This is a genomic window from Amaricoccus macauensis (assembly GCF_049800915.1).
In the GTDB taxonomy this organism is placed as follows: domain Bacteria; phylum Pseudomonadota; class Alphaproteobacteria; order Rhodobacterales; family Rhodobacteraceae; genus Amaricoccus; species Amaricoccus macauensis_A.
Genome location: NZ_JBNAFY010000005.1, coordinates 114597 through 228145 on the forward strand (window position 1 = coordinate 114597; position 113549 = coordinate 228145).

A 113549-nucleotide genomic window follows, 5' to 3' on the forward strand; every position below is an offset into this window, starting at 1 on the left:
GCACAGCGTCATGCAAAGAGAAAGCCGGCGGCATTCGGGAGAATTCCGCCGGTTGATCCGGATCAATGAACAAATATCTTGATTCGACGATGTGTCTTTGGACCCGCAACCCCGACTGATTCCAGGAAGCGTCCCGTGAGTGATACCCCCCAGACCGAACCGTCGCTTTACGCCGCGAGGGAGCCCATATTTCCCCGCCGGGTCACCGGATGGTTCCGGACTTTCAAATGGTGGATCATGGCGGTCACGCTGGGCATCTACTACATCACGCCCTGGATCCGCTGGGACCGTGGCCCGGACCTCCCGGATCAGGCCGTTCTCGTCGACATGGCGAACCGCCGCTTCTATTTTTTCTTCATCGAGATCTGGCCGCAGGAATTCTATTTTATCGCCGGACTGCTGATCATGGCGGGGCTGGGCCTGTTCCTGTTCACGGCGGCTCTGGGCCGGGTCTGGTGCGGATATACCTGCCCGCAGACCGTCTGGACCGACCTCTTCATCCTGGTGGAACGCTGGATCGAGGGCGACCGGAACGCTCGCGTGCGACTCTGGAAGGAGCCTTGGACACCGCGCAAAATCCGCCTTCGCGTGACCAAATTCGCAGTCTGGATCCTCATTTCGGTCGCCACGGGAGGTGCATGGGTCTTCTATTTTGCCGATGCACCAACATTGCTGGTCGATCTGTTCACCGGCAACGCCCCCGCGGCGGCTTATATCTCCGTGCTCGTGCTGACCGCCACCACCTTCACGTTCGGCGGGCTGATGCGCGAGCAGGTCTGCATCTACATGTGTCCCTGGCCGCGCATCCAGGGCGCGATGATGGATGAACAGACCATCACGGTCGGCTACCGCGAATGGAGGGGAGAGCCCCGCGGCAAGCACCGCCGCCGCAAGGAAATGGCCGAGAAGGCTGCCGCCGCCGTGGCGACGAACCGCGCGGCCGGACCCGCCGAGGGGCCGAAATCGCCCAACCTGGGCATGCCCGGCATGCCGAGCGGCGTCGGCGGCCCTATCCCGCAGAAGGAGACGTTGGGGGATTGCATCGACTGCAACGCCTGCGTGAACGTCTGCCCGATGGGGATCGATATCCGCGACGGCCAGCAGCTTGCGTGCATAACCTGTGCGCTCTGTATCGATGCCTGCGACGACGTGATGGCGAAGATAGGCAAGCCACGCGGTCTGATCGACTACATCACCCTTGAAGACGGCGAAGCGGAACGTCGTGGCGAGGAGCCCGTGCCGGTCTGGAGACGCATCCTGCGCCCACGTGTCATCCTCTATACCGTGCTCTGGGGCGGGATCGGTGTCGGGCTTTTGGCCGCACTCGTGTTGCGCACGGATCTGTCGTTCTCCGTCGAGCCGGTTCGCAACCCGATCAACGTCGTTCTGTCAGACGGTGCCGTGAGGAATGCCTATGAGCTGCGTCTGCGCAACATGACCGGCTATGAAAGAACCTTCGACATTTCAGTTGCTTCCGAGTATCCTCTGGCTCTGAACCTGCAAGGCGCGGATGGTTCACTCGTGACCGTTCCCGCAGATGAGACATGGCGGCAGAGGATCTATCTCACCAGTGAACCCGGCAGCCCTGGCATCGATCTCGAAACCTTCGATGTCGAACTTTCGGTGCAGGATACATCTTCGAGCACCCGCGCCATCGAGGAGACCGTCTTTCATGGGAATCCGCAATGACCCGTTCTGAGAAGATTGCCGCGGACCGAGGCAAGCTGACGGGCCGCAAGGTCGCGCTGATCTTTGGCGGATTCTTCGCCGTGGTGATAACGGTGAATGTCATCCTGATGGTCAATGCCATCGACACATTCTCCGGCCTCGTCGTTCCCAACAGCTATGTGGCAAGCCAAGACTTCGACCGGAACCGCAAGGCGCAGGAAGCGCTCGGATGGGATGTTTCGGTCCAGTACCGCGATGGAGCTGTCTATCTCGGCTTGCAGGACGCGCGGAAAAACACGGTACGCCCGAAAACCCTAGATGTCGTGGTTGGGCGACCGACGACGGAAAGCCAGGATCGCTCTCTGGACTTGATGGAGACGCCGGAGGGCTACGCCGCAGCACTTTCTCTCGAACCGGGCAACTGGCGCGTCGATATCCGAGCCGAGGCTGCCGACGGCACAGCGTTTGTCCAGTATCACTCGCTCTTCGTATCCGCCGGGGGGTCATGACAAACACACCCACCTTCCCTGGCACGGGAGGCTGTCCGGCCTGCGTCGCGGTGCGTGATCTGCCGCATGGCATGGCGGAGTCCGGGCCCGACGGGATCGCCAGCCTGAGACGGTTCGAAATATCTCTTCCGGCAATTCACTGTGCTGCCTGCATTGTGGGTGTCGAAAGAACGCTAGAGGCAACACCCGGCGTGGCCGCGGCGCGCGTGAACCTCACCCGAAAACGAGCAAGTGTCACCGCCGACGATGTGCCCGGCATGAGCGAACAGCTGATCGAGGCGTTGACTACTCGTGGCTTCGAGGCGCATCCGCTCGACAGTGCCGCCCTCGACGCCACACGGCGGGACGCCGAAAGCCGTTCGCTGCTCGCCCGGATGGGTGTGGCGGGCTTTGCGCTGATGAACGTAATGCTGCTCTCGATTTCGGTCTGGTCGGGTGCGGCTGACACGACCCGCGACCTGATGCACTGGGTTTCGGCGGCCATTGCCCTACCCGCGACGCTGTTCGCCGCACAGCCATTCCTTTCGAACGCCGTCGGGGCCCTGCGTGGGGGGCGGCTCGACATGGACGTGCCGATCTCGACCGCGATCCTTCTGGCGCTCGGTGTCAGTCTTTGGGAAACCACGCAATCGGGTGAACACGCGTTCTTCGACGCGGCACTGATGCTGACGTTCTTCCTGCTCGTCGGGCGGTATCTCGCACTGGTAACCCGCGGTTCGGCACGCTCGGCGGCAGCAGAGGTTGCCGCCCTGGAGGTGCGGACTGCAGAACGGATCAAGAAAGACGGAGAACTGGAAACCGTTCCGCTCGATGCGCTCCGCGAAGACGATGTCGTCGCAATCGCGCCAGGCGGACGTGTCCCGGCAGATGGTTGCGTGATCGCGGGTGAGACCGAAGTGGATCGCTCGATGCTCACCGGCGAGACAATGCCGGAACGCGTTGCACCGGGTACGCGGCTCCACGCGGGCATGCTGAACTTGTCGGGTCCCATCCGCCTTAGAGTCGAGGCGCTGGGAGAAGAGACCCTCCTCCACCAGATCGCCCGGCTTGTGGAAACGGCGGAGCAGAGCCGAGGACGATATGCCAGCCTGGCCAGTCGCGCGTCGCAATACTACAGTCATACGGTCAACCTGCTTGCACTCAGTGCCCTTCTGACATGGGGTTTCATTGGCGGAGATTGGCGCGTGGCGCTCAATATCGCAGCCGCCGTCCTCATCATCACCTGCCCCTGTGCATTGGGTCTCGCGGTTCCGGCAGTGCTGACCGCTGCCTCGGGGCGGCTCTACCGTCGCGGTATTCTGCTGAAGGATGGCGAGGCGCTCGAACGGCTTGGGCAGGTGGATACGGTCGTTTTCGACAAGACAGGGACGCTGACCACCGGAGCCCCGCGCCTGATGGAACAGGAAGGCCTTCCCACGGAGGCAATGAAGGTTGCCGCGGGCCTCGCACAAGGAAGCGCCCATCCGCTTTCAAAGGCCATCATGAATGCCGCGCGAAACCGTGGCATTTCGCCTGCCCCCCTTGAGGACGTGGTTGAGGAGCCGGGACACGGAACAAGGGCGATATTGGGGGGCATTCCCGTGCGCCTTGGGCGCGCGGAATGGGTCGGCAATACCGCCCCCCCGGAGCGGACAACGACTTGGCTCGCAATCGGAGATGCGACACCCCTGCCTTTCACCTTCGAGGATGAGTTGAGGCCGGAAGCTGCGGATACGGTGTCGAAACTGAAAGACGCAGGGCTTTCTGTCCAACTTCTCTCGGGCGATTCCGAAGCTCCTGTTCGGGATGCGGCACAGGCTGCCGGAATCCCCCAGTGGACAGCGCTGGCGACGCCTTCGAGCAAGGTCGCACTTTTGCAGAAACTGGCGGGGGAAGGTCGCAAGGTTCTCATGATCGGCGACGGGCTCAATGATGCCGCAGCGCTCGCGGCAGCCCATGTGTCAATTTCCCCGGCGTCGGCCGTGGATGCCAGCCGGACAGCTGCGGACCTCATTCTTCTCGGGGACAGGATTGATGGCGCAGTTCATGCTGTGAGACTTGCGCGCGTGGCCCGACGGCGCATCCTGGAAAATTTTGGTTTGGCCTTTGCTTACAATATCGTGACTGTGCCGATCGCCTATGCGGGGTATGTGACTCCCTTGATCGCTGCTATCGCCATGTCTGCCAGTTCGATCATCGTGTCGTTGAACGCAACCCGATTGGGAAAGGAGCAGCCCAGTGAACATCCTCGTGGTCCTGATACCGGTGTCGCTGTTTCTGGGTGGAATCGGTCTTCTGGCCTTTCTCTGGACGCTGCGCACGGACCAGTATGACGACCCCGAAGGCGACGCGGCTCGCATACTTTCCGGAAAATTCGACGACAAGCCCGCCGATGACGACGTAAACAGGCAGCCGTGATCCATCGCGACGTGCGTGTTTCCCTGCACAAGCTGGGGCGGATTCTATTGATTGGCACCCTGGGTCTGCTGGCGGCCTGCGCACCGAGGGTTCCGCCAATCGCGCCACCCTCTGGTGGCTACCAGCAACGCTACGAGGCGGAGGTTGCAGGCCTTGATTTTGCTGAATTCATCGTGCCTGTGCGCGCCGGACAGACGCTAGCGCTCATACTCTCCGGCGATACGGCAGTTCACTTCGATCTCGTTCCACCTGGTGGCGGCGCGCGCATCTTCACCAGCACGATCGAACAAAGAACCTATGCCCAAGCGGTGGATCAAAGCGGGTCCTATGTGGTTCGGGTCTATCTCATTGGAAGTCGCGAGAGCTCAGGCGCGTTCGCCCTCGATGTGATCGTCACCGGTCAGAATGGGCCCCCGGAAAAAATCGGATGAGAAGTGTCGAAAAGATGTCTTAATTCGCTTGACGCCCCCACGGGAGACTCATAAAAGCCCCCCTGTCGAAGCGATGCTTCACACCCCGAAGCGAGGCACTGCCTCAATTCAAGATGCGCGGTTGTAGCTCAGTTGGTTAGAGTGCCGGCCTGTCACGCCGGAGGTCGCGGGTTCGAGCCCCGTCAACCGCGCCACTTGACCCCTCGAAGAATATTCGTCATGCCAGTCTCCGATCCGAAATCGGAACGGCCGGTGCAGCAGAATACCTCGTATCATGCCCTGTCTTCCGATGCGCGGGTGCTTTGCACCTGAGCGCTGACCGTTGGAGGGAGCAACATGAGTTTCGGCAATATTCTCGGGCAGATCATGCAAAGCGGACTGGGCGGAAGCGCTCCGTCACAGAATCGCGTGAACGCCGCGCGCAGCAGTCTGGGCGGGAACGCCATAAGCAGCATTTTCAGTGAAATCCAGAACGTCATGTCAAAATCGGGCATGGGCGGCGGCTCTGGCGGACAGACGATGCGTGGCCTTTCGGACCAGGCTGGGCAGTGGCTACAGAAGGATCAGGTCGGCGGTCTTTCCGGGGCACATGTCGGCGGGATCGGCGCTGTGGCAGGCGCCCTGTTCGGGGGTGGTCTGAAGGGCGCGGCAAAAGGCGGCGCACTGGCAGTTCTCGGGACGCTCGCCATCAGCGCTCTGCGCAATGCACAGTCGCAGGGCCAAGGCGCAATGGCTGGCGCTGGAGCGCCGGCGCAGCAGCAAGGGTTGCCGGATCTGAGCGAACTGGAAACAGCCGTTGAGCCCCAGATGGAACGACTGGCGACACGCGCGATGATAGCTGCGGCAAAATCGGATGGTCAGATCGATCAGCAGGAACTTCGAAATATCTTCGAGAAGTTCGACGCAGAAACCGCAACTGCGGAAGAAAAGCAGTTCTTGCTTGAGGAGATCAACAAGCCTTTGGATATCCAGGCAATTGCGTCCGAAGTGCGAAACCAGACGCAGGCCGCAGAAGTCTATGCGGCCGCACTCCTCGCTATCCATGTAGATACTGACGAGGAAAGGCAGTTCCTCTCCCGGTTCGCTTCGGCGCTCGGGCTTGATTCGGCAACGGTAGCCGAACTTCATCGCCTGACAGGCGCCGACACCTGAAGATTGTTCGCGGGGCGCGAAGACACACCCAAGGAAACGTGATCCGCGCCCTGCGCTTCGTTTTGACAGGCCGCCAGCCTTGGCTTATCCCTTGCCTTGCGATCGGGGGGCAGCCAATGGCGGAGATAAGATGATGAGCAGCAAACCCGTTCTCGCCAGCCTTCTTATACTGGCGGCGCTGGTGCCGGCTACTGCCGGCGCAATCGAGACCAAGGCCCGTTCCGCCATGGCCGTTGATCACGATACTGGCATGGTCCTCCTTCAGAAGAACGCGCAGGAGCCCCTGCCCACGGCATCCATGTCGAAACTGATGACGCTCTACATGCTGTTCGAGGCGATCCGGGAAGAACGTGTAACCACCGAAACCGAGTTCAGGGTGAGCCAGCGCGCCCAGAGCATGGGTGGTTCACGCATGTTCGTGGAAGCTGGAACGGTGGTTCCGGTGGACGCGCTCATTCATGGCATCATCGTGCAATCTGGCAATGATGCCTGCGTGGTGGTGGCGGAAAACCTGGCCGGAACCGAGGAAGAATTTGCGCGACAGATGACCGTCCGAGCAAAGGAACTCGGCCTTAACAACACCTCGCTCAAGAACGCCTCCGGGTGGCCGGAGCCGGGCCACGAAATGAGCGCGGAAGACCTCGTGAAACTGGCGCAGCTCATCATCACCGAGTTCCCCGAGTATTACGGCTATTTCGCGGAAACCGAATACACGTGGAACGACATCACCCAGCAGAACCGCAATCCCCTACTCGATCTCGGCATCGGCGCGGACGGACTCAAGACCGGCCATACATCCGAGGCCGGATACGGGCTTGTCGGATCCGCTGTTCAGGATGGACAGCGAATTGTCTTCGTTCTTACGGGATTGGACAGCGCGTCCGAACGCGCGGCGCAAGCGGAGGCGGTGGTCAACTGGGCCTTCAACTCTTTCGACACTGTCCGGTTCTTCGATGAGGGCGATGAAGCGGCGGTTGCAGACGTCTGGCTTGGCGCGGAGCGGACCGTACCTCTGGTCGCCCCCGACGACATCCAGATGCTGGTACCTCGGGCCGAGCGCAGCGAAGTGACGGCGCGCATTGTCTATAACACGCCGATCGAGGCTCCTGTGAAGGCAGGTCAGGTAGCAGGAGCGATCCTCGTCGATGTGCCAGGTCACGACCAGGTCAAATTCGACCTCGTAGCTGCTGAAGACGTCGATCGCGGCGGCCTCATGACGCGCCTCGAAGCTGCGGCGATAATCACACGCGACCGCGCTCTCGACATGATTACCGGTAGCGACTGAGGCGAATGGCCGCACGCTTCATTTCCTTTGAAGGTATCGATGGCTCGGGCAAGTCGACACAGCTTCGACTTCTCGCCGACCATCTGCGCGCGAAGGGCCACTCCGTTCTTGCGACACGCGAACCAGGCGGAGCTGATGGCGCTGAAGCAATCCGAAAGCTGCTTCTCGAAGGCGAGACCGGGCGCTGGTCGGCCAAAACGGAAATCCTTCTCTTTACAGCCGCACGTCGCGATCATCTAGAGCGCACCATACAGCCAGCTCTCGCGCGCGGAGACATCGTGCTGTGCGACCGTTTCGCTGATTCGACCCGCGTCTATCAGGGTGCCGCGAACCCTGAGCTTAGGGAGATGGTTGATCGACTGCACGAATTGATGATTGGGGTCGACCCGGAACTCACGCTCATTCTCGATCTCGATCCCTTGGAGGCACTTTCACGCACCCAAGCGAGGGGGCTTGGGGGCGACCGTTTCGAAGGGCGTGGACTGGATTTTCAGCACCGCCTCAGAGACGGGTTCCAATCGCTGGCCGGCGAATTTCCTGAACGGTGCGAGATCATCCCGGCATCGGATCCTGGGCCTGATATCGCACGCAAAATTCGCGACACGGTGGAGAAGCGGCTGTGAAGCCACAGATTGCCATTGAAAAAGAAACACCTCCTGAACCTGATCGCCACGCGCTGGCCCCACACCCGCGCGAGACGCCGGATCTATTCGGGCAGGAAAGGGCCGAAGCATCCTTTCTCGATGCGGTCCGGACCGGCCGGCTGCACCATGCATGGCTCGTGACCGGCCCAAGGGGCATTGGAAAGGCAACGCTATGCTGGCGCATCGCGCGCTATCTCTTGGCAGGTGGAGACGGCGAGTCGCTCAGTTTGAGCCCCGCACACCCGATAAGCAGGCAGGTCCAGGCCCTCTCGGCCCCCGGGCTGGCACTCTGCCGCCGCCCCTGGGACGCGAAGGCCAATCGGTTCCGCAAGGAAATCACGGTGGAAGAAGCCCGCGCGATCAAGGCGAACCTGCAACTCAGCGCGCCCGATGCCTCATGGCGCGTGGCCATCATCGACGCGGTAGACGACATGAACAAGGGAGCCGCAAACGCGCTCCTCAAGGTACTCGAAGAACCGCCTGCCAACACGATCATGCTGCTGGTTTCGCACAGGCCGTCGCGTCTTCTGCCCACGATCCGATCGCGCTGCCGTGAACTGAAATGCACGCCGCTTTCCGCCGAAAATCTGGCCCGGGCGCTTGCACAGGCAGGCCACCCACAGAACCCGGACGATGCCCGAGCGCTTGCCGCTCTCACCGGCGGCTCTGTCGTGGAGGCGCTAGATTTGACGGCGGGTGATGGCGTGGCCCTCTACGCGCGGATCGCCACGCTAATTGGCAGCCGCTCACCGATGGATCGAGTGGAAGCACTATCCCTCGCAGAAACGTGCAACGGACAAGACAAGGCCGAGAAGTTCCCCGTTCTGCTCAGGCTCCTCGAGCGCGCGCTTTGTCGGCTAGCGCTTTCCGGCGTGCAGGGCGACCTCACTCCTGTATCGGAGGCAGAGGCTTCAATGATTGCCCGATTTGGCGTCACTGAAGCTCAGGCGCGGCTCTGGGCAGACCTCACCGCAACAATAACGACACGCGCCGAGATGGCCTATGCGGTGAACCTTGACCCCGTACATGTCATCCTTGATACGTTGCTTCAGATCGACGCGGCGGCGGTCGAAGCTTCCCGATTGGCAGCGTGACAGTCCCCGCTTCCTTGTTTGTCCAACCTGTTGTGATCCGTCGTACCCATGTCCGTGCCCGCCCTTGTCGACAGCCATTGCCATCTCGATTTCCCCGATTTTGCCGATGAGGTGGACGATATCGTCGCTCGCGCCGCGTCTGCGGGTGTGCACCGCATGGTCACGATCTGCACGCGCTTGCGCGAAGAACCCAAGGTTCGGGCCATCGCTGAATCACACCCGGGAGTCTACTACGCAGCAGGGACACACCCCCTGAATGCGGCCGACGAGCCGCTGGCAACCGTGGACGAACTTGTCGCACTGGCGAAACACCCAAAGTTCGTCGGCATTGGTGAAACTGGTCTCGACTATCACTATGCGTCCGACACGAAAGGCAATCAGGCCGAAAGCCTCGACGTGCATATCGAAGCCGCGCGCCAGACGGGATTGCCATTGATCATCCACGCACGCGACGCGGATGAGGATATTGGCAAAACGCTCTCGAGAGCTCATGGCGAAGGGGCGTTCAGTTGCGTCATGCACTGCTTCACTGCCGGGCGCACACTCGCGGAAACAGCAATCGATCTCGGGTTCTACCTTTCAATCCCCGGCATCGCCACATTCAAGAATGCGGGTGAAATACGCTCGATTTTCGCCGATGCGCCGCGCGACAGGCTCCTTGTGGAAACCGACAGTCCCTACCTCGCGCCGGTCCCACATCGCGGCAAGCGGAACGAGCCGGCCTTCGTCGCCAATACCGCGCGTATCATGGCCGAGTATCTCGAAATGTCGATCGAAGATTTCGCCGCGTTGACCTCCGCCAATTTCGACAGGCTCTTCTACAAGGCTGCGGCCTCCAACGGAGGTGCCGACTAGTGGGCCTCCTTCGTTTCACGATACTGGGGTGCGGTTCCTCTGGAGGCGTGCCGCGCCTCGGTGGCCTGTGGGGGGCCTGTGACCCGCAGAACCCCAGGAACCGCCGGCGGCGCTGTTCCTTGCTTGTCGAGCGCATAGAGGGGGAAGCAGTCACCCGTGTTCTGATCGATACAACGCCGGACATGCGTGACCAACTGTTGGATGCCGGTGTCGGCTACCTCGATGGCGTGGTCTATACCCATGCTCATGCCGATCATGTCCATGGCATCGATGACCTGCGCCAGATCGTCTACAACCGCGGCTCACGCCTCGCGGTCTGGGCAGATCCGATTACGTCCCACTCCCTTGTTTCACGCTTCTCCTACGCGTTTGTACAGCCGCCAGGAAGTGCCTACCCCCCAATTCTCGATCTTACGGAGATCGATGGCGCCTTCGAGGTCGATGGGGAGGCAGGACCAATCCGGTTTGAACCGCATTCTGTCGCGCATGGTCGGATCGAAGCCTTGGGCTACAGGATCAAGGACGTCTTCTACCTACCTGATGTTTCGGATATTCCCGAACCAGTCTGGGATCACCTCGGCGGACTTGACACCTGGATAGTCGATGCCCTGAGATACAAGCCACACCCGACGCATGCGCATCTTGAACAGAGCCTCGCATGGATCGAGCGCGCCAAACCGCGTCGTGCCGTGTTGACCAACATGCACCTCGATCTGGACTACGAAACCCTCCAAAGCGAAATTCCGGAGCATGTTTCGGTCGCTTATGATGGCCTCGTGCTGGAAACCCCGGCTTGATCCTCGAAATCCTTGTCCTCGTCCTGCCTGTCTTCCTTGTAGCAGCCGCCGGCTATGCGGCAACGTTCAGCAAGGTTTTTCCGATTGCAAGCGTCGACGGTTTGATGGCGTTCGCCCTGCGATTTGCCGTGCCCTGCCTGCTGTTTCGGGCAATCGCGCAGGTCGATCTGGACGAAGTCTTCAATCGCGGCCTTCTCATTTCGTTCTATGTCGCCGCAATTATCTCATTCGCGCTGGGAACGATCGGTGCACGGAGGTTCTTCAACCGACGGCCGGGTGAGGCAGTGGCTATCGGCTTCTCGGCGCTCTTTTCGAATTCCGCCTTGCTCGGCTTGCCGATCATGGAGCGCGCGTATGGCACCGATGCACTCGCGCCAAACTTCGCGATTCTCGCGATCCACGCGCCATTCTGCTACCTGGTCGGGATCACCACGATGGAATTTGCCCGAGCGGATGGGCGCGGCCTGATACCGACCATTCAAGCAGTCTTCGGCGCTATGTTCCGCAACGCCCTTATGATTGGCCTCGCGGTGGGGTTTGCGGTCAATCTCAGCGGGATCGAGTTGCATGAGACAATCTGGACAGCGGTGGACATGATCGCGAATTCTGCACTGCCGGCCGCTCTTTTCGCATTGGGTGGTGTGCTGACACGATATGGCCTGAGAGACGCCGGTCCGGAATCGATCATGGTCACCGTTCTATCTCTCATCGTTCACCCCGCCATTACCTATGGTCTCGGCCACTATGTTTTCGATCTGTCCGAAGGCTTCCTGCGCGCAGCGGTGGTAACGGCGGCAATGGCACCCGGCGTGAACTCGTATATCTTCGCGGTACAGTACAAGCGCGGACAACCCGAGGCGGCCGGAGCAATTCTGCTCGCAACCGCCGTCTCCGTGCTCACTGTTTCGGCTTGGATCTACGTGCTTGGCGGTGTCGGATAGGGAACGGCTTACCACCAAGAGACCGGTTCACCTTGGCTGGCGTGCAAAGGCAAACTGGATTCTAGAAGTCCTTGAGCCCCTGAATATCCAGCGCCTCCAGATAAGCCTTCTTGCTTTCGAGGGACGCGTCGCCTGTGACGGAAACCAGGATCCTGTTCTCGACGATTCCCTGCAATTCGCCGTCATTCTCTATGAACTGGACCCGTTGAATACGAATCGGCTTCCCACCGGCAGCAGATGAAAGCCCGGAAAACATGGCGCTGAAACTCGCAAGCATTGGCGAATCCGTGATGAGAGAAATGGTCAGTTCCCCATCCGGGTTCGAGTATTTTGCTGCCGCAGCCGTACCACCGCCGAGCATTCCAAGACCCATTGTCATGCCCTCGGCCTCGGCTTCGCCGCGCTCCCATCCGGGCAGCGCATCGGGGAGAAAGGCCGCAAGCCCCTCGGATTTCATTTCCGCAAGGATCTTTATGGCGTAGTCCAGATCTTCGCGCGCTGCTGTGAACTCCCCGGCTTCATAGGCCTCGAGCGCCCCCTCCACGACATCTGTGAATTCATCCGAATTTGCGGGGTGAGCGCAAACGAGAGCCAGCGCTGCAGCGGCGAGGGTTCGGTTCGACACGGCATTTCTCCAGAAGGCTGCACTTTCCGGGAGACCATAGTGCAGGAGGCTTCAGGTGTCAGCCACTTTGGCCCCTGCCCGCTCTTTCGCCGTGGCAAGGGCCTTCAGCAGGTCGTCGAAGAGCTGCTCCCGCTCCCAAGGTGCCAGAAAAGCACCGAATTCGATCTCGCGGCCATTTCCCCGCAGCGTGAGATACTTCTCGATAGCGGCATTCTCGTGAATCTTGATTTCCACCCAGAAAGGGTTGGCATGCCAGCGCAGGATCGTGCCTCGCGGTTCACGCCGCACGACCGTGATCAGATCGGGCCAGAGGCGCAATTCTTCGGTAAGCCTTGCATCCGCATGGCTGCGACGAAAGGCCCAGTAGAGCGCCAGCAGGACCACCAGCATGAAGGGCAGCATTCCCCACGCTGCCATTGTCCCGATTAGCCCCAGAAGCGGAATGGCCAGCCCGATAGCGGCGATAGCGATGACAACCCCGCTCCCTTTCGCGCCCAAGGAACGATGCGGCCAGAGGGTTACCTCGTAAACCGGCTCATCCTTCCTGTCGAAAATGCCGGGCTCGAAAGCCGAAGAGGCGGGTGTTCCCACACCCGCCTCCTTCAGATCATTCATTCGGTCGGGACCGTCGTTCAATGGCCGCCGCCGCCGCGATGCTCCCACATATCGCGGGTGGGAAGGGTCTCGAACGTATGCTCCGGCGGCGGATTCGGCAGCGTCCATTCGAGCGTCGCATCGGGCTGTGGGCCCCAGTATTGCGGATCGCTGACCTTCTTGCCGTAGCGGATTGAGTAGAACATCACACCAAAGAAGAAGAGGAAGGAGAGGCCGGACAGGAACGCACCAAGCGAGGAGATGTAGTTCCAGAGCGCGAATTGCTCAGGGTAGTCCATGTAGCGCCGAGGCATACCCTGACGACCAAGGAAGTGCTGCGGGAAGAAGGTCAGGTTGGCGCCGATGAACATCATCCAGAAATGCAGCTTGCCTGCCCATTCCGGATAGGATTTCCCCGTGAACTTCGAGAACCAGTAGTAAATCCCCGCGAAGATGCAGAAGACGGCACCCAGGCTCATGACGTAGTGGAAGTGAGCTACCACGTAGTATGTGTCGTGGTAAGCACGGTCGATCGCGGCCTGGCTGAGCACAACGCCAGTCACGCCGCCGACGGTGAACAGGAACAGGAAGCCCAGCGCCCAGAGCATCGGTGTCTTGAACTCGATGGAACCGCCCCACATCGTCGCGATCCAGGAGAAGATCTTGACCCCCGTGGGAACGGCGATGACCATCGTTGCGAGCATGAAATAGGCCTGCTGGGTCGTGGTCAGACCCACGGTATACATATGGTGCGCCCAGACGACAAAGCCCAGCGCGCCAATTGCAATCATCGCATAGACCATGGGCAGATAGCCGAAGATCGGCTTGCGCGAGAATGTCGCGATCACATGCGAGATGATCCCGAATCCTGGCACGATGATGATGTAGACCTCCGGGTGGCCGAAGAACCACAGGATGTGCTGGTAGAGAACCGGGTCACCGCCGCCGGCCGGGTCAAAGAAGGCCGTGCCGAAGTTGCGATCGGTCAGCAGCATGGTGATCGCGCCTGCAAGCACCGGAAGAGCCAGCAGAATCATGAATGCGGTGACCATGATCGACCACGGGAACAGCGGCACCTTGTGCAGCGTCATGCCCGGAGCACGCATGTTGAGGAACGTGGTGATGATATTGATCGCGCCGAGGATCGAGGATGCACCCGAGAGGTGGACGGCGAAAATGGCCAGATCCATCGACATCCCGGCTTCGGTCGTGGAAAGCGGCGCGTAGAGCACCCAGCCTACGCCTGCGCCGTTCAACCCGTTGCCGCCCGGCACGAAAAGCGAAAGAACCGCCAGAGAGGTTCCCGCAACATAGAGCCAGTAGCTGAGATTGTTCAGCCGCGGGAACGCCATATCCGGCGCGCCGAGCATCAAGGGCATGAAATAGTTGCCGAACCCGCCAAACAGCGCGGGAATGACGACGAAGAACATCATCAGGACGCCGTGGGCGGTCACCATGACGTTCCAGATATGCCCGTTCGGCACCCCGTCGATGTTCATGTACTGAACGCCGGGCTCCATGAGTTCGAGGCGCATATACATGGTGAAGGCCACCGAGATCAGTCCGACAATGGCGGACGTGATCAGATACAGAATCCCGATGTCCTTGTGGTTCGTCGACATGAACCAGCGCGTGAAGAAGCCCGGCTTTCCGTGATCGTGATGCGATTGGATGGCGGCGTCTGCCATATGGTTCTCCTCAACTCCCCGATGGCGGGTCCATGGCCGTCGGATCCGGACGGACAGGTTCTTTTTTCACTCTGTAACCATAGAGCGCAACCGTCTCAAGTCTCTCAAGACATGCATTGGTCGCAGACTATAGCAAATTGCCGGTTTTCGACGATACATGCGGAAGCGCGAATTTCAAACCAATGTTTGAAGCCTTGGCAGGCACCGTCTAAAATCCGGGAATGACGATTGAATCGGTTTCGCCCCTCTCTGCCCTTTTGCCGGGTCAGAAACTCGCACGTGGCGTTCAGTTTCACCTTCGGGAACTCGATTTTGCCAGTATTCTCGAGTTTGTCCCGGCAAGCGGCCTCCGCGTGGACGTCATGGCCCTTGGCCCGAAAGGCGAAATCTGGATTATCGAGTGCAAGTCCTGCCGGACGGATTTCCAGTCCGACCTGAAATGGCAAAATTACCTGCCGTGGTGCGATCGCTTCTTCTGGGCCGTAGACGAGCACTTTCCAACTGATCTCTTGCCCCAGGATACAGGCCTCTTCATGGCAGATGACTTCGGCGCGGAAATCACCCGCTACCCGGAACCGACACCGCTGGCAGCTGCGCGCCGGAAAGCGCTGACGCTGAAATTTGCAAGAGTTTCCGCAACTCGGCTTCACCGCACGAGCGATCCGATCCAGTCCAGCTAGAGCCCTCCGGAGCGCCAGTTGTTTGCTCGACGCGCTCTTGAGTTGAGAACCTTTTTACCAACAGTAGAATCATACTGCACAAATGGGGAACGAATTTTACCCCTTTTCAAACTCATGCGCTCAAGACTGCTGCCAAACTTGAATATGGCGGGGTCTCCATGGTTGTTCACAGATTAGCTCGTGGGCTTTGTCGCACGGCAAGCCTCCTTATCCTCAGTCTGGCTCCGACGTTCTCGTCGGCTGAAACGCTCGTTATCGGCTCGGTGAACGACAACATTCGCAAGCATATCGAGCGCTTCACCCCGCTCGCAAACTTCCTTGAGGAGCACCTTGCGGAGGACGGTATTACGGAGGTCAGGATTTCTGTTCTACCCGATACGGCTGCCATGGCTGCGGCGATGCGCCGGGGGGACGTCGACCTCTACTTCGACAGCCCCCTCGTTGCCGCCAATGTCGCGCGTTTGTCTGACGGCGTGCCATTCTTGCGGCGCTGGAAGAAAGGCGTTTCGGAGTATCATTCCGTGCTCGTGGTTCCCACGGAAAGTCCGGTTCAGTCGATCGATGACCTCAACGGAATGGTGGTCGGCTTTCAGGAGCCGGATTCCACGTCTGGCTTCATGTTGCCGATCGCAATGCTCAAGGCCGCTGGCCTCGAAGTTCGCGAACTTGCGGACAAAGAGGGGGAAGTTGCGGATTCGGAAGTGGGATACGTGTTCACGGGCGATGACCGAAACACGGTGATCTGGCTGGCACGCGGAAGTATCGACGTTGCCGCGACGGATCCGCGCGGGTTCGATTGGCTCCAGGAGTCCCGCCCGGACCAGTATCGTGTCATCGCTCGCAGCATTGATGTGCCTCGCCAGGTGGTGGTCCAGCGGGGTGATCTCGACCCCGCGCTTGCCTCTCGCATTTCCCTTGTTCTCCAGGACATGGTCAATTCCCCCGAAGGGCTCGAGACGATGGGAGCGTTCAACGATACCACACGCTTCGACACCTTCCCTGATGGCATCGATGCCACTTTCGAGCCGATCTACGAAATGCTCGAACAGCTTGCTGGTCTCGGCCTGATCTAGCACCGGGGATCAGGGGGCATTGGCGATGGGTCGCGCATACAGACGAATCCTGAAGCACCTGACCTATGGTCTGGCGCGCAGGCTGACGATCGTTCTTTCGACGATCATTCTCTTGTGCGCCCTCGCCGTTCTGACGATCAGCATGTTTGTGCAGAAGCGCATGATCGAAGACCGGCTCGATCTCAGCACGCTTCACCTGGCATCCCTCATCACTGAGGTCTCGATCCCGGCATTGCTGAAGGACGATCCAGCCGCGGTGGAGTTCTTCTTCGAGGAACTCGAGAACAGGACAGACATACTTTCCGTCGCCATCGTCGATCGCGATGGCTGGCTCTGGATGGACGGGCAAAATGACCAGTTGGATTGGCTTGCTCCGGTGACAGATCCGCTGCTTGAGGTGACGATGGAAACTGGCGTGCCGCAGCAGGAGCTGAACCAGAAGATCCTGCATCGCGCGGAGCCGATCCGCGTCGCAGACGATATCATCGGCTATCTCATCCTGCAGGTCTCCGGCACAACGGTTGCCGAAGAACTGCGTGGTTTGTGGATGAGCACGGCCGCCATCGGGCTCGCCTTTCTTCTTGTCGGACCGGTGCTTGCGGGGTTCGTTTCGCGGCGCTTGAGCGAGCCGTTGAAGAACCTTCAGATTGCCAGCATGCGGGTCGCGGAAGGCAACTTTGACCATCGAATCCAAAACGATTCCAATGATGAGTTCGATCTGGTGGCGGCCTCGTTCAACAATATGCTCGATGAACTCAACCAGTCGTTCCTCGAGACCAAACGCGTCGCTTTCGAAGACAAGCTGACATCGATCCCGAATCGCAGCTGGCTCAATCTACAGCTCGAGAATCTCGTGGGGTCGACACAGGAAGATGTGAGTTTCTCTGCCCTTTTCTTCGACATCGACCGCTTCAAGGCCATCAACGACACACACGGGCACCATGCCGGGGACCTTCTGCTGCGCTGTTTTTCGAACCGGGTGCACGAATGCCTACACGCGCTGGGGCAGAAACCCGTGGGCGTGCGTGTTCAGAAACGCGAGCCGCTGGACCTGGGCAAGGGAGAAGCCCTGTTTGCGCGTCTCGCGGGCGACGAGTTTACGCTTCTGGTGCGAAGCGACGTTGCCGAAAGAATGGCTCGGGCGATCATCGAAGCCATGTCGAGGGTCTGTCAGCTCGACGGTCTCAGCGTCTCCGTTTCATCGAGCATCGGAATCGCGCATTTCCCTGAACACGCCGCCACGCCGGAGCACCTGCTCAAATGCGCAGATGTTGCCATGTACCAGGCGAAGAACACGGTGCGTGGGAGTTACGCGGTTTATGACGCCGACAAGCACCGTCAGCTTCTCGCTCATTCCCGGTTCGAGAAGGACATCGAGGAAGCACTCGAACGAAGAGACTTCGATCTGTTTCTCCAGCCAAAATTCGATGTTGCCACGAACGAAGTGACGGGGGCCGAAGCTCTGATCAGGTGGGTCCATCATGAGCGTGGAAACATTCCTCCCGACGCCTTCCTTCCCGTAGCGGCCGGCATGGGATTGCTGCCACGCATTGGGGAACTCATGCTCGACAAGGCCGTGGCAGCGGCGGCGGCCATAAATGCACGTTCAAACAAACCTTTCATTGTTGCGGTGAATACTGCCAGCGAAGAGTTGTTGTCACCGCACTTCGCCAAGAACGTACAGCACACACTGGCCATACACGGCCTGCATGCCGGTCTCCTGGAGGTGGAAATCACTGAAGGTACGGCAATGGAACAGAGCGATATCGTGAAGCACAATCTCGATCTGCTTCAGGAGCTTGGCGTCTCCCTGGCCATCGACGATTTCGGCATCGGGTATTCAAACCTCGGGCGACTGAAAAGCATGGCGTTCGATACCTTAAAGATCGATCGCAGCCTCCTTCTCGACGTGACCGAAAAGGAATCCAGCCAGGACCTCTTCAAGACAGTTCTGGACATGGCTACCGTCCTGCATGCCGATGTGGTCAGCGAGGGCGTCGAGACCGAGTCGCAACGAGCATTCCTGAAGAGTCTCGGCGTAAAGACATATCAAGGGTATCTCGGCGCTCGCCCGATGCCGCTAGACACTTTTTGGCAATGGCTTGAAGACAGGGAGCGCGGCGCAAAGATCGCGTAGCCCCGGCCTGTCCGTCTACATTCTGTGACCCAATTCTGATGCATGGAAGCATGGATCAGATCGTGCACCATTAAAGCTCATTTTGAGCAAGGCGATTCTGGCCTCGTTGCACTCACCGATGACGTTCAAGGAATATTCGGTTCAGCCACGAGGCTCCGTTGGAATCGCGACCGCTCTCGGTGGGGAAAACATTTCACCGGCCGAGTTGCTCCGGTTCGCCGACGCCGCACGCCAAAAGGCCGAACACGAAGGAAAGAGCCACTGCAGAGTATTTGACGATAGCATTCGCGCCTGACCTGGCCGACGCGCCGAAATCGCGGCAAGGCTGCCCGAAGCGATTGTCGGCGACGGCTCTTGTCGCGGAGCAGGAGGCAAGAACGGGCCTCCGCATATCATTGAGTGCAAACTTGTCGGCCCTCAATTTCCCGTCCGAAGGCCTTGCCGAAGCGGCTCAGGACATTCTTTTGGAAACCGGGATGAAGCCGGACTGCCTGACACTGGAGAGGACAGAAAAAGCGGCCGTTGAAAACTTGGCGTCCATGCAAAGCACGCTGGCCGCGTTGCGACCAATGGGAGTGCGCGCATCGCTGGATGATTTCGGAACCGGCCACTCATCTCTCAGCTATCTTCGGCGATTCCAATTCGCATAAATCAAGATAGATCGTGCTTTCATTTCGAACATCGAAGAGAACGAGGAGACCCGTTTCCTGTTTGAAAGCATCGTGGAAATGGCTGTCGGTATGGGCAGCACCATAGTGGTCGAGGGGATCGAAACGTCGGAACAGGCCTCCATTGTGTCCCGCAAGGGCGCACACGTTGGCCAAGGCTTCCTGTTCTCGGCCCCACTAGAGATCGAAGATGCAAGAGCCTATCTCACGAAGTGGTGCCAAAACGTGGCCTGAGGCACCCACCTGTGCACGTAGAGCGGGAAAGACAAACCTCTTCGCATTCGTGGCCCATCAGCCTTTGCTGTTCATCTTCCGTGCGCGCTGGGCCGCACCTCGAAGCTCCTCGGCAATCTCGTCGGCCTCGTCGGGATCGAAATCGAGCGGAATGTCGATCTTGTCGGTCTCGATGTAGATCCGCACCATGCCCAAACTTGTCGGGCCAATCTGCAGGTTGGCCGAAATGTCGCTTTCGCGATCGATACCCATATGCCGCTTCCATTCCGTGTCATTGACGCATTTTTCACGAAGCCTGATACAACAAGCAAGTCAGGACTTGAAATCCCCTTCAGCCATCGGTATCGGGTGCACCCGGAGCCGACGTAGCTCAGTAGGTTAGAGCACCAGATTGTGGATCTGGGGGTCCCCCGTTCGAGCCGGGGCGTCGGTACCATCACTCCGGACAGTCGAATCGTTGAGCAGGCGACTATTACGGAAGATGCGGTCGTTCACCGCATAGCCCTCTTCCAGTGCCGACAGACGTTTTGCAGATGCAGGGTCGCGGGCGGCACCTGAATCAACCTTTGCGCCCAATGCACATCTTAACCAAGCGCAGGATTTTTTGCGCGAGACCCAAGCTCGATCTCACCTCGGACTGTCGGTCTACGGCCTCAAGGGAAGGTCTTTCCGACCCCATTGGGGATGATGATCAAAAGTCTCGCCACTTCTCCTTGGGCTCACCGTCCAGAATCTCCCGGATCAGGTCGAAGGAGTAACCGGCCCGCGCCATTGCGCCCGCCTCGCGATTCCAGATCTTGCGGGCCTCCTTGAAATCCTCTGGAAGCGGTGCCTTGCGCCAGGGGCCGATCCGCTTCTTTCGTGCAAAGATTCTTGCGGCTTCCTGTTCGGCCTCGCGGCGCATCTCGGCCGGATCGGGCTCACTTTCCTCCGGAGCTAGAAGGCTGGACCGGTCCTCGACGAAGGATGCAGTTCCCTTCGCAAGCCCATCCTCGAGCTCCTCTGCGCCCAGCCCCTTCTGACCGAGCTCGCGGGCAATACGCGCGATCCCCTTGCCCGACGCCAATCCCGAGCGGACCTTCATACGGGCAAAGCGGGCATCATCGACATACCGCTTGGCAACCAACCGGGAAACCTCCGCCTCGATTATCCGGCTCGCCTCATCCGCGGCAGCCTCGCGCTCGCCCTCGTCGAGCAAGCGAAGCCATGAATTGGCCCGCCGCCGTAGAAGCGCGCGGACCATGCCGGTCGAGGCCTCCCGCTGCGCGATGTAGGCCTCGGCGATGTTCTTGGCCCGGCTTTCAGTGAACTTCTTGACCCTACGCTTCTGTCGGGCAGGATCGCCGTCCACCGCGCCCCGCATATTGGCATCTGAAGACGATGATCGTTTTTGGAAACCCGAGAGCCCCGATCCCTTTCTGAGACCGGAACCCCGCCTGAACCCATTCCCCTGTTTCAACTTGTTGCGGCGTCCGTATACGGGTCTGTTGGCCGCACCCTCCGAACCGGTGTTCTCGGCATCGGAAAAGGAGCGGGAAAGATCACCCTCAGAGCAAGAGGATACATCCCCTCGCCCGGGTGAATCCGCCTGCGGCCTGGAGACGGTTCGCCCTCCGGCCCTACCCCGCCTGATCTTCCCGCCGTCTTCCTGCGGAACTGGCGCATCCGATCGCACCGCCACCAGGGCTAATCTCCGCGTATCCTTCGCGTCTTCATTCTGCCGATCGTCATCCATGCCACGAATAATGGTGCTCTTTCCCGTGTTCCTCCATCTTTTTCGCGCATCGACGCCACAGGATGCACCAGTATCCACCGCAGACATCCTTTTTCGCCCACGCCAGCTCTTGAAGGTCAATGGCGCTGCGAGCGTGAGCCATCTAGACAATGAGATATCAAGATTTCGAACTGCCTCGGGCACTATCCGATCGATCAGGAGCGGGATGGCTTGCCAACTCCATTGCCTTTCGAATGCAGCCTCTTCTCTCTTCCAGCAGCGCTACGAAAGCTCGGGTCACTGCTTCGGTTCGATCCCCACGAAAATGAAACTGGAGCGGAATGGTCTCGGTGACATCGGTGACCGCACGAGAGACGCAGCCCGCCGTGTTCAGATGTCCAATGCAGGCCGGGGCAAGGGTAACGCCGAGACCCGATCCCACCGCCGTGAGCACGGCTTGCATCGAGTTGGGGTGCGCGACCGTCTCCGGGGAAAAGCCGGCGCGCAGGCAGGCGCTGACAACCTGATCGAAGAGCCCCGGTGCACCTTCACGCTGGAACAGAACGAAAGGATCTGCCGACAAGGCTGACAGGGCAAAACCCGGTTCTGACAGCAGCGCATGTCCTTCGGGGAGAAACGCAACAAGTCGATCGGTATAGAGTCCCACACTCTCGAGATGGTTCGAGGCCATTGGAGGGAGAGGTCGAGACAGGGCGATGTCGATCCGTCCCGCCTCAAGAGCTTCGAACTGTTCGGCAGCGGTCATCTCGGAAAGCGAAACCCGAACGCGTGGGAAACGTCTCGTGAACTCCCGAATGAGACCGGGCAAGAAGGCCTGCACAGCCGAGCTGAGAAACCCGATCCGAAGCTGGCCCAAGTGGCCTTTTCCTGTCTGTCGCACCAGATGCCGTGCGCGTTCCTCGCGTGCAAGGATTTCCGTGGCTTCGCGCAGAAGCGTCTCGCCGGCGGCGGTAATCCGCACTTCGCGGGTGGACCGCCAGAACAGGCTGACGCCCAGTTCCTCCTCAAGATCGGATATCTGACGGCTGACGGCAGGTTGCACGGTGTTTAACGCCCGCGCCGCGGCGGAGAAGCCTTTGAGATCGGCGACGGTGACAAAGGTCTTAAGAGTTCGCATCTCCATGATGCACCCATACAACTTCGGTATAGGTGCAATCAATTATGAATATTTCTCTTATCAAATTCGCTCTCTTACGTCCGGCCCCGAAGCAAAAAAACGCGCCAAGCGGCGCCATTTCTTTGGAGACCAGCCATGGCAGACAAGATCGACCTTCCCACCCGAACACTCGATACCGCCGCCCATTCCACCTTGTACAAGGCCGCGATCGGACCATCGGCAGAGGGTGTGGCCGCGATCCGCGACAAAGCCAATACGGGCGAACCAAAGCATGATGCGTTGATTGCCACGGTCCGCAATCTGATCGACCGCAAGGGATATCCGGTTGAGGTGCCGCTAGATCCGGACTACGCCGCAGAAGCCGTTTGAGCCAGGTTCAGGAGGCACTCCAATGTCGAACACGCCCAAATCGGCACTTTTGTCGCGGCCGCTGTTGCTGCTCATGGCGACATCCATCGCTGCCACGGCGGCCAACCTCTACTACAATCAACCGCTGCTGCCCTCCATCCAGACGACCTTCGAGCTTGGTGACGGGGCGGTGGGAATGATCCCATCAGCCACGCAGTTGGGTTATGCGGCGGCGATCCTGCTGATCTCGCCCCTGGGCGATGTGATGAGCCGCCGAAGCCTGATCGGCTATCTGTCGATCCTGCTGACGCTGGCTCTCCTTGCCGTATTCGCAGCACCCGGATTTACGGCTCTCGCCGTTGCTTTCTTCGCAGTGGGGCTGGGGGCGAACATAACCCAGCAATTGCTGCCCATCGGGGCATCGCTTGCGGCACCGGCTCGCAAAGGCGCGGTCATGGGCACGCTGATGACGGGCTTGACCGTGGGCATTCTGCTATCCCGAACAGTCAGTGGCACCATCGCGGAGTACTTCGGTTGGAGGTCTGTGTTTCTTGTCGCAGCAGGGCTGGCAGCCCTGTTCGGCATCCTGCTGCGCGTCAACCTCCCAGACAACAAGCCCAAGATTTCGCTCAGTTATCCCGCCCTGATCGCCTCGATGTTCGGGCTGATCCGCAGGCACGGGCTGCTGCGGGAAAGCGTTCTGACCGGTGCGCTGTGGTTTGCGGCCTTCAATGCCCTTTGGGCCACGCTGGCGATTCACGTCACGGAGGCGCCGTTTTCCTACAGCGTGCAGCAAGCGGGGATGTTCGGTCTGGTGGGCATGGCCGGCATCATCGGGGCGAAACTGGCCGGTCGGCTTGTCGACAGATTCGGGCCGGCAAGGATCATCACCGTGGCACTCGGGCTCGTGGTGTCGTCCTTCGTCGTTCTGGCGATCTGGGGCAACAGTCTGACGGGGCTTGTCGTCGGGATCATCCTTCTGGACATCGGCGTCTTTGGTGCACAGATTCCCAACCAGGTAAGGGTTTTCTCGATCGATCCGGATGCGCAGAGCCGAATGAACGCGGTCTACATGCTGGGGTACTACCTTGCGGCAGCGGTGGGTTCGGCGCTTGGGGTCAAGGTGATGAGCGTCGCCGGCTGGTACGGCATGGCGTTGTTTGGATTCGGGCTGGCAAGCATGGCTCTGATACACCATCTATGGCGGAACGAAGCCGCGCGTGAACGCCATTCTCCGACCTGAAGCACCTGAAAATATGAACAAATTCCAGGCATGCCAGGGTGCGGCCAGAGCAGGCGTGAGGTGTGCTCAGGGGAATGCAGCTTCCATGCATATTTCATGCATATTTCATGCATACGATTAGCGGAGAGTTTGCCTCTCCGGGTCCACGCATGGGGGGCCGCAAACCCTGCCCGGAAATGAGCCGCGACGCGACGTAGACAGTCCATCGTGGCGGAACGTATGACGCTGTTCCGCCACGAGACGACCGCCGAGCGGTTCAGAAGCCTTCCAGCGTGATCTTCCCCCTCGCCTTTCCGCTTTCGATGAGGGCATGGGCCCGCTTGAGGTTCGCCGCAGTGATCGCCCCGAAGCTCTCCGTCGCGGTGGAGCGGATCTTGCCCGTGTCGATCAACTCGGCAACGGTGTCGAGTATTTCACCCTGGCGGGAGATGTCATCGGTGGTGAAGAGGGACCGGGTGAACATCAGTTCCCAGTGGATCGAGACCGCCTTGCCCTTGAACGGCATGATATCGAAGCCCTTAGGGTCGTCGATCAGACCGAACCGGCCCTGCGGTGCGATGAACTCGGCGATCTGGGACACGTAGGTTTCGGAATAGTTGGTCGAGAACACGAAGGCGGGCGCGCCGATGCCGAGAGCGGCGATCTGCTCGGGCAGCGGTTTCGAGTGGTCGACGACATGATGCGCGCCCAGCTCCCTCACCCACTCCTGCGTTTCGGGGCGCGAGGCGGTGGCGATGATCGTCAGATCCGTCTGTTCGCGCAGCAGCTGGATCGCGATGGACCCAACGCCGCCCGCGCCGCCGATGATGACGATCGCATTGGCCGCACCGGGCACGGGATCGTTGACCTTGAGCCGGTCGAAGACCATTTCCTGCGCGGTCAGGGTCGTCAGCGGAAGCGCGGCCGCCGCAGCCGTTTCGATGGACTTCGGCGCATGGCCCACGATGCGTGCATCGACCAGGTGGTATTCGGAGTTGGTGCCGGGACGGTTGATCGCGCCCGCGTACCAGACCTTGTCGCCGGTCTTGAACCGGGTGACCCGATCGCCGGTTTCGACGACTTCGCCCACGGCATCCCAACCGAGGATCACGGGTGTGTCGCCTTCGGCGTTGCGGCTGCTGCGGACCTTCGTATCGACCGGGTTCACCGAAACGGCGGCAACCTTGACCAGGATGTCATGGCCGGTGGCCGTGGGCCTTTCGATCTCGAGGTCGATCAGCGCATCGTCGCGGTCGATCGCGCCGGGGGTCGTGTAGCCAATGGCTTTCATGGGTTCTGTCCTCTTCATGTTCAGTTCAGTCGCTGTGCTGCGCTCTTTCCAGCAGTTGAAACCGACGACCTCCGATACCTGCGTGGGAGACATCCATGTGGTCATCGGGATCGCCCTTTCTGTGCCCGAGCGTCTTGGGGCGAGACCTAGCCGCTTGCCTTGACCGGATAAACAGCCCAGTATCGAATTGATAATTCGGAAAACCCGTTGAATGCTGATCGGCAATATCCGCCTATTCCAGACGATCGCCGAGAAGGGCAGCCTCGCCGCCGCCGCCCGCGAATCCGGGCTGTCGGCCACCACCGTGTCTGAGCGCCTTGCTGCGCTGGAGGCGCACTACGGCGTCGTGCTGTTCAATCGCACCACGCGATCCCTGAGCCTGACCGAAGAGGGGCGGACCTTGCTCGAGGGGGCAAGGTCGGTCCTGGCGGAGATCGAGGACCTCGATACACGCATTCGACATGGGGCGGACACGCTGACGGGTCCCATTCGGATCAGTACCCCGGTCGATCTTGGGCGCAGCATCGTGTCCGACGTGATCGAACGCTTCACGCAGGACCATCCCGCGACTTCGGTGGAGCTATCCCTCTCCGACGGTTATATCGATATCGTCGGCCAGGGCTTTGATCTTGCCATTCGGTTCGGAAAGATCACCGACAGCTCCCTGCGCACCCGGAGTATCGGACACTACCGCCGCATCGTCTGCGCCGCGCCATCCTACCTCGAGGAACACGGAACCCCGAGGACGCCGGATGATCTCGCGCGACACAACTGCCTCGTCATGCGGTTCGGTGCGGGTCTGGACAATCTTTGGCGCTTCGGCAGCGGCGCGTCGGCTCGGGTCGTGACAGTGCGTGGCGACAAGATTGTCAACGATGGCTACCTTGTGCGCCGCTGGGCGCTGGCAGGCCACGGCGTCATCCTGAAGTCCGAGCTGGATGTTCGGCAGGACCTGTCGACCGGGCGGCTGGTGGCCCTGCTGGAGGACTTCGCGGCGCCGCCAAACCCCTTGCAGATCATGTTTCCACCGGGACGCGCCCAACCCCGCCGGATCGGAGCGTTTGCGGATGCGCTCCGGGCCGGCTTTCGAGAGGCTGCAATGACCGGGGATTGAGGAAGGCCAGTCAGGCGCGCCCCAAGCGGGATCAACGGCAGCGCGAGAACCGGATCTGGCGGCGCGTAACCGGGCTCAATCCACGATGAAGGTCGTCATGCGCCCGATGCCCTTTAAGTCATGCACCTTCTCTTCCGGCGCAGCTTCGAGCTTTTCCGACACGAGAGAGCACGCTTCACCCGATACGTGAATGCGCCCCGGAACGCCGGTCGCTTCAAGCCGGCTCGCGAGGTTCACCGTCTCCCCCCAGACATCGTAGAGAAAGCGCAGCCGGCCCACGAGCCCCGCGATCACCGGGCCGGTGTGCAGGCCCACGCGGATCGAAAGGCCGCCCCCCTCCGTTTCGCTGGCCGCCTTTATGAGATCGCGCGCGAACTCGAAGGACCGCTCGGCGTGATCCTCGCAGGGCTCCGGCACGCCGCAGGCTGCCATGTAGGCGTCGCCGATGGTCTTGATCTTCTCGACCCGGTGCCGGTCCGCGAGGTCGTCGAACCGCAGGAAGACCCTGGTCAGCCGCTCGACCAGTTCCGAAGGCGAGATACTGGCGGCCATCGGCGTGAAATTGACGATGTCCGCGAACACGATGGTCGCGGAGTCGAACTTGTCCGCAATGACGGTCTCGCCATCGCGCAGCCGCTGGATGACGGGGGCCGGCAACATCGCATGAAGCAGTGAATCGGCCCGGTCGCGCTCGTATTCGATCTGCGCGATATACTCCCGCTCCCGCAACTCCCAGCGCCGCTTTTCAAGACAGGCGCGCACCCTTCCCTCGAGCAGGACCTGGCTGACGGGCTTTTCGAGGTAGTCCTCGGCGCCGGCCTCGATGCAGCGTGTGATCGCCTTGATGTCATTGAGCCCGGAGACCATGATCACGGGGATCCGGCGCCATTCCTCATGTGCCTTCAATCGGGTCAGAAGCTCGATCCCGTTGAGATCGGGCATGAGGATATCGACCAGGGCCAGGTCGAACTCTCTTTCCTGCATCAAGGTCAGGGCCTGCAGGCCGGAGGCGGCCGTGGTGACCTCGTGACCCTGACGCATGAGCTGGCGCTTGAGCAGCTCGCGGTTCTGGGCAGTGTCGTCAACGACGAGAATCCGGCCCGTTATCTCGTCCTTGTTGCGCTGCGTCAGGGAAAGGGTCTGCTCGAGCGAATAGGCCGTCAGGGAGTCGATGCTCATCTCGCTCGCATCCGGATCGGTGTCGAGCACGCGGTCGATCTGGCTGACAAGGACGGCACACTCTGCGATCACCGTCCGGATGTCCGCGATGACCGCGGGGGCGATCTCCTCCCCGAAATCCTCGAGAATGAGCTCCGAATAGCCGAGAATGGCGTTCGCCGGCGTGCGGAGATCGTGGCGCAGCTTCTGCTTGTCGGACGTCTGGATCTCGCCTCTGCGAATTGCATTGACCCGACCGAGCAGATCACGCGCCGCAAGTTGCACCTTCTGGGCGTCACCGATCGCGTCTTCCGGCCCGGACTTGCGCAGCTCGTCCAGAACGATGTCCTGAAATCCCGCTATGGCTTCGGCGGGACCAAACAGGCGTTGAGCGATGCGGATCAGCAGGGCCTTGCGGCGGATGTCGCTGGCGCCTGTCATGGATCAGGCCGGCAGAAGCCGCTTTATCGTCGAAAGCAGTTCGGGAAGGTCTATGGGCTTGGTCGCGAAGGCATCGCAGCCGGCATCGAGCGCCTTGTCCTTGTCGGCCTGCATCGCGTGGGCGGTCAGCGCGACCACCGGGATTGCCGCGGTCTCCTCGTCTCCCTTCAACGTCTGCGTGGCCGTCCAGCCGTCCATCACCGGCAGGCTCATGTCCATCAGGACCATGTCCGGCTGCTCCTGCCTGCACAGCGTCACGCCTGCCTCGCCGTCACGTGCCGAGAGGATCTCGAACCCCTTGCGGGCCAGGCGCCGGGAGAGCATGTCGAGGTTCATCTCGTTGTCTTCGACAATCAGGATCGTGGTCATGGGGTGAGGCCTTCCTCGGCGACGGGTGCGTTTCCAACGTGTCTATGGATCGCGTCCAGAAGATCGGCTCTTCCGTCCGCTCCTTTCTGCACGACATCCTTGGCATGGGCATTCAGCCAGTCGATTTCGCGCCGGGTCAGATCCTTCGATGTCGCGACGATTACCGGAATATCCGCCGAGTCGCTATCGCCGCGCAAGCGTCGCAGCACTTCGAACCCATCAATATTCGGCATCATCAGGTCCAGCACGACGAGGCCCGGCGGATTCTCGGAGATCAGGGACAGGGCGCGCTCGCCATCGGACGCTTCGCGCACCGCCCATCCCTCCCGGACAAGGAGGCGCCGGAACATGGCCCGCGTGGTCGCATCATCATCGACGATCAGGACCTCCCGGGCGCGCGCCCCGATCAGCCGCCCGATACGCTCCAGCAGGTTCGCCGGATCCACCGGTTTGACCATGTGATCCACCGCACCGAAGGCGATCCCCATTTCCCGATCGGTCACCACCGAGACCAGGATCACCGGCGTTTCACAGAGAACCGCATCCTGTTTGAGCTCCCGCAGGACCGACCAGCCGTCGCGTTCGGGCATGATGATGTCGAGCAGGATCACGTCGGGATGATTTGAGCGGGCGATCTCGAGGCCGGTCTGCCCGTCGCAGGCGGAATAGACGACGTATCCCGCGCGCCGGATGAACTCGGCCAGGGACCCGAGCGATTCCCGGTCGTCATCGATGATGAGCACGCGCGGTTCGGTTTTCGGCTCCTTCTCCTCGCCCGCGTCCTTCAGGGGAAGCCTGATGGTGAAGCACGACCCCTTGCCGGGCTCGGACGTGACGGAAACGTCTCCTCCCATCATCTCGGTGAAGCTTCGCACGATGGAAAGCCCGAGCCCGGTGCCGCCGTAGACGCTGGCCGTGGAACTGTCGGCCTGCGAGAAGGCCTGGAACAGACGTGATATCTGATCCTCGGTCATGCCGATCCCCTCGTCGCGCACGTCGAAGCGAAGATAGCCCGCCGCCTTCCTCACATCGAGTTCGATGCGCCCCGCCTTGGTGAACTTGGCGGCATTGGAGAGCAGGTTAAAGAGATTCTGCCGCAGCTTCGTGTGATCGGTCTCGATCTCGCCGACATCCGGATCGACGGTCACGACGAGGCGATTGTCGTTGCGGGCGATCAGCGGCATCACGGTCGACTCGACCTCCTGCACCAGTGTCGGGATATCGACCCGCTCGATATGGAGTTCCATCTTGCCGGCTTCGACCTTCGAGAGGTCGAGAATGTCGTTGATGAGCGCAAGCAGGTGCCGCCCCGACGCCATGATCTTTTCCAGATCCGGAACGATGGTCGCATCGCCATCATCCTCGGCATCCTCGATCAGCATCTCGGAATACCCGATGATCGCGTTAAGCGGCGTGCGCAACTCGTGGCTCATGGAGGCAAGGAAGCGGCTCTTCGATTCATTTGCCTCCTCGGCGTCACTGCGGGCGGTCTCCAGTTCGGTCTGGCGGTTCCTGAGTTCGGTAATGTCGGAATAGACGCAGACCGTGCCGCCGTCGGGCGTCTTTCGACGTGTCACCATCATCCAGCCGCCGGTGTAGGGCGTTTCCTGACGAGATCCCTTCGGATCCGCGTGCGCCGCCATCCTGTCCTTCTTCCACTGCACCGGATCATGACCATCGAAATCGACGAGACCGCCGGCGATCGCCGTGTCGAGGAAATCGGAAAAGGTCGCGCCTTCTGGCAGTTCGGACGCGTAGGGGAACATCTCGAAGAAGCGACGATTGCTCAGCACGAGGCGATCGTCCTCGTCATAGAGGGCAAACCCGTCGGGAATCGTCTCGATGGCCGTGAGAACCGTGCGGCGCTGTTCCGCGGCCTCCGCCTCCAGCTTGCGGCGCGCCTGTTGCGCATCATAGAGGTCGCGCAGGGTATGCGAGAGCCGGCCGAACTCATCCGGACCTTCCGGGGGCAGCCCCTCCGGCGGGCGACCGTCATGGATGTCGTTCATGGCGGAATCGATGCGCCGCAAGGGGTCGAGGATCTGCCGCAGGACCCACAGCGTCAGCATCGACCCGATCGCGACGATCACGAGACAGGATATGAGCGCGCGCCGCCGCGTGGCCTGCGCGGCCTCCACTGCTGTTGCGTTGGCCTGATCGGCTTCTTCGGCGAGGGCACTGACGAGCGCGGCGAACTCTTCGTTGACCTCCGCACTTTGCCGCCGCGTCTGGGCCATGAATGTGTTGCCGATGATCCGGTTGCCATCGGTGTAGGCGTCCACCGCGGCGATGGAACTGTCCCAGTAGCCTTCGACGGCCTCGGAAATGCTGGCCGCGGTCTCGGGCGCGAACGAACTGAGGTTCTCCAGGCTCTCCTCGAGCTGCCCCCGCGCCTCCACGGCCCGTCGCTCCGAGAGCGTGAGCAGACTGACCGAAAGCTCGGTCAGCCAATAGCGCATCTTGTCGAAATTGCGCTCGGCTGCGGCGGCGACCTGCAGCCGGTGAAACCGCTCGGTTGCCGCGGAGATGCGCTGCTGGTTCGCGGTGAACTCGTAGGCCACGATCACGGTGGAAATCACCAGTGCCCCGAGCAGGATCGCCGTAAGCGACCCGATCCGCCAGGGAATGCGGTTTGCGCTGATCCAGCGCAGGTCGAAGACCTTGTTCATGGCTTCAACCTGATCGAGATGACGCCGCCGAGATCGCCTTCCGAGGCACCTTCCTTGGGAAAGCCGGTCACGTCCACCTCCCCCTTGGGCTGGCCGTGGCAGCTGAGACACGAGGCGCCATAGTAGTCGGGAAACAGCATGCGAAACTCGGGGCCATTCGGCCCATCCGCAATGTCATGGAATACTCCTCCCCTTTCCCAATCATCCGCAAGAAAGCGCTCTTCGATCACGGCCAGTTCCCACGGATCGGGAAGGGACTTGCGGTTTCGCACGAGATGCAGTGGCGCGGTGACCTTGATGTCTGCGGTTTCGGCCACCCTCTCGCCGAACCGATCGTTGATCAGCCGCGCGAAATAGGCCGGGATGAACCCCTTGAACCCGATGCCCGGCGCGTTGAAGAGATCCTGGGCCTCGGAAATCACCTCTTGGATTGAATCGAGCTGCGCCGTGACCAGCGCGATCTGCATGTCGGTCATGCCCGGAGAAATGGGCGGCGCGCCATTGCGCTCGGCAAACCGGTCCCGGACACGTCCCATGAAGACATCCGGCGTCAGACCCTTTTCCGCAATGTCCGGATCGTTGATGAGGTCCTGGTTCTCGGAAACCACATCCCGCGCCGCCCGCAAGACCTCGGCAAGATGGTGCCCGGTCTCGAGCAGTTCGTCCTGCGTTGCCTGAGCCGTGGCAGGACCGAGGCTGCCGCCCCACCAAATGACCGCCAGAGCGATGAGAGACTTCAAGTACATGTCGGGTCCGGCAAGTCCAAGATCTCACGAAACCTGCCAGGAGAAACCTGACGTCCAAGGCGACCTTTTCGGGATCGCCATGCAAACGGTTCAAAATAACACTATCCGTCGGAGCCTATGATTTTCCAAGTCTTTATTTGTCGCACCTCCTCGAAGTCATCCCTGGAGTAGAATATCACTCCCTTGAACCATGCAGAATACGATTGGAGCCGTTCAATTCGTGCGTGAGCGCCTCGGGAGACCCCTACCATCCGCACGCCCCACGTTGATAAGTCCCACCCCGTGGTTCAAGAATGTTCGTCAAGGAACATGGAGGCGATCATGAAACCCAGTGTGCCGGCGGCTCTTCTGCTCGCGACTGTCACCACAACCGCGGCCCAGGTCTCCGCGGATGAAATCAAGGTGGGTGTCATCGCACCCTTCTCGGGGCCCTACGCGCTCTATGGAACCCAGTTCCAGGAGGCCATCGAGGTCTATCAGGCGCAGCATGGCACGACCGCCGGCGATCACGAGATCAGTTTCATCTACAAGGACTCCGGCGGGGTGAATCCCGACCAGACCCGCTCCCTCGCGCAGGAGCTTCTGATCCGCGACCGCGTCGATTACCTGGCCGGTTTCACCTTCACGCCGAACGCGCTCGCCGTTGCCCCGCTCATCACCCAGTCCGAGACGCCGACGGTGATTTTCAACGCCGCCACCTCGCGCATCAACAAGGAAAGCGACTTCTTCCTCCGCACGAGCTTCACGCTGTGGCAGGTTTCGGCACCGCTCGCCGAATGGGCCTACGATCAGGGCATCCGCGAAGTGGTCACGACCGTGACCGATTACGGGCCGGGGATCGACGCGGAAACAGGGTTCAGGTCGGCCTTCGAGGCCAGGGGCGGGAAGATACTCGATTCCATCCGCATGCCGCTTTCGACCACCGATTTCACGCCCTTCCTCCAGAGCGTGCGCGAACAGGACCCGGACGCGGTATTCGTCTTCGTGCCGGGCGGGCCGACAACCTTCGCCTATACCAAGACCTACAACGAGAACGGTTTGCGCGCGGCGGGCATCGAGTTCCTCGGCACGGCGGAAACGGAGGAGAGCAACCTTCAGGCGCTGGGCGATGCGGCGATCGGGCTGAACACGTCCTATCACTATTCGACCGCGCATGATTCCGATCTCAACCGCGAATTCCTGGCCGCCATCGCCGATCTCGATGATCCCGCCCCGGTCAACTGGGCGAACGTGCAGGCCTATGACGGCGTGCATCTGATTTATCACATGGTCGAGGCCGCGGGCACCGACGGTCCGGCGGCGGTCGAGGCGGCGCTGGGGCTCGAATGGGAAAGCCCGCGCGGACCGCTCATTCTCGATCCCGACAGCCGCACGGTCATCCAGAACGTCTATCACCGTGTTGTGGAACGGAACCCGGAAACGGGGCTGCTCGAGAACGTCGAAAAGAGCATCATCGCGACGGTCGGCGATCTGGGCTGGGACCAGTAGACCGCGCCAGAGGAATCCCGAGGAGCGCATGGGACTATTGCTCAATATTGCCGTGGACGGGCTCGCCTACGGCATGATCCTCTTCATGATCGCCGTGGGGCTTTCGGTCACCATGGGGCTCATGCGGGTCGTCAATCTCGCCCATGGCGGTTTTGCCCTGATCGGCGGCACGCTGGCGCACTGGATCGGGCAGGATCTGGGTCTCGGGTTCTGGCCCGCGCTGATCCTGGCCATTGCCGGGACCGTGATGATAGCCCTGCCGCTCGAACGGGTGGTCTATCGCCGGATCTATGCGTTCGGCGAATTGCAGCAGGTGCTGGCGACCATCGGCCTCACCTTCCTGATCATCGCCACGGTCAACCGCTGGCAAGGCTCCGCCCTTCTTCCGATCCCGATGCCCGACATGCTGAAGGCTTCGGTGGATCTGGGCTTCCGCACCCTGCCCGCGCATCGGATCGCGGTCATCGTGCTGGGGTTTGTCGTCGTGCTCGGGCTCTGGCTGCTGCTCGACCGCACCCGCTTCGGCATCCGGTTGCGGGCCGCCGTCGATAATCGCGCCATTGCCTCGGCCCATGGCATCATCACGGACCGGATCTATCTCGCGACCTTCAGTCTCGGCGCCGGACTTGCCGCGCTCGGCGGGATCGTCGGCGCGGAGCTTCTGCCCATCGAGGCCTACTACCCGCTCCGCTACATGGTGCTCTTCCTGATGGTCGTGGCTGTCGGCGGCATGGGCTCGATCATGGGCTCGTTCCTGGCCGCAATCGGCCTCGGCATCCTGGAGACCGCCGCGCGATACATCGTGCCGGACCTCTCGACCATCGCCTTCTTCGGGCTGGTGATCGTCCTGCTGGCCTTCCGCCCCCAGGGCCTGATGGGAAGGCTCAAGGCATGACATGGCGCGCGCTTCCCCCCGCCCTCCTCGCTCTGCTGGCCGTCTCCCTCTACTTCCTCTTTCCCTACAACCTCGCCTTCGTGACACGCATCCTGATCATGGTGATCTTCGTGCTCTCCATCGACCTGGTGCTCGGGTATGCCGGGATACCGACGTTGGGTCAGGCCGCGATGTATGGCACGGGGGCCTATGCGGCGGCGCTTTTCTCGATCCATGTGTGGAGCGAGCCGGTGGCGGGCCTTCTGGTCGGGGCGTTCGCCGGTGGGTCTCTCGCGCTGATCTCGGGCCTTCTCCTGATGCGCACACAGGGTCTGACACTCATCATGCTGACGATTGCCGTGGCCGCGATCTGTCACGAGATTGCCAATCAGGCGCGCGGTCTCACCGGCGGTGCGGATGGGCTGAGGGTCGATGTCGGGCCGGTGCTGGGGCGGTTCGCCTTCGATTTCATCGGCATCACCGGCTACTGGTATGCGCTCATTGTGGCGGCCTGCGTCTTCGCGCTGCTCGCGGTCATCACGCGCTCGCCCTTCGGCCTGTCGCTTCGCGGCATTCACGAAAGCCCGGAGCGCATGGCGGCCATCGGTGCCCCGGTCTACCTCCGGCGCGTCACGGCCTATGCAATCGGCGGCGCCATCGCGGGAACCGCCGGAGCCCTGGCGATCCAGGTCACGCAGCTCGTCAGCCTGGAGACCTTCTCCTTCGCACTGTCGGCCGAAGCGCTGATCATGCTGATCCTGGGCGGCACCGGCCGGCTCTACGGTGCGGCGATCGGCACCTTCGTCTTCATGATGGTCCACCACACCGCCGCGGCAAACGACCCCTTCAACTGGCTTTTCGTGATCGGCGCCATGGTGCTCGCGGTCGTGTTCTTCCTGCCCACGGGGCTCATCACGCTGCCGCGTGCGCTCACGGGACTGGTGAAGCGGGGGGACCCATGACCAGTGGGCTTGAGGTGCGCGGCCTGTCGAAGAGCTTCGATGGCCTCACCGTCTCAGAAAACATCAATCTCGATCTGCCAGCCGGTGCGCGAACCGCGCTCATCGGCCCGAACGGTGCAGGAAAGAGCACATTTGCCAACCTCGTGACCGGCATCCTGCCACCCTCCTCCGGTTTGATCCGCTTCGACGGCGTTGATATCAGCCGCATGAACGAGGGCGCCCGTGTGCGCCTCGGCATCGCCAAGACCTTCCAGATCACCACGCTCTTCCGCCACCTCACGGTTCGCGAGAACCTCCGCCTGCCGATCCTCGAGCGGGAGAGGCGCGGTTTTCGCATGTTCCGGCCGGCCGACCGCTTTCCCGAGATCGAGGCGGAGATCGAGACCTGTCTCAGCCAGTTCGACCTCCATGCGCTCGGAGATCTGCCGGTGGAGGCGCTCGCCTACGGCCAGCAGCGCCTGGTCGAGCTTGCGCTGACGCTCGCCCTCAAGCCGCGCGTCCTGATCCTCGACGAACCGGCCGCCGGCGTACCCTCCTCCGAGACCCATCTCATCACGGAAGCCATCGAGGCGCTGCCCTCCGAGCTTGCCGTTCTGATCATCGAGCATGACATGGACTTGGTCTTCAGGGTGGCTCGCTCCATCGTGGTGCTCGTCAACGGTCGGATCCTGGTGGAGGGCACACCGGCGGAGATCGCGGCCAATCGCGAGGTGCGCGAACTCTATCTCGGAGGCTCCCATGGCTGAGCCGGCACTCCACCTCTCGAACGTGACTGCGGGTTACGGTCCGACGCATGTCATCCGGGACATCGATCTCACGCTGTCACCCGGCGAACGGCTGGCCATTATCGGCCGGAACGGGGCGGGAAAGACGACACTGCTTTCGACCATCATGGGCCTCACGCGGCAGCATGGCGGCGAGATCCGGATGCATGGTGAGCGCATCGACCGCCTGCCCCCGTTCAGCCGCAACCATCGCGGCCTCGGCCTCGTACCACAGACACGGGATATCTTCGGATCTCTCACGGTCGAGGAAAACCTGCTTTCGGCCCTCCACGGCAAGGCCTCTCTCGAAGAAGCCTACACCCTGTTTCCGCGCCTGAAGGAAAGGCGCAGGATCGGCGGCACCCAGCTCTCGGGCGGTGAGCAGCAGATGCTTGCGATCGCGCGCACCCTGATGACCGGGCCAGAGGTGCTGCTGCTCGACGAGCCGCTCGAGGGGCTGGCCCCCGTGATCTGCGAGATGCTCATGCAGGTCTTCGAGAACCTTGCGCGTGAAGGCCGCCGCTCGATAGTGCTGGTGGAACAGCACGCCGAGGCAGCCCTTTCCTTTGCGAGCCGCGCCGTTCTGATGGCCAATGGCCGGATCGTGCATGAAGGCCCGGCCAGCGAACTTCGGGACAGGCCCGAGCTTCTGTATCGCCATGTGGGTGTCGGCATCGAAAGCTGAGCGCCCGTAGGCCTGTCTGCCGCACCGAGAGCGCATCATCCGAGATTGCGGCAGCCTTGCATTCGGGGATAGATCACGACCGGGCCAAGACGCCATGCCGCGGTTTTTCCAAGGCCGGTTGGCCGGGCGAATTTGAGGGGAAGAAAGCGGATGTCCGAAAGTGCGGTGATCGTCGGTGCGGGTCAGGGTGGCCTGCAAGCAGCGGCAAGCCTGCGTCAGGAGGGCTTCGACGGCACGATCACGCTGATCGGAGCCGAACCGGGGTTGCCCTATCAGCGCCCGCCGCTTTCAAAGGCCTACCTCAAGACCGGCATTGCCGATGGTCTGCGCCTCCGGCCCGAGAGTTTCTTCGTCAAGAACGCCATCAGCTATTTTCCCGACACCGAGGTCGAGCAGATCGACCGCGAGAACCGCCGGGTGATGGCCGGGGACGCGACATTCACCTACGACCACCTCATCCTCGCCACCGGATCGCGGAACCTGCGCCCCCCGATCGAGGGGCTCGACAGGGCCATCGACCTGCGCACCCTGGCGGATGCGGAGCGGCTCCGTGCAGCTCTCGACCGGCCCATGCGCTGCGCCGTCATCGGTGGTGGTTTCATCGGGTTGGAATTCGCCGCCGTGGCGCGCGGGCTCGGTCATGACGTCGTGCTCGCGGAAGCCGCCCCCCGCCTGATGGCGCGTGCGGTGTCGCCCCAGATGTCGGAGCGCTTCCTGGAAAAGCACATGTCGCTGGGCTGCCGGATCATTCTGAACCAGGCGGTGACGTCTGTCTCGGAGGCCGCCATTCATCTCGCCGATGGCAGTGAACACCCGGCCAATCTTGTCCTGCTGGCGGCGGGAATCCGGCCAAACACCGAGCTTGCCGCAGCCGCCGGCCTGAGCGTCGCGAACGGGATCGTGACCGATGCAACCCTGAGGACCGCAGATCCCGCAATATCGGCGCTGGGCGACTGTGCCGCCTTCCCGGACCCGCGCACGGGGCGCATGATCCGTCTCGAGAGCGTGCAGGCCGCGACCGATCATGCGCGCACCATTGCCAGGCGTATCGTGCATGGAAGCGCCGAGCCCTATGCCGCGGTGCCGTGGTTCTGGTCGGATCAGGCTGACTGGAAACTTCAGATCGCCGGGCTGGCCGCGCCGTCGGACACGAGCATGGCGGCGGAGGGTGACGCGATCCTGCGCTTCGACGACGACATCCTGACCGCCGTCGAAACCGTCAACGATCCCAAACGTCACATGAAGGCGCGCCGGCTCTTCGCTCAGACACCGGCGCCGACACGGGGCATGCTCGCGGAGGTCGATTTCGACCTGGCGCGGCTCTGAAGCTGGCCGCGGCCCCTACTCCGCGGCTGTCGGCGTGGCGGCCTGCGGATTGACGGCCGTTCCGTCATCGAGCCAGCCCTGCAGGATGCCGGCGAGCACCGAGCTTCGCGGTGCCTGGATGATGTTGTGGTGCGAGCCCTGCATCTCCACCTCGTCCATGTGGTCGCCCACGAGCTTCCGCCAGCAGTTGGCCCAGTGTTTGCCCGTCGGATTGTTGCTGGCGCGCACCACGAGGACATTCGGCAGCGGAAGGGGTTTGGGCCGGTATTTCGACGCCGCGATATAGCTCGCATCGCGGATATCGGACGGGCCCGAACCGACGCCCAGCGCCGCGAGCCCGGTCATGAGCACCCGCTTCGGGCCGAGGTTTACCCGCATGGCCTCGGCACCGACGAAATACCGTTTGATGGCCCGCAGGTTGGTGTATCGCTTGCCCCAGAGGTAGGGCGCATCGAGCAGGATGAGATGCGAAACCGTATGGCCGCGCTCGGTCAGTTCCCGCGCCGTATCGAAGGCGAGAATTGCACCGAAGCTGTATCCCATGAGCCGGATGCCCTCACCCGGCGCGGCATGTTCGGCGATCTTGTCCGCGCAATGGGCCGAGAGAACCTCCATTCGGGTCTCCAAGCTTCGGGTGCGCGTGGATTCCAGCCCGCCCTTCGGGGCCGTTCCGATGAAGGTGTAGTCATCGGAGATCTCGGAGATCGTCGAGAGATAGGAGGAGACATCCCCGCCCCGCATGTAGCCGAGATAGACGGTTTCCTTCCCGCCCGGGCGGACGACGCGAAGCCCGTCATCCTGCTCGCCCCTGGCCACACGGTCGAACCGGGCCGCGATGGAACGGATATCCGCCCCCTCGAGAAAGAGCGTGTCGTAGGGAAGCTGGAAGCCGAGGGGTTTCTCCGCCTCCAGCAGCATCCGCATGGCCTGCAGGGAATCGCCCCCCATGTCGAAAAAGTCATCCTCGACCCCGAAATTCTCGTGGCCCAGCACATCGCGCCAGATATCCATCAGCACGCGCTCGGTTTCGGTCGCGGGTTCGGTCGCCGCAGCATCCGCGCCGGAACCGGCGACCTCCAGGGGTGCGGGCAGCGACTTGCGGTCGAGCTTGCCGTTGGATGTCTTCGGCATGGCCTCGAGCCTGATGAACAGGCTCGGCACCATGTAGCCCGGAACGAGGTCGTTCATGAAGCCGCGCAGGTCCGCCGAACTCGGCGCGGCCCCTTCCGCGACCGTATAGAACGCAGCCAGCCTGCGAATGCCCTTTGCCCCCTCGAAGGCGGTCACCCCTGCCTCGTGAACATCGGGATGCGTGACGAGCTTTTCCTCGACCTCGGTCGGGCGCACGTTGTAGCCGCGGATCTTCACCTGCTGGTCCTTGCGGCCCAGCGCGTGCAGGATCCCGTTCTCGTCCTCCACCGCGAGATCGCCCATGGTGAACGACCATTCCCCATCCGGGTGCAGGGTAAAGGCCTCCGCCGTGCGTTCCGGATCGTTGTGGTATCCGGGCGGGACGAACTCACCCTTGGTGACCAGCTCGCCGGGCGTTCCCCTGGGAACCTCGTGGCCATCGGGGTCAAGCAGGCGTGTCTCCTTCGGATGCAGGTTGCGTCCGAGCGGCACTTTCTCGTAGTCGATGGGATCGCCGTGCTTGTGCACGAACAGCGTCAGGATCGCCAGTTCCTGGCAGGCGAGACGCGACATCAGCTCCGCGCCCGGCACCGTGATGCGATCGAAATTGCGAACGTCCTCGACCCGCGTCGCCTCACCACCAATGATGATCTGGCGGAGATCGGGGAAAGCCGATGCCGCCCCGTCCGCAAGCTGGCGATACATCGCCGTATAGGTCAGAAGCACCGTGACCTTCTTCTCGCGCAGCCAGTTCTCGACCGCGGAAAGCCCCTTGCCGGCAAAGTCGAAACAGGCGCATTCGGCGCCGACCGAAAGCGGCCAGACGTGCTTGTACCACCAGAACGGCGTGAACATGGCGACCACGTCGGTCTCGTTCGTGCCGTAGAAGACGATCTTCTGCTTCCAGCGATAGTCGCAGATGTGACGCGAAACCTTCACGCCCTTGGGCTTTCCCGTGGAACCCGAGGTATAGGAGATGAAGTGCAGAAGCTCCGGATCACGCGCGACAATCGGATAGACGTCGATCTCGCTTCGAACCGGTCGGTCGAGCGGCAGCATGATCGGCTCGACCTCCATCACCTCCCGCGCCAGATCGCCGAACTCGGGCGTCGTCACGATCCGCACGGCCCCCGAATGCGCAATGACCTCCTTCATCGCGGCCACGGGATGGCCCGGATCCAGCGCCACGACAGCCGTGCCGGACTTGCCCGCCGCCACGTTGAGCGACACGCACTCGCAGGTCATCCGGCCGAGATAGGCATAGATGCGGTTCTCGCCCCCGGCATCCTCCTCGAGTATACGGGCAATGCGATCACTGTCGGCATCGATTTCCGCGTAGGTCAGTGACCGCTTGTCATCCGAAACCGCGATCTTTTCGGGCAGACGAGCAACGACCTCTTTGAACCGGCCAAGAAAAGCATCCATTCCATCACCCCGTCGCAATCTTCATTGCATGTTCGACAAAAGCTCGCATTTGCACCACGAAGCCCATGGCCAAGCGACCAACGAACTGACAGATCACCCCTCTGACAGGATGCCAGCTTGGGGAGCCCATTTCCAGATGCCAGTTATTCCCGGATGATTGCCGCGCGGCAGTGATTTTCGCAACAGCCGGGCGAACTATTGGCTAATTGCTTTCCCGCGCTACCTGCCCCCGACGAGCACCCGCGAACCGCGCCGCGCTGGACGCTTGCCCGAAATCATGTTCTCAAACGACGCGACCCGAAACGTGCCCATCAGGATGAACGCCTTGCCGCAGACTGCAGCCGAAACCGCGACCGCCTTCTGGATCGAGGCTCCGGGCAAGGTCTGCCTGAGAAAGACGCCCCTTCAGCCGGCGCAGGACGGCGAGGTGCTGGTTCGAATGCTCTTCTCGGGGATCAGCCGCGGGACGGAGAGACTGGTGCACGAAGGCCGGGTGCCGTCCAGCGAGCACGACCGGATGCGCGCGCCCTTCATGCACGGGGATTTCCCCTTCCCAGTCAGCTACGGCTACATGGGTGTGGGTCGCGTGGAGGACGGACCCGACGATCTGCGCGGGCGCAACGTCTTCTGCCTCCACCCCCACCACGACCGCTTCAGGGTTCCGGCCTCCGCGGTTACCCCCCTCCCGGAGGGGCTTCCCGCGGAAAGGGCCGTCCTAGGGGCCAACATGGAAACCGCACTCAACATCGTCTGGGATGCGCGGATCGGCCCCGGAGACCGCGTTTCAGTCATCGGAGCGGGTGTCGTCGGCCTTCTGAGCGCCAGCCTAGCTGCCTCGATGCCCGGAACCAGTGTCTCCCTGATCGACACGGAGCCCGCACGTGCCGAGACCGCCGGGAAACTGGGGATGTCGCTCTCCGACCCGAGTGCCGCGGAAACCGAATGTGATGTCGTGATCCATACATCCGCGACTGCGTCCGGTCTCGCCACGGCCATCGCATGTGCAGGGCTCGAGGCGCGCATCGTCGAGGCAAGCTGGCACGGTGCCGGCACGACCGAAGTGCCGCTCGGAGGGGCATTCCACAGCAAGCGGCTTTCGCTTGTCAGCTCGCAGGTCGGCCACATCCCGGCGGATCGGCGCGCCCGCTGGTCCTTCGCCCGTCGGCTTCGAAAGGCGCTCGAACTGCTCATGCCGGATCGTTTCGATGCCCTGATTTCGGGAGAGACCGCCTTCGGCGACCTGCCGGGGGCCTATGCCGGCATTCTCGCGGACCCCACAACCCTTTGCCACCGTATCCGATACGATTGAGAGGACTCCCATGTTTGCAGTCGAAGTACGCGAACACATCATGATCGCGCATTCCCTTCCGAGGGACGTGTTCGGCCCCGCGCAGGGAATGCACGGCGCGACCTTCGTGGTCGATGCGGCCTTCTTCACCGAGGACATCGACGAGAACGGGCTCGCCATCGACATCGGCCTCGCCACCAGCATCCTCAAGGACGTCCTGGCGCCCTTCAACTACGCCAATCTCGACGAGATGCCGGAGTTCAAGGGCAAGGTCACGACCACCGAATTCCTCGCCCGGGAGATATTTCGCCGCATCGCCGAGAAGATCCGCGCCGGGGGGCTGGGGCTCGGCGGGGAGCCCGTGCGGAAGTTGCGCATCACCTTGCACGAATCCCACGTGGCGCGCGGCTGGTACGAAGCCGACATCTGATCAGAGGGCGCAGACATGCAGGCGGACAGACTCTGGTTCGGCGTTCCGGGCGATCTTGAAACCCGGACCGGCGGTTACGGCTACGACCGCGAAATCATCGGCGGCTTGCGCGCGCTCGGTCACCCGGTCGAGATTCTGCACTGGCCCGGTGATTTCCCGCAACCCGGCCTCGACACGCTCGAGATCGTGCATGACAGCCTGCGAGCCCTGCCAGACGGCAGCGATGTGCTGATCGACGGTCTTGCGTTCAGCGCCATGCCGGGTGTCGTCGCGGCGGAAGCCTGCAGGCTGAACCTTACCGCGCTCGTTCACCACCCGCTCTGCCTCGAGAACGGCCTTTCCGTCAGCGACGCCGCCCGGCTGGAACGGGCCGAACATGCCGCGCTCCCCCATGCGCGGCGGATCATCGTGACCTCGCCGGAGACGGCCCGCGAGGTCGCGACCCGGTTCTCGGTCCCGCCCGAACGCATCACCGTGGTTCTTCCCGGCTGTTCGCCCCGGAAACGCGCGACGCCCTCGTCTCCACCCCTCATCCTGAGCGTGGGGAGTCTGATCGAGCGCAAGGGCCACGACACGCTCATCGATGCCCTCGCCCAACTGACCGACCTCGACTGGGACGCACGCATTGTCGGCAATGAGTCGGCCGACCCTCCGCTTGCCTCTGCCCTCCGCCAGCGTGCGCGCGATCGCGGTATCGCAAACCGTCTCACATTCGCCGGGATGGTCGAGAACGCCGAGAGCGAAATGATGAAGGCGGCGATCTTCGCATTGGCCAGCCGCTACGAAGGCTACGGCATGGCTTTTGCCGAGGCCCTCGCGCACGGTTTGCCGATTGTCGGCTGCCGAACCGGGGCGGTTCAGGAGGTCGTCCCCGCCAATGCCGGCCGCCTCGTTCCGCCCGACGATCCGCGGGCCTTTGCCGACGCGCTCCGTGAGCTTCTTGAAGATCCGGTGCTCCGTGCCAACGTCTCGGAAAACGCGTGGCGTGCCGGACAGGATCTTCCTGGCTGGCCGGTTGCCGCGCAGCAGGTTGCCGGTTGCCTCGCTGAGGCGCGGCGATTGAACAGGATCGGACATCGGGAATGACAGGTTTTTCCACCGAATGGCTCTCTTTGCGTGAACCGCTCGATCGGGCGGCGCGCAATTCCGGGCTCTTGAAACAGGCGATCCAGCTTCTTCCGCCGGAGGGCGGCACGATCCTGGATCTTGGCTGCGGCACGGGCTCGACTTACCGGGCGTTCGCGGAAGCGAATGGGGGGCGACACGATTGGCGTCTTGCCGACAATGACCCCGCCCTTCTCTCCGAGGCCGAAAAGCGCTGCGGCCCGGAGGTCAGGATCGAGCAGTGCGACATCTTCGATCTGGATGCGATCGATTTCGACGGCGTGACCCTCGTGACGGCGTCTGCCCTGCTGGACCTGTGCTCCGCGGAGTGGATCTCAGGTCTCGCCGATCGCCTTGCCGAGTCCGGCGCGTCCTTCTACGCGGCGCTGACCTATGACGGATCGATGCGGTGGCAGCCCCCGGACGACTATGACGCCGACATGGTACGGGCCTTCAACCACCACCAGACCCGCGACAAGGGCCTTGGTCCCGCGCTCGGCCCGGATGCGGCGCGTTGCATGGAGCGACGGCTCCGCGAGGCCGGATACTCCACGAGCCGCGCGCCGAGCCCCTGGAGAATTGCCCCGTCGTCGAACGAGATGCACAAGCTCCTGGTGTCCGGCATCGTCGGGGCCGTGCTCGAAACCGGAGAGGTATCGAAATCCATAGCGGAAACATGGGCCAATGACCGCGAGGTGCTCGAAACCGGAGCCACCTGCACGGTCGGACATATCGATCTGCTCGCCCGCCCCACGCCGGAGTGACGGGCGGGCGCGTCAGGCTCTGCGAAGCTGGCAGTCGAAGAGAACGTCGGACCCGATGTCGTATACATGCGTTTCGGGTCTCATCGCATCCGACAGAAGCTCGACCTCGGGCAGTCGAAGCCCTGCAGGCCCGGCGCCGATGATGAGCGGCGAAATCGTCACGTGGAGACGGTCCACGCATGCGGCACCGAGGAAGATGGCGATCGTCGTCCCACCTCCCTCGAGAAGGATGTTGTGCATCCCCCGACGCGCCAGTTCCTGCCGGATCGCCACAGCCGAGAGATAGCGCCCCTCGCGCGGCACCACGATCGTATCGAGACCGTTTCGATCCGGCCCGTCCTCCCCTTGAACGATGATCGGCGGCGGATGACCGTCCGACAGCATCTTGGCGGAGGCGGGCAGCCGGCCATTGGGGTCAATCACCACGCGCTGCGGATCGGGGCCATCGACCTCGCGAACCGTCAGGGACGGGTCATCGGCGATCACCGTCCCGATCCCCACCACCACGGCATCCACCAGCGCCCGGCAGCGGTGGAGGTGGCGAATGCCATCCGCACCGGACACATCCCGCGCATCTCCCGATGCGGTGGCAACGCGCCCGTCAAGCGACTGGCCGACCTGCGAGAGCAGGTGCCCCGCGCCGTTTCGTGCAACCACAGGGCCGTAGAGCAGAAAGGCCGGATCGTCGCGAACAGTGCCGTTGCAGGATCGTGCGCCGTCACGCAACGAAAGAAGCTGCGTCCAGGTGTCGGTGCTGACATCCACATTCAGAACCGGGGGCTTCACGAGACGCGCCCCCGTTCCGTCCGAAGATATTCTCTGTCTTGCGCCAAAGCCCCCTCCCGATCGCGGCATATGCCAACGCCGGCCTCGAATTGCCGGTCGTGCCTGATGAGAGATAGTCGATAGGATCGCGCTGTCAAAACGATCCGGGGAGTCTCCATGCCTTTCCCCGATCACATCTCGCTATTCGGCGGGAAGAGAGATCGCGAAGACGGTCCCGTTCTCATCGGAGACCTCCAGCGCGAGCGTTCCCCCATGCCCGCGGATGATCTCGTCGGCGATGACAAGCCCCAGCCCGTTGCCACCCTGCCGCGCACCGCCCTGGAACGGCTTGAAGAGGTTGTCGCGCGCCTTCGGAGGCAGCCCCGGCCCGGTGTCGGCCACCCGGATGAACGTCCGCCCGTCTTGCTGAGAGGCTTCCACCCGAACCGACCCGGCCTGCCCGCTCGCGGCAATCGCCTGGGCCGAATTGCGGATGAGGTTCGAGAGCACCCGGAAGAGCTGCTCGGCATCCGCGCGCACCATCACATCGGGCGAGACCTCGGATCGGATCTCCACGAGCCTGGTGTTCGTCGTCTGGCGTTCGTTCTCGACCACCTCGCAGACCAGATCGTGCAGGGAGATCTGTTCGAGTTCGGGCGCGGGTTCTTCCGCCTTGCCGAATGTCAGCGTCCGGTCGCACAGTGAAACCGCGCGGGAAAGCGATTTCACGAGCTTGGGTGCGATCCGCCGCACCTTCGGGTTCTCGATCGTCTCGAGGCTGTCCGCGAGCAATTGGGCTGTGGTGAGCATGTTGCGCAGATCGTGGCTGATCTTGGCAACGGCACGCCCCAGGGCCGCCAGACGCTCCTTCTGACGCAATGCGCTCGTCAGGCGAACCTCGAGATCGTGCAGGGCGTTCTCGGCGTCGAGAAGCTCCTGCGTGCCGCTCTTGGGGGCAATGATTCTCGTCGTGTCCTCCGGATCGTCCCGATAGGCCACCATATGCGCGATCACGCGGTTGATCGGCCCGACGATGAGGAACTGCACCGCAATGAAGAGAAGCGCAGCCGTCGCCGCCGAAATGACAAGCGACAGATAGAAGATCCGCAATCCGTAATCCATGAGGGCCGCCCGCAGCGGGGCTTCTTGCAGGACCACATCGACAACGCCCTCCGTGCCCTTGCGTGTTTGCCCGATGACACGGATCACCCGGTCCCCCGGCGTGAGGAACACGCGCCCCGCACCCTTCACGAGATCCCAGGCCGAGGGATCGCGGATATCATAGGTCGCCGCTGGTCGCCCTGGCATCTCGTCGGCCAGCGCAAGCTCACGGACACCGTTGCGCATCAGCACGACGATCATCACGTCCGCCGTATCGAGGAGTTCGCGCCGCATTTCTGCGGGAAGCTCCGTTTCTTCGCGCGACAAAGCCGCAAGTGCCGCAAGCTGCGCCAGATCGAGGCGATTCTGCAGGTAGTCGAGCCGGAACCGCGCGACCGAAGGCACAAATATCAGTACCTCAGCGATCATCACGAAAAGGATCGTGAGGCCAAGAAACCGGCCCGACAGGGTTCTCAAGAACATCGGCGATCCTGTTCACAAACGCGACATGAGACTATGCATTGGGACCCTTCGGCACAAGGTCTTGCCATTGCAGGGCGAATTCCCGCACATCCGCACGCGTTTCCGAAAGTCGTCGCGAAAATTCGCGTTGTGAATCGACATTCCCGAACCGAGCCGCTAGAGACGCGCTGTCCCGAGACAATTCGTGAAGATACCCATGGCCGCTGTCGTTCTTACCATTCATCTGCTGCTCGCGCTTGCGCTCATTATCGTCGTGCTGCTGCAGCGCTCGGAAGGCGGTGGTCTTGGCATTGGCGGCGGTGGCGGCGGCGGCGTCATGTCCGGCCGGGGCGCAGCGACCGCTCTCTCGAAGCTCACGTGGTTCCTTGGCGCGGCCTTTGTCGTCACCTCGATCACGCTCACCGTGTTCGCGGCGCGCGATGCAGCGCAGGACTCGGTGATCGACGGTATCGAAGGCGCGTCGGAAGAACTCGCTCCGGGGGCGTCCACCCTGCCCCAGTTGGGAGAGGATCTCCTGCCGCCGATCCCGACCGACGACTCGCCGTCGGCCCCGCCGGCGGCTGACAGCCCCGCCGCACCGCCCGCCGCCGAATAGGCGCGGGCAAAGCTCGACTGCAACCCTTGGTTGTGAAAAACGAACTCGATACACTATATTGGGGTTTAACCCCTTGCCGGACTCGTCAAGCTGACTTATAGATTGAGTCCCGTGAGGAATTCGCCTCAGCGATAGAGCGGACAAGCCGAAAGCGGGAAAATCTCCGATGGCAAGGTATGTTTTCATTACGGGAGGTGTCGTATCCTCCCTCGGGAAGGGTCTTGCCTCGGCAGCCCTGGGCGCTCTCTTGCAGGCGCGCGGGTATTCGGTGCGGCTGCGAAAGCTCGATCCCTATCTCAACGTCGATCCGGGCACCATGTCCCCCTTCGAGCATGGCGAGGTCTTCGTCACCGATGATGGCGCGGAGACCGATCTCGATCTAGGCCACTACGAGCGCTTCACCGGCGTCGCGGCCCGCGCGACCGATTCCGTGTCCTCGGGGCGGATCTATTCCAACGTTCTCGACAAGGAACGCCGCGGTGACTACCTCGGCAAGACGATCCAGGTCATTCCGCACGTCACCAACGAGATCAAGGATTTCCTGAAGATCGGTGCCGATGAGGTCGACTTCATGCTCTGCGAGATCGGCGGGACCGTGGGCGATATCGAAGGCCTGCCCTTCTTCGAGGCGATCCGCCAGTTCGGTCAGGAACAGCCCCGCGGCCAGTGCATCTTCATGCACCTCACCCTCCTGCCGTATATCGCGGCGTCAGGCGAGTTGAAGACCAAGCCGACGCAGCATTCGGTCAAGGAATTGCGCTCGATCGGGATCGCCCCGGATGTGCTTGTCTGCCGCTCGGACATGCCGATCCCCGACAAGGAACGCGCCAAGCTCGCCCTGTTCTGCAACGTGCGCCCCGAAAGCGTGATCGCGGCGCAGGACCTCAAGTCGATCTACGAGGCGCCGCTTGCCTATCATGCGGAAGGGCTCGATCAGGCGGTGCTGGACGCGTTCGGCATCGCGCCGGCCCCCCGCCCCCAGCTCTCCAAGTGGTATGACGTGGTGGATCGCATCCACCATGCGGAAGGCGACGTGAAGGTTGCGATCGTCGGCAAATACACCCAACTCGAGGACGCCTACAAATCCATCGCCGAGGCGCTGACCCATGGCGGCATCGCAAACCGCGTGAAGGTGCGGGCCGAGTGGATCGATGCGGAGCTCTTCGAGAAGGACGAGGATATCGCCCCGATTCTCGAGGGCTACAACGCGATCCTCGTCCCCGGCGGATTCGGGGAGCGCGGCACGGAAGGCAAGATCCGCGCGGCGAAATTCGCCCGCGAACGCAAGGTGCCCTATCTGGGCATCTGCCTCGGGATGCAGATGGCGGTGATCGAGGCCTCCCGCAACATGCTCGGTCTGGAAGACGCCGGATCGGAGGAGTTCGACCACGAGGCCGGCGACAGCCGCTATGTCCACGTGATCTACCACCTCAAGGAATGGGTCGAGGGCAACCGCACGGTCAAGCGCGCGGTCACCGACGACAAGGGCGGAACGATGCGCCTCGGCGCCTATGACGCCGTCCTGACCGAGGGCAGCCAGGCCGCCGAGATCTATGACACACTCGACATTTCCGAGCGCCATCGCCATCGCTACGAGGTGGACATCGCCTATCGGACCAAGCTCGAGGAATGCGGGCTCAAGTTCTCCGGCCTCTCACCGGATGGGCGCCTGCCCGAAATCGTCGAGATCCCGGATCACCCCTGGTATATCGGCGTCCAGTTCCACCCCGAGCTGAAATCCAAGCCCTTCGAGCCGCATCCGCTCTTTGCCGATTTCGTGCGCGCGGCGGTCGAGCAATCGCGATTGGTCTGATCCGACAAAGCCTATATATAGATTGCATGATAGCGGATCTTATCAAACGCCTTGTGGGCGAGACCGAACCCGAACCCCTGCCGCAGGACCAGGCGCGACTGGCTCTTGCGGCGCTCATGGTGCGCGTTGCGCGAACCGATGGGGTCTACTCGAGCGAAGAGCGCCAACGGATCGATCGTGTGCTCTCCGAGACCTATGGCCTTTCGGCATCGGAGGCGACCGCTCTTCGCACCGATGGAGAACGCGCCGAGGCCGATGCCCCCGACACGGTCCGCTTTACCCGCGTGATCAAGGATGCCGTGCCCTACGAACATCGCAACAGCGTCGTGGAGGCCCTGTGGCGCGTAGCGGCTGCGGATGGGATAAACGCGGACGAACACGGCCTGCTGCGGCTCGTGGCGAACCTGCTGGGCGTGTCGGACCAAGACAGCGGCCTTGCACGTCAAAAAGCGCTCAAGCTCTACGGCGAATAGCGAGAAGGGCGACTGCACTCGCAGCCGCCCGAAAGCCTTTTATCGTTCGAGGTCAGCACCTTAGAAGTCGAGGCTGATCCGACGTGTGATGCCGATGGTGAAGGTGTATTGATCCGGAGATCCGGTCTCCGTGATGGGCGAGTCCGCCGCGTCATTGGTCAGACGGTCATATCGGGCCGCGCCTTCGATGCCCCAGCGCTCGTTCCAGAGATACCGTGCGCCGAACACGACACCCACACCGACCACACCGCCGTCCGGATCGTAGGCCTCGAGCCCGGAGGCTGCGGACTCGGACTCCGAAACCCCGAAATACGTGTCCGTGAACCGGTCGTCCCCGAGGGATACGCGCGGACCGAAGGTCAGCGTCAGCCCTTCGACGGGATAGGCGATACCGTCGGCACCAAGCTCTCCGGCCCAGGAATTGTGCCCGATGAAACCGTAACGCGCGTTGGCGAAAAGCCGGTAGGTGCGCTGCTCGTAACCGAGGCCCAACCCGGCCTCGAAGGACCAGTCCACATCGTCGAGGCCGTCGATTTCGCTGTACTCGCTCGAGTCGCGCTTCGAGATGCTCCGCACCGAGCCCTGCAGGCCGAGACCGCGACGGAAACCGACCGTTTGGCCCGAACCGAATTCGAAGCCACCGGGAAACTTGACATAATCGAAGCGCAGCGATCCGTTCGGCCCGGTTTCCAGATCATCCGACCCGAAGTAGGCAGGGCTGACCTGCACGCCACCGCGGATCGTCATCACGACATCGGGTGTCGGGCTGTCGAGCACGCCGTCGGCGGCAAGAAATCCGGGGGCAACCTGGTCGAGGAAGAACGGCTCCACATCGGCCGTCCGGAGGGTCTCGAAATTCTCCGGCAGTTCCGGTTCGTCGAGAACCGAAAGCGATTCGTCCTCCACGGCATCCTGCGCCGCGGCAGCCGTCATCTGGACAGCGGAAAGCGCAGCCGTCAGCGCAACCACCGAGCAGAACGAAGTAGCGTTACCAAGGATGTTGGACATCATTCTGCGCCCGCTTTCCAAAAGCGTGAAGTTCCCGCCCGAGTATATCCTGGATTCGGTTATCAAGAGGTAACGATCCCGTCTGCAAAGGTTAATATATTCCTGCGTTCATACCCTCTGGTTGCGTCCATGTCGCCATACAATTGACCGCATCCGCTGGATTTTTTGCAGGTGTGAGGTACCCCTGCCTCAGCGTTCGGCAAGCGCCTGATCCAGAACGCCCCGTATGACGGAGATATCCGCATCGCGACAGACGAAGGTCTCCCCGATATCGCGGGCCAGGACGAAGACGATTCGTCCGTCCTTGACCTTCTTGTCCTGCGTCATCAGCTCCAGAAGCCCGTCTGCATCGGGCAGATTGCCCGGAATATCGCCGAGCCCGCGCTTCATTCCCATATCCGCGAAATGCTGCGCGACCCGGCTCGGTGCCTCCTGCGAACAGAGGCCCAGAGCAGCACTGGCCCGGAAGGCCAGCATGCACCCGATGGACACCCCCTCCCCGTGAAGCAGGCGGTCCGAATATCCGGTTGCGGCCTCGAGAGCATGTCCGAAGGTATGGCCCAGGTTGAGAAGCGCGCGGTCCCCCTTCTCCGTTTCGTCCCGCACCACGATCTCGGCCTTCATCTCGCAGGACCGGCGAATCGCGGTGATCCGTGCCTCCACATCGCCCGCGGCTGCGTTGGCGCCGTTCTTCTCGAGCCATTCGAAGAAGGTGCCGTCCCCCAGCAGCCCGTATTTCGCGACCTCCGCATATCCGGCGAGATAGTCGCGCGGTGCGAGCGTATCGAGAACATCCGTATCGGCAAGCACCAGTCCCGGCTGATGGAAGGCACCGATCAGGTTCTTGCCCAGTTTCGAGTTGATGCCGGTCTTTCCCCCCACGGAGCTGTCCACCTGGGCCAGAAGCGTCGTCGGCACCTGCACGAACCGCACCCCACGGCGCAGGATCGCGGCGGCAAAGCCCGCCAGATCGCCGATGACGCCGCCACCCAGCGCGACCACGACATCATCACGGTTCACCTTGCGCTCCAGCAGCCACTCGACCGCCCGTTCAAGCTGCGACCAGCACTTGGTGCCCTCGCCCGGCGGCAGGGCCAGCATGTCGGACGCGATTCCCTCGGCCGCCAGCCCCTCTCTGAGCGCCGGGTAGTGCAGATCCGCAACCCGCTCATCCGTCAGGACGGCCACGCGCTTCGCGGCCAGAAGCGGTGCGATCTCCGCGCCGGCCCGCGCGAGAAGCCCCGGACCGATGCGGATATCGTAGCTCCGCCCGTCAAGCGGGACATGAACGGTCTGGGGCGTCATTTCTCGAGAACCTCCAATGTGGGTGCCTGCCCGGCGTGTCCGGCATCATGGCGCAAGACCGCCTCGATGATTCGGTCCGTCATCTTCTCGTGGCTGGCATCGCGCGTGCTGTCGACGGTCACGTCCGCGAGTGCGTAGAAGGGCGCGCGCAGATCGTTGAGCGCCTCGAGCTTGGCACGCGGGTTCGGCGCGTCGAGAAGGGGGCGCCCCGGCTTTCCGCGCACGCGCTGCCAGAGGGTCTCGACCTCTGCGCGGAGCCAGACACTGGTGGCGTGTTCCTTGATCTCGGCCCGCGTCTGCGCCTCGATGAAGGCGCCTCCCCCGGTCGCGAGGATGCAGGGCGGCCGCGTCAGCAGGCGCGCGATCACCTTCCGCTCCCCATCGCGAAAATCGGGCTCGCCGTAGCTGGCGAAAATCTCCGGAATCGTCATTCCTGCGGCAATCTCGATTTCCGAATCGGAATCGATGAAGGGCACGCCGAGGCGCGCCGCAACCCGCTTGCCCACACTGGTCTTACCGGCCCCCATGAGCCCGACCAGGACAATCGTCCGAAGCAGGCGATAGTTTCCGTTCTCCCCATCCGCCACTGGCCGTGGTCTCTCTATCATCGCAATTGCTGTCCGGGCCCAAGGCCACTACACTTCTCGTTAAGGCGTTTACGGCCATCTTGCAGTGATTGAACAGTCGAAAATGCGGCAAACAAGCCGCGAAGGCAGAGCAGATCGATATGCGCTACGTGTTTCGCGCCGTGATTCTACTTGTGATCGCGGGAGCCCTCGGGCTTCTCGGGATGGCAGTATTCTCGGACCTTCCCCCACCCATGGCGGAAATCTCCCTTCCCGTAGAGGCGATGTGACCCCATTTCCCGCGAGGAGGCCGCTCCTGCTGGGCGGCCTCCTGCTCCCGCTTTGTGCTGTGGCCACACCCATTTTCGCGGAGGGGCCACGCAGCGCGATTCCGTGGCTGTCCGAAAGCATCACGGCGCCGCCGGTCGAACCCGATTCGCCCGGCGAGACGCTGGGTCCGCTGCAGACCGAAACCATCACGGTCACACCGCTCGACGGAACCGAACCGGATGCCATCGGCATCCTGCCCAGCGAAACCACCGGCTTCGCCCGCAGCCTCTGGGGGCCAACGGATCTCGAGACCGCGCGCGACCTGATCGAAACGACACGCTCGGGCGGTGTCCCGGAAACACGCGCGCTTTTTCTGCGGCTGCTGCTCGCAGAGGCCGAACCGCCCATGGGGGATGACGACAGGGCATCGCTCCTGACAGCCCGTATCGACAGGCTGCTGCGCGAGGGGGCTCTCGAACAGGCCGATGCGCTCATTCTCTTCGCGACCCCCACGGAAGCCGAACTCTTCAGGCGGTGGTTCGACATCGGCCTTCTCACCGACAATGCCGAGCCCGCCTGCGAGGCGCTGCGCCGCAACCCCTCCCTGTCTCCGACGCTGCCCGCGCGGGTCTTCTGCCTTGCGCGCGGCGGCGACTGGAACGCCGCCGAGATCACCCTCACGCTTGGCCGACAGATCGGATCGATCTCGCCCGAGCAGGAGGAGATGCTCGCGCGTTTCCTCGATCCCGAGATCTTCGAGTCCGAACCACCGCCCCCGGTTCCTGATCCGCTCACACCGCTGGATTTTCTTATGCGCGAAGCGGTCGGCCTCCCGCGGCCACCGGGTCAACTCCCGCTGGCCTTCCTGCACTACGACCTCGGCGAGCACACACCGATGCGCATGCGGATCGCTGCGGCCGAACGGCTCCTGCGTGCCGGCGCAATCGCGTCGCCCCCGCTCTTTGCGGCCTACCGGGCCGGAGAACCGGCCGCCTCCGGTGGGGTCTGGGACAGGGCCGCGGCCATTCAGGATCTCGACAAGGCCCTCGAAGACCCGACCGGTGAGGGACTTGCCGCATCGCTCGCCGATGCCGACAACCGGCTGGCAGACGTGGGGTTTCGGGTTGCACTGGCGCGGGAATACGCGCCCGCTTTCATGGAGATTTCGCGCGATACTCTGACCGGCACGGCCCGTTCCCGCATCTTCGAGCTTCTCCTGCTCGCGGGCGAGACCGAAGCCGCAACGCCCTTCCGTCCCGATCAGCTTGGCCCGAAGGCCGAGCTCGCCGCATCGCTTGCAGCACCCGAAGAGGGAAATGCCCTGCCCGATCCCAAGGGCGATCCGATGGCCACCGCAATCCTTGAAGCCTTCGACCCCGAAAGCCCCGCGGATATCGCGGCGACCGGTTTCGGGGACGCGCTCGACGAGGGCCGGCAGGGCGAGGCGATCCTGCGCTCCATCGACCTGCTCGCCGATGGCATCCAGACCTCTCCCCAGTCGCTCACCCTTGCCCTCAGCACCCTGCGCGCCGCGGGCCAGGAGACCGCCGCGCGACACATTGCCATCGAAACCCTGCTCGGCGACGCAGGATCGGTCAATGACTGAGGCCGCCACCGCCCCCGCGCGCAACTGGATGGCTCTCTTTCTCGAGGCGATCCAGGCCGAACGCGACGCTGCCGCCAATACCCTTGCCTCCTATGGCCGGGACCTGCGGGATTTCGAGACCTTCCTGACCGCCAGGGGCCAGGGGTTCGCCACGGCGGGCCGACCCGAAATCGAGGCCTACCTGGCCGATCAGGCCGAACGCGGCATGGCCGAGACGACCCGCGCCCGCAGGCTTTCCGCGATCAGGCAATTCTATCGCTTCGCCTTCCTGGAGGGCTGGCGGACCGATGATCCCGCAGCCCTCATCAGGGGGCCGAAGCGCAGGCGCAGCCTGCCGGACAGCCTCAGCGAGGCCGATGTCGACCGGATGCTCGAAGTTGCGGCCAACGGGGAGGGAACGCCCCTGCCCGAAAGGCTTCGCAACGCCTGCCTGATGCAACTCCTCTACGCCACCGGCCTGCGCGTGAGCGAACTGGTTTCGCTTCCCATCAGCGCAGTGCGCGGCGACCCCCGCATGATCCTGGTGCGCGGCAAGGGCGGGCGGGAACGCATGGTGCCGCTCTCGGACCCCGCGCGCCGGGCCCTGCAGGCCTGGATCGCCCAACGCGACACGATGGAAGACCAGGCCGCCGAACGCGGCCGCGCCCCCTCCCGGTTTCTCTTTCCCGCACGCGGCAAACGCGGCCACATGACCCGCGAGCGCTTCTTCCTCCTGGTCAAGGAACTCGCCGCCCTGGCAGGGCTCGATCCGGCCAAGGTCTCGCCACACACGCTGCGCCACGCCTTTGCCACCCATCTTCTGGCCAATGGCGCGGATCTCCGCGTGATTCAGACCCTTCTGGGTCACGCGAGCATTGCAACGACCGAGATTTACACTCATGTGCTCGATGCAAGACTCAAGCAGATCGTCTTCGAGAAACATCCCCTGGCAGAACACACCGGGGAAACCACCGAAGACGAACCGACCTGACTGCCTGCACAAGACAAGAGATCAACCGGGGAACGATCCGTCATGGAGACCGCAAGCGAAGCGACCAACCTTCTGGCCATCTGGGGGACGGGAGGAGCCATCCTGCTTCTTCTGGTCTTTTCCGGCATCTTCTCGGGTTCGGAAACCGCGCTGACCACCGCGAGCCGCGGCAAGCTTCACGCCATGGCGGAGAAGGGCGACAAGGGCGCAGCCAAGGCGCTCCGCCTGACCGACGACAAGGAACGCCTGATCGGCGCGATCCTGCTCGGCAACAATCTCGTCAACATCCTGGCGACGTCGCTGGCGACCATGCTCTTCACCACGCTGCTCGGAGACAGCGCGGTGGCGGTCGCGACCCTCGTGATGACCCTCCTCGTGCTGATCTTCTCCGAAGTTCTGCCCAAGACCTATGCCATCACCAATTCCGAGCTCATGGCGCGGCGGGTCTCGCACCTGATCCGGGCGATCGTCGTCGTCCTCTCCCCGATCGTGAACTCGGTGCGCGCGCTGGTTCGCCTCATCCTGAGCGCCTTCGGGGTCAAGACCGACCCGGAAGCCAATTTCCTCGCCGCGCAGGAGGAGATCGCCGGCGCGATCGCCCTGCACCATTCCGAAGGCGCGGTGGAAAAGGCCGATCGTGACCGGCTTCTGGGCGCGCTCGATCTCGGCCAGCGCACCGTCTCCGAGATCATGCTCCACCGCCGGGACATCGAGATGCTCGATATCGGAAACCCGGCCCCCGAGATCATCGAGAAGGCGCTGAAATCCCCCCACACCCGCATCCCGCTCTATAGCGAGAACAGCGAGAACATCGTCGGGGTGCTCCACGCGAAGGACATGTTCCGCGCCCTGCATCGCATCGTGCATGAAAGCGAAGAGCCCGCCGAGGCGCTTGCCAATTTCGACATCATGGACGTGTCGATGGAGCCCTATTTCGTCCCCGAAACCACCGCGCTCGACGAGCAGATGCGCGAGTTTCTCCGCAGGCGCTCCCACTTCGCGCTTGTCGTGGACGAATACGGCGCGCTGAAGGGCCTCATCACCCTGGAAGACATCCTCGAGGAGATCGTGGGCGAGATTGCCGATGAACACGACACCGAGCCCCCGTCCGGCATCGTCCCCTTCAAGGACGGCTCGGTGGAGGTCGAGGGTGTCATGACCATCCGCGACCTCAACCGGGCCTGCGAATGGCACCTGCCCGACGAGGAGGCCAACACCGTCGCGGGCCTCGTCATCCACGAGGCGCAGGCCATCCCGAACGCGGGTCAGGTCTTCAGCTTCCACGGGTTCCGCTTCGAGGTGCTGGAGCGCCAGAACAACAGGCTCACGAAGCTGCGGGTGCGCAAACTCGGCTGAAGCCGGGCGAGCGCGGCACCCTCGTCATCATACTGACAAGATCGCGGTGCAGAAGGAAGGCCCTGAAAACACCAGCCCTTGAGGCCCGCACCATGATCGCCCGCACCTGCGCCGCATTTGCCGCCCTACTGTCCGCCACCGCACTTCATGCCGAAAGCACACAAGTCCCCGCAACGCTGGCGGGCCATGCGATCCTGCCCGCCGAGACGCTGATCCCGGCGCCGCAGGATGCGCCCGAAGCCCTGCGGACATCGGGCAAGTTCACCGAACGCGGAAATCCGGCACGCATTTCCGCAGAGCCAACGGATGGCGCAAGCCTGCCCTTCAACGGCCAGCCGGTGCAGGGCTTCTCGGGCATCTCGGCCATCGGAGACGGCAGCTACTATGCGCTGACCGACAACGGCTTCGGCTCGATGGCGAACTCCCCCGACGCCATGCTCTTCTTCCATGTCATCCGCCCCGATTTCGCCACCGGTGAGATCGCTCGCGAGAAGACCGTATTCCTCTCCGATCCCGACAAGATCGTGCCCTTCGTCATCGCCATGGAAGGCAGCGAAACCCGCTACCTGACCGGGGCCGATCTGGACCTCGAGGGGTTCCAGGTGATCGGGAACGAGATCATCATCGGCGACGAGTTCGGCCCCTATGTCATCGTGGCGGACGTCGAAACCGGCCGCATCACGGAATTCCACGAGACCTATCTCGGTGAGGACAAGATCCTCTCGCCAGATCACTACACGCTCGCCCTGCCCAATCCGGGCGATGCCGACATGCCCGTCTACAACGCGAAACGCTCCCGTGGTTATGAGGGCTTCGCCGCCTCCCCGGACCAGGCAACGCTCTACCCGCTGCTCGAAGGCCCGATCTGGCGCGCCGACCTCGAAGACTGGGAGCGCGTCGAGGATGGCCGCGTGGCCCTGCGCATCCTGGAAATGGACGCCGCCTCCCGTGACTGGACCGGCCGCTCCTGGCTCTACCCGCTCGAGGGCGAGACCCACGCCATCGGCGATTTCAACATGATCGACGAGACCCGCGGCCTCGTGATCGAACGCGATGGCGGCCAGGGCGACGCGGAACTGGCCTGCGGGGCGGGCGAAACGGAAGGCTGCTTCGAGGAGCCTGCCCTCTTCAAGCGCGTCTACCTGATCGACATGGCGGGCGTGGAAGACGGCGACCCCGTCCACAAGGTTGCTTACATCGACCTGCTCGATATCCAGGACCCGGAGGGAATCGCGCGACAGGGCAAGCGCGATGACGGCCGTTTCACCTTCCCCTTCGTGACGATCGAGAATGTGGACATGGTCGATGAACGGCACATCATCGTCGGCAACGACAACAATTTCCCGTTCTCCTCGGGCCGCGCGCTCGGCCAACGCGATGACAACGAAATCATTTTGCTCAAAGCCGAAGAATTGCTCAATGCGAGCGCGATGGAATAATTTTGATCACCTTAATGGTTAACAAGGAGTCGTTAACCATTTCGCGCTATAACATTCATGTGCAAAGGCCACTTCGGTTGCCCTCGCACGCGACTTCCTCCCTTTAGACTTGAGCCGGCACCGAGCCGGCTCTTTTTTTGCCGGATCACATTGTGCCGCTCTGCGCGTGATACCGCCTGCATCCGCTTGACCGGACATTTTCTCCCGACTAACGTCACGCACATAAAGTTCGGCCAGTCCGACAGGGAAGCAAGAATATGGAAGAGAGTATCGGTCCGACTGATACTCTCTTTCGTTTCCGGGCAGAGATTTTCCTTGAACCGGCGCCGCAGCCCTGATGGCGTTCATCGCCTTGCGTGTTGACAGGGCATGAGTCGAGTGACATCCCCGAAGCGTCCCAACCGGAACAAGAGATCACAGGACACGAGCAGATCATGAAGCTTCAGCTATTGGCCGCAACCCTCACCGTCACGGCTCTCTCCCTTGGGGCATCGGCATGGGCTCAGGAGGCCCAGCCCGCACCGGCGGCGCCAGCGCCAGCCGCACCCGGCTCCCAGGTCGGCGATCCGGCACAAGGAGAGATTCGCATCAAGCTGCGCGAAACCCACGGTGACTGGGATGTCCGCTGCGCGCCGGACGAAAGCGAATGCTTCATGTATCAACTCGCCCGTGACCAGAACGAGAACCCGGTCGCGGAGATCAATATCGTGCGGCTCGACAACGATTCGCCCGCCAGTGCCGGCGTGACGATTCTCACCCCTCTCGGCACGTTGCTTCGCCCCGGCCTTTCGCTCTCTGTCGATGGCGGGGAGCGCCGCAGCTACCCGTTCATCTGGTGCGACGCCGGCGGGTGTTTTGCCCGCTTCGCCCTGAGCGAGGAAGAAGTCGCGGTCTACGAGCAGGGCACCAATGCCACGCTGACGCTGTTCTCGGTCGGCGCGCCAGGAACCCCTGTGGATCTCCAACTGTCGCTCTCCGGCTTCACCGCCGCGATGGACGCGCTTGAGCCGATCCCGAACTGAATCCGGGGCCCCGCGTCCCGCATCGCCCCCGCGCCGGTCCGCGCCGCGGGTGGCGACACTACCTCAACTGAAACGTGACAGCACCAGCACGGCGTTGAGCCCGCCAAAGGCGAAGGCATTCGTCATGACCGCCTTGACCGCCTGCTCGCGTGCGACATTCGGAACGATATCCAGATCGCAATCCGGGTCTGGTTCCTCGTAGTTGATCGTCGGGGCGATCACCCCGTCGCGCAAGGCCATGGTGCAGGCCAGAAGCTCCACCGCCCCCGTCCCGCCGATCAGATGCCCGTGCATCGACTTGGTCGAGGAGATCATGAGCGTATCGGCGTGCGATCCGAACGCCTCGCGCACCGCCGCGCATTCGGTCTTGTCGTTCGCGGTCGTGCCGGTTCCGTGCGCGTTGATGTAGCCGATCTCTTCCGGCGCCATGCCCGCACAGCGCAACGCACCGCGCATCGCCCGCACCGCGCCCTGCCGGTTCGGCATCACGATGTCGGATGCATCCGACGTCATGGCAAATCCCTTGACCTCCGCCAGAATCACGGCGCCACGGGCCTTCGCGTGCTCCAGATCCTCGAAGACGAACATCGCGGCGCCTTCGCCCTGCACCATGCCGTTGCGTGTCTTGGAGAAGGGGCGGCAGCCATCCTTCGACATCACCCGCAGCCCTTCCCAGGCCTTGATGCCCCCGAAACACAACATGCTCTCGCTGCCCCCGGTGATCACCACATCCGCCTGACCGGACCGGATTAGCGACCAGGCTTGCCCCATCGCATGGTTCGAGGAGGAACAGGCGGTCGAAACCGTGAAGCTCGGCCCCTGGAGATTGTGCTCCATGGAGATATGGCTTGCCGCGGCATTGTTCATCAGGCGCGGCACCACGAAAGGATGAACCCTGTTCTTACCTTCCTGATAGACCAGCCGGTAATTCTCGTCCTGCGTGCCCAGACCGCCCCCCGACGTGCCGAGCACGACACCGGAACGTTCGGCCAGCTCGCCCTCGAAACCGAGCCCCGCCTCCTCGATGGCCTCGCGGGCCGAGAGCAGCGCAAACTGCGTGAAGCGATCGAAAAGCGTAAGTTGTTGCCGGGAGAAATGGTCCTGCGGCTCGTAGCCGTTCACCTGCCCGCCGATGCGGATCGAAAGCCGTTCGACATCCTCGAACGCGAGTGGACCGATGCCGGAGCGGCCTTCCCGCATGGCGTCCATGGTCTCTCGGGCTGAATTGCCCAGGGCATTGAATGCGCCCTGGCCGGTAATCACCACACGGCGTTCAGTCACGTCAATGCTTCTGAGCGATCAGCTTCTCAACCGCGTCCACGATGGTCGCCACACTGCTGATATCGAAGTCGCCGTTTTCCGGCTCGTTCGCATTGAAGGGAACCTGGATGTCGAAACTTTCCTCGATCGCGAAGACCGTTTCCACCAGGCCAAGTGAATCGATCCCCAGATCTTCGAGGGTCGCGTCCATGGAGACCTCCGAAGGATCCATCACAGCCTGTTCTGCAAGGATCGTCACGACCCTTTCCTTCACGGATTCCTTGACGACTTCAGCCATGTCCACTCCATCCGGTCATCCTGATCCGCGATCATCTACTCGTTTCGACCGGAATTTGAAACTCATTTTTCCGCCTTCGCGAGCTTCTCCAACGCACGCGGAAGCCTGCGCAACGCCTTGTACATCTCCACATTCTGGTCCATCCGAACCGCCGGATATCCCATCATGACCCGGTTGGGCGGCACGTTGCTCGCAACACCCGAGTTGCCGGTGATCACCGAGTTTGCCCCGATGGTCAGATGATCGGCCACAGCCGCCCTGCCCCCGAGCACCACACGGTCGCCGATCACGGTGCTGCCACCGACCGCCACATGCCCGCAGACGAGACAGGTGCTCCCGATCCGTACATTGTGACCGATCTGCACGAGGTTGTCGATCTTGGTGCCGTCGCCGATCGTGGTGTCCGCGATCGTGCCGCGGTCGATGCAGGCATTTGCGCCCAGTTCCACATCATCGCCGATCACGACCGAACCCAGCGAGTTGATCCGCACGTAGGCCGACTGGTCCTCGGCTGCCACGGCGCCCGTGGCCCGCGCTTCCTCGACGATGCCGGGCTGCGGCGTCACGAAGGAGAAACCGTCGCCACCCACCACGCAGCCGGGCTGGGCAATGAACCGGTCGCCGATGCGGATGCGCGCGCCGATTCGAACTCCGGAATGGAGCAGCGCCCCCTCACCGATCTCCGTGTCCTGACCGATGGACACATGCGAATGGATGCGCGCGCCGGCCCCGATTTTGACGCCGCTCTCGATCACCACCAGCGGTCCGACATAGGTGTCCGAGGGAAGCTGCACGTCCGAGGCGATCACGGCCGTGGGGTGGATGCCGGGGCGCGGCACGGAAACCGGGTCGAAGACCCTCGTCACCCCCGAAAGCACGTAGCGCGGACGGGGCGCGAAGATCGCCGCATCCAGCCCGTATTCCTGCCAGTCGGCACCAGGCCAGAGGATCGCACAGCGCGCCTCGCCCTGCGAAAGGGCCGCGGCATATTTCGGGTCCATCGCCAGCGCGATCTGGTCCGGGCTTGCGGAGGCGGGCTCCGCCGGGCCGCTCAATTCCAGGCTGCCGTCGCCCGCATATCCGCCGCCGAGCGCGTCGGCCAGTTCTTCCACGGTAATCATGTCGCCCCCCGGGGATGCACGCACAGAGCCTCAGCCCTGCACGCCATCCGGCAATTGCACACCGCGCGCCTGAAGCGCTGCGAAAACCTTCGCGTCGCGGCCATAGATATCCTCACGATACCGGATCTTGCCCGTTTCATCGACAAACACCGTCCGATACATCAGATGGACCTGAACCGGATCATCGAGATTGACATAGGTCTCGGATTTCGATGCGAGCCAGCCGTCGAACCGCGCCTCCGGATTGCTCACCTGGCCGTCCAGCAGCACATAGGCAAGCTCCAGCGGCTTTTCGAGCCGGATGCAGCCGTTCGAAAGCGCCCGCGCATCCCGCGCGAAATACTGACGCGCCGGCGTATCATGAAGATAGATCGCGAACTGGTTGGGGAACATGAACTTCACCCGCCCCAACGCATTGGCCGAACTCGGATTCTGCTTCACCCGGAACGGGAAGGTTTCGGCGCTGTACTGGCTGAAATCGACGAGGCTCGGGTTGATCTCCATCCCCGACCGCGTGAAGAGGCTCATCCCGTTGCGCCGCAGCACATCCGGGTCGGAGCGCAGCTTCGGCAGATAGACCCGCGTGGCGATACTGTCGGGAATGTGCCAGGTCGGGTTGACGACCATATGCGTCATCTCGTCGGAAAACTCGGGCGTTCGCGTCTCTTCCACTTCGCCGACAACCGTGCGCGACGACCAGACAACCGCGCCGTTCTCGATCATCTCGACCGAATAGTCCGGGATGTTGACCTCGATCCGCCGATTGCCGAGATCGCGGTTGAACCAGCGCATCCGCTCGAGGTTGACGTCGATCATCCGGATGCGATCCGCAACCGAGACATTGAGCGCCGCCAGCGTGCGGGGTCCTGCCACGCCATCATCGTTGAGGCCTTGATCCCGCTGGAATGCCTTGAGTTCCGCCTCGAGGCGCGGATCGAATGCGGTCGCGTCAAAAGCCGGAGCCGCATCGGGCGCGCCGGCCGTCTCGACCAATGCCGTGCGCGCATCTCCCTCCGTCTCGGAGGCATAGCCGAGCTTCGCAAGCCGATCCCGCAATGCAACGACCCGCGGGCTGCTCTCGCCTACATGCAGCGAGGGCCCGGTGGGCACGCGCGGTCCCAATCCGCCATCCTGCGCCATGGCCGTGAGCCGCTTCCGTTCCGCCATGAGCGCGGCATAGTCCGGGTCCTGCGGCTCGAGCCCGCTCAGAACGTCCGAGGCGCTTCCATCCGCAAGCCGGCCCAGAAGATCACCCGCCGTGGCGCGCTCGGGGCGGACATTGATTTCGTCGTCCACGCTCAGGGGCCGCACGATCCCGCCGGTGAGATCGCCACCCCACTGCAGATAGGCGCGCATCGCCGCCAGTTCGAGCGGAACCGCGGCGGCGCCCTCGGGCGCTCCATCGGTGGCCTCAAGGGCCGAAAGATCATAGCGGTTCGCCGGCAGGCCCTGGGCGCTCGCCGTGCCGATCGCCGCCCGAAGCGCAGCGAGAGGGGCCGCGCTTCCCGCTGTCCAGTAGGGCTGGAAATCACGGCTCTCGTAGAAACCGCCGATGGCTGCGCGCTCGTCCTCGCTGAACCCTTCGGTCTGGGACGCCAGCGCCACCTCGAATGCCATGGCTTCGGGCGAAAGCGCATCCGCTTCGAAGGCTGCGGGAATCGCCTCGATCGCGCCACTGCCCTCCTGCGCCATGCTGTCCTGAGCCATCACGGGATGGACCAGGAGCGCCGCCGTGGCGCAGGCGCACAAGGCACGCGCAAATGAACTCGATGTCATGCCTGCCTCTTTTTCACTTTCTTTCGCTTCTTGCGTTGATGTGAGTCTAGCCCGCGCGAGGCCCCGAAACAAGGAGCCGCCGCCCGGGCAATTCGATCAAAACTTTCTCACCCAATAACGTCGAATTAACCTTGATCGTTTTTTTGTGCCGCACGGGAAGGCGGCGAAAAGGCCTCTTGGAAAAATGGGCAACCTATGGCATCAAAATCACAGGGCACAGGCAAAATAAGCCCGACAATAAAAAACTGAGGCAGTGTGAAAGAAGCAAGGCAGTCAAATCATGAGCAGTGATGACTACCGCCCCTCGAGGCGGACAATTCTCGGTGTATTCGCAGGTCTATGCACGGTTGCCGCAGCGCCGGTCTATGCCCGTGCGCCCGGTTTTCTGCGCAGATCCGGTGATGTTCGCCGCGTGCGCATGTACAGCCAGCGCACCGGCGAGTCGATCGACGCGATCTATTATGCCAACGGCCGTTACATCGACGAGGTGATGAAGGAGATCACCTACTTCATGCGCGACTGGCGGCAGAACGCGATGATGAACTACGACCCCCACAACATCGACATCCTCGCCGCCACCCAGAAGATGCTCGACACCGAAGAGCCCTATCTCGTGATCTCCGGCTTCCGCACCCAGCGGACCAACCGGATGCTCCGGGGCGCGGCGAGCAACTCCTACCACATGAAGGCCATGGCCGCCGACGTGCGCCTCAAGAGCCGTTCGACCAAGCAGGTCGCGGGTGCGGCCCTTGCCTGCAACGCGGGCGGCGTGGGCACCTACTACCGGTCGAACTTCGTCCACATGGATTGCGGCCCCGTCCGCACCTGGCGCGGCTGATCACGGCCCGGAACCTCGGCGCCGCCTGCCAGGCGTAGGCGGCTCGCTCTCACTTCTCGACCCAGGCCTGGCCAAATGCCTCTGCCGCCAGTTCGATGATGCGGGCATGGATCAGGGCGCGATCCGCCGCGCTACCGTTCGAACCACCATCCGAGCAGATCGGCTCCTCAATTTCCATTTCCTCGGCAAGTGCCGATGCATCCGGCTTGCAGAGCCCGAACATGCTGAAGTGGCTGGCGTCCTCGATCCTGACGTAGCGAGCTTCCGGCAATGCCGCCGCAACGCCTGATGCGTCCACGCTCGCTGGAACCTCCCCCTCCCGCCCGAGATTGACCAGCCAGACTGGGGTGTCCACACCGGCAAATGTTCCGGCTGCAAACACGTCGCTCATGGCGGGATCGATGGCCATCGCGATGTCGATCCGCCCGTCGGCATGATCTTTCCCCGCAGCAGTCATATCCATCGCGTGCAAATCCACGCCGCTCTGCACGACCCAGGCGCAGAGCGAGGGGTTGCGGTGCGGAGCATCGCAATAGGCTGCCAACTTCGCGGGATCGATTTGCGCCCCGGCCATCGCCAGCGCCGTGTGTCCGCCCATCGACAGGCCCAGAACACCGACTTTCCCATCATCGAGCTGCCTGGCGAACGCCTCATCCTGCTCTATGGCATCAAGCGCCTCGGAGAGATCGGTGGGCCTCAGCCAGAGCTTCATGGTTTCTGCCGCGGAGCGGTCCGGCCCCGTATTTCCCGGATGCGTGGGGGCTGCGACGACAAAACCCCGGTCCGCCAGCGGCGTCGCAATCCAGCTCATTGCCTCCGCGCGCCCCGCCAGCCCCGCGCCATGCGACAGAAGCACCAGCGGAAAGCGCCCCGCCGCAATCGGCGCGTCGCGCACCGCGGGCGTTCCCTCGAAGAACGGGTTCTCCCCCAACACGACCGGATCTCCGCCATCCCCCGCCGGATACCAGACCGTCATATCGAGGTCGGAGCCCCGCGTGCCCGACAGGATGGCAAATTGCCGCACGCCTGCGGCGTCCGCGGCCCCTGCCAGAAACAGCGTCACCGCCAGCGCCAGAAACCGAGACACGTCAGATCCCCTCATAGATCTTCCCCACAAGTTCGACTCCCAGCCGCCCGGCCTCCGGTCCACATGGGTTTTCCCCAAGCCCGCGGAAATGCGCGACAACCCGTTCGATCAGCGGCTGATGGATATGCGGCGGATCGGCGATCTCGATCTCTTCCGTCACACCGCCCCGCGTCAACCGGATCGGCGCCTTCCGGAACGCCCCCATGCTGACCATCCCCGCCGACCCGTGAACCGTTACCGCCTCGTCATGCTGATCGGTCGCATAGGCACAGATCCCCACCGCAGGCAGATCGCCGAAATCCAGCAGGAACGCCACCAGGTCCTCGGCGGCATAGAGCCCCGCCTGGCGTTTCGCGAGCCCCCGCGCCGCCACCGGCGGACCGAAGACGTAGGACAGCCAGTCGAGCGTATGGGTGTGCACATCGGCGAAGATGCCCCCGCCGCCAACCGATGGATCGAGCTTCCAGGCCTGGGCGGGAAACTCATCCGCAGGCCGGAAATGCCGCACCTCGATGGCGCGCGGCACACCGATCTCCCCGCCCTGGATGATCTCGCGCAGCCGCTCGAAGCGCGGCACCGCCCGCCGGTAGTAGGAAACACAGAGCTTCTGTCCCGTCTCCCGCGCAGCCGCCGCCATGCGGTCACACGCCTCGAGGGTCAGCGCCATGGGCTTCTCGACCAGCACATCCTTGCCCGCTTCGAGCGCGCGGATCGCGTAATCCGCGTGGGTCGAGGGCGGCGTCGCTACGTAGACCGCCGTCACATCCGGGTCGCCGATCAGCGTGTCTGCATCCGCGGTCCAGCGTGGCACCCCGTGGCGGCGCGCGTAATCCGCCGCCTTCGCACCGTCACGCCGCATGACGTTGACGAGCGCCGACCCTTCGATCTTGCCGAAAGCCGGCCCGCTCTTCACTTCCGTGACATCACCGCACCCGATGATGCCCCACCGCACGTCCGCATTCGAGGATTGCCCCATGCCGGCCCCGCCTCCTTCCAGCGCGGCCCCCCGCGTCACATGACCGCCTGAACCGCTATCGCGCCCACATAGATCGCGAGGATCGCGGCACTTTCAACACCAATTCCACCCGGACCGTCCTTCTGCCGGATCAGCATCCCGAGCGTGAGAACCGCGGTCATGATCATCCCGATCGAAAGCCAGAAATAGTCCGCCGATCCGGCCGCGTGATAGAGAGAGCCCTCCCGGTAGCTCACATCCGAGATCGTCAGGAACAGGACGTCGAAGGTATTTCCGCCGATGATCCCCCCGACCGCAAGCTGCAACGCCCCGCGCCGCACGGCCGCAAGCGTCGTGACAAGCTCGGGCAGCGAGGTCACCACGGCGGTGAAGAGCGCGCCCACGAGCGAAGCCGAGACACCGAAGCGGTCGATCACCTCCCCGGCGACCTGCGCGATCAGCCAGCCCGCAACCCCCATCACCAGCATCAGCAGGCCGAAACCCACGAAGAGCGACTTGGATGCGCCAGCCTCCGCCTCGGGTTCGTCCGGCACGTCCTCTTCAGTCTCGTCGGTTCTCACCGGCTCCCACATCGGGCCTTCCTGCGCCGCCCGCACGGCCTTGAGCCCGGCGAAATAGATCGCGACCAGCACGAAGGAAACAGGATGCACACCCCAGAACGTCACATCCGGCGCCGAATAGGCCAGAACCGGCAGGGCCAGCATCAGAAGCAGCAGCACACCCTGCAGGATATTGGTGATCTCGGCCGCCGCATGTTCGAGATTGGCCCGGCGATGCATCAGATCGGCGAGGGCCAGGAATGCCGTCTGCGCCGCGATACCGCCCACGCCGTTCGAGAAAGCCAGCGAAACCCGCCCGTCGAGAGCCGAAGTGATCGAGACGATCGTGCCCGAGAGCGACGTGGCCGCCCCAAGCAGAACACCCCCCACCAGTGCCTCGCCGAGGCCTGTCCGATCCGCGATCCGGTCCGCGACATCCGTCATCCGCAGTCCGGAGAACAGAATCACCACGGCGGCGGCGATAAAGAGACCCAGCAGCATCCAGATCGGGGCGTTCGAAAGCATGTTCCCTCCAATGCATCACGCCCGGATCCGGGCAGGACGCGGCAATCTAGCCCTCTAACCCCATGAAACAAGGCCGAAGAGGAGAAATCAGCCGCGCACCGCGCCCTTGCTGTCCACGAGGTATTTGAAGCTGGTCAGCTGCTCGGCACCGACCGGGCCCCGCGCATGAAGCTTGCCGGTGGCGATTCCGATCTCCGCCCCCATGCCGAACTCGCCCCCATCGGCGAACTGGGTCGAGGTGTTCCGCATCAGGATCGCGCTGTCGAGCTCCTGGAAGAACCGCTCCGCCACCGCGTCATCCTCGGTCATCACGCAATCGGTGTGGTTCGATCCATGCTGGCGGATATGGGCGATGGCCCCTTCGACCCCATCGACGATCTTGGCGGCGATGATGCTGTCGAGATACTCTCGGCCCCAGTCCTCCTCGCCTGCGGGCACAACGCCCTCGAGACCAAGAAGATCGGCCCCGGCCCGAACCTCGACACCGGCCTGCAGGAGATCCTCCACGAAAGGCGCGCCATGCGCCTCGAAGAAGTCCCGGTCAATGAGCAGACATTCCGCCGCGCCACAGATCCCGGTGCGCCGTGTCTTCGCATTCATCACCACGGCGCGCGTCTTCTCGAGATCGGCGGCCTTGTCGATATAGATATGAACGATCCCCTCGAGATGGGCGAAGACCGGCACCCGCGCATCCGCCTGAACGCGCGCCACCAGCCCCTTGCCGCCCCGCGGCACGATCACGTCGATATGCTGGGTCATGGTCAGCATTTCGCCCACCGCTGCCCGGTCGGTCGTGGGCACGAGCTGGATCGCCGTCTCGGGCAGTCCCGCGGCCTTCAGACCCTCGACCAGTGCGGCGTGGATCGCTCGCGACGAGTTCAAGCTTTCGGAGCCGCCGCGCAGGATCGCCGCATTGCCCGCCTTCAGGCAAAGCGCGCCCGCATCCGCCGTCACGTTCGGGCGGCTTTCGAAGATCACCCCGATCACGCCAATGGGGGTCCGCACCCGGCGGATATGCAGCCCGTTGGGCTGATCCCACTCGGCCGTCACCGCACCCACGGGATCCTCCTGCGCCGCAATGGCGCGCAGACTGCCGACGATGCCCTCGATCCGCGCTTCGGTGAGTTCGAGCCGATCGAGCATCGCGCCCGAAATGCCCTTCTCGCGCGCCGCCGTCATGTCGATGGCATTCGCGTCAAGGATGTCCGCGCGTGCCGCCCAGACCGCATCGGCCGCGGCCTCCAGTGCAAGGGCCTTCTGAGCCGGGCTTGCGGAGGCGAGCAGCACGCTCGCGGATTTCGCTTGTTCTCCAATGCTCTGCATCAGAGACTTGATGTCAGACATCATGTTCATCTGCGTCCTCCTCTCCGCATCACCATATCATCGCGGTGCACGATTGCCGCGCGCCCGGTATAGCCCAGGAGCCCCGCGATCTCGCTCGAGCGGTGCCCCATGATGATTCCCGCTTCCGCGCGATCATATCCCGCGAGCGCCTTCGCCACCACATCGCCCGCTGGCCCGACAATGTCCACCGGGTCGCCGCGCGCGAAATCCCCCTCGACGGAGATGACACCCGCGGGCAGGAGCGAGCGCCCCTTCTCGAGCGCGGCCACCGCGCCCGCGTCCACCGTGATCTGCCCGCGCGACTTCATGCCCGTAATCCAGCGCTTGCGCGCCGCATGCGGGTCACCATCGGCCTCGAACCAGGTGCAGGCCGCACCATCGATCAACGCCGAGATCGGCCGGTTCACCGCCCCCTTGGTGATCGCCATGGCACAGCCCGAGGCCATTGCCGCACGCGCCGCCATGATCTTCGTCTTCATGCCGCCCTTGGAAAGCGCCGTACCGGTGCCGCCCGCCATCGCCTCGATCTCCGGCGTGACGACCGGAACGGTCTCGAGCCTGCGCGCGGTCGCATCGTCGCGCGGGTTGGCGGTGTAGAGCCCGTCCACATCCGACAGCAGGACCAGCAGGTCCGCGCCCGCCATGCTCGCCACCTGTGCCGCGAGCCGGTCGTTGTCGCCATAGCGGATCTCGTCCGTCGCCACCGTGTCGTTCTCGTTGACGATCGGCACCGTGCCCAGCGAAAGCAGCATGTCGAGGGTGCGGCGCGAATTGAGATAGCGCCGCCGGATCTGGCTGTCCTCCAGCGTCACCAGAACCTGCGCCGTCCGGATTCCATGTGGGGCGAGCGCGCGCTCATAGGCCCGCGCCAGCCGGATCTGCCCCACTGCGGCCGAAGCCTGCGACTGTTCGAGCGACAATACACCGTCGGCAAGCTGGAGGACCTTGCGGCCGAGCGCGATCGACCCCGAGGAGACGATCACGACCTGCTTGCCGCCCGCCTGCAACGCCGCCACGTCTTCCGCCAGCGCCGCCAGCCACTCGAGCCGGGGTTCGTCGGTCTCTTCCGAAACCAGCAGGGCTGAACCGATCTTGATGACGATGCGTTTCGCGCGCGCGATCCGCTCGGCGGACGTCAGGGCCTCCATGCTTCCGGCTCCACCGAACTCTCCGCCACCGACTCCTCCTTCCGGGTCGCCGCGATGCGTGGGTAGAGCGCCCGCAGAACGCCTTCGATGCCTTCGCGGGTCGCGCCCGAGAGCATGTGCACCTCCATGCCCGACACCTCGCGCAGCTCGGCCGCCGCGGCCTCCCGCTCCTCGTCGTCCAGCGCATCGACCTTGTTCAGCGCCAGGATGCGCGGCTTCTGCGAGAGGATCTCTCCATAGGCTTCCAGCTCGTGCTCGATCACCTCGTAATCCTGCGCGATGGTCTCGGACGTGCCATCGACGAGATGCAGCAGCACCGCGCAGCGCTCCACATGCCCGAGGAAGAGATCGCCAAGCCCCCGGCCCTCATGTGCGCCCTCGATCAGCCCCGGAATGTCGGCCAGCACGAACTCGCGCTCGTCGACCCGGACAACGCCCAGATTGGGATGGATCGTGGTGAAGGGGTAGTCGGCCACCTTGGGCTTTGCGTTCGTGACCACCGAGAGGAAGGTCGACTTGCCCGCATTCGGCAGCCCGACGAGCCCTGCATCCGCGATCAGCTTCAGCCTCAGCCAGATGGTGCGTTCCACGCCTTCCTGCCCCGGATTGGCATGGCGCGGCGCCTGGTTCGTGGAGGTCTTGAAGTGAAGATTGCCGAAGCCGCCATTGCCTCCCTTCGCGAGCAGCACCCGCTGGCCCGGCTCGGCGAGATCCGCGATCACCGTTTCCTCGTCTTCCTCGAGGATCTCGGTGCCCGCCGGAACCTTGAGCACGATATCGTCGCCGCCCTTGCCGGTGCGCTGACGGCCCATGCCGCCCTGCCCGTTCTTGGCGAAGAAATGCTGCTGGTAGCGGAAATCGATCAGCGTGTTGAGCCCGTCCACGGCTTCCGCCCAGACATCGCCTCCCCGGCCGCCGTCGCCGCCGTCCGGCCCGCCATACTCGATATACTTCTCCCGCCGGAAGCTCACCGCGCCATTGCCGCCCTTGCCCGAGCGTATATGCACCCGCGCCAGATCGAGAAATTTCATCGCCTGGGTCCCATTCCGCCGCCCGGCACCAACTCAGCCGGCGCGGCAATCCTTGCTGTAATCGAAAGTGGGCACGATTGCCCCGCGCGCGACCGAATGCGCCTCGCCCGGCCCGTCAAAGGTGAAACCGTTGCGCAGAAGCGGCTTGATCGCGGCCTCGTTGTCCTGGAAGACCTGCGCCGTGACGGTATCGATGCCCCAGTCCGGCGCCGCCGCGCAGATCGCGCGCACCGCCTCGGTGGCATAGCCCGTGCCCCAGAAGGCCGGCGCGACCCAGTAGGTGATGCCCGCGCGCCGGTCGCCCGAGGGCCGCAGCCGCACGATCCCCATGAAACCGCCCTGGCCGTCCTCACCCATGGTGATGGCCCAGATGTGCTCGCCGGTCTTGCCGCTCAGCACGCGCCGGATGAAGCTCTCCGCCTGGCCCGGCGGATAGGGATGCGGGATCAGCGTCGTCATCCGCGCCACGCGGGCATCGCTCGCGTAGAGCCCGAGAGGACCGGCATCGGCCGGCCGCAACGGACGCAGCCGCAGACGGTCGGATGCGATTTCATGTTCCATCACAATCTCTTCCAGCACGTCCTTACCCCTCCCCTGATGCAGATGACCCCCCGACAACGTTCGCACCGGGTCAGGTTCCCACTCCAAAGCTTTGGTATAGCACGAATTTCCCTACCAGACCACAAAAGCCCGACCAGCGTTCGCACCAAACGCAAAGGGGCCGACGCATCCCGCCGGCCCCATAAGCTCGATCCTGCGGGCTGGCCCTTACTCGGCAGCCTCGGCAGCCGGGAGCACCGAAATGAAGGTGCGGCCCTTGAAGCCCTTGTGGAAGGACACGCGGCCTTCCTCGACGGCGAAGATGGTGTGGTCGCGGCCCATGCCGACGCCCGTGCCCGGCCACCACTTGGTGCCGCGCTGACGTGCGAGAATGTTGCCCGGGATCACGGCTTCACCACCGAATTTCTTGATGCCGAGACGGCGCCCTGCGCTGTCGCGACCGTTGCGGGACGAACCGCCTGCCTTCTTGTGTGCCATGGAGCCCTCTCCTTATTCCGCTTCGGACGTCTCGGGTGCCGCTTCGGCCTGCGCAGCCTTCGCACCACCACCGGTCACGATGTCGGTGATCCGCACACGCGTCAGATACTGACGGTGTCCCCGCTTGCGCTGCGAGGAGTGCTTGCGCCGACGCTTCACGAACTTGATGACCTTCTCGCCACGGAACTGCTCGACCACCTCGGCCTTGACAGCAGCACCTTCCACGAGCGGCGCACCGATGGTCAGGCTATCGCCGCCCACCATGAGCACCTGGTCGAATTCCACGGCCTCACCGGCATCGGCTGCCAGCTTCTCGACCGTCACGATATCGCCGGCTGCAACCTTGTATTGCTTGCCTCCGGTTTTCACCACCGCGAACATACGCGTGTTCCTTCTCTCTTTGCCGCGTCCTGTGGCCCCGGTCTCCCGGCGTTGATGCGAAGGCCCCGCCTCCGCGCCTGCAAACTGCGCGCTTCGTTCAAGCGAAATCTCCCGCACACCCCTTTGAGTGCCGGGAGCGCGCCTTATGACCAAGCGCCCCGACAGAGTCAAGTGCAGGCGCGGGCGCAGGCAGGGCCCAATTGCAGATTCCGCTTCCCTTCCCGCCCCAATTCGGCTAAGCGCGCGGCTCCGGCGGGCCTACACCCTTGGAGGAAGCCTGCCGCATGTCAATTTATGGAGACCAGGCCAATGGCTGAGACACCCGTTCTCGACGCCACGGCGCGCACCGAAAGCGGCAAGGGGGCCGCTCGCAGGGCACGTCAGGCGGGACTTGTTCCCGGCGTCATCTACGGCGGCGGCACCGATCCGCAGTCGATCAACGTGAAGCATAACGAGCTGCTCAAGCGGCTCAAGGCGGGCAAGTTCCTGTCGACCCTTCTCAACGTGAAGGTCGACGGCAAGGACAACCGCGTGATCTGCCGCGCCGTCCAGCGCGACGTGCTGCGCGACCTGCCGACCCATGTGGACTTCCTGCGTCTCACCGAGCGCACCCGGATCAACCTCCACATCCCCGTCGAGTTCATCAACCACGCAGCCGCTCCCGGCATCAAGCGCGGTGGCGTTCTCACCGTCGTCCGCCAGGAAGTCGAACTCGTCGTGACCGCCGGAAACATCCCGGACCACGTCACCGTCGACCTGACCGGCCTCGACATCAACGACACGATCCACATCTCGAACGTCGACCTGCCCAAGGGCGTGCGTCCGACGATCGACCGTGACTTCGTGATCGCGAACATCCAGGCACCGTCCGGCCTCAAGTCGTCCGAGGGCGATGCGGACGAAGACGGAGGCGAGGCCGCAGAAGAGTAAATTCTGCACTCTCGCTTTGCCAATTGATGACGCGCTGCGGTATAAACCTCGGCGCGTCTTTCGTTTCTGGAGGTTCGTTTCGTGAAGCTCTTTGCAGGTCTCGGCAATCCCGGCGAGAAATACGCCCGAAACCGGCACAATGTCGGCTTCATGGCTGTGGAAGCGATCGCCGAGGCCCACGGATTCGGGCCATGGCGCGCGAAATTCTCGGGCCAGCTCGCGGAAGGTCGCCTGGGCACCGAGAAAATCCTTCTCCTCAAGCCCGACACCTTCATGAACCGCTCCGGCGACAGCGTTCAGGCGGCAGCGGCCTTCTACAAGCTCGCCCCCGAAGACATCACCGTCTTTCACGACGAACTCGATCTCGGCCCCGGCAAGCTGCGGGTGAAATCCGGCGGCGGCCATGCAGGCCACAACGGGTTGCGCTCGATTGCAGGGCATCTCGGCCCGGATTTTCGGCGCGTGCGGATCGGGATCGGCCACCCGGGCAACAAGAAGCTGGTCTCGAACTACGTTCTAGGCGATTTCGCCAAGTTCGAACACGACTGGCTCGAACCGCTCCTCGAAGGCATCGCCGAGGGCGCCCCGGCGCTTGCCACCGGCGACACCTCCGCCTTCATGAACGCGGTCAGCCGGCGAACCGCGCCTGCAAAACCCGAGCGCAAGCCGAAGGAGGCCACCCGGCCCGCGGCAGCGCCACCGAAGCCCAAGGCGCCTGCCCCCGAGGAAGAACCCGCTAACGACACCCAGAGCCTTCTGCGCAAGCTTGCGGAGAAGTTCCGTTGACGGCGCGCCAGGCCTTCATCGTCCAGGCCGAATCCTGCGATCGTCTCGGATCGCCCTTCACCGCGCGCGTCTGCCGCATCGTCGCCGAGCGCCTCGAGGCCGACAGCGACGTGGCCCGTCGCATTCTGGCGTGGAAGGGGGATCCGTCGAAGCGATCCGATGCCCTGCCCCTGAGGTTCACGGCCGCGCTGCACGGTCTTGTTCTCGAGGAACGCGCGCCCGAACTTGCGGCGCTTTACCCGCCCAACCACGAGAACATCACGGACGATGCCCTGTGGGACGCCATATGCGGCACCATTGATCGGTTTCCGCGCTACATTCTCAACCGGCTGTCCTGGCCGCCGCAGACCAATGAATGCATGCGCAGCGCGGCCCTCTGCCCCGGTTTCCTCACCATCGCGGACCGGATCGGCCTGCCGCTTGTGACCTCCGAGCTTGGCGCGAGCGCCGGCCTCAACCTGATCTGGGACCGGTATTCCTACCGCTTCGGCGACGCGGAATGGGGACCGAAGACCGCACCTGTCACCATTGCACCGGAATGGAGCGGCCCGCCGCCGCCGCTCGTCGATGCCAAGGTGCTCGAACGCGCCGGATGTGATCACGTCCCCACCGATCTGCGCGAGCCGCCCGACAGGCTGCGCATGCAGTCCTACATCTGGGCGGATCAGGTCGAGCGCATGGAGCGGATCAATGCCGCCATGGACCTGACCCGTGACACCGGCATCCAGATCATCACCCGCGACGCCCTCGACTGGCTGACGGACCGGCTGGCGCTCCGCCTCCAAGGCTCGGTCCATGTCGTCTATCACAGCGTCTTCTGGCAGTATCTCAACCGTTTCGCCAAGGTGAGCGCGGTCGAACTGCTGTCCGAGGCCGGCAACCGCGCCACACCCGAAGCGCCTCTCGCGTGGCTCAGGTTCGAAGGCGATGGCCGCGATCCCGGTGGCGCCATCCTCCTCACCCTCTGGCCGGGCGGCGAAACGCACCGGCTTGGCCGGGCCGATTATCACGGCCGCTGGGTGGACTGGACCGGCTGGGAATAGCGCCCGCCCCCCGGAGTGGCGTCTTCCAGTTCCCCTGCTTCGTATGAGCCTGCATCGCGGGCAAGGGTCGCCTGCGGGAAATGCCCGGATCACCGCAAGGCCGCAGCGAAGCGGAGGACGGCGCAGCCGTTGAACCGGCAGACCCGAAGGCTACCGCCCGCGCCTGGATGCAGGCGGCGAAGCGGGCGGAATGCCCCCTGCTTTGGTGATTGCGGAGCGAAAGACCGACCTTTTCACTTGCCATACGTTTTCCATATCGATTCCATACCGTTTCCATACGGGCCGTTTCCGCTCCCCCCCGCGCAGCGTGTGCTTGCCCAAGGCAGGGCTTGTCCTGTAAGGCCCTCCCCATGCTCGACGAGAACGAAATCCACCCCCTGTTTCATGGCGCGCCCACCACGACGGCGTTCAAGAAACTGCGCAAGCGGATCGTGCGCCAGACCCGCGAAGCCATCGAAACCTATGGCATGGTCCGCCGGGGTGAGCGCTGGCTTGTCTGCCTTTCGGGCGGCAAGGACAGCTACACGCTCCTCGCCGTTCTCGCGGAACTGCAATGGCGCGGGCTCCTGCCGGTGGATATCCTCGCCTGCAACCTCGACCAGGGCCAGCCCGGTTTTCCGGCCACCGTCTTGCCGCAATTCCTTGAAAACATGGGCGTTCCGCACCGCATCGAGTATCAGGACACCTATTCCATCGTCACCGACAAGGTGCCTGAGGCCAAGACCTACTGCGCGCTCTGTTCCCGGCTCCGGCGTGGCCATCTCTACCGGATCGCCCGCGAAGAGGGCTGCCAGGCCATCGTGCTCGGCCACCACCGCGACGACATCATCGAGACCTTCCTGCTCAACCTCTTCCACGGCGGAAAGCTCGCGGCAATGCCACCGAAACTGCTGAACGACGAAGGCGATGTCTACGTAATGCGTCCGCTTGCCCATGTCGCGGAAGCCGATTGCGAGAAGTTCGCCCGCTCGATGAATTACCCCATCATTCCGTGCAATCTCTGCGGCAGCCAGGACGGTCTTCAAAGGTTGCAGATCAAACGCATGGTGGATGAGTGGGAGACCCGCTCCCCCGGTCGCCGGCAGATCATTTTCCGCGCGCTCACCCAGGCGAACCCGAGCCACCTTCTCGATCCGAATCTCTTCGATTTCAGCGCGTTATAGGTCCTGGCGCTACCCTCAAGAGATGCACGCAGGATTTAGCTAAAATTTTCGGCGATTTCTTCCCTCGCATCGACGCGGGGTTAACGAATGGCTCGCGGAAAATGCGCTACGCTCATCTCCATGACGTCGCAAGCGAATTCCCCTCCGGGCCTCGCACCGGACCGGCAGTTTCAACGAGTCACCATGGTCCTCGTGACCGTGTGCCTCGCGGCGTTCCTCTTGTCCCACCTCGCGATCGGCCGCGCACTCTACAACCAGCAGCAAGCCAACGAGATGGCGCTGGCCAGCGCCAACGAGGCCGCCGCCGCGCGCACCGTGATCACGACGATTGACCGGCTCGTCCTCGTCGCGGACGGTTCCGAAAGCCGAAAGACCCGCACGCGGCTTGCCTGGGATGTCGAGCGGCTCGCGACCACGGAAGACCGCCGCCGGGAAATGCTGAACAGGGAGGAGATCGGCGGTACGGGCGCCTTTCTCGGCTTTGGCTCCGAGCCCCCGATGCCCGGCGACGCCGAACTGTCTGTGGCCATAGATGCGGTCGTGACGCAGGGTCTCGACCTCGCCCGGATAGACCCGCCCAGCCTCGAGGCCGCCCAGGCCCTATCCGGCAGGATCGAGAACGAGATCCTCCCCGCCCTTGACCTCATTGCCGTCACCGATCGGGCCCATGCGGACCTGCGGCATCGAAGCAGCCTCTGGACCGTCGGAGTTTCAATCGCGACACAGCTCACAGCCCTGGGCTGCGTCTTCCTGATGGTGATCCGACCGGCCCGCCGCAGCATCCGCGAATGGGTCGCCAAGTCCTACGAAAACGAACGCGAAAACCGGTTCCGGCTCCTGCACGATCCGCTGACCGGAATGCCCAACGGGGCCTACCTGCACGCCTATATCTCCCGGCTCGTCGCCGGTGAGGAGCGCCGCGGCACGCAAACGGCGGTGCTGCGGATCGATTTCGACCGCTTCAAGGTCCTGCGCGAGACGCTCGGGACGCGCGTGATCGAGGAGGTGCTCCGTATCGCGGCACGCCGCATCCAGCAGACCCTCCGTGCCGGCGATTTCGCCGCCTATCTCGGCAATGACGACTTCGTCGTGGTGACCGGTGAACTGGCCGATGGCCACTCGGTCGCCACCATCGCGCAGAGATTGCAGGCCGTGCTCACGAAACCCTTCTCGGTCCGGGGTGGCGCGAAGCAGCTCAGCTGCAGCATCGGCATCACGCTCATGTCTGACGACGAAGCCGACCCCGACCTGATCCTCGCCAATGCCGCCATCGCGCTCAGCGAGGCCCAGGCCGAGAATGCGGGGCTGATTCGCTACTTCAACCCCGAACAGCGCGAAGAGGTGAAACGGCGCGAAACGCTCTACGCCGAACTCGTCCACGGCCTCGAACATGGCGAGATCATCGCCTTCTTCCAGCCGCAGATCGACCTCACGAACAACACGCTCGCAGGCTTCGAGGCACTGGTGCGCTGGGAACACCCTCGCGATGGCCTCCTCACGCCTGCCGCCTTCCTCGATCTCGCCGAGCAGACCGACCTGACCGAGCGCCTCGGAGAGGTCGTGCTCACCCGCTCCCTCGAAGCGCTCACCGCCTGGGACGCCGCGGGCATTCCGGTGCCCAAGGTGGGGGTCAACTTCGCCCTCGCCCAGCTGCGCAACCCGCGCCTGATCGAGAAGATCAAATGGGACACCGAGCGGTTCGATGTCGATCCCGACAGGCTCTCCATCGAAGTGCTCGAAACGGTGCTCATCAAGAGCGATGCCGATATGGTGGTGCGCAACCTGCGCGGCCTCGCCTCGGCGGGCTTCATGATCGAACTGGACGATTTCGGCACCGGGCACGCGTCGATCTCGAACCTCAGACGCTTCATGGTTAACCGCATCAAGATCGACCGCAGCTTCGTGCTCGGCATCGAGACCTCGAGCGAGCAGCAACAGCTCACCTCCTCCATGATCGCCATGGCCCGCGCGCTCGGCATCTCCACCCTCGCCGAAGGCATCGAAACCCAGGAAGCGCAGGACATGCTGAAGCAGCTGGGGTGCGATTTCGGCCAGGGCTACAAGATCGCCAAGCCGATGTCCCTCGAGGCGACCTTCGACTGGCTCCGCTCCCATTGCGAAGCGGCCCAGCCGGAGGAGGAACCGGACAACTCCGCTTTCCTCGATCCGAATATACCTTGACGTTTCGCGCCTGCACCTGTTGAACCCCAGTCGGAATTCTAAGATCTGACCGGAGCCGTTCACATGGACGACCAGAACAGAAACCTGATCCTGGCGACCGCGCTCAGCTTCGCAGTCATCCTCGTCTGGTTTTTGCTTTTCCCGCCGCCCGAGCAGGCGCCCCAGCCTGCCCCGACCGAAACGGTCCAGACCGCCGACGGGATCACGACGCCTGCCGCCGAAGGGGGCGAAACCGCGCCCCAGATCGGGGCCTCGGAAACCGTGAGCCGGGCGGCTGCACTTGAGCGCGCGCCGCGCGTTCCGATCGAGACGAACAAGCTCACCGGCTCGCTCTCCCTGACCGGTGGCCGCATCGACGACCTGAGCTTTCTCGACTATCACGTTACGATAGAACAGAATTCTCCGGACGTGACGCTCTTCTCGCCCGCCGGCGCGAATGACGCTTACTATGCGCTCTACGGCTGGGCGCCGGGCGGCGGACTGTCCTTCGACGCCGTTCCAGGCCCGACGACCGAATGGGAAGTCGAGGAGGGCGACCTTCTGAGCGAAGACAGCCCCGTCACGCTGGTCTGGGACAATGGCCAGGGCCTCATCTTCCGCCGCGTGATCTCGGTCGATGACGAATACATGTTCACCATGACCCAGTCGGTGGAGAACACCACCGGCTCGGAAGTGCGCGTCGCCCCCTACGGCATCATTGCCCGGCACGGAATCCCGCAGAACCTGAAGAACTTCTACATTCTTCACGAGGGCGTCATCGAAATGGCCGATGGCGAGCTTTCCGAGATCGATTACGACGATGTCGAGGATTTCGCCGTCGATCCGGCCGAGCGCGCCGCCGCCGAGCGCAAGCAGATCGAAGCCAACGGCTGGATCGGCTTCACCGACCACTACTGGATGTCGACGCTGGTTCCCTCGCCCGGACAGGCCTTCACCGCCGTCACGAAATACACCCAGGCGACGAACACCTTCCAGACCGACATGCGCCTGCCGGTCCAGAGCGTCGCACCGGGCACGACCGTGGAGAGCAGCAGCTACCTCTTCGCCGGGCCCAAGGAATGGGAAGAGATCCGCTACTACCAGAACACGCTCGGGATCGACCGCTTCGTGGATTCGATCGACTGGGGCTGGTTCTTCTTCCTCACCAAGCCGATCTTCATCGCGCTGCACTACCTCAACAGCTGGCTCGGCAACATGGGCGTGGCGATCATCTGCCTGACGCTGCTCATCAAGGCCCTGCTCTTCCCGCTTGCCTACAAGTCCTACGTCTCCATGTCGAAGATGAAGCTGCTTCAGCCCGAGATGGAGAAGATCAAGGAAAGCGCCGGCGAGGACCGGATGAAGATGCAGCAGGAGGTCATGGCCCTCTACAAGCGCGAGAAGGTCAATCCGGCTGCAGGCTGTCTGCCGATCCTGTTGCAGATCCCGATCTTCTTCTCGCTCTACAAGGTGATCTTCGTCACGCTGGAACTGCGTCACGCGCCGTTCTTCGGCTGGATCCAGGACCTCAGCGCGCCTGACCCGACCTCGATCCTGAACCTCTTCGGCCTGCTGCCCTGGGGTGCTCCGGACGCAACCAGCTTCTTCGCCATCATCTCCATCGGTGTCTGGCCGGTCCTCATGGGTGCTTCCATGTGGCTCCAGATGAAGTTGAACCCGGCGCCCACGGACAAGACCCAGGCGATGATCTTCAACTGGATGCCCTGGATCTTCATGTTCATGCTGGGCCAGTTCGCCTCCGGCCTCGTGATCTACTGGGTGTTCAACAACATCATCACCTTCACCCAGCAGTATATCATCATGCGCAGCCAGGGCGTGAAGCCGGACATCCTCGGCAACATCCTGCCTCACAAGAAGAAAGAGGCTGATCAGCCGTGAACGAGGCCGCCGCCGTGATCCGGGCCCATGTCGCCAGTCTCTGGCGGCACCCGATCAAGGCCCACGGCGTCGAGGCCGTGCAGTCGTCCCGCTTCGAGGCGGGACAGACCATGCCGTGGGACAGGATCTGGGCCATCGCGCACGAAGCCTCGAAAGTGGCGACCGATGAAGCTGTCGGCTGGGTGAATTGCAACAACTTCAGCCGCGGTGCCAAATCGCCCGGTCTCATGGCGATCCGCGCCGAAACGGATGAAAGCGAACGCCGCATCCGGCTCACTCACCCGGATGCCGAACCGATAGAGATCTGCCCCGACAATGCGGAGGACGCAGCGCGCCTGATCGCCTGGGTCACGCCCTTGTCCAACCCCGGCCGGGCGCTCCCCAGGGCCGTGGTCCGCACAAGGGACGCGGGCATGACCGACAGTTCCTTCCCGTCCGTGGCGATTCTCAACCAGGCAAGCCTGCGCGCGCTCGAGGCAAAGGCCGGGCGCCGGCTCTCGGAGGAACGGTTTCGCGGCAATATCTGGCTCGACGGGCTGGAGACCTGGGCGGAGTTCGATCTCGTGGGCAAGGAGATCCGCATCGGAAGCGCGACGTTCCTCGTGCGCGAGCCGATCACCCGCTGCATGGCCACCGCCGCGAACCCCGACACTGGCAAGATCGACGTGGACACGCTCGGGCTGCTCGACCAGGATTTCGGCCATTCCGAATTCGGTGTCTACGCGCAGGTGACCGAAAGCGGCGAGGTTGCGGTTCACGACACCGCGGTCCTGGCATGACCGGCCCCTCCCCCGACACGCTTCATCCCATGCCCGGCTTTCCGCGCGTGGTCTTCCTGCGCCCCCTTGCCGAAGGGCTTGCGAATGTCGATGTGGGCGAGTTCAGCTATTACGACGATCCGGATGATGCCACGGAGTTCTTCGAAAAGAACGTCCTCCACCACTACGACTTCATCGGGGACCGTCTCGTCATAGGCCGCTTCGTCGCCATCGCCACCGGCGTGAAGATCTTCATGAACGGCGGCACCCACGCGATGACCGGCTTTTCCACATTCCCCTTCAACATTTTCGGCCACGGCTGGGAGCAGGGCTTCGATCCCGCCACATGGGAAGCCGGCTACAAGGGCGACACGGTGATCGGCGCGGACAGCTGGATCGGCACCGAAGCGGTGCTGATGCCCGGTGTCACCATCGGCCCCGGCGCCATCATCGCCGCGCGCAGCGTCGTCACGCAGGACGTGCCGCCCTATGCGGTGGTTGCAGGAAACCCGGCCCGCGTCGTCCGCCGCCGCTTTGACGAAACCACCATCGACCGCCTTTGCGAGATAGCCTGGTGGGACTGGCCGATCGCCAAGATCACCGCCAGCCTCGACGCGATTCGCGGCGCCGACCTGCCCGCACTGGAAAGAGCAGCCCTGACATGAAGATGTCCTTCACCATCGCCCCGGAACCGGACCAGTTCGCATCGGAGACCGGGCGCAAGCTCTTCGCCGGCCCCTGCGATTTCCTCAAGGGTGTCGTCGCTATGGACGGCCTGCCCGCGCCAGACCGCCTCGAGGTCTGCTTCGCGGGCCGCTCGAATGTCGGCAAGTCCAGCCTCATCAACGCGCTCACGGGCCGCAAGGCACTGGCGCGGGCCTCCAACACCCCCGGTCGCACCCAGGAAATCAACTTCTTCGAACTCGGCGAAACGCATTACCTCGTGGACCTGCCCGGCTATGGCTTCGCGGAAGCGCCAAAACCCGTGGTCGAGAAATGGCAGGCGCTGCTGAAGGCGTATCTCTCCGGGCGCGCGACGCTGCGCCGTGCCTTCGTGCTGGTCGATGCGCGCCACGGCATCAAGGCCGTTGATACCGAGATCATGGAACTGCTCGATCGCTCGGCCGTCACCTTCCAGGTCGTGCTCACCAAGGCCGACAAGCCGAAGGCGGGCGAGTTGGACAAGGTCATCGAAGCAACGAAGACGAAGCTCGCCAGGCACGTCGCCGCCTACCCCGAAATCATCGTCACCTCGTCCCAGACCGGATCGGGCCTGGCCACCCTGCGCGCAACCGTCGCAGGCATGGCCTGACCGGCGTCAATACTTCCTGTCGGACACATAGGGGCTGACGAAACCCGCCTGCCGCGCCACGTCGACGGCCTGCTCCATGGCACCTTCGCTGGAAAACGGTCCGATATAGATCCGCCGTCCGACACCCTGCGCGCCGATGCTGCGTGTCCTGTAGCCGAGCGAGGCGAAGAACTGCGAGACCTGCGCCTGGGTGGAGAAGCCATCCACGATCCCGGCGTGAACCGCGGCCCCGCGCACAGGCGCGCCGGAGTTCCGGATCTCGAAGGGCTGGAGCGCCTCGGCTTTCGTGTCGAGCCCCGCAATATCGTGCTGCCGCGTGATGCAACCGCTGGTGATGAGCCGCTGCCCGGTCCGGTCCACCGTCGAACCCGGCGTCAGCTGCTGGCGCCCCGAAGGCCCGGCATTCCGCAACGCCTTGTCATACTGCCGGTAGGCCTCCCGGCAGGTGGCAGGGTCCCCGAATTCCTGCGGCGGTGCCCCGGCGCAGGCGGCAAGCATGAGACCGACCGCCCCCACGAGACAGGTGGCGGTCAGCGTCTTCTGGTATCGCGACATCTCGGCTCCTCAGGGCCGCATGTAAGGCCCATACGTAATGACATAGGGCCAGTTGAACCCGGCCTGACGCGCAAGTGCGAGGGCGGAATCGCGGCCTCCCGCAGTCGTGAAGGCCCCGATATAGATCCGCCGCCCCAGTCCGGGCTGACCGACCGACAGCGTCTTGATGCCCCGGCTCTCGAAGAATTCGCGCGCATTCGCGTCGGCCGCCATGTCTGTCACCGCGCCCACATGGATCGTGACCGGATCGATGGCCGCGCCGGAATTCTCGATCCCCGGCGCCTCCTCCGCCAACCGCAGATCGTCAGGCCGCGTCAGGCACTTGTACTGCTGCAGGGCGGCGATATGGGTGCGGAGCGTGGGCGGTATCGTCGCATTGTCCCGAACCCCGGTCGGGGTCGACATCAGCTGCTTCGCGAAATCGAGGCGCTGGTAGAGCCCGACGCAATAATCGCTGCCCGCGTTCGCGCCGGGCTCCTGGGAGACCGGCTGCGGCGCGCAGGCCGTGACCGCCAGCCCGACGGCCAGCATCGCCCCCGTGATCCTCACACCCATTCTCTCCTCCCAGTTTCAGGTCCTGCCCCGGATCGGGGCCCGGCTCAGCGTGCCCCCGGTGCGTGCGCGGGTGCCGGAACCAGGGTCGGGGCCACGGGCTTCGCCGCCGGCACAGGAACGGGTTCCACCCTCACCGGACCGGGCGGCGGTGCGCAGGCTCCAAGAACCAGGGTCGCCGCGATCAATGCGAGACATGTTGGCTTGCTCATCTCTTGCCTCCGTTTTTCTGTGACTGTATCCCCGAACATCCAGAGCGCAAGTCACAGAGCGTCGCAAGCTGCCGGAGACCGCCATGAAGACCGACAAAGTGAAGAAGTCGCCCGGCCGCGAGCGCGAGAATTTCCTCGCCGCCCAGACGCTTTCCGAAGCCCTGCCCTACCTGCAGCGCTACGACGGCTCGACCATTCTCATCAAGTTCGGCGGCCACGCCATGGGGGACGCGGAGGCGATGAAGCGCTTCGCCCGCGACGTCGTCCTGATGAAGCAGTGCAACGTCCACCCCGTCATCGTGCATGGCGGCGGACCGATGATCAACGAGATGCTCGAGCGGCTCAAGATCCCGTCCGAGTTCATCGACGGCAAACGCGTGAGCAATGCCGAGGTGGTCGAGGTCGTCGAGATGGTCCTCGCGGGCCGGATCAACAAGGCCATCGTCCAGGCCATCAATGCCGAAGGCGGCCAGGCCGTGGGGCTCTCGGGCAAGGACGCCCATCTGATGATCTGCGAGAAGGACCTCAAGACCGTCATGCGCGACGGGGTGGAAACGGTCGTGGATCTCGGCTTCGTCGGCAGGCCGGTGGAGATCAACCCCGACCTGCTGCTGGGCTTCGTCGGCTCCGATTTCATCCCCGTGGTTGCGCCCGTGGGCATGGGCCGCAAGGGCGAGACCTTCAACGTCAATGGCGACACCGCCGCGGGTGCGATCGCGGCGGCCATGGAAGCCGACCGCCTGCTCCTGCTCACCGATGTCGATGGCGTGAAGAACGAAGCCGGCGAGGTCATCAGCGAGATCACCGCGCAGGAGGTCCGCGACATGACATTGAGCGGCGTGATCTCGGGCGGCATGATCCCCAAGACCCAGACCGCGCTCGATGCCATCGAGGGCGGTGTGAATGCCGTGGTCATTCTCAATGGCCGCAAGGACCACGCGGTCCTGCTCGAGCTCTTCACCGAGGACGGAGCCGGAACCCTCATCGTCCGAAAGTGATTTGATCTCGCTCGGCAAACCGCCAATTTCACCTCATGGAAAATGAGGCTCTGATCCGGCTCGGGGTGTTCCTGGCCCTCTTCACCCTGCTGGCCGCGGTCGAAACCCTGTTGCCGCGCCGCGCCCGAAGCCAGCCGCGCCGCGCGCGCTGGTTCACCAACTGGAGCATCGTCATCGCCGATGGCCTCACACTGCGGCTCGTGGCGATCGCGATCCCCCTCCTCGCGGTCGGAGCTGCGATTGACGCGGAGGCGCGCGGCTGGGGGCTCTTCAACGCCCTCGCCTGGCCACCCGTGGTCGAAGTCGTGATCTCGATCCTGCTGCTCGATCTGCTGATCTGGGCGCAGCACCTCGTCACCCACAAGGTTCCGCTGCTCTGGCGGCTGCATCGCGTGCACCATGCCGATCTCGACATCGACGTCACAACGGCCGTACGTTTCCACCCCGTGGAGATCGCCCTCTCCATGGGCCTCAAGATCGGGGCCGTCTACGTCCTCGGCCCCCCCGCGCTGGCCGTGATCCTGTTCGAGATCCTCCTCAACGGCATGGCAATGTTCAACCACGCCAACCTCGCGCTCTCACCCCGCGTGGACGCGCTCCTGCGCAAGGTCGTGGTGACACCGGACATGCACCGCGTCCACCACTCCATCCACCGCGACGAGCACGATAACAACTACGGCTTTTCGCTCTCGATCTGGGACCGCCTCTTCGGCACCTACCGCGCCCAGCCCCGCAACGGCCATCTCGGCATGGAAACCGGCCTTTCATGGCGTGACGACCGCCCCAGCCGCCTCGGGTGGAGCCTCCTTCTGCCCTTTCGCCGCGACTGAAGCGCAATCGGGCTTTTCAAGCGGGCGTGATCGTGAGAGGGAGGTGACATGAAACGCCTGATCCTGATGCGCCATGCCAAGTCCAGCTGGTCCGACCCCGGACAGGCCGACATCGAGCGGCCGCTGAACAAGCGCGGCCGCCGGAATGCACCGGCCATCGGAAAATGGCTGGCGCGGGAAGGATACCTGCCACAGTTGGCGCTTGTCTCCAGCGCCCTTCGCACCCGCGAAACTTGGGACGGTGTCAGCGGCGAGGTGCCCGCCTGCCCCGCGGAGTTCCAGAGCGCACTCTACCACGCATCCTCGACCACGATGCGGTCGAGCCTGCGCGGCGCGTCAGACCCCGATTGCGTCCTCATGCTGGGCCACCAGCCGGGTATCGGCGATTTTGCCCGCCGCTTGCTTGCGGAAACCCCACGCAACAGCGAGTTCGACCGCTATCCGACCTCGGCCGTCTCGGTGATCGACTTCGAGTGCAGCGCGTGGCGAGAGATCGGCTGGGGAACGGGACGGCTCACGGCCTTCATCGTGCCCAAATTACTGGAAGACGCGCCCGACTGAACCGGAACTTCCACGCCCCTTGCGGCATTGCAACATGGACCTGAACCGGCGCATCACCCGGCGGAGCCCGCCTCCGTTCTCGGGTGTGCCGGCCACATAACATTTGCGAAAGGCAGATCGTGCAACTTCAGATCGAGACCACACTCGAATACAAGCTCGGGCCCGGCCCGACCACCATCCTCCTCCAGATCGAGGCGGCCAGCCTCCCCGAACAGACGGTTCTGACAAGCGAGCTGACCGTGCCCGACGCGCTCAGCGAAACCCGGGTTCCCGCCGAAGAGGCGGTGGGCGAGCGGTCCTGGATCGAAGCGGGGGAAACCTTCAATGCCACCTACACGGCGAAGGTCGACCTCAACCGGACCGCAGCGGATCTGGCGCAGTTCGAGGCGCCGCACCTTCCCGACCTGCCCGGCGAGATCGTCAAATACCTGATGCCTTCGCGCTATTGCGTGCCCAGCCGCTTCGTCAAGATCCTCGAACAGAACTTCGAGGGCCTGTCGGGCGGCGCGCTCATTGCGGCCTGCCGCGACTGGATCGAGGAACACCTCGATTACGTGCCGGGCGTGAGCGACGAGAACACGATGGCCTCAGACACCTATCTCGCCCGCCAGGGCATCTGCCGCGACTATGCCCATGTTCTGATCGCGCTGGCCCGCGCCGCCGACATCCCGGCCCGGTTCGCCAGCGTCTACGCGCCCTCGGTCGAGCCGCCGGATTTCCATGCGGTGGCCGAAGTCTACCTCGGCGGCGCGTGGCACCTCGTCGATCCGACCGGCATGGCGCAGGCAGACGAAATGGCGGTGATCGGCGTGGGGCGCGATGCGGCGGATGTGGCCTTCATGAACATCCATGGCATGTCCGAACTCGTGTCGCAGAATGTCTCGGTCAAGCGCGCCTGACCCGTCCAAACATCACGCGCGGGGGCCGGCCCCGCGCCTGGACATCGAAGGATTTCATATAAGCAGAAGTCCTATCGAGCAGGTGGGATCAAGATCCTTGGATCTTGATCCGGGCCCCGCCAACAGGCGGGGGAAAATGCAATGCGGCCAAAGGGCCGCACCATTTGCTTCAAACCACCAGGGCACATGCGCCGGCCCCGGCTCCTTCAACCCGGGCTAATGCCCGAGGATCTGGCTCAGGAAAAGCTTCGTCCTGTCCGATTGCGGATTGTTGAAGAAGGGCTCGGGCGCATTCTGTTCGACGATCTGCCCGGCATCCATGAAGATCACACGGTTGGCGACCTGCCGCGCGAAGCCCATCTCGTGGGTCACGCAGAGCATGGTCATGCCCTCTTCCGCCAGTTCGATCATCGTCTCGAGCACTTCCTTGATCATCTCCGGATCGAGCGCCGAGGTCGGCTCGTCGAAAAGCATGATCTTGGGCTTCATGCAAAGCGAGCGCGCAATGGCCACGCGCTGTTGCTGCCCCCCCGAAAGCTGGCCGGGATACTTGTTGGCCTGTTCGGGGATCTTCACCTTCTCGAGGTAATGCATCGCCGTTTCCTCGGCCTCTTTCCGGGGTACCTTGCGGACCCAGATCGGCGCCAGCGTGCAGTTCTCCAGGATCGTGAGATGCGGGAAAAGGTTGAAGTGCTGGAAGCACATGCCAACCTCGGAGCGGATCTTGTCGATGTTCTTCAGATCCGAGGTGAGCTCGGTCCCGTCAACGACGATCTTGCCCTTCTGGTGCTCTTCCAGACGGTTGATGCAGCGGATCAGCGTCGACTTGCCCGACCCCGACGGACCGCAGATCACGATGCGTTCGCCCCGATACACCGTCAGGTCGATATCGCGCAGCACGTGAAACTGGCCATACCACTTGTTCATGCCCGAGATCTCGATGGCGATCTCGTCCGAAACCGTCATCTGGTTTCGGTCAACCTCCCGATCTACGGTTATCTCATGGGCGGGTTCGGTCATGGATCGGGCTCCTCAGCGGTGGCCGGTCTGAAGCCTGCGCTCCAGATGCATCGAATAGCGGGACATGGAAAAGCAGAACACGAAGAAGAGCAAGGCAATGAAACCGTAAAGCTCCCACACGATTCCGTTCCAGTCCTGATCGGCCAGAATGGATTTCGTCAGTCCCAGCGGATCGAGCAGACCGATGATCGAAACAAGCGTCGTGTCCTTGAAGACGCCGATGAAGGTCGAGACGATACCGGGGATCGAGATCTTCAGCGCCTGCGGCATGATGATCAGCCGCTGCGCCTTCCAGTAGTCGAGGCCCAGCGAATCCGCCGCCTCGTACTGCCCGCGCGGCAATGCGGCAAGCCCGCCACGGATCACCTCCGCCATGTAGGCCGAGGCAAAGAGCGTCACCATGATGATCACGCGCAGGATGATGTCGAAATTGGTGCCCGGTGGCATGAAGATGTTGAGCAGCGTGGAGGCGACGAAAAGCAGCGTGATGAGCGGCACGCCGCGGATGAACTCGATGAAACCGATGGCGAGGCCGCGGACGATCAGCAGGTCCGACTGACGCCCGAGCGCCAGGAGAATACCAAGCGGCAGCGACGCGCCGATGGCGACCACCCCGATGGTGATCGAGAGCATGAACCCGCCGAAGGCCCGGCTCTGGACCGCATCCAGCCCCAGTGGCACGATCGACTGGAGACCTGAAGCCACCGGGCCGGCGAGAAAGAGCCACCACGCCACCGCGGCCAGCACGCAGGCGATGGTTCCCGCCAGCGTTCCGAAACGAGACCCGACCGCGTTCAGCGCAAGGTATCCGATTACGAAACCCGCCAGCGCCGCAAGCGGCAGCCAGATCGACCCGCCCCAGAGCAGGAAGGCGCCAATGAACGGATAGAAGGGCGAGAAATACCGCAAGCCACGCGGCACGGAGGAAAACAGCACCGGCGCCAGCGCCACGAAAAGCAGCACCAGCGCGAGGATCGGCCGCCAGTAATACTCGCTGGGATAGAAGCCGAAGAGCATCTGCGGGTAACGCTCGCGGATCACCCCCCAGCAGGCTCCATGCGCGTCCGGGCCGAGCCTTGCGGCAATGATCTCGCGGCATTCCCTCAGCGATGTGGCACCCCACGTATCCTGCAACGACCAGGCGAGCACCTCCGAGCCGATGGCATAGATCACATAGAGCGAAACCAGTGTCAGGATGATGTCGCGCGGCCCGGAGAACAGGTTCGCACGCATCCAGCCGAACAGCCCAACGGCGCTGGCGGGCGGTTCCTGTTCCGGAACCATCTCAGTGCGGACGTAGCTCAGATCCTGCATCTCAACGCTCCTTGAGCTTTACGGAACTGTTGTAGAGGTTCATGACGCCCGAGATCGACAGCGAGATCAGCAGGTAGACCAGCATCCCCATCATCACCGTCTCGAGCTCGCGCCCGGTCTGGTTCAGCGTGATCCCCATCAGCGTCCCGGTCAGATCCATGTAGCCCACGGCAATCGCAAGCGAGGAGTTCTTCGTCAGGTTGAGGTATTGCGAGATCAGCGGCGGCACGATCACCCGCAAGGCCTGGGGCAGGACGACCAGCTTCATGATCCGGTCGGGCCTCAGGCCGAGCGCGGCCGCGGCCTCCGATTGGCCCTTCGATACCGCGAGAATGCCTGCACGCACGATCTCGGCGATGAAGGCGGCCGTGTAGAGCGAGAGCGCAAGCCAGAGGGCGATCAGCGAATTGCGCAGATGGATGCCGCCCTGGAAATTGAATCCCTTGAGCGCCGGATAGCCGAGATGAAATCCGAGCGCGATCAGCACCGCAGCCAGAGGCACGACCACAAGACCGAGACGAAGATACCAGGTCACGGGGCGTTCCCCGGTCCGGTTCTGGATCGCATCGGCGCGCCGGCGCACGAGGCGCGCGGCATAGAGCCCCGCACCGAGCACCGCGAGAATGGCCAGAAGATCGAGGCTCACCTCGAAAAGCCCGCCGAACACGGGGATGTCGCCCAGGCTGCGGCTGAAGAGCGGCTCGGGGACGTAGACACCGCGGTTGGTGATCGCGACACTGTCGCTCAGCAGCATGGACGCCGTTGCATCCTCACCGCGAAACGCGCGTGGCGCGGGCAGCGTCTCGATCAGGATCGCCATGGTAAAGACGATCCAGAGCAGAACCGGCACGTTGCGGAACATCTCGACATAGATCGACATGAGGCGGGCGACGAGCCAGTTGCTCGAAAGCCGCGCGACACCGACCATCACCCCGACAATCGTGGCGGCGATGCAGCCGAGAATGGCGATTAGAAGCGTGTTGAGCAGCCCGATGAAGGCGGCGCGCCAGTGGCTATCCTGGGAGTCGTATTCCAGAAGCCGCTGGTTGATGTCGTAGCCGGCCGATTCCCACAGGAAACCGAAGGCGATCGGCTTGCCCAGTGCGCTGAGGTTCTCGATCGTGTTCGAGACGAGCCAGCCGAAAAGGACGAGAAACCCGATCAGCGCGATGATCTGGATCGTCACGGACCGGTAGCGGGAATCGTAGATGAGCATGCTGGGGCGGAATGCGCCCGCCGCGGGCATCTCGTCGGTTGTCGTCATCGGGGGGCCCTCGCAGGACGAATGGGCGCGGGAAGGCCGAGGCGCAAAGCCGCTGCCTCCCGCGCCCGTTCAGATCAACGGAAGGGCGGAGCGTAGAGCAGGCCGCCGTCGATCCACTGCGCGTTCAGGCCGCGCGCCAGACCGACCTCTGTGCCTTCTCCTATCGTCGAGTCGAAGAGCTCGCCGTAGTTGCCGACAGCCATGATGACGTTCTTGGCCCAGTCGGCCTCGAGGCCGAGCATCGCGCCGAGCTGATCCTCGGTGCCGAGCAGACGGTTGATCTCCGGGCTCTCGGTGCCCTCGGCCATCTGTTCGACATTCTCCGAGGTGACGCCGAGCTCTTCCGCCGCGATCATCGCATTGAGCGTCCAGCGGGCGATATCGGCCCACTGATCGTCGCCCTGGCGCACGAGCGGTCCGAGCGGCTCCTTGGAGATGATCTCGGGCAGGATCATGTGATCCCCCGGCGAGGCGAAGCTCGCACGCACGGCAGCAAGGCCGGAGGCATCGGTGGTGTAGGTGTCGCAGGCGCCCGAGAGATACTGCTGCTGTGCCTCGTTGCTGGTCTCGATCGGCACCGGCTCGTAGCTCATGCCGTTCTTGCGGAAGAAGTCGGCGAGGTTGAGCTCGGTCGTGGTGCCGGTCTGGATGCAGACGGTCGCCCCGTCGAGATCCATGGCCGACTCGACCCCAAGTTCCTTGGGAACGATGAAGCCCTGACCGTCGTAGTAGTTCACACCCGCGAAAGTGAACTTCAGGTCCACGTCGCGTGTGTAGGTCCAGGTGGTGTTGCGCGAGAGCACGTCGATCTCGCCCGAGGCCAGCGAGGTGAAGCGCGTCTTGCCGGTGAGCGAGACGAACTCGATCGCCTCCGGATCACCCAGAACCGCAGCGGCCATCGCCCGGCAGTAACCGACGTCGAAACCTTCCCAGTAGCCGTTTTCGTCCGGAGCCGCGAAACCCACCAGACCGGTGTTCACACCACAGATCAGCGTGCCGCGTTCCTTCACGTCGTCAAGCGTTGCAGCCCCTGCCGCACCGCCAACCATCACGGCCGCGATTGCGCTTGCCGAAAGCAGAAGTTTCTTCATCCGTCACCCTATGTGCACGCGGACGCCCCCAGTGAGCGCCCTCTTTTCTTGTGTAAACATACCACGTTTCGAGGCGAAGTTCACATCGGGCGTAAAGGTTCAGGCAATTGTGACTCAGGTCAAGCAAGATCTTTTTCGATCACCCGCCAATTATTCACTCAAAGTTAATAATTGATGCAAATTCGTGCGGATGCCCTTATTTTTGGCACTCTGGAATACCAGTAGACCAGTTCAGCCCCGCACGAGCTGGAGGAAACGCTCCGCCCGCAGGAAGGCTTCCCACTTCCGGCGCGCAAGTGCCTCCGCTTCCGCATCCTCGCCCCACTGCTCGATCTGCCAGAGTTCGTCGAGCCGCGAGAGCACCCAGGCGCTGTCCGCATCGATGGCGTCCCTCGCCACGGCAAGCCCGAGCACGAGCGATCCCGAAAGCGTCACGAGATCGTGGATGCCTGTCAGTTCGAACGGGTCGAGCGCCTCGAGTGCGCCGCGCAGGGCTATGAGGCTCTCGGCAGGCTGCGGCTGGTGCATCACGCCCACCACCGCATGGAGGGGGGCGGAAAGCTCCCGCCGCGACCAGTCGAGCCACGGGTCCCAGGCCTCGCTCTGACGCGCCTGCAACGCCTCGGGCCCATCGGCCCGGTAGCAGAGCAGGTCGGTCTCGCCATAGGCCGCGAGCATGTCGACCACCGGGTCGCGCCGGGCCGAAACGCGATCGATCGCGGTGTTCGCCGCGCGGGTGAACGGCAGGGTATCGGGCTGGATTTCCCCCTCGATGCCGGACCACTCCTCCGCGATGGCCTCCGCCAGGGCCCGCGTCGGCACGGACAGCGCATTCTGCTCGGGCGTGCGCAGCGGCCTGCCGTCGAGGAACACCCCCTGGCCCGCGTCCTGCGGCGCCACGCTCACCTCTTTCCAGAACCGCTTGCGCCCGATCATCCGACAGCCTTCCAGAGCATCGCGAGCGAGCCGGGAAGCTCGCTGTAGGAATCGATGATGACATCCGCGCCCGCCGCCGCGAGCCGTTCGCGCGGGTGATAGCCCCAGCTGACTCCGACGGTCCGTGCCCCGGCCTCGCGCGCCATCACCATGTCGAACTCGGTATCGCCCACCATCACCGTCTGCTCCGGCGCGCAGCCCGCCTCGCGCATCGCCTCGAGCACCATCGAGGGATGCGGCTTGGAGGGATGGTTGTCCGCGGTCTGAAGCGTCATGAAGTATCCCGCAAGATCATGCACCGAAAAGACCCGGTCGAGGCCCCGCCGCGCCTTTCCGGTCGCGATCCCCATGGTGGTCCAGGGGTCGGCGGCCAGCGCATCGAGCGTCTCGATGACGCCGGGATAGAGCGGCATCGGCTTGTTGCCGTCCTCGGCCTTCATGCTCAGGAAACTGTGCTTGTAGAGCTCGGCCAGTTCCAGCGCCTGCGCCTCGCTCAGATACGGCGCCAGCGTCATCATGGCCTCGGGCAGCGACAGGCCCACGATGGAAAGCACCGCCTCGCGCGTGGGCTGCGGGTGGCCAGCAAGCGTGAAGGCCGAAGACATCGCCGCGAGGATCTCCTGCTGGCTGTCGATGATGGTGCCATCCATGTCGAAGATGACAAGTCGGGGTATGCTCATTCTTCCGCCTCAAAAGGATCGTCCGGGGCCATGGACGGCGTCCAGCCGAACAGGTCCCAGGTCCGGTTCATGTGCTCCGGGAGTTTCGCCTCGATCCGGATCGTCTTGCCGGTGACAGGATGCCGGAACGTCAGGCTCCGGGCATGCAGATGCAGCTTGCGACTGACCTGCCCGCCAAGCTGCGCGCCCCATCCCGAGCCGAGATTTTCCTGCGCATTGGTGCCGTATTTGCCGTCGCCCACGATCGGATTGCCGATCTCGGCCATATGCGCGCGCAACTGGTGTGTCCGCCCCGTGACAGGCACGAGCGCGACCCAGGCCGCCCGCTGGGCGGCCGCATCGATGATCGTGTAGTCCGTCACCGCGCGCTTCGCCCCCTCGAACGCCTTGACCTCGTCGGGATGGATGCAGAGCATCTTCTCGCCCGCACCGCCCGGACCATGCCCCGGCGCCTTCACCAGCGCGTAGCGGATCGTGCCGGCCCGGGGCGAGGGCACGCCCGCCACCACGGCCCAGTAGATCTTGCGCGTCTCGCGGGCCCGGAAAGCGGCGGTCAGCCCCGCCGCGACCCGGCCCGTGCGCGCCAGCAGGAGAACGCCGGATGTGTCCTTGTCGAGCCGATGCACCAGCTTCGGCTTCTCGTCCCGCTCGAACTTGAGCGCCTCCGCCAGCCCGTCAACATGCCGCGACTGCCCCGATCCGCCCTGAACCGCGAGACCGGCGGGCTTGTTGAGCGCCAGGATGTGCTCATCACGATAGATCACCGTCGCGCGGATCTCGTCTGCGTCCCTTGCGGAGATCTTCGGGGCCTCGGCCTTCACTGGTGCCGGCGCCTCGGGCAAAGGCGGAATGCGCACCACCTGCCCGGCTTCCAGCCGCGTGGCGGCCTTCACCCGCCCGCCATCGACGCGCAATTCGCCCTTGCGGCACATGCGCTCGATCCGCGCCTGCGTGACATGCGGATGCAACCGGCGCAGCCAGCGGTCGAGCCTCTGATCCGCATCGTCTTCCGAAACACTGACCTGCTGCACACCGCTCATGAGACGATCCACCCCTTGAGCAGCACCAGCGGAAGCACGAAAGCGCCCACCGCCAGGATCACCGAACCGATGATGTAGGCCGCGGCCAGATCCGCCCGTCCGCGCTCGAACAGGAGCACGGTCTCGAGCGAGAAGGCCGAGAACGTCGTGAAACCACCAAGCACACCCGTCATGAAGAAGGGCGCGAGATGGTTCAGTCCCAGCTCGGTCCGCCGCAGGATGAAGACGAGCGCGACCCCCATGATCAGGGACCCGATCACGTTCACGCTCAAGGTGCCGAAGGGAAACCCCGCGCCCAGCCTGCGCGTGATCGCGCCCGCAAGGAGGTACCGGCAGGTCGCGCCGATTGCGCCGCCCAAAGCAACCTGAAGTGCGATTGGCATCGTGCCTGCCCCGGTTTGTGGAAAGATGGCCCTCAGAGCCACAGGATAGCGGCCAATGTCAAGGAGCCGACAGGGGAACGGCACTTGCGCGGACGCCAGGTGCGGCGGATCTAGAGCCGGAAAAGGATCGCCGGGCCGGTTCGGGTCCGGTGGCCGCCCTGGCGCGTCCCCGCGCCCGGCCGCATCTCGAAGACATTGCCGGTCCTGCCCCGCATGTTGCGGTTCCGGCCTGCGCAGCCGTTGAATCCGAAGGTCCGCCAATTCCTGAACCGGCGCTCCTCGATCGGGCCGAAGCTTTCGATCTCGATGCTTTCATGCCTGGGATCGGCGAGGATACGGGCCGCGAGCGGCAGGAGCAGCGATCTCGGTCCCTCTATGTCCTGCCGGAACTGCCCGTTGAGCAGATGCAGCTCACCGGTCAGATCATTGTCGCGGTTATGCGCGCTCGATTGCCGCTCGACGCGCGCAAGCGCGGCCCCCGGCACATTCCCCTTCACCTGCGAAGTGAAACTCAGCCGAAGCAGAACCGTATCGCGTCCAAGAGTGCTGGCCATAGAAAAATTCGCCCGAGTTCATGATCCAGACTGCGGCACCCGAAGCCGAATCACGCGGATTTCGAGTGTATTCATGAAATTTTCACAAATCCTACAACCTGCGCGATATGAACTCAATAAACTCTTCGGTCATCTCATCAGTACTTTTTGCAGATAGCCCCGCGGGCAGGACAGTCGTGGTCCAGTTGACGAACCGTCGCGTTTCGATGGGGGACTCGTCCAGAACGCGCAAAACCTGATGGTTCCGGTCGACCGCGATCCGATCCACATGGGCAAGCACGCTTTCCTGAGGCCCCTCGACCACCCCGCACACCCGATTGCCCTGGCTCAGGAGCAGCCCGGTCAGGTCGGGTTCCGGAGGGTCGGATGTCAATTCACGGCGATGCGCGTCCACCGCCTCGCCGCTCAGATCCCCCACGATCTCGCAGACAAAGACAATTCGCACCAGACAAGCGGTCTCGTCATCAAAACCAAGAGACATTCGGACGTTCTGTCTAACCCCACATGACCTCGACATTCCCCATCCCCCGGACGGACAGTCTAGATCTTCCCAGTCACATCCTTCCTTATAGCATTGATGCCGGACAACGTCTTTCGCATTTCCGCCTCCTCCCCGCGCGCCGTAGGGCGGTAGAAGGCCTGCCGCTCCATGCCGTCCGGGAAGTAGTTCTGCCCCGATACGCCCTCTTCCGTGTTGTGATCGTAGACGTATCCCGCCCCGTAGCCCTCTTCGCGCATCAGCTTCGTCGGCGCGTTGAGAATGTGCTTCGGCGGCACCAGCGAGCCGGTCTCGCCGGCCGCTTTCATCGCCTCCTTGTAGGCCGCATAGGCTGCGTTCGATTTCGGCGCGAGCGTGAGATAGATCACCGCCTGCGCCAGCGCCAACTCGCCCTCCGGCGAGCCCAGCCGCTCATAGGTCTCCCAGGCGTCGAGACAGACCCGCTGCGCCCGCGGATCGGCCAGCCCGATGTCCTCCACCGCCATGCGCGTGATCCGCCGCGCGAGATAGCGCGGGTCTTCGCCGCCCTTCAGCATCCGCGCCAGCCAGTAGAGCGCGGCATCCGGGTCCGATCCGCGCACCGATTTGTGCAAGGCCGAAATCAGGTTGTAGTGCCCGTCGCCCGACTTGTCGTAGACCGCCGCGCGCCGCGCCACCCGCTTGAGCAGTCCGGGCGGATCGAGCGGCTCACCGCTATCACCTGCGATCTGCTCCACGAGGTTGAGCAGCGAGCGCCCATCCCCGTCCGCCAGCCCCACCAGCGTCTCCCGTGCCGCATCCGTCAGTGGCAGCGCGTGCCCCAGTTCGCGCTCGGCCCGCTCCAGCACGAGGGCGAGGCTGCCTTCGTCCAGGCGGTTGAGCGTCAGCACCCGCGCGCGCGAAAGCAGAGCGGCATTGAGCTCGAAGGAGGGGTTCTCGGTCGTCGCCCCCACCAGCACGATCGTCCCGCTTTCCATGTGCGGCAGGAAGGCATCCTGCTGCGCCTTGTTGAAACGGTGGATCTCGTCGACGAACAGCAGCGTGCCGCGCCCGTTGCGATGGCGCAGTTTCGCGGCCTCGAAGATCTTCTTGAGATCGGCCACCCCGCTGAAGATTGCGCTGAGCTGCACGAAGGCCATCTCGGTCGCATCCGCCAGAAGCCGCGCGATGGTGGTCTTGCCCACACCCGGCGGCCCCCAGAAGATGATCGAACCCAGTTCGCCCGCCGCCAGCATCCGCCCCAGCGGCCCTTCCGGGCCCAGAACGTGATCCTGACCCACCACGTCCCCGAGGCTCGCGGGCCGAAGCCGCTCCGCCAGCGGGCGTGGACCGATCGGCCGGGGCGCATCGGGCGTCTCGCGGCGTTCCGCGCGCGGCTGCGGAAGAGAATCGAAAAGATCTGCCATGAATACACCTTATTTATCCGCGCCTTGCCGTCACGCCTTTATCCGCGATTTGAGCGGAATCCGCCCAATCTCCCGGCAATTCGACCGCATTTCCCACCCCCGCCGCTCACGTCCGCTTGAAACATTCTTTCCCGCGCGCGAGTGTGAAGTGCCAATTATGGCGGGGAGAGGAAAAAATGGAAGAAGTCGTAATACTCGACGGCGCACGCACCGCAATCGGAACCTTCGGCGGATCGCTCGCAAACACCACACCCATCGAACTGGCAAAGACGGCCTCCAAGGCCGCGCTGGAACGATCCGGTGTGAAAGGGGGCCAGATCGGCACCGTCGTCTTCGGACATGTCATCAACACCGAACCGCGCGACATGTATCTCTCGCGTGCCGCCTCCATCGAGGCGGGCGTCCCCGATACCGCACCGGCCATGAACGTGAACCGGCTCTGCGGCTCCGGCGCGCAGGCCATCGTCTCTGTCTACCAGTCGCTCACGAACGGCGACGCCGAGTTCGGTCTCGCCGGTGGCGCGGAAGCCATGTCGCGCGGCCCCTACGCCCTTCCCGCCGCCCGCTGGGGCCAGAAGATGGGCGACACCAAGGCGCTCGATATGATGGTTGGCGCACTCACCTGCCCCTTCGGCACCGGCCACATGGGAGTGACGGCGGAGAACGTCGCCGCCGAGCACCAGATCACCCGCGACGAACAGGACGCCTTCGCGCTCGAAAGCCAGAACCGCGCAGCCAAGGCCATCGAGGAGGGCCGCTTCAAGAGCCAGATCGTGCCGGTCCAGGTGAAGGTGAAGCGCGACATGGTCGATTTCGCCACCGACGAGCACCCCAAGGCCACCACCCTCGACAAGCTCGGCTCGCTCAAGACCGTGTTCAAGAAGGACGGCACCGTCACGGCTGGAAACGCCAGCGGCATCAATGACGGCGCGGCCGCCCTCGTGCTCGCGACCGGCGAGGCGGCGGACAAGGCGGGCCTCAAGCCCAAGGCGAAGATCCTGGGCTACGCCATCTCCGGCGTTCGGCCCGATGTGATGGGGATCGGCCCGGTCCCGGCCGTGCAGAAGCTCCTGGAGAAGACCGGCCTGTCCATCGGCGATTTCGACGTGATCGAGGCCAACGAGGCCTTCGCCGCCCAGGCGCTCGCGGTCAACAAGGGCCTCGGCATCGATGCGGCCAAGGTGAACCCCAATGGCGGCGCCATCGCACTCGGCCACCCGGTGGGCGCAACAGGCGCCATCGTCACCGTCAAGGCGCTCTACGAGCTTGAGCGGACGGGCGGCAAGCGCGGGCTCATCACCATGTGCATCGGCGGCGGCCAGGGCATCGCCCTCGCCATCGAGATGCTCTGAGGCCCGGTTCCCGGACCTGAACCATCCCGCCCGCAAGGATGGCCCCCCGGCAACCAGGGGGCCATGGACGAAGCCGCTCGCGCGGCATTGGCTCCTGTGGCTGGCGTTCATGGCCCGGAGTCAAGGTGCGGAGCACCGCCGGGCCAGCGCCCGTCCGCCCCATGGGCGGGCGCTCACTCTGCCAGCCTTTTCTAGACCAGTCGCGCGTGGTGTCGGCACCATAAATCGCGCTGCACAGTCCGCGGGACGCGCCACCCTCGGACGGCCGCTGGCCCCCGTGTCTTGCAAAGACGAATGTCAAATCCGTCCCCATCGCGCCCCTTCGCCACCCGCGCCTGAAATCTCTGTGTCGACAAGCCAAGGCGAAGCATGACGCGGGAAAAGGTGCGATTGTCGAGGCCGTGTCCCAAAATCCTGAGAGAAGGCCCCCGACAACCAGGGAGCCTTCGCCGTTCCACGAAAGGCCGCCTCACGCCGCCTGCGGCGCCCGGTCCACCCGCGCCGCCTTGAAGCGCTCGTAGCGGAAACAGAGATCGGTCATGTAGGGCAGATGGAGCGGCAGAACGCCGGTCATGTCGTAAAGCTCCCGCGTGATCACCGCATCGCCCGAGACCGGCGCCGAGACGATCGACGGCTCGGTGGTCGGGAAAAACCACACCATCCCGTCGCTGGCGCGGAAGGCATCGAGACAGACGACCTCCAGCCCCACATGCCCCTCGGGCGGCGAATAGGTCCGCTTCTCGCTGTTGATCGTCTCGGACTCGACCTGCTCGGAGAACTCGTTCTGCGTCGTCACCGAAAGCCCGAAGGTCGTGCTGGCCTTGGCGGAAAACTCGCCGAACGCGGCACTGGCCTCGGATGTATGCTCGATGCTCGTCACCGTCTCGAGGAAGAAACGCGATGCATTGAGCTTCGCGACGCGGCTCGAGGTGAAGGTCTCGAAGGTCTGCCCCTGGGGAATGGCCCGGATCACCGCGATCCAGTGGCCCGGAATGATATCGGAGGGCGTGTAGTTCTCGATATAGCGCACCCGCAGCTTGAAGAGCACATGGCCCTCGTTGCCGCCGAGGCCGACGATCCGGGCACCCTTGATGACCGTGACCTGGCCATCGAACGTGCCCGCCGAAAGCGTCCGGCCGAGGCTGGTCGTCACCTTGATGCCGCGAATGAAATTTTCGCCCTTGGACTGGCCCTCATGGATGACAAGCTCTTCGATATACTCGTCGTTCTGGAATTCGAGCGTCTCGGTCTCGTCGCCCTGGTTGTCGCCATGGCGCACACCGTTCAGAAGGATGGCCTCCACGTTGACCGTTTCGCGAAAGCCGATGGAGCGTACCGGCTCAATACCGAAATCGGCGCCGTGGCTGCCCCCGATGGCAATGGTCTTGATCGTCATTGTCGTATCTCCGCCTTGCTGAAAGGATCGACGTCATCGTCGTGTCCACGAAGGTGGGTCGCGCCATGTGCCGGAACGGTTCATTGTCGCATCGACTTTTTTTCCGCACCAGGGTCATCCGGCACGAAACGCAGGGTCCGCGGAACCGCCGTGCCGAGCGCCCGTCCGCCCCATGGGCGGGCGCTTCCCCCTGCGCTTGTCTCCCCGATCCACCGCAGGAAATATCCGCACCATAAACCGCGAAGAACAGCCCAACGCGCGCGCCGCCCTCGGACGAGCGCCGACACTATGTCGAGCTCAATCCGCGTTGTGCCGTTCTCATTCTCACCTGGCAGTCATGACACGAACCGACGAGCCGCCTCGGACGAGCGCCTTCGGCTTGTCCCGTGCAATGGCTCGGAGCACCCAAGGTGCAATGGGCGCCTGTTCGGCTCTTGCCGCACCCCTGAAAGACCCGCAGCTCTGCGGGAAATCGTATGCATGGAATATGCATGAAATCTGCATTGAATATGCATGTCCCAAGTGCCTGTCGGCGCGGCGTAAAACCGCGCCCGGCGCCCGTCAGCTCATTCCACCGTGCAGCACCAGGTCGGGCCGTGGCGGTTTCTGATCCTCCGCCCCCGCACCGTCCTGCCCCTCCCAGACAAGCTCCTCGCCGGAGTGCTCCCGAAAGGCCCGCGCCAGAGCCCTGTCCCGCCGGAACTGCGCATCCTCCCCGGAGAGTCTCGCGCGGATCAGGCCGACAAGTGCATGGAATCCTGTCCAGAACCAGATCCGAACCGCCAGAAGCGCCGGCGTCACCAGGAGCGTCAGCATCGTCGCAAGCCCGAGCCCGAAGACCACGGCCGTCGAAAGCTGCTTCCACCACATCGCCGCGGGTGCGTCGATCGTGTAGCCCCCGTTCACGAAATCCACGGAAATTCCGAACATCATGGGCGAAAGCCCCGCCATCGTGGTGATCGTCGTGAGCAGAACCGGCCTCAGCCGCGCCTCCGCCGTTCGCGCGATCGCTTCGAGCTTCGGCATGTAGGCGCTGTATTCCTGGTAGGTGTCGATCAGGATGATGTTGTTGTTCACCACGATGCCCGCGAGTGCCACGATGCCGGTCCCGGTCATGATGATCGAGAAGGTCTGGTCCATGACCAGCATGCCGATCAGCACGCCCGTGACCGAGAGAACCACCGCCGTCAGAACAAGCAAGGCATTGTAAAGACTATCAAATTGCGCAAGAAGGATGACAAACATCAAACCCAGCGCGGCGAGGAACGCGCTTGAGAGGAACGCCTGGCTCTCCTCCTGGTCCTCCTGGTCCCCGGTCCACTGCCAGTTCACGCTCGCCGGCAAGTCCGCCTCGTTCGAGAGCCAGTCAGTGAGCTTCGCGATCTCGGCCGTGGGGTTCTCGCCGGGCGCCACATCGGCCTTCACGTCAAAATAGCGCTGCCCCTCGAACCGGTCGATCTGAGCCAGCGCGCGTGCGGGCTCCCGCGTGATGAAGGCCGAGATCGGCACCAGCCCCTGCTCGGTCCGCACCCGCATCGTGTCGAGCGTCGAAAGCAGCCGGTCCTCCTCGGGCAGACGCACCCGGATGTCGATCTCCTCGTCGGAACTGTCGACCCGCATCGTGTCCAGCGTGAGCCCGCGCGTCACGAGCTGCACGATCGCCCCGACACTGGCCACATCGGCCCCGAACCGACCCGCGCGCGCCACATCGACGTCGATCTGCCAGTCGATGCCGGGCAAGGGTCGCGTATCCTCGACATCCACAAGTTCGGATGTCGCGTCGAACCGTTGCCTCGCCATTCCGGCCGCATCCAGCAGCGCGTCCCAGTCGTCCCCGATGAGACGCAGGTGAACCGGCTTGCCCTGCCCAGGCCCCTCCTCGGCGGCGGAGATTTCTGCCACGATTCCGGGGATCTGCGTGATCCGCTCGTTGATGTCCTCGAGAATTTCGGTGCCCGAACGCCGCGTGCCCCACTCGCTCAACTCGATCTGGACCTGGCCAATGGAATCGCGCGGGCCCTGCCCGCCGGACATCTCGTTGAGACCGCCCGAACCCGCGAATGCAAAGACCGCACGCACGCCCTCGGTGGCGGAAATCTCCTGCTCGACCTTGCGAACCAGCGCATCCTTCTCGTCGAGAGAGAGGTTCCCCCGCGCGCGCACATAGGCAATGGCCCGCTCCGGCTCGGTCGGCACGAAGAACTCCACGCCGTTGTTGTGCTCCCCAAAATAGGAAAACACCGACATGACGAAGAACGCGACCGCCGCGATCGTCACGAAGGGCATGAAGGGGTTGCCCGTCAGAAACCGCACGAAACGCCCGAAAACGCTGGGCCGGTAGGCCGCACTCCCGACCTCCGCCGGCTTCTTCTCCCTCAGCGAGCCCCCGGTGAGCGCCATGCCGATGCAGCCCGCCACAACGAGGACGAAACCGGGCAAAGCGGCCGCCCCGGTCAGGAAAAGCATGAGCCCCGCCAGGGTCAGAACCGCGCAGAAAGCCAGCGCGCCGATCCGCAATCCGAGCGGGGCGGAGGCGTGAAAACCGGCAGCACCATGCTCGATAGAGCGCGAGATCCGACCGGCAATACCGCCCAGCACCGGCAGGTAGATCAGCGCCACGACTATCGAGGCCGACAGGACGAAGATCAGCGTCATCGGCAGGTTGCCCATGAACTCACCCGCAACACCGGGCCAGAAGAGCATGGGCAAAAAGGCGCAAAGCGTCGTGGCCGTGGACGAGATGATCGGCCAGAACATCCGCCGCGCGCTCTCTCCGTACGCGCGCATTGGCCCCTGCCCCTGATCGATCCGCTGCTCGGCGTATTCCGCGACCACGATGGCACTGTCGACCAGCATCCCCACGGCAAGGATCAGGCCGAACATCACGATGTTGCTGATCGAGATCCCGAAAAGCGCAAGCAGGGCGAAACACAGCATGAAGGACGTCGGTATCGCGAAGCCCACCAGCAGCGCAGAACGCGTGCCGAGGCTCGCTAGCACCACGATCATCACGAGGCAGATCGCCGTGAGCACCGAGCCCTGCAACTGCTGAACCATGGACTGCACGTCGCGGCTCATGTCCATGGAGAGATCGACCCGAACGGAATCGCGCAAGGCCTCCGGCCAGCCCGCGCGGACGTTCTCGATCACGCCGCGCACCGTCTCGACAGTGTCGATGATGTTCGCACCCTTGCGCTTGACCACCTGCAAGGCAACGGTCGGATTGCCGTTGTAGCGGGCCGTTCCCTCCCGATCCTCGAAGGTGAGCCGGACGTCCGCCAGATCGCCCAGCGTGACGATGCTGTCGCCGTTCACCTTGACCGGCAGGTCGAGCACATCCTGCGGATCGTCGAAGGAGGACGGGATCTTGACCGAAAACGCCCCCGACGGCGTATCGATCTCGCCAGCGGCGATGAGACGGTTGTTGCGGCTGACAACGCTGACCAGTTCATCCGCGGTCACGTTGTAGCTCTCGAGCTTGAGCGGATCGATCAGCACCTCGAGCATCTCGTTGCGATGCCCGGCAAGCCCCGCCTCCAGAACGGAGGTGATCGACTCGACCTCGTCCTGCAACTCCTTCGCGAGCCGCAGAAGCGTGCGTTCGGGAACCGATCCCGAAAGCGACACCACGAGGATCGGGAATTCCGAGAAGTTGATCTCGTTGACCGAATACTGCTCCGCCCCATCGGGAAACTCGGCCTGCGCCCGGTCGACGCGGTCACGCACATCCGCCAGCGTGGCGTTCTTGTCCCACCCGAACTCGAACTCCAGGAGGACACCGGCATAGCCCTCGGCCGCGTTCGAGGAAATCTCCTTGAGCCCTTCAAGCCCCCGAAGTTCGGTTTCGAGCGGCTTGACGAGAAGCTTCTCGGAATCCTCGGCCGAAATGCCGTCGAAGGGCACGGAAACGAAGAGGATCGGGATCTGGATGTCCGGCTCGCCTTCCTTGGGAAGCGAGACATAGGAATAGATGCCCGCCGCGAGCGAGAGGATCACGAATGCCGCGATCATCCGCGCCCGGCCCGTGGCCCAATCGACGATGCCCGTCATTGCAGGTCTTCCACGTAGGTCACGTTCACCGCCTGACCGCTGGTCACGAAATCCTGTCCGGTCACGATCAGCTCGATCTCGTTCGGGAGCCCGGTCAGCAGGACGCCGTCCTCGGTATCGCGCACCACCTCCACGGGGAGGAACCGCACGATGCCCTCCTCGACCGCACGCAGTCCGAGCCGCCCGGTATCGTCGAGAGTGAGTGACGATTGCGGGACCAGATGCGCACTCGTGCCGGCCGTGGAGACCCGCCCCTCGGCAGTGAGCCCGTCACGGATCTCGAGCGAACCGTTGGGGATCTCCGCCTCGACGAGGAACGTCCGGGTGATCGGATCGGCCGAGTAGGACACGAACGCCACCTCGCCCTGCAGGATCTGCCCCGAAACCAGCCGCACCGAAACCGGTGCGCCGGGCCGGACCAGATCCACCTGACGCTCGGCCACATAGCCGATGAACTTGATCGGATCGAGATCGATCACGGTCGCGCATTCCGAACCGGGCTGGAGAAGCGCGCCGTATTCCGCCGTATCGGTGTCGATCAGCCCGCCGAAGGGCGCGCGAATCTCGAGCCGGTCGATCTCGAGCCTTGCCTGTTCGATGGCCGCCTGCGCCGCTTGCAACGCCGCCCGGTTGGCAATCGCCGTTGTTTCCGCCGTGTAGCCCCGCTCGGAGAGCCGCTCGGAGGCCGCGGCATTGGCTTCCGCCTCCCGGTAGCGGGCTTCAGCCTCCGCCAGAACCGCAGAGCGCGTTCCCGGATCGAGCTTGCACAGCAGATCACCCGCATTCACCCGTGCGCCGCGCCGAAGCGGCTCGGAGATCACGCGGCCCGTCGTCTCGGCGGACACCACGACCTTGCGCTCCGCTTCCGTCTGACCGCGCAGAACTATGGTGGCGTCCACCTCCCGCGCGTTCGACCGCGCGACTACGACATCCACCTCGGAGGGCGGCGCCCCGCCTGCCCCGCCATCTTCGGATTGCGCGGCTTCGCCATCGGCCGCCGCAAAGGCCTGCAGCCGATCGCGCTCCATTATCCAGAGATAGAGCACAGCCACGACAGCCAAGGCACTGACAATCGATACCCACCGCATTTCACATCCTCGACTTGAGCCGCTCCGGCCTTCTTCTCCGGCCGGATAGCGGTCAGGCAAAGCCTCTCCCGAATTCACCCCCGGAAGATAGCCGTTTGTCCGTCCCGATCCAGCAAGGAATACCGGAAAACGCCTGAATAACGCATGACTGTATTAACGGCTTCAAGCAACAATGTCGCGACCGGTTCAGTGCGCAGCCCCCGGATTTACTTGAGCGGACGCTCGCTCGAGCGCCGGATATCGCAGACCGAGTGTCACGGCACGGGCGATGAACAGCACCATCATGCCGGCCCAGAGCCCGTGGTTTCCGAATGCCGGCAGCAGCACCAGAAGCGAGAGCGCGTAGATGCTCACCGAAACCAGCATGGCGTTTCGCATCTGCCGTGTCCGCGTCGCGCCGATGAAGATCCCGTCGAGCATCCAGGACGCCACGCCCAGAATGGGGGTGAGCCCGATCCAGAACAGGTAGTCGCGCGCCGCAAGCCGCACTTCGGGCGCCGTTGTCATCACGTCGATGATCCATGGCCCCCCGACCAGAAATGCCAGCGACAGGAGAACCCCGAACGCGACGCCCCATTGGCTGCACATGATCGACGCCCGGCGCAACAGGGCCGGCTTGCGCTGCCCGAAGGCCTGACCGACCAGCGCCTCGGCGGCGAAGGCGAAGCCGTCCAGCGCGAAGGCGGTGATCTGGAGGAACTGCAACAGCACCTGGTTGGCCGCCAGCGTCGTGTCCCCGAGCCCCGCGCCGAGAAACATGAACGCCGTGAACGAGGCCTGGAGGAGAACACTCCGGACGAGAATATCCCCGTTCACCGCCGCCATATTCGCAAGCTTCACCCGGTCGAAGACCTTCGGCCAGTTGCACCAGTCCCCGCCCCGGAACGCGTCGCGGCAGAGCCAGAGCCCGAGCGCAAGGCCGGACCACTCCGAAATCAGCGTCGCCACCGCGACCCCCTCGATGCCCCAGCCGAATTTCAGGACAAAGAGCAGATCCAGGAGGATGTTGAGGCTGTTCATGCCCACCTGAAGGTAGAGAACCCCGCGCGAGCGCTCCATGGCGATAAGCCAGCCCGTCAGCGCGTAGATCGCGATCGTCGCGGGCGCCCCCCAGATTCGGATCGAGAGATACTGCCGCGAAAGCGCCTCCACCTCGTCGGAGGCGGGCGCGATGGCGAAAGCGGCCTGGAAGATGAGCACCTGGCCTAGGATGAAGACGAGCCCGGCCGCGGTTGCGATCATCAGGCCCCGCATGAGGAGCGAGCGCGTCTCCGCACCGTCACCCGCACCGCGCGCCTGGGCCACAAGCCCCGTGGTGCCCATCCGCAGGAATCCGAAGACCCAGTAGATCGAGGAGAGGACAACGGCACCCAGCCCGACCGCGCCAATGGGCGCCGCCTCTCCAAGCTGGCCGATGACACCGGTATCCACCGCGCCCAGGATCGGCACGGTGGCATTGGAGAGCACAATGGGCAGCGCGATGCCGAGAATGCGCCGATGCGTGAGGGGTCTATCCATCCTCATCCGTCTGCATCAGGAAATGCCCGGTCGCCTGCGCAAAGAGGCGTGCGCGATTGTCCTGCCAGGCCTCCACATGGACGCTGGCATAGCGCCGCCCGACGCGGTTCACCCGCGCGCGGGCATAGGCATCGCGCGCAAGTCCGGGCCGGAGATAGTCCACAGTGAAATCGATCGTGCGCGGGAAGGGCGGAAACTGCCCCGCCTCGATCGCCTGCGCTTCCGGTCCGCCGCGCTCCATCTGCTCCCAGACACCTTGCCAGACCAGTTCGATGATCGCGGTGATCTCGAGAAACGCCCCCGTCGCACCGCCATGAAGCGCGGGGAGCGCCGGATTGCCGACAAGGTTAGGCGTGAAAGAAAGCTGCGCCGTCAGCTCATCGCCCCGACGGTCGAAGGAAACACCCAGATGGCGAATATAAGGCACCCGTTCGACGATCTGGCGCAGCGCCCCGTCGCGCCGCTGCTTGATGGCCTGAACCGGTTCGCGCGCGTCCTGTTTCATGCCGTTTCCTGCTTTCGTTCCACGGTGAAGGCCCCGCGGGCCGCTGCCACCGGTTCGTCCTCGCCCTCGACAAAGGCGCGGGCCTGCACGAAGGCGACATAGCGGGTCATCCGGTAGCACTCGGCGCGCGCGATGATCCGCTTTTCCGGCGTCGCGGGCCGCATGTAGTCTATGCGCAGATCGATGGTCGCGGTGCTGAAACCTGTATCGGGGTGACAAAGCACGGCGGCCCCCGAACAGGTATCGAGCAGCGCGGTGATCACCCCCCCATGCACGACGCCGGTTTCCGGATCCCCCACGAGGCTCTCGTCGTAGGGAAGCGAAACCACGGCGCGCGCCGGAGCGATTTCGTCGATCCGCATGCCCAGATGCTGCGAGTGCGGTATGCGGTTGGTAAATTCCTGCGCCAGCGCCAGCCGCGCCTCCCAATCGATCGTTTCATCCGACATGACGCAACTCCCCTCCAATCCGCAAATGCCTAGGACGTCGGCAGCCAAAAGCCAAGAGCGGCAATTCCGGCCTGCATGCCGCCGAAAGCGCGCCTCACCCGTGCAAGCCTCTATCGGTATTGCAGCGCGACATGTTACGGGCGAGAGGTGTTCAGCGTGGAGGACCCCAGACATGCCCGATTACCGCCTGCACTGCTTCGCCCAGTCCGGCAACGCCTACAAGGTAGCCCTCGCGCTCGAACTCGCGGCGCAGGACTGGGAGCCGGTCTACGTCGATTTCTTCAACGGCGCCGCCCGAACGGCGGAATACCTCGCAATCAACGAGATGGGCGAAGTGCCGGTGCTGGAACACGCCGGACTGAAGTTGAGCCAATCCGGGATGATCCTCGACTATCTCTCCAAGGTGCTGGGCCGCTTCGAGCCCGAAACCGAGGAAGAGCGCCGCGAAATCCTGCGCTGGACGCTCTGGGACAACCACAAGCTTACCTCCAACATCGCCACGCTGCGCTTCATGCTGAACTTCATACCGCCCGAGAAGCGCAAGGAAGACGTGATCGGCTTTCTCCATGGCCGGGTCGAGAGCGCCATGAACGTGCTCGAACGTCATCTGGAGGGGCGCGACTGGATCGCCGGACCGCATATCACCACGGCGGATCTCTCCTGCATCGGGTATCTCTACTACACCGACGAGTTCGGCGTCGAAATGTCCGAGTTTCCCAATATCGACCGATGGCGCCAGACCATCGCCGCGCTCCCACGCTGGAAACACCCCTACGAATTGATGCCCGGCCACCCCCTTCCGCAAAAGGCCTGATCGCACTGCGGCAATCCATGCTATGGTGTGAATGATTCTTTATTCTGTTTCTGCGCCAGCGGATCCGCGCGAGTATGGAGTGAATTGCCATGCCAAAGATCAGCATGCCGCCTCTGGAGATCGAATCCTCTCAAGGGTTCTCCGACCCGGCAGACGAATGCGGCCCCTATGCGACCGCGGCTCTCGGTGATCTCGGCGGGCTGAGCCAGTTCGGCGTGCGCATCGAGATGCTGCCGCCCGGTTCGGCCTCTTCGATACGCCACTGGCACTCCGCCGAAGACGAATTCGTCTACATGCTGGACGGACAACTCGTACTCGTCGAAGACACCGGCGAAAGCGTCATGAACGAAGGCTCTGCGGCGGCCTTCAGGGCCGGGGTCCGGAACGGCCACACCCTCGAAAACCGCAGCCGGGCCGATGCCACCTTCCTCGTCGCAGGCTGGCGCGACAACAGTGACATCTGCACCTATTCCGGCCGGGACCGGCTCTGCATCAAACCCGATGGCGCGCCGCGCTTCACCCGCCGCGACGGCACGCCCATCGAACGGAACGCCCGCGCCGAACCTTATGACGACCCGCCCCCCGAGGGCCGGGGTGGCGTGATCAACGTGGCGGCAATCCCGGTGCGGACCGGATCGGACTACCCTGCGCCCCATGCCGACCTGATGCACCAGCGCAGTTGGCTGCCGCTGGGCCAGGCCGGGGGGCTGAGCCAGTTCGGCGCAAATCTCGTCACGCTGCAGGCCGGCGGTCTCTCCTCGCTGCGCCACTGGCATTCCGCCGAAGACGAGTTCGTCCTTGTCCTCGACGGCCTTCTCCTCCTCATCGAGGATGACGGCGAAACCATGCTCCAGCCCGGAGACGCGAGTGCCCATCCCGCAGGCCTCGCCAACGCCCATCACATGCGCAACGTCTCCTCCGGCGAGGCGCGGTTCCTCGTGATCGGCACCCGCGCAATGCAAGACACCTGCACTTACGCGGATGTCGATCTCGTCTGCATCACGGAAGACGGGGAAGGCCGCTACGAGACCCGCGACGGAACACCGGTTCCGGGCAACTGATGCACTCGTAAGAAGAAATCCTCACGTCGCGTTCAAGTTCCGGTTATCATTGACAGACCGAGATTGACGGCTGGCGCATTTTGCCGAACCTGCACACAAGCGAATAATCGTATAAGAGGCCAGCAGCAGATGAAGCTCTCCCCGCCCCGGCCGGATCGTCGGCGTTTTACCCGCCTTGCGCTCGCGAGCGGCGTCGCACTGGCCGCACCACGCGCCTTCGCCGCCGAGACCTTTGATCCATATGACGAAGTCATCACCGATGGCCCGGCCCGCATCACCCGCCGCATCTCGGGGCTCAGTTCGCAGAAATGGGAGGACCATTTCCCCACGCTCGGGAATGGGGCCATCCTGTGCAACACCAATGACCGTGTTCTGCATTTCTGGGGAGAGGACGGGTTCTACAAAATCTATCCGACCTCCGTCCCCCTGACGGATGAACTCACCCGGCGCGGCCGCACCGAGATCGTCCTCAAGCGTCCGGCCCCCGAATGGCGGCCGACCCCCAACATGCTGGAGCGCAACCCGGACCTGCCGAAATATGTCGGTCCCGGCCCGCAGAACCCGCTCGGTGTCCGCGCGCTGAACCTGAGCTGGCAGTATTACCTGATCCACGGCACCAACGACATCCGCAAGATCGGGCGCCAGTCCTCCTCGGGCTGCATCGGGCTCTTCAACGAGCACATCATCGAGGTCTTCGAGCGCGCGAAGATCGGCACCCAGGTCCTGCTCATCTGACCCGCCGCGCGCATGTGATCCAACGGATGACTGGCCTCCTGCGGCAACTCTGTTAACCTCCCCGAAAACGGGAGGAAACGGATGCACAACCTGATGCAGGACCTGCCGCTGCGGGTCGGTCGGCTCATCGACCATGCCGCGCGGTTCCACACCAATCGCCCGGTGCTCGGCCGCAGCGTCGAAGGCCCCATCGTCGAAAGCACCTGGGGCACCGTGCGCAACCGCGCACTTCGCGTGGCCCAAACCCTCTCCCGTCAGGGTTTCGGGCGCGGCGACGCCATCGGCGTGATGGGCTGGAACACGATCCGCATGCTCGAACTCTGGTATGGCGTGCCCGGCAGCGGGGCCGCACTCCACACCCTCAACCCGCGCCTCTCGCCCGAGCAGATGGTCTACATCATCAACCACGCGGAAGACCGGCTCATTTTCGTCGATCTCGACCTCGTGCCTCTCCTGACCCGCATCCGCGACCAGATCCCCGGCGTGCGCGAGATCATCGTGCTGACGGATGCGGCCCACATGCCCGAAGCGGCCGAAGGCCTTATCCCTTACGAGGACTGGCTCGCGGACGCGGACGGCGATTTCGCCTGGGTCGAAGGCGACGAGCGCGACGCCTGCGGCATCTGCTACACCTCGGGCACCACCGGCAACCCCAAGGGCGTGGTCTACACCCACCGCTCGAACATGCTCCACGCGCTGGCCGTGCAGGCCCCCGATGCCTTCAACCTGGGCTCGTCCGACACGATCATGCCCGTGGTGCCGCTCTTCCACGCCAATGGCTGGTGCACCGGCTATATCGGGCCGCTCGTGGGGGCCTCTATGGTCCTACCTGGCCGGGACCTCACCCCACCTGCGGTCTACGACCTGCTCGAACGCGGCGTCACCTTCACCGCCGCGGTTCCCACGGTCTGGCTCGGGCTCCTCGCGCATCTCGATGCCAACGACCTCAGGTTCTCGACCCTGAAGCGCGTGGCAATCGGCGGATCGTCCTGCCCGCGCGCGGTCATCGAACGCTTCCAGGACCACTACGGCGTCGAGGTGCTGCACGCCTGGGGCATGACCGAAACCTCCCCCATCGGCACCACCTGCTCCTTCAAGCCGGAAATCCACGCCCTCTCGCCCGAGGAACGCCTCGACATCCAGGAAACGGTCGGCCACCCGCCCTTCACGGTCGATCTGAAGCTGGTCGATGACGACGGCTCCGAACTGCCATGGGACGGCAGGACCCAGGGCCGGTTGCTCGTCCGCGGCGATGCCGTTGCGCGCCGGTATCTCAAGGCCGACGCGGACGCACTCGATACCGATGGGTGGTTCGACACCGGCGATGTCGCCACGGTTACGCCCCATGGCTACGTGCGGATCACCGACCGCTCGAAGGACATCATCAAGTCGGGCGGCGAATGGATCAGTTCCATCGCGCTCGAGAACGCTGCCGTGGCGCACCCCGACGTGGCCGAGGCCGCGGCCGTTGCCTGGCGCCATCCGAAATGGGGCGAACGCCCCGTGCTCGCCGTCGTGCCGCGCCCCGGCACCGATCCGGACCCGGAAAGCATCCGGGCGGCCCTGGCAGAGCATTTCGCCAAATGGCAACTGCCCGACGAAATCCTCTTCATGGCCGAACTGCCCCATACTGCCACGGGCAAGATCTCGAAGCGGATGCTGCGGATGCAGTTGCAGGAGGACGGGTTCGAACTGACGAATTGAGAAGTCTCTCCCGCTCTTCGACCCACGTGCGACTGCGCGTTTTCGCGACATTTACTGCGCCTGATTGCCCAGCAATCGGGCGGTTACCGGTTTTGGAGTGATTTTGTCGCGTAAACTGGCATGAACGACTGGAATCTCGTCGCGTCCCTCCTACCCTGAACTGGTTTTTATCGCGATTGTCCGCTTGAGACGCACCCGGTCGCCCGCCTGCGCGCCCCGTGCCGAACCGGTCCCTCGCGACAGGAAGGGACAGATCCGATGAATGCGTCCGGCTATAGCTACAGGCTTTTCGACAGGAACGACTACAGCGCCTTCTGGGCGCTCTTCACCGACAACCTGATCAACCTCATCGTCTTGTCAGGCATCTGCCAGTTCGTGTTCCAGATGCCGGCCGAGATCGTCTATGGCCGTATCGTGCCGGGCGCTGCCGTGGCCATTCTCGCGGGCATCGCCGTCTATGTCATGCTGGCCAAGAGAGCCGCCGCCCAGGCAGGCCGCGACGTCACGGCCCTTCCCTATGGCATCAGCACGCCCGTGATGTTCGTCTACCTCTTCGGCGTCATCGGCCCGATCTACTGGTCCACCAATGACGCGCTTCTCGCCTGGCAGGTCGGCATCGGTGCGGGCTTCATCGGGGGCATCGTCGCGGCCCTCGGCGCGGTCGTCGGCCCCGCCCTCAAGCGGGTCACCCCGCGGGCGGGCATGCTCGGAACGCTCTGCGGCATCGCGCTCGTCTTCATCGGAACCGTTCCGCTCGCGGAGATCTTCGAGAACCCCGTTGTCGGGTTCGCCTCCCTCACGATCATCCTCTGGGGGCTCGTCGGGCGGTTCCGCCTGCCGTGGAACATTCCCGCCGGCCTCCTCGCGCTCGGGATCGGCGTCCTGCTGGCGCTCATCCTCGGTGAGGCCTCCATCAGCGTCGAGGGCCTGGGGTTCTACCCGCCCATGCCCTATTTCGGCGATCTCGTCGCCGGCATTCAGCACCTGATGAACAACCCCGAACTCTTCCTCGTGCTTGTCCCGGTGCAGATCTACAACTTCATCGAGACCATGAACAACGTCGAGAGCGCGGAGGCCGCGGGCGATCACTACCCCGTCGCGGTCTGCCAGGTCACCGATGGTGCCGGCACCATGATCGGCGCGCTCTTCGGCTCCCCCTTCCCGACCACCGCCTACATCGGCCACCCCGCATACAAGCGCATGGGCGCCCACACGGGCTACATCATCGGCGTCGGGGTGATCGTGCCGCTCGCGGCCTTCCTCGGCCTGCTCGCGTTTCTCGCGAACCTCATCCCGGTTGCCGCCGCGGCCCCGGTTCTCGTCTTCGTCGCCCTCAGCCTGATCTCCAACACCGCCCATTCCGTGAAGCCCGCCCACATGGGGGCCGTGGCCTTCGCCATGCTCCCCCATGTCTCGGATTTCCTCATCATCAAGTGGGGCGCGCTGATCGGGGCGCTCGGCGCGGTGGGGGCAGAAAACCTCGCCCAGCTCGGGGATCCCGAACTCACCGCCGCCCTCCTCCAGCAGGGCGCGCATTTCAACGGCCACCTCGCCCTCTCCCAGGGGGCGATCCTCACCGGGCTGATCTGGGGTGCGATCGTCGCAAGCCTCATCGACGGCGAGTTCACCACCTCCGCCGGATTTGCCTTCGCGGCTGCCGCGATGTCCTCGGTCGGCATCATCCATGGCGCGAGCCTCCAGGTTCCGAGCCTCGACGGCATCACGATCGGCTACCTGATCTCCGGGGCGTTCTTCTTCCTCTACCCCCGTGTCTTCCCCAGCGGCGCCATGATCGACACCTTCGCGGAGGAGAGCACGGAGTTCGCGCCCCGAACACCGGCGGAATAATACCGCTCAGCCTGCGGGTCTCAACTTGTGATTGCTCGTGACATCGCCGGTCGACCCGGCTAGGGAATCGGGACCCGCCGAAGGCTCCTGACACCCCGACCCGCGCGCATGACCCGACCCCAAGGCTATATCCGCTTCGAAGCCCGTG

General features: G+C 63.6%; 106 protein-coding genes, 2 tRNA genes and 2 pseudogenes (2 of these 110 cut by a window edge). 61 read left to right on the forward strand and 49 right to left on the reverse strand.

Features of this window, described 5'->3' with window-relative positions; all coding sequences use genetic code 11:
* The 14 genes from ACP15W_RS13895 to ACP15W_RS13960 form a co-directional block, all read left to right on the forward strand.
* On the forward strand, positions 1 to 69 hold the end of the coding sequence (locus tag ACP15W_RS13895) for a LysR family transcriptional regulator (RefSeq protein ID WP_424933510.1). It extends 876 nt beyond the left edge of the window; only the last 69 of its 945 coding nucleotides appear in the window; its start codon lies off the left edge, out of view; the stop codon is at positions 67 to 69.
* Positions 70 to 135: 66 nt separating this feature from the next.
* Positions 136 to 1689, forward strand: a complete 1554-nt coding sequence (gene ccoG / locus ACP15W_RS13900; protein ID WP_424933511.1) for a cytochrome c oxidase accessory protein CcoG — start codon at positions 136 to 138, stop codon at positions 1687 to 1689.
* The gene (locus ACP15W_RS13905; RefSeq protein WP_424933512.1) at positions 1686 to 2177 is read left to right on the forward strand and encodes a FixH family protein; all 492 of its coding nucleotides are present in this window, start codon (positions 1686 to 1688) and stop codon (positions 2175 to 2177) included. Before ccoG ends, ACP15W_RS13905 begins: the two co-directional genes overlap by 4 nt.
* A complete protein-coding gene (locus ACP15W_RS13910; RefSeq protein WP_424933513.1) occupies positions 2174 to 4489 on the forward strand; it encodes a heavy metal translocating P-type ATPase in 2316 nt (771 codons plus the stop codon). Before ACP15W_RS13905 ends, ACP15W_RS13910 begins: the two co-directional genes overlap by 4 nt.
* Positions 4413 to 4574, forward strand: a complete 162-nt coding sequence (gene ccoS / locus ACP15W_RS13915; protein ID WP_424933751.1) for a cbb3-type cytochrome oxidase assembly protein CcoS — start codon at positions 4413 to 4415, stop codon at positions 4572 to 4574. Before ACP15W_RS13910 ends, ccoS begins: the two co-directional genes overlap by 77 nt.
* Positions 4571 to 5005: a hypothetical protein gene (locus ACP15W_RS13920; RefSeq protein WP_424933514.1), complete on the forward strand. Its 435-nt coding sequence runs from the start codon at positions 4571 to 4573 to the stop codon at positions 5003 to 5005. The genes ccoS and ACP15W_RS13920 overlap by 4 nt, the downstream gene beginning before the upstream one ends.
* 117 nt (positions 5006 to 5122) lie before the next feature.
* A tRNA-Asp gene (locus tag ACP15W_RS13925) sits at positions 5123 to 5199 on the forward strand.
* A gap of 142 nt (positions 5200 to 5341) precedes the next feature.
* The gene (locus ACP15W_RS13930; protein ID WP_424933515.1) at positions 5342 to 6157 is read left to right on the forward strand and encodes a tellurite resistance TerB family protein; all 816 of its coding nucleotides are present in this window, start codon (positions 5342 to 5344) and stop codon (positions 6155 to 6157) included.
* Positions 6158 to 6287: 130 nt separating this feature from the next.
* Positions 6288 to 7442, forward strand: a complete 1155-nt coding sequence (locus ACP15W_RS13935) for a D-alanyl-D-alanine carboxypeptidase family protein (protein WP_424933516.1) — start codon at positions 6288 to 6290, stop codon at positions 7440 to 7442.
* 5 nt (positions 7443 to 7447) lie between these two features.
* On the forward strand, positions 7448 to 8065 hold the full coding sequence (tmk, locus tag ACP15W_RS13940) for a dTMP kinase (protein ID WP_424933517.1): 618 nt from the start codon (positions 7448 to 7450) through the stop codon (positions 8063 to 8065).
* Positions 8062 to 9180 (forward strand): DNA polymerase III subunit delta', encoded by a 1119-nt coding sequence (locus tag ACP15W_RS13945; protein ID WP_424933518.1) that lies wholly within the window; start codon positions 8062 to 8064, stop codon positions 9178 to 9180. Before tmk ends, ACP15W_RS13945 begins: the two co-directional genes overlap by 4 nt.
* Positions 9181 to 9228: 48 nt before the next feature.
* Complete coding sequence (locus ACP15W_RS13950) at positions 9229 to 10035, forward strand: TatD family hydrolase (protein WP_424933519.1); 807 nt, start codon at positions 9229 to 9231, stop codon at positions 10033 to 10035.
* Entirely contained in the window at positions 10035 to 10832 is a 798-nt protein-coding gene (locus ACP15W_RS13955) for an MBL fold metallo-hydrolase (RefSeq protein WP_424933520.1), read from the forward strand. Before ACP15W_RS13950 ends, ACP15W_RS13955 begins: the two co-directional genes overlap by 1 nt.
* Complete coding sequence (locus ACP15W_RS13960; protein WP_424933521.1) at positions 10829 to 11773, forward strand: AEC family transporter; 945 nt, start codon at positions 10829 to 10831, stop codon at positions 11771 to 11773. The genes ACP15W_RS13955 and ACP15W_RS13960 overlap by 4 nt, the downstream gene beginning before the upstream one ends.
* 61 nt (positions 11774 to 11834) lie before the next feature.
* Here the strand turns inward: ACP15W_RS13960 and ACP15W_RS13965 are convergent, their stop codons facing one another.
* From ACP15W_RS13965 to ctaD, 3 genes are read right to left on the reverse strand one after another with little or no spacing between them, the layout of a single operon-like run.
* A complete protein-coding gene (locus tag ACP15W_RS13965) occupies positions 11835 to 12398 on the reverse strand; it encodes a hypothetical protein (protein WP_424933522.1) in 564 nt (187 codons plus the stop codon).
* Between the two features lie 51 nt (positions 12399 to 12449).
* Positions 12450 to 13013 (reverse strand): DUF2244 domain-containing protein, encoded by a 564-nt coding sequence (locus ACP15W_RS13970; protein WP_424933523.1) that lies wholly within the window; start codon positions 13011 to 13013, stop codon positions 12450 to 12452.
* A gap of 17 nt (positions 13014 to 13030) precedes the next feature.
* Entirely contained in the window at positions 13031 to 14680 is a 1650-nt protein-coding gene (gene ctaD / locus ACP15W_RS13975) for a cytochrome c oxidase subunit I (RefSeq protein ID WP_424933524.1), read from the reverse strand.
* A 221-nt stretch (positions 14681 to 14901) separates the two neighbouring features.
* On the opposite strand from ctaD, the gene ACP15W_RS13980 reads away from it, so the two are divergent.
* The 4 genes and pseudogenes from ACP15W_RS13980 to ACP15W_RS13995 all read left to right on the forward strand — a co-directional run bounded on the left by ACP15W_RS13980 (position 14902) and on the right by ACP15W_RS13995 (position 19472).
* On the forward strand, positions 14902 to 15360 hold the full coding sequence (locus tag ACP15W_RS13980) for an MmcB family DNA repair protein (protein WP_424933525.1): 459 nt from the start codon (positions 14902 to 14904) through the stop codon (positions 15358 to 15360).
* 158 nt (positions 15361 to 15518) lie between these two features.
* A complete protein-coding gene (locus tag ACP15W_RS13985) occupies positions 15519 to 16433 on the forward strand; it encodes a phosphate/phosphite/phosphonate ABC transporter substrate-binding protein (protein WP_424933526.1) in 915 nt (304 codons plus the stop codon).
* 160 nt (positions 16434 to 16593) lie between these two features.
* Positions 16594 to 18570, forward strand: a complete 1977-nt coding sequence (locus tag ACP15W_RS13990; RefSeq protein WP_424933527.1) for a putative bifunctional diguanylate cyclase/phosphodiesterase — start codon at positions 16594 to 16596, stop codon at positions 18568 to 18570.
* A gap of 338 nt (positions 18571 to 18908) precedes the next feature.
* A pseudogene (locus ACP15W_RS13995) lies at positions 18909 to 19472 on the forward strand (EAL domain-containing protein).
* 57 nt (positions 19473 to 19529) lie between these two features.
* On the opposite strand, the gene ACP15W_RS14000 reads toward ACP15W_RS13995, so the two are convergent.
* A complete protein-coding gene (locus tag ACP15W_RS14000; RefSeq protein WP_424933528.1) occupies positions 19530 to 19724 on the reverse strand; it encodes a DUF6324 family protein in 195 nt (64 codons plus the stop codon).
* Positions 19725 to 19831: 107 nt separating this feature from the next.
* On the opposite strand from ACP15W_RS14000, the gene ACP15W_RS14005 reads away from it, so the two are divergent.
* Positions 19832 to 19908, forward strand: a tRNA-His gene (locus ACP15W_RS14005).
* 255 nt (positions 19909 to 20163) lie between these two features.
* Here the strand turns inward: ACP15W_RS14005 and ACP15W_RS14010 are convergent.
* Together ACP15W_RS14010 and ACP15W_RS14015 are read right to left on the reverse strand one after the other, a co-directional pair.
* A complete protein-coding gene (locus tag ACP15W_RS14010; RefSeq protein WP_424933529.1) occupies positions 20164 to 20835 on the reverse strand; it encodes a regulatory protein RecX in 672 nt (223 codons plus the stop codon).
* A 529-nt stretch (positions 20836 to 21364) separates the two neighbouring features.
* Positions 21365 to 22330: a LysR substrate-binding domain-containing protein gene (locus tag ACP15W_RS14015; RefSeq protein WP_424933530.1), complete on the reverse strand. Its 966-nt coding sequence runs from the start codon at positions 22328 to 22330 to the stop codon at positions 21365 to 21367.
* A gap of 129 nt (positions 22331 to 22459) precedes the next feature.
* Between ACP15W_RS14015 and ACP15W_RS14020 the strand changes: the two genes are divergently transcribed.
* Together ACP15W_RS14020 and ACP15W_RS14025 are read left to right on the forward strand one after the other, a co-directional pair.
* A complete protein-coding gene (locus ACP15W_RS14020; protein WP_424933531.1) occupies positions 22460 to 22693 on the forward strand; it encodes a hypothetical protein in 234 nt (77 codons plus the stop codon).
* Positions 22694 to 22715: 22 nt separating this feature from the next.
* Positions 22716 to 23915, forward strand: coding sequence for an MFS transporter (locus ACP15W_RS14025; protein ID WP_424933532.1), 1200 nt, complete (start codon positions 22716 to 22718; stop codon positions 23913 to 23915).
* Positions 23916 to 24171: 256 nt separating this feature from the next.
* Here ACP15W_RS14025 and ACP15W_RS14030 read toward each other — a convergent pair whose 3' ends face one another.
* The gene (locus ACP15W_RS14030) at positions 24172 to 25185 is read right to left on the reverse strand and encodes a zinc-binding alcohol dehydrogenase family protein (protein ID WP_424933533.1); all 1014 of its coding nucleotides are present in this window, start codon (positions 25183 to 25185) and stop codon (positions 24172 to 24174) included.
* 211 nt (positions 25186 to 25396) lie between these two features.
* Here ACP15W_RS14030 and ACP15W_RS14035 point away from each other — a divergent pair, with 211 nt between their 5' ends.
* A complete protein-coding gene (locus ACP15W_RS14035) occupies positions 25397 to 26299 on the forward strand; it encodes a LysR family transcriptional regulator (RefSeq protein WP_424933534.1) in 903 nt (300 codons plus the stop codon).
* Positions 26300 to 26374: 75 nt separating this feature from the next.
* Here the strand turns inward: ACP15W_RS14035 and ACP15W_RS14040 are convergent, their stop codons facing one another.
* Genes ACP15W_RS14040 through ACP15W_RS14055 form a run of 4 tightly spaced genes read right to left on the reverse strand, consistent with a single transcriptional unit; the run spans position 26375 to position 31682 of the window.
* The gene (locus ACP15W_RS14040; RefSeq protein ID WP_424933535.1) at positions 26375 to 27898 is read right to left on the reverse strand and encodes an adenylate/guanylate cyclase domain-containing protein; all 1524 of its coding nucleotides are present in this window, start codon (positions 27896 to 27898) and stop codon (positions 26375 to 26377) included.
* A gap of 3 nt (positions 27899 to 27901) precedes the next feature.
* Positions 27902 to 28267, reverse strand: a complete 366-nt coding sequence (locus ACP15W_RS14045) for a response regulator (RefSeq protein WP_424933536.1) — start codon at positions 28265 to 28267, stop codon at positions 27902 to 27904.
* Positions 28264 to 30936, reverse strand: coding sequence for a response regulator (locus ACP15W_RS14050; RefSeq protein ID WP_424933537.1), 2673 nt, complete (start codon positions 30934 to 30936; stop codon positions 28264 to 28266). The genes ACP15W_RS14045 and ACP15W_RS14050 overlap by 4 nt, the downstream gene beginning before the upstream one ends.
* Complete coding sequence (locus tag ACP15W_RS14055; RefSeq protein WP_424933538.1) at positions 30933 to 31682, reverse strand: Tll0287-like domain-containing protein; 750 nt, start codon at positions 31680 to 31682, stop codon at positions 30933 to 30935. The genes ACP15W_RS14050 and ACP15W_RS14055 overlap by 4 nt, the downstream gene beginning before the upstream one ends.
* 321 nt (positions 31683 to 32003) lie before the next feature.
* Here ACP15W_RS14055 and ACP15W_RS14060 point away from each other — a divergent pair, with 321 nt between their 5' ends.
* From ACP15W_RS14060 to ACP15W_RS14085, 6 genes are all read left to right on the forward strand, one after another.
* A complete protein-coding gene (locus ACP15W_RS14060; protein ID WP_424933539.1) occupies positions 32004 to 33170 on the forward strand; it encodes an ABC transporter substrate-binding protein in 1167 nt (388 codons plus the stop codon).
* A 28-nt stretch (positions 33171 to 33198) separates the two neighbouring features.
* Complete coding sequence (locus ACP15W_RS14065) at positions 33199 to 34065, forward strand: branched-chain amino acid ABC transporter permease (protein ID WP_424933540.1); 867 nt, start codon at positions 33199 to 33201, stop codon at positions 34063 to 34065.
* Positions 34062 to 35006 carry a branched-chain amino acid ABC transporter permease gene (locus ACP15W_RS14070; RefSeq protein WP_424933541.1) on the forward strand — a complete coding sequence of 315 codons (945 nt, stop codon included), beginning with the start codon at positions 34062 to 34064 and terminating at the stop codon, positions 35004 to 35006. Before ACP15W_RS14065 ends, ACP15W_RS14070 begins: the two co-directional genes overlap by 4 nt.
* Positions 35003 to 35752: an ABC transporter ATP-binding protein gene (locus ACP15W_RS14075; RefSeq protein WP_424933542.1), complete on the forward strand. Its 750-nt coding sequence runs from the start codon at positions 35003 to 35005 to the stop codon at positions 35750 to 35752. The genes ACP15W_RS14070 and ACP15W_RS14075 overlap by 4 nt, the downstream gene beginning before the upstream one ends.
* On the forward strand, positions 35745 to 36455 hold the full coding sequence (locus ACP15W_RS14080; RefSeq protein WP_424933543.1) for an ABC transporter ATP-binding protein: 711 nt from the start codon (positions 35745 to 35747) through the stop codon (positions 36453 to 36455). The genes ACP15W_RS14075 and ACP15W_RS14080 overlap by 8 nt, the downstream gene beginning before the upstream one ends.
* A 150-nt stretch (positions 36456 to 36605) precedes the next feature.
* Complete coding sequence (locus ACP15W_RS14085; protein ID WP_424933544.1) at positions 36606 to 37781, forward strand: NAD(P)/FAD-dependent oxidoreductase; 1176 nt, start codon at positions 36606 to 36608, stop codon at positions 37779 to 37781.
* A gap of 15 nt (positions 37782 to 37796) precedes the next feature.
* Here the strand turns inward: ACP15W_RS14085 and ACP15W_RS14090 are convergent, their stop codons facing one another.
* Positions 37797 to 40337, reverse strand: coding sequence for an AMP-binding protein (locus ACP15W_RS14090; RefSeq protein ID WP_424933545.1), 2541 nt, complete (start codon positions 40335 to 40337; stop codon positions 37797 to 37799).
* A 325-nt stretch (positions 40338 to 40662) separates the two neighbouring features.
* Between ACP15W_RS14090 and ACP15W_RS14095 the strand changes: the two genes are divergently transcribed.
* From ACP15W_RS14095 to ACP15W_RS14110, 4 genes are read left to right on the forward strand one after another with little or no spacing between them, the layout of a single operon-like run.
* The gene (locus tag ACP15W_RS14095; RefSeq protein WP_424933546.1) at positions 40663 to 41646 is read left to right on the forward strand and encodes a zinc-dependent alcohol dehydrogenase; all 984 of its coding nucleotides are present in this window, start codon (positions 40663 to 40665) and stop codon (positions 41644 to 41646) included.
* A 10-nt stretch (positions 41647 to 41656) separates the two neighbouring features.
* Positions 41657 to 42055 carry a 6-pyruvoyl trahydropterin synthase family protein gene (locus tag ACP15W_RS14100; protein WP_424933547.1) on the forward strand — a complete coding sequence of 133 codons (399 nt, stop codon included), beginning with the start codon at positions 41657 to 41659 and terminating at the stop codon, positions 42053 to 42055.
* Positions 42056 to 42070: 15 nt separating this feature from the next.
* Complete coding sequence (locus tag ACP15W_RS14105) at positions 42071 to 43141, forward strand: glycosyltransferase family 4 protein (RefSeq protein ID WP_424933548.1); 1071 nt, start codon at positions 42071 to 42073, stop codon at positions 43139 to 43141.
* Complete coding sequence (locus ACP15W_RS14110; RefSeq protein WP_424933549.1) at positions 43138 to 43923, forward strand: class I SAM-dependent methyltransferase; 786 nt, start codon at positions 43138 to 43140, stop codon at positions 43921 to 43923. Before ACP15W_RS14105 ends, ACP15W_RS14110 begins: the two co-directional genes overlap by 4 nt.
* A 12-nt stretch (positions 43924 to 43935) precedes the next feature.
* Here ACP15W_RS14110 and ACP15W_RS14115 read toward each other — a convergent pair whose 3' ends face one another.
* Both ACP15W_RS14115 and ACP15W_RS14120 read right to left on the reverse strand, forming a co-directional pair.
* Complete coding sequence (locus ACP15W_RS14115; protein WP_424933550.1) at positions 43936 to 44709, reverse strand: RibD family protein; 774 nt, start codon at positions 44707 to 44709, stop codon at positions 43936 to 43938.
* Positions 44710 to 44889: 180 nt separating this feature from the next.
* Entirely contained in the window at positions 44890 to 46272 is a 1383-nt protein-coding gene (locus tag ACP15W_RS14120; RefSeq protein WP_424933551.1) for a sensor histidine kinase, read from the reverse strand.
* Between the two features lie 196 nt (positions 46273 to 46468).
* Here ACP15W_RS14120 and secG point away from each other — a divergent pair, with 196 nt between their 5' ends.
* From secG to ACP15W_RS14135, 3 genes are all read left to right on the forward strand, one after another.
* Entirely contained in the window at positions 46469 to 46867 is a 399-nt protein-coding gene (gene secG, locus ACP15W_RS14125) for a preprotein translocase subunit SecG (RefSeq protein WP_424933552.1), read from the forward strand.
* A gap of 166 nt (positions 46868 to 47033) precedes the next feature.
* The gene (locus ACP15W_RS14130; RefSeq protein ID WP_424933553.1) at positions 47034 to 48680 is read left to right on the forward strand and encodes a CTP synthase; all 1647 of its coding nucleotides are present in this window, start codon (positions 47034 to 47036) and stop codon (positions 48678 to 48680) included.
* A 26-nt stretch (positions 48681 to 48706) separates the two neighbouring features.
* The gene (locus ACP15W_RS14135) at positions 48707 to 49153 is read left to right on the forward strand and encodes a TerB family tellurite resistance protein (protein WP_424933554.1); all 447 of its coding nucleotides are present in this window, start codon (positions 48707 to 48709) and stop codon (positions 49151 to 49153) included.
* A 60-nt stretch (positions 49154 to 49213) separates the two neighbouring features.
* On the opposite strand, the gene ACP15W_RS14140 is transcribed toward ACP15W_RS14135, so the two are convergent.
* The 3 genes from ACP15W_RS14140 to ACP15W_RS14150 form a co-directional block, all read right to left on the reverse strand.
* Positions 49214 to 50164 carry a MipA/OmpV family protein gene (locus ACP15W_RS14140; RefSeq protein WP_424933555.1) on the reverse strand — a complete coding sequence of 317 codons (951 nt, stop codon included), beginning with the start codon at positions 50162 to 50164 and terminating at the stop codon, positions 49214 to 49216.
* Between the two features lie 186 nt (positions 50165 to 50350).
* The gene (gene aroB, locus ACP15W_RS14145; protein ID WP_424933556.1) at positions 50351 to 51466 is read right to left on the reverse strand and encodes a 3-dehydroquinate synthase; all 1116 of its coding nucleotides are present in this window, start codon (positions 51464 to 51466) and stop codon (positions 50351 to 50353) included.
* Entirely contained in the window at positions 51463 to 52074 is a 612-nt protein-coding gene (locus ACP15W_RS14150) for a shikimate kinase (RefSeq protein ID WP_424933557.1), read from the reverse strand. Before ACP15W_RS14150 ends, aroB begins: the two co-directional genes overlap by 4 nt.
* Positions 52075 to 52318: 244 nt before the next feature.
* Between ACP15W_RS14150 and ACP15W_RS14155 the strand changes: the two genes are divergently transcribed.
* From ACP15W_RS14155 to ACP15W_RS14175, 5 genes are all read left to right on the forward strand, one after another.
* Positions 52319 to 53908 (forward strand): hypothetical protein, encoded by a 1590-nt coding sequence (locus ACP15W_RS14155; protein ID WP_424933558.1) that lies wholly within the window; start codon positions 52319 to 52321, stop codon positions 53906 to 53908.
* Complete coding sequence (locus ACP15W_RS14160) at positions 53901 to 54878, forward strand: site-specific tyrosine recombinase XerD (RefSeq protein ID WP_424933559.1); 978 nt, start codon at positions 53901 to 53903, stop codon at positions 54876 to 54878. Before ACP15W_RS14155 ends, ACP15W_RS14160 begins: the two co-directional genes overlap by 8 nt.
* Before the next feature lie 42 nt (positions 54879 to 54920).
* Positions 54921 to 56234: an HlyC/CorC family transporter gene (locus tag ACP15W_RS14165; protein ID WP_424933560.1), complete on the forward strand. Its 1314-nt coding sequence runs from the start codon at positions 54921 to 54923 to the stop codon at positions 56232 to 56234.
* A 92-nt stretch (positions 56235 to 56326) separates the two neighbouring features.
* On the forward strand, positions 56327 to 57673 hold the full coding sequence (locus tag ACP15W_RS14170) for an esterase-like activity of phytase family protein (RefSeq protein WP_424933561.1): 1347 nt from the start codon (positions 56327 to 56329) through the stop codon (positions 57671 to 57673).
* Positions 57674 to 58107: 434 nt separating this feature from the next.
* Entirely contained in the window at positions 58108 to 58695 is a 588-nt protein-coding gene (locus ACP15W_RS14175) for an invasion associated locus B family protein (protein WP_424933562.1), read from the forward strand.
* A gap of 63 nt (positions 58696 to 58758) precedes the next feature.
* Here ACP15W_RS14175 and ACP15W_RS14180 read toward each other — a convergent pair whose 3' ends face one another.
* From ACP15W_RS14180 to ACP15W_RS14195, 4 genes are all read right to left on the reverse strand, one after another.
* A complete protein-coding gene (locus tag ACP15W_RS14180; RefSeq protein WP_424933563.1) occupies positions 58759 to 59976 on the reverse strand; it encodes a beta-ketoacyl-[acyl-carrier-protein] synthase family protein in 1218 nt (405 codons plus the stop codon).
* Position 59977: 1 nt separating this feature from the next.
* Positions 59978 to 60253, reverse strand: coding sequence for an acyl carrier protein (locus tag ACP15W_RS14185; protein WP_424933564.1), 276 nt, complete (start codon positions 60251 to 60253; stop codon positions 59978 to 59980).
* A 62-nt stretch (positions 60254 to 60315) separates the two neighbouring features.
* On the reverse strand, positions 60316 to 61374 hold the full coding sequence (gene lpxD, locus ACP15W_RS14190; protein ID WP_424933565.1) for a UDP-3-O-(3-hydroxymyristoyl)glucosamine N-acyltransferase: 1059 nt from the start codon (positions 61372 to 61374) through the stop codon (positions 60316 to 60318).
* Positions 61375 to 61404: 30 nt separating this feature from the next.
* Positions 61405 to 63150 (reverse strand): L,D-transpeptidase family protein, encoded by a 1746-nt coding sequence (locus ACP15W_RS14195; RefSeq protein WP_424933566.1) that lies wholly within the window; start codon positions 63148 to 63150, stop codon positions 61405 to 61407.
* 280 nt (positions 63151 to 63430) lie between these two features.
* Here ACP15W_RS14195 and ACP15W_RS14200 point away from each other — a divergent pair, with 280 nt between their 5' ends.
* Positions 63431 to 63988 carry a YcbK family protein gene (locus tag ACP15W_RS14200; protein ID WP_424933567.1) on the forward strand — a complete coding sequence of 186 codons (558 nt, stop codon included), beginning with the start codon at positions 63431 to 63433 and terminating at the stop codon, positions 63986 to 63988.
* A gap of 49 nt (positions 63989 to 64037) precedes the next feature.
* Here ACP15W_RS14200 and ACP15W_RS14205 read toward each other — a convergent pair whose 3' ends face one another.
* From ACP15W_RS14205 to rplU, 9 genes and pseudogenes are all read right to left on the reverse strand, one after another.
* Positions 64038 to 65075: an alpha/beta hydrolase family protein gene (locus ACP15W_RS14205; RefSeq protein WP_424933568.1), complete on the reverse strand. Its 1038-nt coding sequence runs from the start codon at positions 65073 to 65075 to the stop codon at positions 64038 to 64040.
* 1 nt (position 65076) lies between these two features.
* Positions 65077 to 66051, reverse strand: a complete 975-nt coding sequence (locus tag ACP15W_RS14210; RefSeq protein ID WP_424933569.1) for a Gfo/Idh/MocA family protein — start codon at positions 66049 to 66051, stop codon at positions 65077 to 65079.
* Positions 66052 to 66086: 35 nt separating this feature from the next.
* Complete coding sequence (locus tag ACP15W_RS14215; RefSeq protein WP_424933570.1) at positions 66087 to 67115, reverse strand: sodium:calcium antiporter; 1029 nt, start codon at positions 67113 to 67115, stop codon at positions 66087 to 66089.
* Positions 67116 to 67202: 87 nt separating this feature from the next.
* Positions 67203 to 68468: a glutamate-5-semialdehyde dehydrogenase gene (locus tag ACP15W_RS14220; RefSeq protein WP_424933571.1), complete on the reverse strand. Its 1266-nt coding sequence runs from the start codon at positions 68466 to 68468 to the stop codon at positions 67203 to 67205.
* Entirely contained in the window at positions 68465 to 69607 is a 1143-nt protein-coding gene (proB, locus tag ACP15W_RS14225; protein WP_424933572.1) for a glutamate 5-kinase, read from the reverse strand. The genes ACP15W_RS14220 and proB overlap by 4 nt, the downstream gene beginning before the upstream one ends.
* Positions 69595 to 70638: a GTPase ObgE gene (gene obgE / locus ACP15W_RS14230; protein ID WP_424933573.1), complete on the reverse strand. Its 1044-nt coding sequence runs from the start codon at positions 70636 to 70638 to the stop codon at positions 69595 to 69597. The genes proB and obgE overlap by 13 nt, the downstream gene beginning before the upstream one ends.
* Before the next feature lie 33 nt (positions 70639 to 70671).
* On the reverse strand, positions 70672 to 71217 hold the full coding sequence (locus tag ACP15W_RS14235) for a GNAT family N-acetyltransferase (RefSeq protein WP_424933574.1): 546 nt from the start codon (positions 71215 to 71217) through the stop codon (positions 70672 to 70674).
* Between the two features lie 189 nt (positions 71218 to 71406).
* Positions 71407 to 71676: a 50S ribosomal protein L27 gene (gene rpmA / locus ACP15W_RS14240; RefSeq protein WP_424933575.1), complete on the reverse strand. Its 270-nt coding sequence runs from the start codon at positions 71674 to 71676 to the stop codon at positions 71407 to 71409.
* A gap of 18 nt (positions 71677 to 71694) precedes the next feature.
* Positions 71695 to 72057 (reverse strand): annotated as a pseudogene (gene rplU / locus ACP15W_RS14245) (50S ribosomal protein L21); the annotation flags it as partial.
* Positions 72058 to 72366: 309 nt separating this feature from the next.
* On the opposite strand from rplU, the gene ACP15W_RS14250 reads away from it, so the two are divergent.
* The 9 genes from ACP15W_RS14250 (at position 72367) to yihA (ending at position 82108) form a co-directional block, all read left to right on the forward strand.
* Positions 72367 to 72987, forward strand: a complete 621-nt coding sequence (locus ACP15W_RS14250) for a 50S ribosomal protein L25/general stress protein Ctc (protein WP_424933576.1) — start codon at positions 72367 to 72369, stop codon at positions 72985 to 72987.
* Between the two features lie 81 nt (positions 72988 to 73068).
* The gene (pth, locus tag ACP15W_RS14255; protein ID WP_424933577.1) at positions 73069 to 73773 is read left to right on the forward strand and encodes an aminoacyl-tRNA hydrolase; all 705 of its coding nucleotides are present in this window, start codon (positions 73069 to 73071) and stop codon (positions 73771 to 73773) included.
* A complete protein-coding gene (locus ACP15W_RS14260; protein ID WP_424933578.1) occupies positions 73770 to 74816 on the forward strand; it encodes a DUF2332 domain-containing protein in 1047 nt (348 codons plus the stop codon). Before pth ends, ACP15W_RS14260 begins: the two co-directional genes overlap by 4 nt.
* 350 nt (positions 74817 to 75166) lie before the next feature.
* The gene (ttcA, locus tag ACP15W_RS14265; RefSeq protein WP_424933579.1) at positions 75167 to 75979 is read left to right on the forward strand and encodes a tRNA 2-thiocytidine(32) synthetase TtcA; all 813 of its coding nucleotides are present in this window, start codon (positions 75167 to 75169) and stop codon (positions 75977 to 75979) included.
* A gap of 183 nt (positions 75980 to 76162) precedes the next feature.
* Positions 76163 to 78160, forward strand: a complete 1998-nt coding sequence (locus tag ACP15W_RS14270; protein ID WP_424933580.1) for a putative bifunctional diguanylate cyclase/phosphodiesterase — start codon at positions 76163 to 76165, stop codon at positions 78158 to 78160.
* A gap of 63 nt (positions 78161 to 78223) precedes the next feature.
* The gene (gene yidC, locus ACP15W_RS14275) at positions 78224 to 80038 is read left to right on the forward strand and encodes a membrane protein insertase YidC (protein WP_424933581.1); all 1815 of its coding nucleotides are present in this window, start codon (positions 78224 to 78226) and stop codon (positions 80036 to 80038) included.
* Positions 80035 to 80817, forward strand: coding sequence for an MOSC domain-containing protein (locus ACP15W_RS14280; RefSeq protein WP_424933582.1), 783 nt, complete (start codon positions 80035 to 80037; stop codon positions 80815 to 80817). The genes yidC and ACP15W_RS14280 overlap by 4 nt, the downstream gene beginning before the upstream one ends.
* Positions 80814 to 81461, forward strand: coding sequence for a CatB-related O-acetyltransferase (locus ACP15W_RS14285; protein ID WP_424933583.1), 648 nt, complete (start codon positions 80814 to 80816; stop codon positions 81459 to 81461). Before ACP15W_RS14280 ends, ACP15W_RS14285 begins: the two co-directional genes overlap by 4 nt.
* Complete coding sequence (yihA, locus tag ACP15W_RS14290) at positions 81458 to 82108, forward strand: ribosome biogenesis GTP-binding protein YihA/YsxC (protein ID WP_424933584.1); 651 nt, start codon at positions 81458 to 81460, stop codon at positions 82106 to 82108. The genes ACP15W_RS14285 and yihA overlap by 4 nt, the downstream gene beginning before the upstream one ends.
* 6 nt (positions 82109 to 82114) lie before the next feature.
* Here yihA and ACP15W_RS14295 read toward each other — a convergent pair whose 3' ends face one another.
* Positions 82115 to 82663: a hypothetical protein gene (locus ACP15W_RS14295; RefSeq protein ID WP_424933585.1), complete on the reverse strand. Its 549-nt coding sequence runs from the start codon at positions 82661 to 82663 to the stop codon at positions 82115 to 82117.
* A gap of 9 nt (positions 82664 to 82672) precedes the next feature.
* Complete coding sequence (locus ACP15W_RS14300) at positions 82673 to 83218, reverse strand: hypothetical protein (RefSeq protein WP_424933586.1); 546 nt, start codon at positions 83216 to 83218, stop codon at positions 82673 to 82675.
* 292 nt (positions 83219 to 83510) lie between these two features.
* Here ACP15W_RS14300 and argB point away from each other — a divergent pair, with 292 nt between their 5' ends.
* From argB to ACP15W_RS14320, 4 genes are all read left to right on the forward strand, one after another.
* Positions 83511 to 84425, forward strand: coding sequence for an acetylglutamate kinase (gene argB / locus ACP15W_RS14305; RefSeq protein WP_424933587.1), 915 nt, complete (start codon positions 83511 to 83513; stop codon positions 84423 to 84425).
* Between the two features lie 35 nt (positions 84426 to 84460).
* Positions 84461 to 85255 carry a sterol desaturase family protein gene (locus ACP15W_RS14310; RefSeq protein ID WP_424933588.1) on the forward strand — a complete coding sequence of 265 codons (795 nt, stop codon included), beginning with the start codon at positions 84461 to 84463 and terminating at the stop codon, positions 85253 to 85255.
* A 48-nt stretch (positions 85256 to 85303) separates the two neighbouring features.
* Complete coding sequence (locus ACP15W_RS14315) at positions 85304 to 85816, forward strand: SixA phosphatase family protein (RefSeq protein ID WP_424933589.1); 513 nt, start codon at positions 85304 to 85306, stop codon at positions 85814 to 85816.
* 119 nt (positions 85817 to 85935) lie between these two features.
* Complete coding sequence (locus ACP15W_RS14320; protein ID WP_424933590.1) at positions 85936 to 86715, forward strand: transglutaminase-like domain-containing protein; 780 nt, start codon at positions 85936 to 85938, stop codon at positions 86713 to 86715.
* A gap of 216 nt (positions 86716 to 86931) precedes the next feature.
* Here ACP15W_RS14320 and ACP15W_RS14325 read toward each other — a convergent pair whose 3' ends face one another.
* The 11 genes from ACP15W_RS14325 to ACP15W_RS14375 form a co-directional block, all read right to left on the reverse strand.
* The gene (locus ACP15W_RS14325; protein WP_424933591.1) at positions 86932 to 87735 is read right to left on the reverse strand and encodes an amino acid ABC transporter ATP-binding protein; all 804 of its coding nucleotides are present in this window, start codon (positions 87733 to 87735) and stop codon (positions 86932 to 86934) included.
* 12 nt (positions 87736 to 87747) lie between these two features.
* Positions 87748 to 89049 (reverse strand): amino acid ABC transporter permease, encoded by a 1302-nt coding sequence (locus ACP15W_RS14330; protein ID WP_424933592.1) that lies wholly within the window; start codon positions 89047 to 89049, stop codon positions 87748 to 87750.
* A 1-nt stretch (position 89050) separates the two neighbouring features.
* Positions 89051 to 90313 carry an amino acid ABC transporter permease gene (locus ACP15W_RS14335; protein WP_424933593.1) on the reverse strand — a complete coding sequence of 421 codons (1263 nt, stop codon included), beginning with the start codon at positions 90311 to 90313 and terminating at the stop codon, positions 89051 to 89053.
* A 74-nt stretch (positions 90314 to 90387) separates the two neighbouring features.
* On the reverse strand, positions 90388 to 91404 hold the full coding sequence (locus tag ACP15W_RS14340) for an amino acid ABC transporter substrate-binding protein (RefSeq protein WP_424933594.1): 1017 nt from the start codon (positions 91402 to 91404) through the stop codon (positions 90388 to 90390).
* Positions 91405 to 91635: 231 nt separating this feature from the next.
* On the reverse strand, positions 91636 to 92340 hold the full coding sequence (locus tag ACP15W_RS14345; protein ID WP_424933595.1) for an ATP12 family chaperone protein: 705 nt from the start codon (positions 92338 to 92340) through the stop codon (positions 91636 to 91638).
* Entirely contained in the window at positions 92337 to 93020 is a 684-nt protein-coding gene (locus tag ACP15W_RS14350) for an HAD-IA family hydrolase (protein WP_424933596.1), read from the reverse strand. The genes ACP15W_RS14345 and ACP15W_RS14350 overlap by 4 nt, the downstream gene beginning before the upstream one ends.
* Entirely contained in the window at positions 93017 to 94060 is a 1044-nt protein-coding gene (locus ACP15W_RS14355) for an RluA family pseudouridine synthase (protein WP_424933597.1), read from the reverse strand. The genes ACP15W_RS14350 and ACP15W_RS14355 overlap by 4 nt, the downstream gene beginning before the upstream one ends.
* Positions 94057 to 94443, reverse strand: a complete 387-nt coding sequence (gene crcB, locus ACP15W_RS14360; RefSeq protein ID WP_424933598.1) for a fluoride efflux transporter CrcB — start codon at positions 94441 to 94443, stop codon at positions 94057 to 94059. Before crcB ends, ACP15W_RS14355 begins: the two co-directional genes overlap by 4 nt.
* A gap of 110 nt (positions 94444 to 94553) precedes the next feature.
* The gene (locus tag ACP15W_RS14365; protein ID WP_424933599.1) at positions 94554 to 94997 is read right to left on the reverse strand and encodes a BLUF domain-containing protein; all 444 of its coding nucleotides are present in this window, start codon (positions 94995 to 94997) and stop codon (positions 94554 to 94556) included.
* Between the two features lie 91 nt (positions 94998 to 95088).
* A complete protein-coding gene (locus ACP15W_RS14370; RefSeq protein ID WP_424933600.1) occupies positions 95089 to 95478 on the reverse strand; it encodes a BLUF domain-containing protein in 390 nt (129 codons plus the stop codon).
* Positions 95479 to 95537: 59 nt separating this feature from the next.
* A complete protein-coding gene (locus ACP15W_RS14375) occupies positions 95538 to 96881 on the reverse strand; it encodes a replication-associated recombination protein A (RefSeq protein ID WP_424933601.1) in 1344 nt (447 codons plus the stop codon).
* A 176-nt stretch (positions 96882 to 97057) separates the two neighbouring features.
* On the opposite strand from ACP15W_RS14375, the gene ACP15W_RS14380 reads away from it, so the two are divergent.
* Entirely contained in the window at positions 97058 to 98233 is a 1176-nt protein-coding gene (locus ACP15W_RS14380; protein ID WP_424933602.1) for an acetyl-CoA C-acyltransferase family protein, read from the forward strand.
* 469 nt (positions 98234 to 98702) lie between these two features.
* Here the strand turns inward: ACP15W_RS14380 and ACP15W_RS14385 are convergent, their stop codons facing one another.
* The 6 genes from ACP15W_RS14385 to ACP15W_RS14410 form a co-directional block, all read right to left on the reverse strand.
* Positions 98703 to 99629, reverse strand: coding sequence for a jacalin-like lectin (locus ACP15W_RS14385; protein WP_424933603.1), 927 nt, complete (start codon positions 99627 to 99629; stop codon positions 98703 to 98705).
* 561 nt (positions 99630 to 100190) lie between these two features.
* Positions 100191 to 103679, reverse strand: coding sequence for an efflux RND transporter permease subunit (locus ACP15W_RS14390; RefSeq protein ID WP_424933604.1), 3489 nt, complete (start codon positions 103677 to 103679; stop codon positions 100191 to 100193).
* Complete coding sequence (locus ACP15W_RS14395) at positions 103676 to 104767, reverse strand: efflux RND transporter periplasmic adaptor subunit (protein WP_424933605.1); 1092 nt, start codon at positions 104765 to 104767, stop codon at positions 103676 to 103678. The genes ACP15W_RS14390 and ACP15W_RS14395 overlap by 4 nt, the downstream gene beginning before the upstream one ends.
* A 186-nt stretch (positions 104768 to 104953) precedes the next feature.
* The gene (locus tag ACP15W_RS14400) at positions 104954 to 106285 is read right to left on the reverse strand and encodes an MATE family efflux transporter (RefSeq protein WP_424933606.1); all 1332 of its coding nucleotides are present in this window, start codon (positions 106283 to 106285) and stop codon (positions 104954 to 104956) included.
* Entirely contained in the window at positions 106278 to 106790 is a 513-nt protein-coding gene (locus tag ACP15W_RS14405) for a PaaI family thioesterase (protein ID WP_424933607.1), read from the reverse strand. Before ACP15W_RS14405 ends, ACP15W_RS14400 begins: the two co-directional genes overlap by 8 nt.
* Positions 106787 to 107239: a PaaI family thioesterase gene (locus ACP15W_RS14410; RefSeq protein ID WP_424933608.1), complete on the reverse strand. Its 453-nt coding sequence runs from the start codon at positions 107237 to 107239 to the stop codon at positions 106787 to 106789. The genes ACP15W_RS14405 and ACP15W_RS14410 overlap by 4 nt, the downstream gene beginning before the upstream one ends.
* A gap of 172 nt (positions 107240 to 107411) precedes the next feature.
* Here ACP15W_RS14410 and ACP15W_RS14415 point away from each other — a divergent pair, with 172 nt between their 5' ends.
* From ACP15W_RS14415 to ACP15W_RS14440, 6 genes are all read left to right on the forward strand, one after another.
* The gene (locus ACP15W_RS14415; RefSeq protein WP_424933609.1) at positions 107412 to 108053 is read left to right on the forward strand and encodes a glutathione S-transferase family protein; all 642 of its coding nucleotides are present in this window, start codon (positions 107412 to 107414) and stop codon (positions 108051 to 108053) included.
* An 89-nt stretch (positions 108054 to 108142) separates the two neighbouring features.
* Positions 108143 to 109114 (forward strand): cupin domain-containing protein, encoded by a 972-nt coding sequence (locus ACP15W_RS14420; protein ID WP_424933610.1) that lies wholly within the window; start codon positions 108143 to 108145, stop codon positions 109112 to 109114.
* A gap of 129 nt (positions 109115 to 109243) precedes the next feature.
* Positions 109244 to 109849 carry a L,D-transpeptidase gene (locus tag ACP15W_RS14425; protein WP_424933611.1) on the forward strand — a complete coding sequence of 202 codons (606 nt, stop codon included), beginning with the start codon at positions 109244 to 109246 and terminating at the stop codon, positions 109847 to 109849.
* A gap of 81 nt (positions 109850 to 109930) precedes the next feature.
* A complete protein-coding gene (locus ACP15W_RS14430; protein ID WP_424933612.1) occupies positions 109931 to 111553 on the forward strand; it encodes a long-chain fatty acid--CoA ligase in 1623 nt (540 codons plus the stop codon).
* A 258-nt stretch (positions 111554 to 111811) separates the two neighbouring features.
* Positions 111812 to 113401 (forward strand): xanthine/uracil/vitamin C permease, encoded by a 1590-nt coding sequence (locus ACP15W_RS14435; protein WP_424933613.1) that lies wholly within the window; start codon positions 111812 to 111814, stop codon positions 113399 to 113401.
* 108 nt (positions 113402 to 113509) lie between these two features.
* Positions 113510 to 113549, forward strand: partial view of a hypothetical protein gene (locus ACP15W_RS14440; protein ID WP_424933614.1) — the 5' portion only. Its footprint extends 959 nt past the window's final position; the window shows 40 of its 999 coding nt (coding positions 1-40); the start codon lies at positions 113510 to 113512; the stop codon falls past the right edge of the window.

What these genes read in the sequence shown, in the direction of transcription:
- ACP15W_RS14160 (WP_424933559.1), top strand. Translation starts at nt 53,901, where the DNA reads ATGACTGAGGCCGCCACCGCCCCCGCGCGCAACTGGATGGCTCTCTTT.
- ACP15W_RS14020 (WP_424933531.1), top strand. Translation starts at nt 22,460, where the DNA reads ATGGCAGACAAGATCGACCTTCCCACCCGAACACTCGATACCGCCGCC.
- ACP15W_RS14080 (WP_424933543.1), top strand. Translation starts at nt 35,745, where the DNA reads ATGGCTGAGCCGGCACTCCACCTCTCGAACGTGACTGCGGGTTACGGT.
- ACP15W_RS14410 (WP_424933608.1), bottom strand. Translation starts at nt 107,239, where the DNA reads ATGTCGGATGAAACGATCGATTGGGAGGCGCGGCTGGCGCTGGCGCAG.
- ACP15W_RS13950 (WP_424933519.1), top strand. Translation starts at nt 9,229, where the DNA reads ATGTCCGTGCCCGCCCTTGTCGACAGCCATTGCCATCTCGATTTCCCC.
- ACP15W_RS14120 (WP_424933551.1), bottom strand. Translation starts at nt 46,272, where the DNA reads ATGTTCTTGAGAACCCTGTCGGGCCGGTTTCTTGGCCTCACGATCCTT.
- ACP15W_RS14170 (WP_424933561.1), top strand. Translation starts at nt 56,327, where the DNA reads ATGATCGCCCGCACCTGCGCCGCATTTGCCGCCCTACTGTCCGCCACC.
- ACP15W_RS14215 (WP_424933570.1), bottom strand. Translation starts at nt 67,115, where the DNA reads ATGCTTTCGAACGCCCCGATCTGGATGCTGCTGGGTCTCTTTATCGCC.
- ACP15W_RS14075 (WP_424933542.1), top strand. Translation starts at nt 35,003, where the DNA reads ATGACCAGTGGGCTTGAGGTGCGCGGCCTGTCGAAGAGCTTCGATGGC.
- ACP15W_RS14400 (WP_424933606.1), bottom strand. Translation starts at nt 106,285, where the DNA reads ATGGATAGACCCCTCACGCATCGGCGCATTCTCGGCATCGCGCTGCCC.
- ACP15W_RS14105 (WP_424933548.1), top strand. Translation starts at nt 42,071, where the DNA reads ATGCAGGCGGACAGACTCTGGTTCGGCGTTCCGGGCGATCTTGAAACC.
- proB (WP_424933572.1), bottom strand. Translation starts at nt 69,607, where the DNA reads ATGGAGGCCCTGACGTCCGCCGAGCGGATCGCGCGCGCGAAACGCATC.
- ACP15W_RS14065 (WP_424933540.1), top strand. Translation starts at nt 33,199, where the DNA reads ATGGGACTATTGCTCAATATTGCCGTGGACGGGCTCGCCTACGGCATG.
- ACP15W_RS14295 (WP_424933585.1), bottom strand. Translation starts at nt 82,663, where the DNA reads ATGTCGCGATACCAGAAGACGCTGACCGCCACCTGTCTCGTGGGGGCG.
- rpmA (WP_424933575.1), bottom strand. Translation starts at nt 71,676, where the DNA reads ATGGCACACAAGAAGGCAGGCGGTTCGTCCCGCAACGGTCGCGACAGC.
- ACP15W_RS14045 (WP_424933536.1), bottom strand. Translation starts at nt 28,267, where the DNA reads ATGACCACGATCCTGATTGTCGAAGACAACGAGATGAACCTCGACATG.
- ACP15W_RS14220 (WP_424933571.1), bottom strand. Translation starts at nt 68,468, where the DNA reads ATGAACATGATGTCTGACATCAAGTCTCTGATGCAGAGCATTGGAGAA.
- obgE (WP_424933573.1), bottom strand. Translation starts at nt 70,638, where the DNA reads ATGAAATTTCTCGATCTGGCGCGGGTGCATATACGCTCGGGCAAGGGC.
- ACP15W_RS14395 (WP_424933605.1), bottom strand. Translation starts at nt 104,767, where the DNA reads ATGCGGTGGGTATCGATTGTCAGTGCCTTGGCTGTCGTGGCTGTGCTC.
- ACP15W_RS14135 (WP_424933554.1), top strand. Translation starts at nt 48,707, where the DNA reads ATGATAGCGGATCTTATCAAACGCCTTGTGGGCGAGACCGAACCCGAA.
- ACP15W_RS14165 (WP_424933560.1), top strand. Translation starts at nt 54,921, where the DNA reads ATGGAGACCGCAAGCGAAGCGACCAACCTTCTGGCCATCTGGGGGACG.
- ACP15W_RS13970 (WP_424933523.1), bottom strand. Translation starts at nt 13,013, where the DNA reads ATGAATGATCTGAAGGAGGCGGGTGTGGGAACACCCGCCTCTTCGGCT.
- ACP15W_RS14055 (WP_424933538.1), bottom strand. Translation starts at nt 31,682, where the DNA reads ATGTACTTGAAGTCTCTCATCGCTCTGGCGGTCATTTGGTGGGGCGGC.
- ACP15W_RS14050 (WP_424933537.1), bottom strand. Translation starts at nt 30,936, where the DNA reads ATGAACAAGGTCTTCGACCTGCGCTGGATCAGCGCAAACCGCATTCCC.
- ACP15W_RS14110 (WP_424933549.1), top strand. Translation starts at nt 43,138, where the DNA reads ATGACAGGTTTTTCCACCGAATGGCTCTCTTTGCGTGAACCGCTCGAT.
- lpxD (WP_424933565.1), bottom strand. Translation starts at nt 61,374, where the DNA reads ATGATTACCGTGGAAGAACTGGCCGACGCGCTCGGCGGCGGATATGCG.
- ACP15W_RS14315 (WP_424933589.1), top strand. Translation starts at nt 85,304, where the DNA reads ATGAAACGCCTGATCCTGATGCGCCATGCCAAGTCCAGCTGGTCCGAC.
- ACP15W_RS14085 (WP_424933544.1), top strand. Translation starts at nt 36,606, where the DNA reads ATGTCCGAAAGTGCGGTGATCGTCGGTGCGGGTCAGGGTGGCCTGCAA.
- ACP15W_RS14345 (WP_424933595.1), bottom strand. Translation starts at nt 92,340, where the DNA reads ATGATCGGGCGCAAGCGGTTCTGGAAAGAGGTGAGCGTGGCGCCGCAG.
- ACP15W_RS14350 (WP_424933596.1), bottom strand. Translation starts at nt 93,020, where the DNA reads ATGAGCATACCCCGACTTGTCATCTTCGACATGGATGGCACCATCATC.
- ACP15W_RS14365 (WP_424933599.1), bottom strand. Translation starts at nt 94,997, where the DNA reads ATGGCCAGCACTCTTGGACGCGATACGGTTCTGCTTCGGCTGAGTTTC.
- ACP15W_RS13980 (WP_424933525.1), top strand. Translation starts at nt 14,902, where the DNA reads ATGACGATTGAATCGGTTTCGCCCCTCTCTGCCCTTTTGCCGGGTCAG.
- ACP15W_RS13985 (WP_424933526.1), top strand. Translation starts at nt 15,519, where the DNA reads ATGGTTGTTCACAGATTAGCTCGTGGGCTTTGTCGCACGGCAAGCCTC.
- ACP15W_RS14340 (WP_424933594.1), bottom strand. Translation starts at nt 91,404, where the DNA reads ATGAAGAAACTTCTGCTTTCGGCAAGCGCAATCGCGGCCGTGATGGTT.
- ACP15W_RS14140 (WP_424933555.1), bottom strand. Translation starts at nt 50,164, where the DNA reads ATGATGTCCAACATCCTTGGTAACGCTACTTCGTTCTGCTCGGTGGTT.
- ACP15W_RS14035 (WP_424933534.1), top strand. Translation starts at nt 25,397, where the DNA reads ATGCTGATCGGCAATATCCGCCTATTCCAGACGATCGCCGAGAAGGGC.
- ACP15W_RS14425 (WP_424933611.1), top strand. Translation starts at nt 109,244, where the DNA reads ATGAAGCTCTCCCCGCCCCGGCCGGATCGTCGGCGTTTTACCCGCCTT.
- ACP15W_RS14310 (WP_424933588.1), top strand. Translation starts at nt 84,461, where the DNA reads ATGGAAAATGAGGCTCTGATCCGGCTCGGGGTGTTCCTGGCCCTCTTC.
- ACP15W_RS14175 (WP_424933562.1), top strand. Translation starts at nt 58,108, where the DNA reads ATGAAGCTTCAGCTATTGGCCGCAACCCTCACCGTCACGGCTCTCTCC.
- ACP15W_RS14415 (WP_424933609.1), top strand. Translation starts at nt 107,412, where the DNA reads ATGCCCGATTACCGCCTGCACTGCTTCGCCCAGTCCGGCAACGCCTAC.
- crcB (WP_424933598.1), bottom strand. Translation starts at nt 94,443, where the DNA reads ATGCCAATCGCACTTCAGGTTGCTTTGGGCGGCGCAATCGGCGCGACC.
- yidC (WP_424933581.1), top strand. Translation starts at nt 78,224, where the DNA reads ATGGACGACCAGAACAGAAACCTGATCCTGGCGACCGCGCTCAGCTTC.
- ACP15W_RS14200 (WP_424933567.1), top strand. Translation starts at nt 63,431, where the DNA reads ATGAGCAGTGATGACTACCGCCCCTCGAGGCGGACAATTCTCGGTGTA.
- ACP15W_RS14375 (WP_424933601.1), bottom strand. Translation starts at nt 96,881, where the DNA reads ATGGCAGATCTTTTCGATTCTCTTCCGCAGCCGCGCGCGGAACGCCGC.
- ACP15W_RS13935 (WP_424933516.1), top strand. Translation starts at nt 6,288, where the DNA reads ATGATGAGCAGCAAACCCGTTCTCGCCAGCCTTCTTATACTGGCGGCG.
- ACP15W_RS14385 (WP_424933603.1), bottom strand. Translation starts at nt 99,629, where the DNA reads ATGACGATCAAGACCATTGCCATCGGGGGCAGCCACGGCGCCGATTTC.
- ACP15W_RS14380 (WP_424933602.1), top strand. Translation starts at nt 97,058, where the DNA reads ATGGAAGAAGTCGTAATACTCGACGGCGCACGCACCGCAATCGGAACC.
- ACP15W_RS14250 (WP_424933576.1), top strand. Translation starts at nt 72,367, where the DNA reads ATGGCTGAGACACCCGTTCTCGACGCCACGGCGCGCACCGAAAGCGGC.
- ttcA (WP_424933579.1), top strand. Translation starts at nt 75,167, where the DNA reads ATGCTCGACGAGAACGAAATCCACCCCCTGTTTCATGGCGCGCCCACC.
- tmk (WP_424933517.1), top strand. Translation starts at nt 7,448, where the DNA reads ATGGCCGCACGCTTCATTTCCTTTGAAGGTATCGATGGCTCGGGCAAG.
- ACP15W_RS14405 (WP_424933607.1), bottom strand. Translation starts at nt 106,790, where the DNA reads ATGAAACAGGACGCGCGCGAACCGGTTCAGGCCATCAAGCAGCGGCGC.
- ACP15W_RS13905 (WP_424933512.1), top strand. Translation starts at nt 1,686, where the DNA reads ATGACCCGTTCTGAGAAGATTGCCGCGGACCGAGGCAAGCTGACGGGC.
- ACP15W_RS14130 (WP_424933553.1), top strand. Translation starts at nt 47,034, where the DNA reads ATGGCAAGGTATGTTTTCATTACGGGAGGTGTCGTATCCTCCCTCGGG.
- ACP15W_RS14100 (WP_424933547.1), top strand. Translation starts at nt 41,657, where the DNA reads ATGTTTGCAGTCGAAGTACGCGAACACATCATGATCGCGCATTCCCTT.
- ACP15W_RS14060 (WP_424933539.1), top strand. Translation starts at nt 32,004, where the DNA reads ATGAAACCCAGTGTGCCGGCGGCTCTTCTGCTCGCGACTGTCACCACA.
- ACP15W_RS14435 (WP_424933613.1), top strand. Translation starts at nt 111,812, where the DNA reads ATGAATGCGTCCGGCTATAGCTACAGGCTTTTCGACAGGAACGACTAC.
- ACP15W_RS14090 (WP_424933545.1), bottom strand. Translation starts at nt 40,337, where the DNA reads ATGGATGCTTTTCTTGGCCGGTTCAAAGAGGTCGTTGCTCGTCTGCCC.
- ACP15W_RS14030 (WP_424933533.1), bottom strand. Translation starts at nt 25,185, where the DNA reads ATGAAAGCCATTGGCTACACGACCCCCGGCGCGATCGACCGCGACGAT.
- ACP15W_RS14430 (WP_424933612.1), top strand. Translation starts at nt 109,931, where the DNA reads ATGCACAACCTGATGCAGGACCTGCCGCTGCGGGTCGGTCGGCTCATC.
- ACP15W_RS14000 (WP_424933528.1), bottom strand. Translation starts at nt 19,724, where the DNA reads ATGGGTATCGATCGCGAAAGCGACATTTCGGCCAACCTGCAGATTGGC.
- ACP15W_RS14025 (WP_424933532.1), top strand. Translation starts at nt 22,716, where the DNA reads ATGTCGAACACGCCCAAATCGGCACTTTTGTCGCGGCCGCTGTTGCTG.
- ACP15W_RS13990 (WP_424933527.1), top strand. Translation starts at nt 16,594, where the DNA reads ATGATCGAAGACCGGCTCGATCTCAGCACGCTTCACCTGGCATCCCTC.
- ACP15W_RS14285 (WP_424933583.1), top strand. Translation starts at nt 80,814, where the DNA reads ATGACCGGCCCCTCCCCCGACACGCTTCATCCCATGCCCGGCTTTCCG.
- ACP15W_RS14210 (WP_424933569.1), bottom strand. Translation starts at nt 66,051, where the DNA reads ATGGGGCAATCCTCGAATGCGGACGTGCGGTGGGGCATCATCGGGTGC.
- ACP15W_RS14390 (WP_424933604.1), bottom strand. Translation starts at nt 103,679, where the DNA reads ATGACGGGCATCGTCGATTGGGCCACGGGCCGGGCGCGGATGATCGCG.
- ACP15W_RS14370 (WP_424933600.1), bottom strand. Translation starts at nt 95,478, where the DNA reads ATGTCTCTTGGTTTTGATGACGAGACCGCTTGTCTGGTGCGAATTGTC.
- secG (WP_424933552.1), top strand. Translation starts at nt 46,469, where the DNA reads ATGGCCGCTGTCGTTCTTACCATTCATCTGCTGCTCGCGCTTGCGCTC.
- ACP15W_RS14355 (WP_424933597.1), bottom strand. Translation starts at nt 94,060, where the DNA reads ATGAGCGGTGTGCAGCAGGTCAGTGTTTCGGAAGACGATGCGGATCAG.
- ACP15W_RS14070 (WP_424933541.1), top strand. Translation starts at nt 34,062, where the DNA reads ATGACATGGCGCGCGCTTCCCCCCGCCCTCCTCGCTCTGCTGGCCGTC.
- ACP15W_RS14040 (WP_424933535.1), bottom strand. Translation starts at nt 27,898, where the DNA reads ATGACAGGCGCCAGCGACATCCGCCGCAAGGCCCTGCTGATCCGCATC.
- ACP15W_RS14185 (WP_424933564.1), bottom strand. Translation starts at nt 60,253, where the DNA reads ATGGCTGAAGTCGTCAAGGAATCCGTGAAGGAAAGGGTCGTGACGATC.
- ACP15W_RS14330 (WP_424933592.1), bottom strand. Translation starts at nt 89,049, where the DNA reads ATGCAGGATCTGAGCTACGTCCGCACTGAGATGGTTCCGGAACAGGAA.
- ACP15W_RS13930 (WP_424933515.1), top strand. Translation starts at nt 5,342, where the DNA reads ATGAGTTTCGGCAATATTCTCGGGCAGATCATGCAAAGCGGACTGGGC.
- argB (WP_424933587.1), top strand. Translation starts at nt 83,511, where the DNA reads ATGAAGACCGACAAAGTGAAGAAGTCGCCCGGCCGCGAGCGCGAGAAT.
- ACP15W_RS14010 (WP_424933529.1), bottom strand. Translation starts at nt 20,835, where the DNA reads ATGCGGGGCGCGGTGGACGGCGATCCTGCCCGACAGAAGCGTAGGGTC.
- ACP15W_RS14335 (WP_424933593.1), bottom strand. Translation starts at nt 90,313, where the DNA reads ATGACGACAACCGACGAGATGCCCGCGGCGGGCGCATTCCGCCCCAGC.
- yihA (WP_424933584.1), top strand. Translation starts at nt 81,458, where the DNA reads ATGAAGATGTCCTTCACCATCGCCCCGGAACCGGACCAGTTCGCATCG.
- ctaD (WP_424933524.1), bottom strand. Translation starts at nt 14,680, where the DNA reads ATGGCAGACGCCGCCATCCAATCGCATCACGATCACGGAAAGCCGGGC.
- ACP15W_RS13910 (WP_424933513.1), top strand. Translation starts at nt 2,174, where the DNA reads ATGACAAACACACCCACCTTCCCTGGCACGGGAGGCTGTCCGGCCTGC.
- ACP15W_RS14300 (WP_424933586.1), bottom strand. Translation starts at nt 83,218, where the DNA reads ATGGGTGTGAGGATCACGGGGGCGATGCTGGCCGTCGGGCTGGCGGTC.
- ACP15W_RS14325 (WP_424933591.1), bottom strand. Translation starts at nt 87,735, where the DNA reads ATGACCGAACCCGCCCATGAGATAACCGTAGATCGGGAGGTTGACCGA.
- ACP15W_RS14420 (WP_424933610.1), top strand. Translation starts at nt 108,143, where the DNA reads ATGCCAAAGATCAGCATGCCGCCTCTGGAGATCGAATCCTCTCAAGGG.
- ACP15W_RS14150 (WP_424933557.1), bottom strand. Translation starts at nt 52,074, where the DNA reads ATGATAGAGAGACCACGGCCAGTGGCGGATGGGGAGAACGGAAACTAT.
- ACP15W_RS14195 (WP_424933566.1), bottom strand. Translation starts at nt 63,150, where the DNA reads ATGACATCGAGTTCATTTGCGCGTGCCTTGTGCGCCTGCGCCACGGCG.
- ACP15W_RS14015 (WP_424933530.1), bottom strand. Translation starts at nt 22,330, where the DNA reads ATGGAGATGCGAACTCTTAAGACCTTTGTCACCGTCGCCGATCTCAAA.
- ACP15W_RS14270 (WP_424933580.1), top strand. Translation starts at nt 76,163, where the DNA reads ATGGTCCTCGTGACCGTGTGCCTCGCGGCGTTCCTCTTGTCCCACCTC.
- aroB (WP_424933556.1), bottom strand. Translation starts at nt 51,466, where the DNA reads ATGACGCCCCAGACCGTTCATGTCCCGCTTGACGGGCGGAGCTACGAT.